The sequence below is a fragment of the Sulfitobacter pacificus genome (genome assembly GCF_030159975.1).
In the GTDB taxonomy this organism is placed as follows: domain Bacteria; phylum Pseudomonadota; class Alphaproteobacteria; order Rhodobacterales; family Rhodobacteraceae; genus Sulfitobacter; species Sulfitobacter pacificus.
This window is the reverse complement of the sequence record NZ_BSNL01000001.1, coordinates 2,264,171-2,376,639: the sequence shown is the minus strand read 5'-3', so window position 1 is coordinate 2,376,639 and position 112,469 is coordinate 2,264,171. Positions and strand designations below refer to the sequence as shown.

Here is a 112,469-nt window from a genome sequence, read left to right as displayed (position 1 = left end):
AAACGCAAGTACTGCAAATGCGAGCAAATGCTGCGTCAGCAAAGGCCCCAAACTCCGAAGCCGGCTTTGTCCCGCAGACTGTGAGTTCGACGCCTGATGTATGCTGCAACACCCACAAATGGCCGGTTGATCCGCTGCGCGGCAGCACGAATTTTTTCGCTCATGCCGCATTTTTCACGCTGCGAGCGCACGCAGCACAAAATTACAATGGCCGGGTCGGGCTCGAAGCGGCCATTGTAAAAAGCGCAGCATTAGATCGGTAGATCTGACTGGTTCAGCAGGTGACGGCCCAAAGCTGCCATCTAACGGCCAATCTCTTTGCTGCCCTACGCCATCCAAAACCATCCGCACAGCACGCTCGCGCACTTCTGGTGAATACTTGTTCGTTGTCTTTGTCATGATGCTCCATCCTACTCATGAGTTGGAGCCTCCGGCAAACCCGGTGCAGTTCAAATCGCCTTTCAGAGTTAGGTCAGCTGCGATGCCTCCTTTGTCATAAACCCGTCCTTGAAAACCAGGGCTAGTTGCGAGGCCGCATCAATATCCTTAGGCGCGCCCAAGCGCATCCATCGTACGATAGCGCCTTCTACCATACCGTGAGCGATCGCGGCCATCATGCGGGCATCCCCTTGATGGCTGGCCCCAACATTCATGGCTTCGGTATACATAATGCGGATCTGGTTTTGGATTCGGTCCCCCGGCAGCGAGCCGTCTGTAAACATAACATCAGTCGTCATATTCAGTAACTTCAAAAGGTTGAGATTGTCCTCGGCGACCTCGAAAATACCATGGCACATTCCCTCAATGCGCTCTGCATATGTGCCCTCAAACGCCCAATCAGACGCCATTCGTGTGACAAATGCGTCTTCGACGCCTTCCAACATCGCCCGAAGCAACGTCAGCTTAGTGTCATGAAATCGGTACACAGTGCCCACCGCAATGCCCGCTTCCTTGGCGATCTTAGCAATTGAGACATTTTCATAGCCTTGGTCTGTAAACAGCTGAACTGCCGCTTCGTAGATGGCGGTGCGTTTGCTGTCTGGGTCGCGTGTCCGCTTCGCACGGGTGGGTTTCTGAATTTCCATAAATGAATAGTATTCATTACGGTTGACAACGCAAGGGGGGCTACTTAGTTGCGGATAATGAATTTAGTTCATTAATCGCGACTCATCGGCTTCCACGTCCCCCAAAGGAACCAAGACAATGAAACAAGCAATTTACAGAACACATGGCAAAGCGGATCAGGTCGTTGAATTGATTGATTTGGATCCTCGGCCGCTTGAACTCGGCGAAACACGCATCAAAATCTTGCGTGCACCGATCAATCCGTCCGACATCATACAAATAGCTGGAAACTACGGTTCGCAACCCGCTTTGCCCGCGCAGATAGGTTTGGAAGGGGTTGGTGAGGTGATGGAGGTGCACGGCTCAGGGCTTGATATAGGGACGCGCGTAATTGTACCGAACCCACCTGGTGCATGGGCCACCGAAAAGACAGTTCCGAGCGCCGGGCTTGTGCCGCTTCCGGATGCCGATCTTGACCAGTTGGCGATGCTGATTGTCAATCCTGCAACCGCTTATTTGCTGCTGACAGAATTTGTGGATCTGGTGGAAGGCGACTGGATTATTCAATCTGCTGCGACGTCGGCGGTGGGACAGCTGGTAACACAACTTGCTAAGGCACGAGGCTTAAAGGTCGCCTCTGTGGTGCGTCGCAAAAGTGCAATTGAAGCTCTGCAGGCCGCTGGTGCCGACGCCGTATTCATGGATGGTCCTGACTTAGCGCGACAGGTTGCCGAAGGCCTTGATAAAGCGCCTGTATTGGCCATTGATGCTGTGGCTGGTGAAACCTTTAGCAGGCTGACTGACTGCTTACAGGAATCTGGCACAATTGTTCTGTTTGGAAACTTGTCGGGTCAAAACACATGTGTGCCGGATCAAACTGTCGTCTTTAAAGATATCACGATGCGAGGCTTTTGGCTGACGCAGTGGCTGCAGACGACTTCACCTGAAGACATTGGCCGTGTTTTCGGAGAACTCACAACGCTGATTGCTACAGGGCAAATCCATTCTCCAGTTGAGCGCGTTTATCCTATTGAGGACATTCATGAAGCCCTATCCCATGCCATGCGAGGCAACCGTTCAGGTAAGGTCCTGCTAGCCCCAAACGGCCTTTAAACTGTATCAGTTAAAATCTCCGCCGGGATTTCATGCAAATATTGTGTTACATCGTTTGGGGCATAAGCAGCCATCGGTTCACTGCGCAGTATTCGTATATTCGGACTCTCTTCCGCTGTTAGATCGGTCGCCACATGCTCACCCGATGACGCACGTTGCTCCAGCAAGAACGACCCAAAGCTGCCATCTAGCGGCCAATGTCTTTGCTGCGCTGCGGCCCGTCGGACCGGCCATTCGCTGCGTTCGTTCCAACGGCAGCTTTACGGTTTTCTGAAACGCGCAACTAAACACGGTGACTGCCAAGTTGAGCCTTGTTAGCGTTTCAGCGCAACGGCTATAGGGATGTAATGGGCCTATTTATTTTCATCGGTTTTTTTATCGGTTTCGCATTGTCATTTCGCTTTGTCCGGCGTCCCCGAAAAGCCTTGATCTGGGGCCTTGTTTTAGGTGGATTACCTCTAGCGTTTCTGCTGGGACCACTCAATGCGCCAATTCAAGGCATCGGGTCGGTTCTGTATTTCGCGGTTTTTGCACTGGGACCCATTATGTTGGTTCTATTTGTGGCCATCGGCGCGGCGTTCGGCATGGCTGGCGCTTCGGTTGCGATGTGGGTAAGCCAAGAGCGAGCAAGCTGGATCGGCTGGACAACTGGGTTGGCGATCCTTTGTCTGATCACGTCGCTAACCCTCTGGCCCGTTGCGAAGCGTGAAATTGCAAAGCGCCAACTCGCTGAGGACCGTGAAACGCGCACCGAAGCAATCACCCGCGCTGACTTCAAAGGCACACTGGCCGGGCATCAGGTGACTTTTCCGGCTACCCCTCGCCTGCACGTGTTTGATAACTGTGCGCCGGGCATCCAAGCTGGACTCTTCGGGTGTTCGACGAGCTTTACTAATCCCGTTTCCATTTTCACCAAACCGGACGAAGTGCTCCTTCACGAACGTGGCGATCTGATCATCTTTCGCACTATCAGTATTTCTGCCACTGAGCATGAGTGCCGCTTAGGCAATGATTCCTGTCTCACACAAAAGAAGATCGACCGCTGGTGTCGGGAGACCCGGCCGGATCAGGCAGGCAGCATCTGGTGCCGTGACGCACCTGAGATGCAATTTGTGTTACGAGCGGATGCGACACCTGGCCCATCTGATCGCGACGAACCAGAACTGACTGCACGCTATGCCGATACAGTACTCGGTCCTGGGCGGGTGACGTGCTTCTACAGCCCCGACAAGACCGAAACCCACAGGCAAGGTACAAGCTGTAGGCTCTCCTTCGATCTGGTATCGGGGGTGAAAGTGACCCTCGGCGCACGTCGCGAACAAATCACATCCGATGATCAGGCGTTAACTGCAACAATTGCATTGATCCCTGACTACTGGGCAACGCTGACGGTAGAGCGTTAGCGGACATCGGATCCGTCCGCAGCATCGGTGCTTATCGCCTCGAAGCAGTCATCCGATGATTTTAGTCAGGATGGATTAGCGTTCTTGAAACCTCAATGTCGGCTGTGCGGATAAAGCAACGTTCGTTACTAACCGATCCAATGACCGCGTTTGGATCGCCACAGAGTTAAGAGCGGTTTAATGGAGTGAAGTTTGGGGAACGTATGTCGACTCCGAAACATCGATCTTCTGAAGCATGCAAGCAGGCTCTGAATCAGCTTTCTTAGAGATTGCGCATCAATCTCTACATGATAATTTTCCATCCAAAACAAATATTGAACAGTCAAAAGACGCACGACTTGGTCTAGATTGGTAAAAAGGGAAGATAGATGGTTGACCTATGACCTGCCCCCCGAAGCTCCCTCATTAATAACGAGAGTCTGCGGGTTTCGATTTCATAGTCTTGGTCGTCAGTTTGGGCAAGCGCAGCGTGCGCGGAGCCCTCAAATTGCTCAAGCGCTCGGCGCGCTTCAGCGGGTGTTTGGTTTCCCGGCGAAGAATGCGGTCTGACATTGTTGTAGTCGTATCGCCAGAGCGCCAGTTTGCGGCGGGCATCGTCTAGCGTGTCAAAGATTTCTTCGTTCATCCTGCCATTTGAGGGCGGATTGAGCTGTCGCAGCATCGACCGTTCCACTTGACAGTGGTCCACATAGGAAAGGCCCCGCACAGAAATGGCGGGGCCTTGGTGTTGGTGTCGGGCGGGCATGACGCCCGGGCGGCGGCTTATAGGTTCGGGTACATCGGGAAGCGGGCGCAGAGGGCTTCGACTTCGGCTTTCACCTTGGCCTCTACTTCGGCGTTGCCCTCTTCGCCATTGGCGGCCAGACCGTCGACGACCTCGATGATCCAATCGGCAATCTGGCGGAATTCCTCCTCGCCAAAGCCACGGGTTGTGCCGGCGGGGGAGCCAAGGCGGATGCCCGAGGTTACGGTTGGCTTTTCAGGATCAAAAGGCACACCGTTTTTATTGCAGGTGATATGCGCACGGCCCAGAGCCTTTTCGGTGGCATTGCCCTTGACCCCTTTGGGGCGCAGATCGACCAGCACCACATGGGTGTCGGTGCCGTGGGTCACGGTGTCCAGCCCGCCTTTGATCAGTTGATCGCTGAGCGTCTGTGCGTTTTTCACAACCTGTTGGATATAGGTTTTGAATTCCGGGCGCAGCGCCTCGCCAAAGGCGACAGCCTTGGCCGCGATGACATGCATCAGGGGACCGCCCTGAATGCCGGGGAAGATGGCAGAGTTGAACTTTTTCGCCAGCGCCTCGTCATTGGTCAGGATCATGCCGCCGCGTGGGCCGCGCAGGGTTTTATGTGTGGTTGTGGTTGCGACATGGGCATGCGGGAAGGGGGAGGGGTGTTCACCCGCGGCAACAAGACCGGCAAAATGGGCCATGTCCACATGCAGATATGCACCGACGGAATCAGCAATCTCGCGCATGCGGGCAAAGTCGATCTGGCGCGGGATGGCGGAACCACCGGCGATGATCATTTTAGGCTGATGTTCGGTGGCAAGTTCCTGCACCTGATCATAGTCCAGCAGGTTGTCCTGTTTGCGCACGCCGTATTGAATGGCGTTGAACCATTTGCCGGACTGGTTGGGTTTCGCACCATGTGTCAGGTGGCCACCGGCGTCTAGTGACATGCCGAGGATGGTATCACCGGGCTGTAGCAGTGCCTGAAACACACCCTGGTTGGCCTGGGAGCCCGAGTTGGGCTGTACGTTGATGAATTCACAGCCGAACAGCTTGCTTGCGCGTTCAATTGCAAGGTTCTCGGCAACATCCACCCATTCGCAGCCGCCGTAATAGCGACGACCTGCATAGCCTTCGGCGTATTTGTTGGTCATCACGGACCCTTGGGCTTCCAGCACAGCAGCCGAGACGATGTTTTCAGAAGCGATCAATTCAATCTCGTTGCGCTGGCGGCCCAGTTCGCCGGTGATGGACGCCTTGAGATCTGGATCGGAATCAGCCAGCGTTGCGGTGAAGAAATCTTTCATGGTGCAGGTCCTCTTTGCGAAAGTTGGGGTTTCGTATCGGAAACCTGACCGATCGGAAAGCCGTGAAAACGTCTGAACTGAAGTATTGTGCGACCATGCTGGCCCTCTCAGGAATTATGTGTTTGGTTTGAGAGAAATTGCGGCGCATCGGAAACTTAGCACAGGATGGTCCTGACCTTATGAAAATTGCATTTGCCGCCAGCCGGGCGATTGTCGCCCAGACCGCTCGTGCTGCTTTGATCGGGCGGTATGGCAATGTCGCGCAGGAAGAGGCCGAGGTGATTGTGGCGCTGGGCGGGGATGGCTTCATGCTGCAAACCCTGCATGATTCACAGGGGGCATCCGCGCCGATTTACGGGATGAACCGGGGCACCATTGGGTTTTTGATGAATGAATACGCCGAAACCGGGTTGATTGAACGGTTGCAGGCGGCAGAGCGCGAGGTGCTGAACCCGCTGAGCATGAAAGCCACCCATGTTGACGGCACCACGTCAGAGGCGCTGGCGATCAATGAGGTGGCTCTACTGCGGGCGGGGCCGCAGGCGGCAAAATTGCAGATTACGATAGACGGGCGGTTGCGGATGCAGGAGCTGGTTTGTGACGGGGCGCTGGTGGCCACACCTGCGGGATCGACGGCCTATAACTATTCCGCACATGGGCCGATCCTGCCCATTGGCTCGGATGTTCTGGCGCTGACCGCAATGGCGGCGTTTCGACCGCGGCGCTGGCGGGGCGCCCTGTTGCCCAAAGCTGCAAAGGTCCGCTTTGATGTGCTGGAGCAGGAGAAACGCCCGGTGATGGCGGATGCGGACGGCAATAGTTACCGCGATGTTGTAACGGTCGAGATTGCCTCTGATCCCAGTATCAAACATGAAATTCTGTTTGATCCCGGCCATGGTTTGGAGGAGCGGCTGATTTCAGAGCAGTTCACCTGAGGCCCGGGTCCCAAGCAAACCTAGTCCAGTGTGAAGAGTTCAAGCCGTTCGGTTACACCGCGCAGGCGGTATTGGCCCAGTGATACCAGATCAGGGCGGGTCGCGCGGACCTCGGCGGCGACCTGCGAGGAAATGACAATGCTTTGATCCACCGCACCTGACATGCCCAGAATACGGGCAGTGGCGTTGACGGCGGGGCCAATGACGGTGAAATCCAGACGGGTTTTGCCGCCGATATTGCCATAAAGGACATCCCCCGCATGCAGTGCGAGCGAGAAACCGGTGGTATAGAGGCCGGCAGCCGCGCGGCGTTCGTTGGTGGCGGCAAAGACCTCGCGCAGTTCAACGGCGGCTTTCACGGCGACATGGCGGGCATCGGGGATTTCGTTCAAATCAAAGATCGCCAGCATACCGTCGCCCATGAACTTCAGCACGTTGCCACCGTTATTTTCAACAACATCAACAGCTTCTGCGAAGTAATCATTGAGCAATTCGATGACTGCCTCGCCCTTCAGGGTCTCTGAAAGCCTGGTGAAACCTTTTAGATCAAAGTACAGGATCACTGCTGAGATCGTATCAGAGGAGCCGCGTGTGATGTCTCCCGATAGCACACGGCGGCTGGCATCACGGCCCATATAGGCGGCAGTGATGTCCTCGGCCATGGTGCGGTTGGCACCGCATTTCAGGGTCAGACAGAGCGGGGCAAGCAGCGCGCGCACCCCGTCCAATTGCGCCTCGGAAAAGCCGTCCGGCGCATCGGAGGTCAGGGAAATGATCATGCCCTCGGGTGGCCGCGTCGTGACGTTTGGATCGATTTGATCCTGACGTAAAAACAAGCGTTTGGTGGCGTAATAATCCGTGGCCCCGCGCGCCCGCAGGTCGTCAAAAATCGGAAACTCTAACTCGGGGTTTGGCACATTTAACCGTTGCCGGATCTCTGTCACCGGGGTCATCAGAAGCTGGTACAACGGGCTGCGCTGGAAATCTTCCGGGGCTTCGCTGGTGCGTTGAAAATCCAGCCTTTCGTTGCCGTCTTCGCGGTGCCAGCGAAAGGCGATGGTCCCGATTTCCGGGTGATGCGCACGCACGGTCAGGTTCACCCGCTGCAAAGGCACCCCTGCCGCCACCAACCGGGTGCAGCATTCGTCCAGCCAGACTTCAACAGGGGTGTTTTCCAACCCCTGCTGGATCAACCAGCTGGTCAAATCGGCCAACGCCGCCGTCATCGCAAATCCATCAGGTGTCGGGGCTGCCATCGGGGCGTTTTCCTATTTCAGCGGCTAGTCTTTGGCATAGCCTATTTCTTGCAGTGCCGCTTTGATTTCGTCCAAAATCGCGGGATCGTCAATTGTCGCGGGCAGTTTGAACGGCTGGCTGTCGGCGATTTTCACCATGGTTGCGCGCAGGATCTTGCCAGAGCGGGTTTTGGGCAGGCGGTCCACCACCAATGCAGTCTTGAAGGCGGCCACCGGGCCGATCTGGTCGCGGATCCGTTTGACACATTCGGCGGCGATCTCTGCATGTGGGCGATCCACACCTTTGGACAGGCAAAGGAATCCGACAGGGGATTGTCCCTTTAGCTGGTCACTGACGCCAACAACGGCACATTCGGCAACGTCTGGGTGACCGGCGAGCACTTCTTCCATGGCACCGGTGGACAGGCGGTGACCGGCAACGTTGATCACATCATCGGTACGGGCCATGATATAGAGATAGCCGTCTTCGTCCATCATCCCCGCATCGCCGGTTTCGTAATAGCCGGGGAAGGTGGTGAGGTAGGATTTGATGAAACGGTCGGTGGCCCCCCAGAGGGTTGGCAAGGTGCCGGGTGGTAGCGGAAGTTTGATCGCAATCGCGCCAAGTTCGCCGGGTTTCTGCGGATGCCCTGCCTCGTCGAGGATATGCACATCATAGCCGGGCATCGGCACCGTGGGAGAGCCGACCTTGACCGGCAGCGCCTCAAGCCCCGCCGGGTTGCCCGCAATGGTATAGCCGGTTTCGGTCTGCCACCAATGGTCAAAGACTGGTTTGTCTAGCTTCTCCTGCGCCCATTCGATGGTGTCTGGATCGGCCCGTTCGCCCGCCAGATAAAGAGCGCGCAGCCCGGACAGGTCGTATTTCTTGATAAATTCGCCGGTTGGGTCTTCGCGCTTCACGGCGCGGATGGCGGTAGGGGCGGTAAAGAAACTGCGCACGTTATGTTCTTCGATGATGCGCCAGAAGGTGCCCGCATCGGGTGTGCCGATGGGCTTGCCCTCAAACACCACGGTGGTGTTGCCGTGGATTAGCGGCGCATAGCAGATATAGCTGTGGCCGACGACCCAACCCACGTCTGACGCGGCCCAGAAAACGTCACCGGGATCGACATTATAAATATTCTTCATCGTCCAGTTCAACGCGACCAGATGGCCGCCGGTGGGGCGCACAACACCTTTGGGAGCGCCGGTGGTCCCGGACGTATAAAGAATATAGGCGGGGAAATTGCCCTCAACCGGGAAACAGGCGGCGGGCAGGCAGTCTTTTTGCGCCTCATACCAATCCAGATCGCGCCCTTCTATCAATTCGCAGGGGTGTTCCTCGCGTTGCAGGATCAGACAGAGTTCTGGTTTGTGATCCGCTTGTTCGATGGCGCTGTCGAGCAGGGGTTTGTATTCAACAACGCGGCCCGGCTCCAACCCGCAGGAGGCCGCCATAATCGCCTTGGGTTTACAATCATTGATCCGCACGGCCAGTTCGTTTGCAGCAAAGCCGCCAAAAACCACGGAATGGATGGCACCCAGTCGCGCGCAGGCCAGCATGGCCTCGAGGGCTTGGGGAATCATCGGCATGTAGATGACCACGGTGTCGCCTTTTTCCACGCCCCGCGCCAGCAATGCCCCGGCAAGGTATTCGACCCGTTCTTTCAGCTGTGAATAGGTGATCTTTTCGATCTTACCTGTGATCGGGCTGTCGTGGATGATTGCCAGCTGGTCGCCGCGACCCTGTTCCACATGGCGGTCAACCGCGTTGTAACAGCCGTTCACCATGCCATCGGCATACCATTCATAGAGGTTGTCGCCATGATCGGTCAGCGCCTTGGTCGGCGGCGTGATCCAGTCAATCGTTGCCGCCTGATCCATCCAATATGCCTCTGGATCTGCTTTCCAGCGGTCGTATGTTTCGCGATATCCCATGAACTTTCCCTCCCCGTTTCCTTTTGTTAGGCAGCGGCAAGCAGAGGAGCAAGCCCGCATGCCATCGGGCGACGACTTGGAGAAAGTTAATTTTCATCATTTTTGATGGAATTGTAGAGTAATTTACACGCTTTCGTGCATCCAACTCGCTGGAAACTATTTAATAAGCTGCTAACTGTCACTATAGAGCAGCCCTTTTTCAGGAGATTCGTCCCATGCGCTTGCCCCTTTCATTTGTTTTGGCGGCTTCATCATGCCTTGCCACGGCGCTGCCTCTGGCCGCGCAGGAACGCTCATTGAACTTTGGCCTGGGTATCGGTGTCGTGGGGCAATCGGCTTATCCCGGTTCGGATGACTATGAAGGCTCGGCGGACCTAAAGTTTACCTTTGGCAATCTGACCTGGGGCGATGTCGATATTGGTGCGGGCGTCGGAAACGTGCCGGACAATGGCGTGTCCCTTGGCGGTGCCTTGCGGATCATCGGATCGCGCGATGCGGCTGACCACCCTGAATTGGCCGGGCTCAGCGATATTGATACCGCAGTCGAACTTGGTCTGGCGCTGAACTATCAACAAACCCATTGGCGGGCTTTTGGTGAAGTGCGTCAGGGTTTCGGTGGGCATGAGGGTGTTGCCGGCACTTTGGGCGCTGATGTGATTTTCCGCCCCACTGACCGCTGGACCGTGACCGCGGGCCCGCGTCTGAATCTGGGGGATAGCGAATATGCTGGCACTTATTTCGGTATAACCGGTGCCGAGGCTGCCGGATCAAGCTTTAACGCCTTTGATGCCAGCGGTGGTGCCTTGGGCGCCGGTATCGAAATCGGCGCGACCTATCAGATTGACAATTACTGGTCTGTTGAAGGGTTGCTGAGTTATGAAAAACTCCTGAATGACGCGGCGGACAGCCCGATCACGCAGCTCGGCTCGGATGACCAGCTGAGCCTGCGTATTGGGCTCAGCCGGGCATTCACGCTTAACTTCTGATCTATCCGTAATGTGCAACGGGGGTGCCAGCGATGGCCCCCACGTTCAGCAAACCGCGTGCGGTGATCGACGGGGAAACGATATGGGCCTTGTTGCCCATCCCCATCAGAATCGGACCAACTTCCAGCCCGCCGCCCTTCATTTTCAGGATGTTTCGCACACCTGAGGCGGCATCTGCATGGGCAAAGACCAGCACATTGGCCGCGCCCTGCATGCGGTTGCCCGGCATCAGGCGTTCGCGCAACTCAGGGTCAAGTGCGGTGTCGATGTTCATCTCGCCTTCGTAACAGAAATCAGCGTTTTCAGCGTCCAACAGCCGGAGCGCAGCCCGCAGGCGCCCGCCGGTGCCTTCGCCCTGATTGCCAAATTGTGATTGTGAACAAAAGGCGATGCGCGGCTCGATCCCAAAGCGGCGCACATGGCGGGCCGCACCGCGGGCAATTTCGGCAATCTGTTCGGGGTTGGGGTGCAAATGGACCTGTGTATCCGCAACGAACAGCGGCCCGTCCTCAAGGATCATCATTGACAGGGCCCCATGCGGGCGCAATCCGTTCCGGCCCAGAATTTGCTCCACATAGTTCAGATGCCACCGGAATTCACCAAAGGTGCCGCAGATAAGACTGTCGGCCTCATTCCGGTGAACCATGACTGCACCAATGGCAGTGCTATTGGTACGCATGATGGCTTTGGCGATGTCCGGGCTGACCCCGCGCCGACACATAAGCGCATGATATGTTTCCCAATAATCGCGATACCGCGGATCATTCTCCGGGTTGACCAGTTCGATATTATCGCCGATCCGCAGGGTGAGGCCCGCCTGTTCAATGCGGCGCTGAATGACCTCGGGGCGGCCGATAAGGATCGGTGTTTCCACAGTTTCCTCGATGATGGCCTGAGCGGCACGCAATACGCGTTCGTCCTCGCCCTCGGCAAAGACGATCTTGCGCGGAGAGGACCGGGCCGCCTCGAAAACCGGCCGCATCAACAGGGCGGATTTGAACACTGAACCATCCAGTTTCAGGCGGTAGGCCTCCAGATCCTCAATCGGACGGGCCGCCACACCGGTCTCCATCGCAGCTTTCGCCACGGCAGAAGAAACCACGCCGATCAGACGTGGATCAAACGGTTTGGGGATCAGGTAATCAGGACCAAAGGTCAGCTCTTCGCCCTGATAGGCGGCGGCGGCTTCGGCGCTGGTGGTGGCGCGGGCCAATTCCGCGATGCCGTCGATACAGGCCAGTTGCATTTCATCGTTGATGGTGGTCGCCCCAACGTCCAGCGCCCCGCGAAAGATGAAAGGGAAACACAATACGTTATTGACCTGATTGGGAAAATCCGACCGACCTGTGGCGATGATTGCATCTGGTGCAACTGCGCGGGCAAGATCCGGCAGGATTTCCGGCGTGGGGTTTGCAAGGGCAAAGATGATGGGTTGTTTGGTCATCTTTGCGACCATGTCCGGGCTCAACACGCCGGGGCCGGACAGGCCGAGAAACAGATCAGCGCCCTCGATCACATCGTCAAGGCTGCGCAAGTCGGTCTTTTGTGCAAACTCCGATTTGATCGGGTTCATGTCGATCTCGCGGCCCTCATGGACCAGCCCGTGAATGTCGCAAAGCCAGATGTTTTCGCGCCGAACCCCCAGTTTCAGCAACATGTTCAGGCAGGCGATGCCGGCGGCGCCGCCACCGGTGGAAACGATCTTTATGTCCTCGAATTTCTTGCCGGCCACATGCAGGGCGTTGGTCACAGCGGCCCCCACAACAATGGCGGTGCCGTGCTGGTCGTCATGGAAAACGGGGATGTTCATCCGCTCGCGACAGATCCGTTCAACGGTGAAACAATCGGGGGCTTTGATATCCTCAAGGTTGATTGCGCCAAAACTGGGCTCAAGGGCGCAGACAATTTCGGCCAGCTTTTCAGGGTCAGATTGATCAACCTCAATGTCGAAACAGTCGATGTTGGCAAATTTCTTGAACAGGACGGCCTTGCCCTCCATCACCGGTTTCGATGCCAGCGGCCCAATATTGCCAAGGCCCAACACCGCAGTGCCATTGGTGACCACCGCAACCAGATTGGCGCGGGAGGTATAAAGCGCGGCAGTGGCGGGATCATTTTTGATCTCAAGACAAGCCTCGGCGACGCCGGGTGAATAGGCGCGGGCAAGGTCACGGCCATTCGCCAGCGGCTTGGTCGCACGTATCTCCAGCTTGCCGGGTTTGGGAAAGGCATGATAATCCAATGCGGCTTGGCGCAGATTTGGCGTGTCGGACATGAATGAAAGCCTCCCTTTGGGTTATAGTTTAGCATTAAACTACTTTTTATTGCCCGCAAGCCCTTTGGGATGCTCCCAAGCGTTTGGCAGGTTGCTGGCATTGATTTCCACACAGGGTATTGGGAAAAAGGATGAAGGGGAAGTGAAGCTGTTTTTGCCCCTCGAAACTTGGCCAGCCTGACCCTATAGTTCTCCGACCAAGGGGGCTGATATGAGCAGTGATTTAAGACAACAGGCGGTTGCGGTGCGTTCACGCGCCCATGCCCCTTATTCCAAATTCAAAGTCGGGGCTGCGCTGCGTGCGGCTTCGGGTGCGATCTATGCGGGGTGTAATGTCGAAAACGCGGCTTACCCTCAGGGGACCTGTGCTGAAGCAGGTGCAATTGCCGCGATGGTGGCGGCGGGAGATGTGAAAATCGCTGAAGTTTACGTTGTTGCGGGCAGCGCCGCGCCGGTGCCGCCCTGCGGCGGATGCCGTCAGAAACTGGCAGAGTTCGGCGCGGGGGATGTGCCGGTGATCATGGCCACAGTCGAGGGTGTCGAGCAGCGCACCACATTGGCAGAACTTTTGCCCGGTGCCTTTGATGCCGGCTTTTTGGAAGGATAACCGATGAACGCGCGGGCCATTCTGGCAAAGCTGCGGCACAAACAGACACCCACACGGGCAGAGCTTGCCTGGATGGCGCAGGGGCTGGCCGATGGCGCGGTAAGTGACGCGCAGGCCGGTGCCTTTGCCATGGGTGTCTGTCTGAACGGGCTGTCTGATGTGGGGCGTGTGGCGCTGACACTTGCGATGCGCGATTCTGGGCGGGTGTTGTCATGGGATCTGGACGGACCGGTGCTGGACAAACATTCAACCGGTGGTGTTGGCGATTGTGTCAGCCTGCTGCTGGCACCGGCGCTGGCGGCCTGCGGGGCCTATGTACCGATGATTTCGGGGCGCGGATTGGGCCATACTGGCGGGACGCTGGACAAACTTGAAGCCATTCCCGGTGTGACGACACAGCTGACCGAGAGCCAGTTGAAGGCCGTCGTGGGGCAGGTGGGCTGTGCCATTGCTGGTGCCACGACGGATATCGCCCCGGCGGACCGGCGGCTTTATGCGGTGCGTGATGTCTCCTCGACGGTGGATTCGCTGGACCTGATCACCGCCTCGATCCTCAGCAAGAAACTGGCGGCAGGGCTGGATGGTCTGGTGCTGGACGTCAAGATCGGCAGTGGCGCGTTCATGAAAACCGTAGCCGAGGGGCAGGCGCTGGCAGAGGCGCTGACCAAAACCGCAAATGCCGCCAAATGCCGGACCACGGCAGTGATCAGTGACATGAGCCAGCCGCTGGTGCCCAGTCTGGGCAATGCGCTTGAGGTGGCTGAGGTGATGCGCATTCTGACCGGTTCGGGGCGTGGACCGATTGTCGATGTTGCCGCCGCTTTGGGGGGTGTTTTGCTGGCCAACGCGGGGCTGGCGCAGGATGTGCAGGAAGGCGCGGATGCTGTCGTACACGCCATCCGCAAAGGTTATGCGGCCGAACGGTTTGCGCGGATGCTTTCTGCATTGGGCGGGCCGGTGAATTTTGTCGAGAATTGGCAACGTTTCCTGCCCGAAGCCACGGTGATCCGGCAGGTCTCTGCGCCACATGACGGCTATGTGGCCAAGATTAATGGCGAGGCGCTGGGCTGGGCGGTGGTCGATCTGGGCGGCGGGCGGATGAAGCAGGAGGACCGGGTGAACCCGGCGGTGGGCCTGTCCGATGTGGCCCGACTGGGCACACAGGTGAAACGCGGTCAGGTTCTGGCGGTGGTGCATGCGGTGCGCTCTGATCAGGCGGATCGCGCAGCCGAGGCGGTGTTGGCGGCCATTACGCTGTCGGGATCGCGCCCCAAAGTGCCAGAGCAGATCATCGAAAGGATCGGCTGATGGCACGGGCATTTCTGGTGGTAATGGATTCCGTTGGAATTGGCGGTGCGCCGGACGCGGATCAGTTTTTCAATGGGGATGTGCCTGACACCGGGGCCAATACGCTGGGCCATATCATGGCGGCATGTGCGGCAGGTCAGGCAGAAGAGGGGCGCAGTGGGCCGCTGATGATTCCCAATCTGGAGCGGCTGGGCATGTCCCGCGCCATGAAGCTGGCGACAGGCGGCGCGGCTGGCGGGGCCAACGGCAGTATGACAGAGCCGCAGGGCGCATGGGGGGCAGCCACAGAAGTCTCGCGCGGCAAGGATACACCGTCCGGCCATTGGGAGCTGGCAGGTTTGCCGGTGCCCTGGGACTGGCATTATTTTCCGGTTGCGCGCCCGGCCTTTCCTGCCGAACTCAGCGCCTTTGTGGCTGAAACGGCGGGCACGGAAGGTATCCTCGGCGATTGCCATGCCTCCGGCACTGCAATCATCTCGGAGTTGGGGCAGCGTCACGTGCAGAGCGGTTGGCCGATTTGCTATACCTCGGCGGATTCGGTGTTCCAGATCGCCGCGCATGAAGAGAGTTTCGGTTTGCAGCGGCTTTTGGACCTTTGCGAAGCCGTCGCCCCGAAGTTGCATGAGATGAAGGTCGGGCGGGTGATCGCACGGCCATTTGTTGGTGTTGAGGGGGATTTCAGCCGCACAGCGAACCGGCGCGATTTTGCCATTACGCCGCCCGGCCCAGTACTGATGAATTGGGTGCAGGATGCGGGGCGGCGCGTTTATGCCGTTGGAAAGATTGGTGATATCTTCTCCATGCAGGGCATCGACGCGCTGCACAAAGGTGATGATGCCACTTTGATGGGGCATCTTGGCGATCTGGTTGAGGGGGCTGTTGACGGTTCGCTGACGTTTGCAAACTTTGTTGAATTCGACAGCCTGTTTGGGCATCGTCGTGATGTGTCGGGTTACGCGCGGCAGCTGGAGTGGTTTGATGCCGAGATCGGCAAGCTGATTGACCGGCTGGGCGCAGGCGACATCATGGTGCTGACGGCGGATCATGGCAATGATCCGACCTGGGTGGGCACGGATCATACCCGTGAAAGGGTGCCGGTGCTGGTGGCCGGGATGCCGGGGCCTGCGCTTGGTCTGATAGGGTTCCGGGATGTTGCCGCACTGGTTGCGGATCACCTTGGGGTTGCTTCGGACTGATCCGATGGATTGGGGCGCTGCCCCAAACCCCGCAGGATATAAGGCCAAAAAGAGGGGGCAGGGGCGCTTGCGGCGACTTGCGTTTCGCGCGACAACCAAGGGGTAAAAAGGAGCTGCTGCCGATGCCTGATCTTGATGACCATCTGACCCATGTGGACCACCCTTTGGTGCAGCACAAGCTGACCATTATGCGTGACAAGGAGACGCCTACAGCGGTGTTTCGTCAGCTATTGCGCGAGATTTCGCAGCTGTTGGCCTACGAGGTGACGCGGGGCCTGCCGATGACGACCAAGAAGATCGACACGCCGATGCAGGAAATGGATGCACCAACGCTGGATGGCAAGAAGCTGGCGTTGATTTCGATTCTGCGCGCCGGCAACGGCTTGCTGGATGGGGTGCTTGAGCTGATCCCCTCTGCACGGGTTGGATTTGTCGGTCTGTACCGGGATGAAGAGACACTGCAGCCGGTGCAATATTATTTCAAAGTGCCGGAAGGGCTGGAGGATCGTCTGGTCATTGCGGTGGATCCGATGTTGGCAACGGGCAATTCGTCAGTGGCGGCGATTGATCTGTTGAAAAAGGCGGGGGCGACCAACATCCGGTTTCTCTGTCTGCTGGCCGCCCCTGAGGGCATTGCACGCATGAAAGAGGCACATCCGGATGTGCCTATCGTCACAGCCTCGATTGATGAGGCCTTGAACGAACAGGGCTATATCATCCCGGGCTTGGGTGATGCGGGTGATCGGATGTTCGGGACAAAATAATCGCCCCAAACGGGGTTCTCATCTGCGATGGATACTGGACTTGTGGAGGTTGCTGAGGCATCTTCTACTACATATTGTGTGGGGGCACGAAATGAGACTGACAAAAATATTCGCAATCATGGCAGTTACCGGCAGCTTCGGGCTTGTGGTGAAACCTGATTATGCCGTGGCAAAGATCCAGGAGCAGCAACCGGCGGAGTTTCCTGCAAGCTCTTATAAGGGCAAGCAATATGTCGACAGCAAGGGCTGTGTCTTTATTCGGGCGGGTATCGATGGGAATGTTTCCTGGGTGCCGCGGGTCACGCGGGATCGCAAGACGGTTTGCGGGTTTAAACCGACCAATGCAGGCCGTGCTGTGGCCCAAGCCCCTGCTGAAGCACCTGCCGAGATTACCGTGAACCCCGCCCCGGCCGTCAAGCCGAAGGCCAAGCCCGCACCGCGGCGTGTGACGCAGGCCGCAAAACCGCGCCGTGTGGCGCCGGCTGTTGTGCGCCAGAAGGCAAAACCGCGGGTTGCCGCGCCAAAGCCCCGCGTTGTGGCCGCAGCCCCGGTTGTCACGGCACCAGCGCCCAAATTGCGGCGGAAGGTGGTCACAACAGGCGGCTGCCCTGGTGCTTCTGCCATCTCAGCGCAGTATTTGCGCGGGAGCGGCGTGCGTTGTGGTCCGCAGACCCAGCCCGTTGTCGGCAATCATTTTACCCCCAGAACAACAACAACAGCTGCTGTGGCCGCCAAGCCGCGTAAAACAGTTGTGGTGCAGGCCAAGCCGGTCACAAAAACCCATAGCGCGCCAGTGGCAGAAGTCACCGCTACAACGCGGATCGTGCCCAAACATGTGGCGCAAAACCGCATAAACACCCGCAATGTGAAAGTGCCACGCGGGTATAAACCGGTATGGGATGACGACCGGTTGAACCCCAAACGGGCGGAACAGAATCTGGAAGGGCGCGCCGGTATGCTGTTGGTCTGGACCCAGACCTTGCCGCGCCGCTTGATCAACCAATCGACGGGTCGCGATGTGACCGCATCGGTGCCGCTGATTTACCCTTATACCTCTTTGGCGCAGCAGCGCCGGGATCTGGGTGAGGTGACCATCGTGCAGCGTGATGGCCAGTTGGTCAAACGGGTGGTGCGCCATTCCAAGGGTAAGGCGTTGAAACGCAAGCCTGTTTATTCTTCGCGTTCGACCCCGAAGGCAGCGGCACCCAAGGTGGTTAAGCGCAAGACGGCGGTTTCACCTTCGTTGGCCGGCAAGCGTTATGTGCAGGTCGGGACTTACAACAACCCGGCGAATGCCCAGCGGGCAGCACAGAAGATCGCGCGGATGGGCATGGCAGCGCGGATTGGCAAACACCGCAGTGGGGGCAAGACCTATATGTCGGTTCAGGCCGGACCGTTCAACGGTGCGCGGGCGCTTCAATCGGCGATGGGCCGGTTGCGCGGTGCCGGTTATGCGGATGCATTCGCCCGCTAAAGTTCAGTTCAGGTTGAGAGTTTTGACCAGTCGGAGATGATCCGGCTGGCCATTTCTTTGGCCCATAGCGTGTAAAGCGGCGCGGCAGGGTGAAACCCGTCCGAAGCGACCATCGCCGGATCAAGCGGCAGGTTAAATGGTACATGGGTGCAATCCGGTCGCGTTGCCAGAAACGCGACGCGGTGATGTTCAAGCTTGGCCGCGTGACGCCCAAGGGTCCAACGTAAAGGCTGCGGCAGCAGCGGAAAATGTGACATCGGAGGCATGCCACTGACGTAGATCTGTTTAGGACGGTAGAGCGTGTTCAGACGGTCAAACAGGGCGGCCTGCTGGCGCACCCAGCTGCGGGCCGGGATCAGGCGGGTGACATCGTTTACGCCAAGGGCGGTGATCACTACGTTGGCGGGGTGATCCGCGGCATTTGCCAGACGGGTAAGGGTGCTGCGGGTGGTGGCACCGGTCAGGGCATCCAGCTGCCATGTCACGTTGAACCCCTGTGCCAGGTGCTGGGCAAGTTGGCCGCTAAGCGCGTCACGCTGATCCGTAACGCCAACACCTGCGGCGGAACTGTCACCGACTATCATCAGCCGCAGGGCGGGGCCGGAGCCCACTGTGCCCATGCGCGCGCCTGCGGCTTCGGGCAGGCATTGGGCGCTGCGGCGTACCTGCAGGGCCTGGGCAATCAACACCGGCGACAGGATCGCCCGGAGGGCCGTATCGTACATGGATCAACCGCCGCAGATGGTTTGCAGGCGCAGCCAGTTGGCATCAGACATCAATGGCTCTGTCAGCTTTCCATTCATCGGGTCACCCTCGATCAGCTCCAGGGTGGTTTCCCCGGTGATGTCGCGGGCATAGGCATAGGGGGTGCTGCGCAAGGCGGCGTGTTCAAAGCGGGTGATCTGGCGGCCTGTTTCCGGCTGTGGCGGCGGGGCAGTCATCAGATGTTCGGCATAAAGGTCAAGAGCTTGCGGGGCGACATCGCCGGTGGTCAGCAGGCGGAAATTCTCGCGCAGCCCCACCACCTGCAATAGATCGCGCAGCGGATCCGTGGCATCGCGGCGCGCCTGCTCGGTGACGATATATCCGGCCGCAACATCAGGTTCCTCGAAATCTTCAATGATGCTGCGGTTCAGCAGGATCAAATCACCCGGCAGATGCAGGCTGTCCTGCGTCATGTTTGGCAGCACCGCGATCTGCCCGGCCTGCAACCGTTTTGACAGAAGCGCAAGGGCTGCGCGGCCAGCCACATCCGCGCAGACGGGTCCTGATACACGTTCAATGCGCTTCAACAGGGCCAACCCGATGGCCCCGCGTTTTGCCTTGGGCACAACTTTCAGCGTGTGATCCTGCATGGCACCGGGCAGCCAGAAGGCCGCGATCCACAAAACAACGAGGACCGAAGCGGCCATGCCGATCCAACGCAACCGCCCGGGCCGGGGGCGCGATTTTTCGATGGCTTTGCGCAGGGTCTCGATTGCCTCTGTCATCTCTGATTCGGCTTCGGGCAGTTCCAGTGTTTCACCGGGGTCGCCATCCGGGTGGAAAATCGCGGGCAGCGTACCGGGGTTTGCCCGTTCCACAGCGGCCAGTGACCAATGGGCAAGAGGTTTGTCATTGCCGTCGATGATCACCAGTGTGGCGTCCCCAATGGAGACAATCACCTCGCGGCGCTGTTCCTCTGGGGTTGGGCGCCAAAGGGCGGTTGCCTCAAGCCTTGCGTATTTTGTCAGGGCGGTCACGGGGGTACTGCTGGCCTTTTGATTTTCGGTTAGTGTAGCATTTGGCAGGAGCGGGGCAATGGTTCAAGCTTGGGCTGGAACAGGGGAGCAAGATGCAGTTTCGTAAAGCAGAAGTCGGGGAAACGGCGGCAATTGCGGCCATGTGGCACAAGGGCTGGCATGAAGGGCATGCGGCACATGTGCCGGGTGATCTGGTAGCGACGCGGACGATTGAAGAATTTCGGACCCGGACGGCAGGCTATATTGCGCAAACAACGGTGTTAGAGGTCGATGGGCAGATCGCCGGTTTTCACATGCTGGAGGGGGATGAGCTGTATCAGTTCTACGTTGCCACCGATTTTCGGGGGAGCGGGGTGGCCGCTGCCCTGATGCGCCATGTGGAAGAGACATTGGGCGGGCGTCAGGCGTGGTTGGCCTGTGCGGTTGGCAATGCGCGTGCTGCGGCGTTTTATGAAAAATGCGGATGGCGGCAGGCGGCAACAGAAGAGTATCTTGTCGAAACGGCAGACGGCCCGAAAGCCGTGTCCTGTTGGCGCTATGTCAAGGACCTGCCGCCAGCCGCATAAGAGTTACAGCCCGGCTGCAACCTTGCGCAGCTCATGTTTCTGGATCTTGCCGGTCGAGGTTTTGGGAAGCTCCTGAAACACCACCTGTTTTGGGGTTTTGAAACCGGCAAGGGTGGCACGGGCAAAGGCGATAAGCGCGGCTTCATCCGGTTTGGCACCGGGTTTCAGTTCGACAAAGGCACAGGGCACTTCGCCCCATTGTTCATCCGGTTTGGCGACCACAGCCGCAAGGTTAACCTCTGGATGGCCCATCAGCACCCCCTCTACCTCGACGGATGAAATATTCTCACCGCCGGAAATGATGATGTCCTTGGCGCGGTCGGCAATCTGGATATAGCCATCGGGATGTTGCACGGCCAGGTCACCGGAATGGAAATAGCCGCCCTTGAAGGCTTCGGCGGTGGCCTCGGGATTTTTGAAATAACCCTTCATCACCGAATTGCCCCGGATCATGATTTCGCCCTGAGTAGCACCGTCCATTGGTGTTTGTGTGACATCGGCATCTGTAACGGTGATATGCTCCATCATCGGCATTGCCACACCCTGTCGCGCCTTGATTGCGGCGCGGGCTGCCGTATCAGCTGTGTCCCAGTCTTCGGCTTTCCAGATACATTCGGTTACATGGCCATAGGTTTCAGTCAGCCCGTATACCTGAGTGATGTTAAAGCCCAGCTGTTCGATTTTGGTCAGGGTCGCAGGGGCAGGGGGCGCACCGGCGGTAAAGACCTCAACCGTATGATCGAACGCGCGGCGCTCTCCCTCGGCTGCATTGACCAGCATGTTCAACACAATCGGCGCACCGCCGAAATGGGTCACACCTTCGTCAGCAATCGCATTATAGATATTGGACGCGGTAATGTCGCGACAACAGACCAGGGTGCCGCCGATCAGGGGCATCATCCACGTATGGTTCCAGCCATTGCAATGAAACAGCGGTACGATCTGCATGAACACAGGGTGCAGCACCATGCGCCATGAAATTACCGTGCCCATGGTCATCAGATAAGCACCGCGATGGTGATAGACCACACCCTTGGGACGACCCGTGGTGCCGGAGGTATAGTTCAATGCAAGGCTTTCCCATTCGTCCTGCGGCATGATCCAGTCAAAGGCTGGGTCGGCGCTGGCCAGCAGATCCTCGTAGGTCGGATGGCGACCGGTGGCGGGACAATTCGGGTCGGTAACTTCGATGATTTGAGGCGGGGTGCCCTCCATCGCGGCGCATGCATCTTCGGCCAAGTCCATAAACTCGCTGTCAATCAACACCACCTTGGCCCCGCCGTGATCAAAAATATAGGCCACCGTGGCGACATCCAGCCGCATGTTGATGGTATTCAGCACCGCACCACAGGCAGGCACGCCAAAATGCGCCTCGGCCTGGGCTGGGGTGTTGGGCAGAAGGGTTGCAACCACCTCGCCGGGCGCAACACCCATGGCAGCAAGCGCAGAGGCAAGGCGGGTGCAGCGGTCATGGTATTGCGCATAGGTCACGCGGTGATCGCCGTGGATGACAGCGGTGCGGGTGGCAAAGACACTGGCGGCGCGGCGCAGGTGCGAAAGCGGGGTCAGCGGCACATAATTGGCGGCGCATTTGTCCAGACCGGTTTCGTCGTTCATCCACCCCATGTTGCATCCCCTCCGAAAGCAAGTTCTTGTGACAGAATGAGTATTGCGGCAGGGCCACGGTTTTGAAAGGGTGATTTTCGAACCTTCTGCCAGAGCATGGAGCCCGCTGATCGTGTCGTGCTCAACTCCTTGACGCGAGACAGCGCAAGGCGACCCGGATTGAAGGTAAAGCGCCCTGACGAAAGAGGACCCCCGCGTGACCAATCAGGCAACGAAATCAGGCATGGCCGCCGCATCGGTGTTGGGCGGGATGGCGACGCTGGGGCTGACGGATAATTTCGTGCCCTTCATCTCTGAACGGGGATCACTCTGGCAGTTCCATTTTATCCGCTCGCTGATGGGCTTTGTCATTCTGGCTGGTTTCGTCGCTCTGGGCTATGGCAGTTTTCACATGAACCGGCCGCTGGCCGTGCTGGCGCGCAGCTTTTTCCCGGCCAGCGCGATGTTGATCTATTTCGGGTGCCTGTCGGTCTTACCAATTGGTGTGGTGGTGGCGGGGCTGTTCACCGCGCCCTTGTTTGTTGTGCTGATCTCGATCCTGTTTCAGGGCAAACCGGTGGGGGTATTCCGCTGGGCGGCGGTGATCATCGGGTTTGCGGGGGCGGTGATGGTGATCCAGCCGGATCCGGCAGCCCTTGATCCGGTGGCGTTTTTGCCGATTGTTGCGGGGCTGTTCTATGCGGTTGGGGCCGTGGCCACCCGCGCGTGGTGTGAAGGGGAAAGCACCCTGTCACTGACGGCGGGGTTCTTTGGGCTGTTGGGAGTTTTTGGGTTGATCGGGATATTCACGGTGAACGCCGATGCGCCCTTGGGACATGCGGGATTTGTGCTGCGCGCATGGGGGCCGCTGGATGGGGCGATGTTGTTCTGGTTCGCGGTGCAGGCGGTAGGATCGCTGATCGGGATCGCGTTGATCTTTCGCGGCTATCAACTGGGGGAGGCCAGCCATGTGGCGGTGTTTGAATATTCATTGTTGGTTTTCGCCAGTTTCTGGGCGTGGATCCTTTGGGGGCAAACCGTGTCGACACTGGGCCTGTGTGGCATGGCACTTATCGCCATCGCCGGTACGGTGATCGCCCTGCGCAGTACGGGGCAGGAGCACGCAGGATGATCATCAGTCGCGGTCGGAAATATATCTTTGTCCATATCCCCAAAACAGGGGGCACCTCGCTGGCCTTGGCGTTGGAAGATCGCGCGATGAAAGACGACATTATGCTGGGCGACACGCCCAAGGCGGTGAAGCGGCGCAGGAAAGTCAAGGGCATCGAAACCTCGGGGCGGCTTTGGAAACATTCGGGGTTGGCGGACATCGACGGGCTGGTCAGCACGGAAGAGATTGCGCAGATGTTCACCTTTACGCTGGTGCGCAACCCGTGGGACCGGCTGGTCAGCTATTACCACTGGCTGCGCGAACAGGGGTTTGATCATCCTGCCGTCACCCTGGCCAAGGCGCAAACCTTTGAGGGGTTTCTGGCCACCCCCGCAACACAGGCGAGCCAGTGCAATTGGCCAGCGTCACGGTATATGACCGATGTGAACGGGGTGGAACGGGCCAGACTGTTTATCCGCCTTGAGCATTTTGAACAGGACGCCGCCGCCCTGCGCGATCATTTGGGGTTTGATCTGGCGTTACCATGGGAAAACCGGTCAACGCGCGCGCGCGCCTATGGGGATTACTATTCCAACGACATGCGTGAAACCGTGGCGCAATGCTGTGCCGAGGATATCGCACGGTTCGGGTATCGCTTTCATCAGAGCGCCTAGCGCCAGTAGATCCTTTTTATGCCCACGCGTGGCGAAATCGCTTTTGGAGCCGGGTTTATATGGTTAGTCTTGGGGCCATGAAACATGTGAAAAAAGAAACCACTGATGACGCGCTTATTCAGGAATACCTGAACAAGGGTGGCAAGGTCAGCGTTGGCAAAACCAAACCGCCCAAGGCGGAGCTGGGGCTGAGCAACAATCAGTGGAACAATAAATTGACCAAAGAAGAAAAAGCCGCCCGCGATAAGAAGTGAGGCGGATTTTTATTTGGTAGGAAAAGGGCTTGGTCCCTGATCTTCACGCGCTGCGGGTGGTTAAGGCCTGCCGTTGCTTACGTGTTTGCGAAACCGTCATCTCATTTTCGAGACGTTTAGGTATTTCGCGGTTAAGGCCCAGCGGGTGGCCATTTTCCTTATTTTTGCAACCGGCCCCTGTAACGCGTAAAGGGACGCCGAAGCGCCCCTTTACGATGATCATATCTTGCCGGTTCAGGCTGCTGCTGCTTCACCGCCGAAACGGCCATAAAACGACTGCCCCTTGGCCGCCATCTCGCGCAGCAGATCGGGGCATTTGAAACGCTCACCAAACTTGGCTTCCAATTCATCACAACGCTCTGCCGCGTAGGGTGTGCCGATCATATCCAGCCATGAGAACGGACCACCGGACCAAGGCGCAAAACCCCAGCCAAGGATCGCACCGACGTCACCCTCGCGGATGTCCATCAGCACGCCTTCTTCCAGCGCGCGCACCGCTTCCAGCACCTGCACAAACATCAGACGGTCCTGCACTTCCTGCAACTCCGGCTGGGTTTCGGCCAGTGGATAGCGGTCATGCACGCCTTTCCAGTAGCCCAGACGCTTGCCCTTTTCGTCATAGTCGAAGTAACCCGCCTTGGCCTTGCGACCCAAGCGGCCCTCGTCTTCCATCCAGACAATCAGATCGTCGGCCTCTGACGCGGGGTATTCATTGCCCATCGCGGCTTTGGTCGCGCGCATGATTTTGGTTGCCAGATCAATCGATGTTTCGTCACCCAGCTGGATCGGCCCCACAGGGAAGCCCAGCATCTGCGCCGCATTGTCGATCAAGACAGGTGCCACGCCTTCGGTGACCATACGTGCCGCTTCATTGCCATATGGGATGATGCAGCGGTTGGCATAGAAGAAGCGCGCATCGTTGACCACGATCGGTGTCTTGCGGATCTGGCGCACATAGTCGAGGGCCTTGGCCACTGCACGATCACCGGTTTCCTTGCCTTTGATGATCTCTACCAGCGCCATGCGCTCCACCGGGCTGAAGAAGTGAATGCCGATGAATTGTTCCTGACGGCTGGATGCCTTGGCCAGTTCGGTGATCGGTAGGGTCGAGGTGTTGGAGGCAAAGATGCAATCCTCGGGGATCACGGCTTCGACCTTTTGGGTCATCTCTGCTTTCACCTTTGGATCTTCAAACACCGCTTCAATGATCAGATCACAGCCTTTGAGCGCGTCCAGATCAGGTGTTGCGTTGATCAGGGCCAATGCGGCCTCTTTCTTCTCAGGCGTGCTTTTTTTACGGGCGATGCCCTTATCGAAATAAGCTTCGGCATAGGCTTTGCCCTTGTCCGCTGCCGCTTGATCACGGTCGATCAACACCACTTCGATACCGGCCTGAACGGAAACAAGCGCGATGCCTGCACCCATCATACCGGCCCCCAGAACGCCCAGCTTTTTGACGCGTTGGTCGGAGATGCCTGCGGGGCGCACAGCGCCCTTTTCTAGCGCTTCCTTGTTCAGGAACAGCGACCGGATCATTGCAGAGGAAGACGGGTTCATCAGCACGGAGGTGAACCAACGCGCTTCGATCTTCAGGGCCGTGTCAAAAGGCACCAATGCGCCCTCGTAAACCGCTGACAACAGCGCCTTGGCGGCTGGGAAAGCCCCTTTCGTCTTGGCGTTGATCATTGCGCTGGCACCAACGAAAGTCATGAAACCTGCAGGGTGATAGGGCGCGCCTCCGGGCATTTTATAGCCCTTGGCATCCCATGGTTTGACCAGATCGGCGTCTTTTGCGTTCAACACCCATTCCTTGGCAGCCGCCAGCGGATCGGCGACGACTTCGTCGATCAAACCAGCCTTGGCCGCTGCAGCGGGTGCCACCATCTTGCCTTCCAGCAGGAAGGTCGAGGCCGCCATTGCGCCCAGTTTGAACGACAGACGTGTCGTGCCGCCAGCACCGGGGAAAATACCAACCATGATTTCCGGCAGGCCGATGCGGGCCTTGGGGTTATCGGCGCAGAAAATGCGATGTGTGGCCAATGGCAGTTCCAGACCGATGCCCGCAGCAGTGCCGGGCAGGGCGGCAGCAATCGGCTTGCCGCCCTTGTTTGTCTTGGGGTCCATGCCGGCGCGTTCGATCTTGCGCAGCAGGGCGTGCATTTTCATCGTGCCTTCAAACAGGCCCTTGGCCGGATCGTCGCCTGCATCCTCGCGCATTTTGGCCAGCAGGTTCAGGTCCATGCCACCGGCAAAGGAGCCTTCCTTGCCGCTTGTGATCACGATGCCTTTGACAGCGTCATCAGCCAGCGCCGCGTCGATATGCGCCTCCAGCTGGGTCAGCCCGTCGATGGACATCACATTCATGGATTTATCCGCAACATCCCATGTGATGGTGGCAACGCCGTCTGCGTCGGTCTTCAGTGTGAAATCGGTCATTTATCGTCTCCCAATTCAGGAATTCTGGTTTAGCGCTTGGGCGTGTAGTCAGCGAATTTAGCGAGCAGCATTTTGATCAGGGCCAGTGTGGCCTCTGGTCCATTGCTGCAATCTTCCTCGCTGAGGGCCAGGCGCTTGAAATTGTAAAGCTCGGCGCGATCCAAAGGGTGGCTTGGATCGGCCTTGTGTTTGAAAAACAGGGGTGGGTCCTGCTGGACCAACCGGACATATCCGCCGTCATCGGCAAGCTTGAGAACCAGATGGTCCATGCCCTGACTGGCCGCAAGATCAGCCACCGCGTGAAAGGGGTGCGCCGCCATTACACCCGCTCGATGATGGTGGCGGCACCCATGCCGGAGGCGATGCAAAGTGTGGCCAGGCCGACTTCCTTGTCCGCCCGTTCCAGCTCGTCCAGCAAGGTGCCGATGATCATCGCGCCGGTCGCGCCCAGCGGGTGACCCATGGCGATGGAGCCACCATTCACGTTGACCTTGTCATGATCGACGTCGAACGCCTGCATGAAACGCATGACAACAGCGGCAAAAGCCTCGTTCACCTCGAAGAGGTCGATGTCGTTGATGGTCATGCCGTTCTCGGCGAGGATTTTTTCGGTGACTGGGACAGGGCCGGTCAGCATGATGGTCGGGTCGGTGCCGATTTTCGCGTTGGCACGGATGCGGGCGCGGGGTTTCAGGCCGTATTTCTCGCCGAACTCCTTGTTCCCGATCAACACAGCGGCAGCACCGTCCACGATGCCGGAAGAGTTGCCCGCGTGGTGGATGTGGTTGATTTTTTCCAGATGCGGGTATTTCAACATGGCAACCTTGTCGAAACCGGGCATGACTTCGCCCATGGCCTGAAAGGCCGGTGATAGGCTGCCAAGGCTTTGCATGTCGGTCTGGGGGCGCATGTATTCGTCGTGATCCAGAATGGTCAGCCCGTTCTGGTCGGTGATGGTGATCACGGAATTCTTGAACCGGCCTTCTTTCCATGCTTTTTCCGCGCGCTGCTGCGAAGCAACGGCAAGCTGGTCTGCCTCATCACGGGTAAACCCATATTCGGTTGCGATGATGTCAGCGGAAATGCCCTGCGGGACAAAATACTGCTCCATGGCAATCGAGGGGTCTACAGCAATTGCCGCGCCGTCACTGCCCATGGCCACACGGCCCATCATTTCCACGCCACCGGCGATATAGGCCATGCCGGCCCCGCCTTTGACTTGGTTCGCGGCAAGGTTCACCGCTTCCATGCCGGACGCGCAGAAGCGGTTGATTGCAAGGCCGGGAATACGTTCATCAAGATCCGAGGCCAGAACCGCGGAGCGGGCCAGACAGCCCCCCTGTTCCATGACTTGGGTAACATTGCCCCAGATCACATCTTCAACCGCATGACCGCTTAGATTGTTACGGTCTTTCAGGGCGTTGAGGGTCTGGGCGGACAAACGCAGGGATGTCACCTCGTGTAATGCACCGTCTTTGCGGCCTTTGCCGCGCGGGGTGCGGATGGCGTCGTAGATATAGGCTTCGGTCATGTGATATTCTCCGGTTCAATCAGGTCAGGCTCGGTCAGCGGGAGCGTTTTCATTGCGCCCGGTCGGCGGGCGACCCGGGCATAAGATCATAGGGGGCTTTCCAGCCCGGTTGTTCGGACAGGCGCGTGAGCCAAGCGTCGATGTTTGGGAAAGCGCTTCGGTCAAAGCCGAAAGGCTCGGGGTAATAGAGGTATCCGCAGCAGGAAAGGTCAGCATTGGTGACCTCGTCACCGACAATCCAGTCGCGCCCTTCAAGGTGGTTGTTCAGCACGGTGTAGGCCGTCTGCAAACGGCCAAGGTTAAAGGCGATGACCTCTTGTGGCCGTTTGTCTTCGGGCAGAAAGTTCATCAGGAAACGGGTCATCCCGGCCATGGAGCTGAGTTTGTGATTGTCCCACAACACCCAACGCAGGATTTCGCGGCGCTCTTCAGCATCCCGCCCGCCAAAACGGCCGGATTTCTCGGCCACATAATCCTGTATCACACCGGATTGGGTCAGGCGGATATCCCCGTCGATCATCACCGGCGCTTCACCCATGACGTTGACGGTTGCACGAAAATCCGGTGTGCGGGTCTCGCCGCCAAAGAAGTCGATCTTGACCGGCTCCCATTCAAGTCCAGAGAGTTGCAGGGCCAGCGCCGCCTTATAGGCATTCCCGGATTCGCCGAAGCAGTGGAGCTTTATTGTCATGGGACGGTTCCTTGTTGTTACGGTCGCAGACGAGGCAAGCCTCGTGATGAGTTTAAGAGCAAGATGAAGCGGGATTGCTACTGTCTTGCATCACATGAATGTTGGGGTGCGCGGGATCGGCTTCATCTTGCCTATAAACTCAATCCCACCGCTGCATCCCAAGCGGACATCAAAGATTACGCGCGATCAGTTCCTTCATTATTTCATTGGTGCCGCCATAGATCCGTTGCACGCGGGCGTCGGTCCACATTTCGCCAATGGCGTATTCTTGCATAAAGCCATAGCCGCCATGCAGTTGCAGGCAGTCATCAAGCACTTCGCCCTGGGTGTCGGTGAGCCAGTATTTTGCCATGGCAGCCCGGTCGACCGTCAATTCCCCACGCAGGTGTTCGGACATACATTGATCCAGAAAGGCCCGCGCCACGGCGGTTTTGGTTTTGCATTCGGCCAGTTTGAAACGGGTGTTCTGGAATTGGGTGAGGGGGGCACCAAAGGCTTCGCGCTCTTTGCAATATTGAATGGTGCGCTCTACCGCACCCTCCATGGCACCAACTGCTTCGCAGGCGATGATCAGCCGCTCTTGCGGGAGTTGCTGCATCATCTGGTAGAAGCCTTTGCCCTCTTCCTGACCCAGAATGTTTTCGGGCGGGACTTCGACATTGTCAAAGAACAGCTCGGAGGTATCGGAGGCATGTTTGCCGATTTTTTCGAGGTTGCGCCCGCGCTGAAAGCCGGTTGCGCCCTCGGTTTCAACCACCACAAGGGAGACGCCTTTTGCGCCTTCGTCCGGATCGGTCTTCGCGGCGACGATGATCAGATTTGCGTGTTGACCATTGGTGATAAAGGTCTTTTGGCCCGACAGGCGGTAGGCATTGCCCTCGCGGATCGCCTTTGTCTTGATCGCCTGCACGTCCGAGCCGGTGGAGGGTTCGGTCATCGCCAGCGCCCCGACCATTTCGCCAGAGGCCATTTTCGGCAGCCAGCGCTTTTTTTGATCTTCGGTACCGTAGGCAAGGATGTAATGTGCCACGATGCCCGAATGGATGCCGTTGCCCCAGCTGGCAAGGTTGGCGCGGGCGGATTCGATGTAGATTGCCGCCTCATGGCCGAAATCGCCGCCAGCACCGCCGTATTCTTCCGGGATGGAGGCGCAGAGCAGGCCAAGCGCCCCGGCCTCTTGCCAGGTGTCGCGGTCCATTTCCGACTGCTTGCGCCATTTCTCGAATTTCGGGGCCCATTCGGTGGAGATGAAGGTGGCCGTCATTTCGGCAAGCATCTGATGCTCTTCGGTCATCCAGCTGGATGTTGTTGTGGTCGCGTCTTTCATCACATCCCCTCCCAAAGGTGCATTAACGTTTGCGGTCTTCCAATTCGGCATTGAACAACCGTAGCCGTGCCGTCAGGTTCTCTTCGTTCATCACCGAATTGAAGTTTTCGAACAGGAAAGACAGTGCCTCGCCTTCGTCCAGACCTGCATCAGCGCTGAATTTCTTCAGGCGGCGATATCCGTCTTCGGTCATGGCGACGGGAAAACGGCGGGTCAGGCGAAAGCGTTTGGGCACGAAGTCTCTCCGGTATCAGGCTGGGCGGGGGTATCCCCGCCATCACCTTAGAAGTTGGCAGCCTCCAGCGCCATCACTGTATCCGCACCGGTCTGGATGCGTGTCAGATGCAGGGCAGTGGCGGGCAGTTGGCGTGCCATATAGAAACGTCCGGTGGCGAGCTTTGTCTCGTAAAACGCGGCGTCACCGGTGCCTTCTGCCAGGGCGGCACGGGCGGCAAGACCCATCTTGGCCCACATCAGACCCAGACAGACATGGCCGAACATATGCATGAAGTCATTGGAACCCGCCAAGGCGTGATTGGGGTTCTTCATGCCGTTCTGCATAAAATACATGCCGGCGGATTGCAGATCCTTGCTGGCCGCCTTCAGGGGGTCGATGAACTCTTTGTCAAACACCTCGTCCGTGCCGGCGCTTTCCTTGCAGAAGGATTTCACCAGTTCAAAGAAGGCCATCACATGTTTGCCGCCGTCCTGCGCCAGTTTGCGCCCGACGAGGTCCAATGCTTGTACGCCATTGGCCCCTTCGTAGATCATCGCGATACGGGCATCACGGGTGAACTGGGACATGCCCCATTCTTCGATATAGCCGTGGCCGCCATAGACCTGCTGCGCTTTGACGGTCATGTCGTAGCCAACATCGGTCAGGAAACCCTTGATCACTGGCGTCAGCAGCGAAACCAGACCGTCAGCATCCTTATCGCCGGAGCGATGGGCCGCGTCGATCATGGTGGCCCCCCAGAGGATAAAGGCACGTGCGCCCTCAACGAATGACTTCTGTTCCATCAGCGAGCGGCGGATGTCGGGGTGTACGATCAGCGGATCAGCGGGCTTGTCTGGGGCTTCGGCCCCGGTAACGGCACGGCCCTGAAGGCGGTCATTGGCGTAGACAACCGCGTTCTGATAGGCCACCTCGGCCTGTGCCAGACCCTGCATGCCCACGCCCAGACGCGCCTCGTTCATCATGGTGAACATGGCGCGCATGCCCTTGTGTTCGACGCCCAGCAGATAGCCAGTGGCGTCATCATAGTTCATCACACAGGTGGAATTGCCGTGGATGCCCATTTTTTCCTCGATAGAGCCAACGGTTGCCCCATTGCGATCGCCCAGAGAACCGTCTTCGTTCACGATGAACTTGGGTACGATGAACAGGGACACGCCTTTGATGCCTTCGGGGCCGCCTTCGATTTTTGCCAGCACCAGATGGATGATATTGTCGGCCATGTCGTGCTCACCGGAAGAGATAAAGATCTTCTGGCCGGTGATCTTGTAGGAGCCATCCGCCTGTGGCACCGCCTTGGTGCGCATCAAACCCAGATCAGTGCCGCAATGCGGTTCGGTCAGGTTCATGGTGCCTGTCCAGTCGCAGGAGACCATATTGGGCAGGAAGGTATCTTTCTGCTGGTCCGTGCCATGGGCAAGGATTGCAGAGGCCGCACCATGGGTCAGACCCTGATACATGGTAAAGGCCTGATTTGCCGCAGAAAACATCTCGCCCACGGCAGAGCCGATGACCTGCGGCATGTTCTGGCCGCCGTATTGCTCTGGCATGTCCAGACCGGTCCAGCCGCCTTCCTTGACCTTTTCAAAGGCCTCTTTGAACCCGGTGGGCGTATAAACCACACCGTTTTCCAGCCGGCAGCCTTCAGTGTCGCCAACAGTGTTCAGCGGGGCGATCACTTCAGAGGTCAGCTTGCCAGCCTCTTCCAGAATGGCAGAGGTGAAATCAGGCTCCAGATCTTCATATCCGGGGGTGCTGGCCTCACTGATTTTCAACACATCGTGCAGCACGAACTGCATGTCTTTCGTAGGGGCTGTATATGTCGGCATGAGGGTCTCCCGGAGTGTGAATTTCAGGCATAAGCTGGCGGTGCTGTTACTCCGCCATGCTGGGTGTTTGGTTTAAGGAGGTCATCATCTTTTCCCCCCATTTCAGTTGTTCTTTCAGATCGTTGATCGCCGCATCGAGATCTTCGCGCTGGGCCAGCATTTCTGTCAGGCGTTCGCGGGCGATATCCAGCGCACGGGTGATCTGGGTTCTTTGCTGGTCGCCGCGGTGGTACAGGTCCAGCAGCTGGCGAATTTCTTCGAGACTGAACCCGAAGCGCTTGCCGCGCAAGATCAGCTTTAGCCGCGCGCGGTCGCGTTTTGTAAACAGGCGCTTTTGCCCTTCGCGGATCGGGAACAGCAGTTCCTTCGCCTCGTAGAACCGCAGGGTGCGCGGTGTTACATCGAAAGTGTCGCACATCTGGCGGATTGTCATCAAATCACTGGTCATTTCGTTTTACTCTCATCACATGGGTACATCGTGGTGCTGTTGGCTGCGATGTGTGATGTCTCTCGCATGCTTACAACACCTCGTTAGGTTGACGTAACGTGGACGTCACGTCACTTTGCGGGGTGACGTCACGGCGTCTTTGGTAAGGCCGTATTGTCCATTTTGGTCCCGAAATCATTATTTTTGGGGGTTGTTGGTTAACCTGAACTGCGATCCAGTCGCAATGCAAGAAAGTGGCCGTGGGTAAAAAAATCACCCATCGCGCTGCGTCAACGTCAGCGCAGCCATTTTCACAGCGCATTTGTGGCGAAAATAATGCCACACAGCCACGAAATTAACAGGGAACTAGCTGTCGACTTTGTTCAGGGCCAAGGCCGTATCATCGCGCAGTTTTTTAAGCTCGCTGATCGCCTCGTCCAGCTGGGCACGTTGATCGGAGAGCTCGGACAGTTGTTCGTCAGCAAGGGTAAGCCAGGCTTTCATCTGGCTTTCGGTGCCTTCCTTTTCATAGATCAGCAACCATTGCCGCGTGACCTCGAGCGGGAAGCCGAACTTGCGGCCCCGCAGAATCAACGTCATGCGGGCACGTTCGCGCGGGCCATAGAATCTTGAACGGCCTTCGCGTTCGGGGTGCAGAAGTTCGATGTACTCATAATACCGCAAAGTGCGGGGTGTGACATCGAATTTGGCACACATTTCTTTAAAGGTCAGGCGGTCGTCTGCCATTGGTCGTTACTCCCTTGGCCTTCAAGGTAGGCCGATGAAGAACGGAGCGCAACAGGTGGCCTTGCCCTTTGCTGCTGGCCTCGTGATAAAGGGCTAAATTCGGCCAAAGGATCCCCGATATGGCAGACAAAATCAAACAGGCGGGCCAGTTTATTCAGGCTCTGCCACATGCCAAGGCGCTGGGCATGGAACTGCAGGAGCTGGACGCCGGCACTGCCGCGATTTCGATGCCCTATTCCGAAGATATCATCGGCGACCCGAAGACGGGTGTGGTGCATGGCGGGGCGGTTTCTGCGCTGCTTGATACCTGTTGCGGCGCGGCGGTGATGAGCCATCCCAGCAACCCGGCGGGGACGGCGACCATTGATTTGCGCATTGAATACCTGCGGGCGGCGACACCGGGCCAGCGGATCAAGGCACGCGCCACCTGTTACCATGTGACCCGCTCTGTTGCCTTTGTACGGGCCACGGCGATGGACGAGGATGAAGAGGTGCCTGTCGCTATGGCCACCGGGACTTTCACAGCGGGAAGCGGCACATGATCAAACGACCTGAGCCTGTTCAAATCGTGAAACAACGTCGTGATGGTGTGTTGCGTGCGCTGGTCGATGGGGTGCCCTACATCCGTTTCCTTGGCGTCACCTTCGAGCGGCGCGGCGATGAGCTGACTGCGATCATGCCGTTCAAGGAAGAGTTGATTGGCAACCCGATGCTGCCCGCGCTGCATGGCGGTGCAACGGCGGCGTTTCTTGAGGTGACGGCGATCATCTCGCTGAGCTGGGGAATGATCTGGGAAGATATGGAAAGCGGTGCGCTTGAGATTGACGATATTGACGATATCACGCTGCCGCGCCTGCCCAAGACGATTGATTTCACCGTTGACTATCTGCGCTCGGGATTGCCGCGCGACGCCTATGCGCGGGCGCGGATTACGCGGGCCGGGCGGCGCTATGCCTCCGTTCATGTGGAGGGATGGCAGGACAACCGCGCCCGCCTCTTTGCGCAGGCGACAGGGCATTTCGTGATGCCGCAACGGGAGAGCTAAGGTGGAGGCCCGCGCCCCGGAGGCGGCCGAAGCCGTGGGCCACAGACGGGTGCTGCGCATCGCCGTGCCGATTGTGATTTCCAATGCCACTGTGCCGATTTTAGGCGCGGTGGATACCGGCGTTGTCGGGCAAATGGGATTGGCTGCCCCCATCGGTGCTGTGGGTCTTGGCGCGATTGTTTTATCAGCCTTCTACTGGTTCTTTGGCTTTTTGCGGATGGGCACGGTGGGGCTGACTGCGCAGGCTGCTGGTGACAATGATCACGCAGAGGTCACCGCGCTTTTAACGCGCGGCCTGCTGATTGGTCTGGGGGCAGGGCTTGCGGTGATTCTGCTGCAAATCCCATTGTTCTGGGCGGCCTTCACAGTGTCGCCTGCCTCGTCCGAGGTGGAAACCCTTGCCCGTCAATATATGACGATCCGTATCTGGTCAGCCCCTGCCGCCATTGCAATCTATGCGATCACCGGCTGGTTGATCGCGCAGGAGCGTACCCGCGCCGTTCTGGTTATCCAGCTGTGGATGAACGGGCTGAACATCGTATTGGACATGTGGTTTGTGCTGGGCCTTGGCTGGGGTGTGCAGGGCGTTGCCCTTGCAACCTTTCTGGCAGAGTGGAGCGGTCTGGCCGTGGGGCTGTGGTTTTGCCGCGGCGCATTTCGCACGCCGGACTGGCGCAATTGGGTGCAGGTGTTCAACCGTTCGCGCTGGGTACGGATGGTTCGGCTGAACACGGATATTCTGATCCGCTCAATCCTGCTTGAGGCGATTTTCCTGTCCTTTGTCTTTCTTGGTTCGGACATGGGGGATGTGACCCTGGCCGCCAATCAGGTTCTGCTGCAATTTCTGATGATCACGGCCTACGGGCTGGACGGTTTCGCCTTTGCCGCAGAGGCGCTGGTGGGGCGGGCCGTGGGCGCGCGACAGGTTGCTGCCTTAAGGCGTGGCGCGGTGCTGGCGTCCTTCTGGGCCGGTCTGGTGTCGGTGCTGATGACGGTGTTGTTTTGGGTCATCGGTCCGCAGATCATTGATCTGATGACCAAGGCCCCTGAGGTTCAGGCCACAGCACGGGTGTTTCTGCCTTATCTTTTGGCGGTGCCGGTGCTGGCCTGCGCAGCCTTTATGCTGGACGGGATATTCATCGGGGCCACACGGTCACGCGATATGCGCAACATGATGGCCCTGTCCTTTGCGATATTTGTCGTTGCTGTGGTGATCCTCGTGCCGGCCTATGGCAATCACGGGCTATGGGCGGCAATGCTGATCTCTTTTGTGGCACGCGGCATCACGCTGGGTCTGTGTTATCCGGCACTGGAACGCGCCGTTCAGTCCGCACCGGCTAAAGCATGACCTCAACCGCTTCGGGTGGGCGACCGATAACCGCTTGACCATCTTTGAGGGCAATCGGTCGTTCGATCAGGATCGGGTTTGCGGCCATTGCGGCCAGCAAGGTGTCGTCATCCATGTCTTTGCGCAGGCCCAGTTCCTTGAACAGCTTTTCACCGGAGCGCATCATCTTAATCGCAGGGAGGTCTCCCAAGGCCCGGCGCATCTGCGCAATTTCTTCAATCTTCGGTGCGTCCTGAAGGTACAGCCGAACCGTCACATCAACGCCTGCCGCCTCGATCAGCGCGAGAGTCTGGCGCGATTTGGAACAGTGCGGGTTGTGCCAAAGAGTAATCATAACCAGTCCCTTCGTTTACTACCCACCGCATCCGCAACCGTGGCAAAGCCGTCTTTGGCGAGTAGATCATCCAGCCCGCGCACAATCTGGGTGACCAGTGACATGCCGCCGAAGACCAGTGCGGTATAGAGCTGCACCGCCTGCGCCCCGGCACAGATTTTCGCATAGGCTTGTTCAGCGGATCCAACTCCGCCAACCCCGACCAGCGGGATGTCTGTCAGCGTGGAAAGCCGCGCCAGAACGCGGGTGGATTTGTCAAACAACGGTGCCCCTGACAGCCCGCCCGCCTGGGCGGCGTGATGACTTCGCAACCCGGCGCGATCCAGCGTGGTGTTTGTGGCGATGATGGCCGCGACCCCGGCAGAGTTGGCAACCTCCGCCACATCTGCGATTTCGGCCTCGGTCAGATCGGGGGCGATTTTCAGAAAGACCGGTGTGGCACCGCGTACATCCATCACCCCTTCCAACAGGGCCGCCAGCGCCGCCTTGCCCTGTAGATCGCGCAGCTTTTCCGTATTGGGAGAGGAGACATTGACGGTGGCGAAATCGACGTGGTTGCGGGCGGCCTCCATGACCCGGGCAAAATCAGCGGCGCGGTCGTCGCTGGTTTTATTCGCGCCAAGGTTCAGGCCCACGGGCACACCTGTGCCGCGCTGCGCCAACCGGTTGCAAATCGCCTCTGCCCCGTCGTTGTTAAATCCGAACCGGTTGATCGCGGCCTGATCCCGGGTCAGGCGAAACAGACGGGGTTTGGGGTTGCCCGGTTGCGGCAGGGGCGTTGCGGCCCCGACTTCGATAAACCCGAACCCGGCACGCGACAGCGGGGCGATGGCGGTGGCGTTTTTGTCAAACCCGGCGGCAAGGCCAACCGGATTGGGCAGCTCCATCCCGGCCAGCGTGGTTTTCAGGCGTGCAGAGGTCACCGGTCCCGGCGCAGGGACCAGCCCCATCCGCAGGGTGCGGATCGCCAACCCATGGGCCAGCTCAGGATCAAGCCGATGCATCGCCGTGAGGCCCAGACGTTCGATCAGCGCATTCATGCAAAATATCCCGTGATATCGGCACCCTGACTGCGGATCAGCCGCGAGGTTTTAACCGCCGCCTGCCGGTGCACAACGGCGCGTTGATAGTCGGGATCAGACACCATCGCCAGAAACGCATGTGCGTTGGGATATTGCGCGATGAACATCGCATCCCATGCCTCATCAGAGGGGCCGATCAGCGTCAGTTCGAAACTGGCGCGCCAGAGAATACTGCCCCCGACTTTCGCAAGGATCGGGCCGGTTTCCTGCCCGTAATGTCCATAGGCCTGCGCGCCGGTCAGCCCGTCGCGGGCGAGTTCATGATCACCGGGATAATTTGCCAGATCATTGAACCGCACAAGGTTGAGCATGTTCAATTCACTGTCGCGGTCCAGATCCTTGAAAGCATCAAACTGGGCGCGGTCTGGATCAATATATCGGGTCATTGGCTTGCCTCTTCGAAACCGGGCGGGAATTGGTGCTGGCCCTCGATCAGTGGTAAGGGCTGGGCCCAAACCACATCCTCCAGCAGCATCTTGCGATACAGATGCGGGAACAGGGCATTTCCGCGTGACACTTCCCATTTCAGCGCCTCGCCAGCCGCCGCTGCATCAACGGCGATCAGGAATAAACCATCCACACCGGCAAAATGTTTGGCAGCGGTTTCGCGTGCCTGTTCTGCGGTAGAGAAATGCACATAGCCATCGGCTAGATCAATCGGCGCACCGGCGGTTTCGCGGTTTTCACGCAGCGCTTGCCATTCGTCGGTTCGGAAAATTTTGAAAATTAACATGAGGGGGTGATGCCCGTCCGGCACCAAGGCGTCAAGTCGGCAACCCGCCTTCTGTGGGTGTTATACGTCCAGTTGAACAGGCGGCGGCAAGCGAATTTGTAAGCCCGGCCAACAACCTCTTTGACAGCCTGCGGGTCAGGGGCCACGATGCCACATAGATTCCATTTGGGGGAAAACCAATGAAACGATTCCTGACAAGCGTTGCGGCTTTTGGCCTGATGGCAGGTGGTGCCGTAGCCGATACAAAACTGACCATCCTGCACACCAACGACTTTCACGATCGGTTTGAACCGATCAGCAAATATGACTCCACTTGTGGGGCGGAAGACAACACCGAAGGCAAGTGTTTTGGCGGTATCGCACGGATGATCACAGCCATCGGCGAGGCCCGTGGCCGCGCCGGTGACGATGTGCTGCTGCTGGACGCTGGCGATCAGTTTCAGGGGTCATTGTTCTATTCGCAGTATGGCGGCGACCTTGCGGCCGAGTTCATGGCGCAGCTTGAGTATGACGCGATGGCGGTGGGCAACCACGAGTTTGATGACGGCCCAGAGGGGCTGGCCGATTTTCTGGACAAGGTCGGGTTTCCGGTGCTTTCCGCAAACATTGACGTAAGTCAGAACAACCGTCTGGCCGACAGGGTGGGAAAATCCGCCGTACTTGAGGTTGCTGGTACGCAGGTTGGTGTCGTTTCCGTATTGGCGGAAGATACACCTGAGACATCTTCACCCGGCGACACAGTGATCTTTTCCAGCGCAGTGCAGGCAGCACAGGCGGAAATCGACCGGCTGACGGGCGAAGGTGTGAACAAGATCGTTCTGCTGACCCATGTGGGCTTGCCCGCTGACAAGCGGCTTGCGCAGGAACTGACAGGTGTGGACCTGATCATCGGCGGTCATAGCCATACCTTGCTGTCAAATACCGCAGAACGTGCCGAGGGTCCGTATCCTACCGTGGAAAACGACGTGCCGATCTTTCAGGCCTACGCTTATGGTAAATATTTGGGTGAAATCAGTGTAACTTTTGATGATGCCGGCGCGGTGACAGAAATTTCCGGTGAACCGATCCTGCTGGACGCTTCGGTGAGCGAAGACGCGGCTACGGTTGCCCGTATGCAGGAATTGGCCAAACCACTGGAAGAACTGCGCAGCCAGGTTGTGGCGGAGACCTCTGATATGATCGAAGGATCGCGTGATGCCTGCCGTGCTGGTGAATGCCCGATGGGTAATCTGGTCGCTGACGCGATGCTTGACCGGGTGAAGGATCAGGGTATTCAGGTTGCCATCCAGAACGGTGGCGGGCTGCGCTCTTCCATCGATGCCGGAGAGGTGACAATGGGGGAGGTGCTGACCGTGCTGCCGTTCCAGAACACCCTGTCGACCTTTGAGGTAACCGGTGATGTCTTGGTTGCGGCGCTGGAAAACGGCGTCAGCCAGATCGAGGACGGTGCGGGTCGGTTCCCACAGGTTGCCGGGCTTACCTTTGCCTTTGATGCCAGTGCTGAACCGGGCAGCCGTATCAGCGATGTAATGGTTGGCGGCGCGCCGGTTGAAATGGACAAGACCTATGGCGTGGTGTCCAACAATTATGTGCGCAACGGTGGTGATGGCTACGCGATGTTCAAGACAGCAGCCAAGGCATATGATTTCGGCCCTGATCTGGCAGATGTAACAGCGGAGTATATCGCAGCGAATGCGCCTTATACCCCTTACACGGACGGGCGGATCACAGCGAAGTAAAGCTGCTTAAATAAATAGAGAGAAAGGCGCATCCAATTGGGTGCGCCTTTTTTGATAAGGCTGGCAGCGGCAAAAAGCTTCCACTTTGACGCATCCCGGTCTTTACCCAAGCAGAATAATCAGGATGATTTTACACCGTTCTTTTATCGGCATCTCTATTCTCGGAGGATTGATAGGCACTTTCTTCCTGACCGGGGTGCTGATCAATGCGCTGGGTCTGAATGTCACCTTTTATGACGCAATTTGGAGCGAATTGGACGGCATCTATTCAACCACCGTTGCTGTCGGGGAAGATACGGAATTTTGCCTGTGCCCTGCGTATGTTTGTGAATCGAGCTCGGAGGCTGCGATGCTTACACATCCAACGATTTGGGGGTGGCGAAACTTTCAATACTTTCGTGCCCCAGCTTTTCCCAAAACTGAACAATCACCTCGGCACAAAGCAGAAAACCCAAAACCGATCCATGCGTTGGGCGAACAAGAGTACTGTTTAATGAAACGGGAGGGCGATATTTTGTCTCTGACCTTAAGCGAAAACGCGGGCGCATTCTGGCTCGATATCAAATAGCGCCTTAGCTGGAGGCGCTCTTCTTTGAGCTGTCATTCAAGGTTCTGCCGCGCTGTTGGATTGCTATTCCTTTGGGGAGGTGCCCTCGCGATAGCTTGCCGGGGATTGGCCATAGACCCGTTGAAACTCCCGGTAAAAGTTCGAACGCGTCAGGAACCCCGATTGTGACATCACCTTGGCCACGGAATCTTCGGTGTCGCGCAGCAGCTGTGCCGCATGCTCCAGCCGGAAACCATTCACATATTGGGATACATTCATTCCCTGACTGACGTTGATCGCGTTTGACAGGCTGCGCTCTGGCACGCTTAGCCGCCGTGCGATCCGTTGCACTGTCAAATCGGGGTCAAGATAGATTTGGCTGCGGAGCAGCATGGCGCGGGCGGCGGCTTCCAGTGTGGCTTCGTTGCTTTCTGCTGGGATGTCGGGTTTGACCTTGGTGGGGCGTTGTAGGGCGATGAGGGTTGGAATGCTGGTCAGGATCAACAGCAATAAAGCAATCAGCAGGGCGGAGCCGAAGGTCACCAATGCGGGGGCTGACGCACCGCGGGCCATGACAAAGCTGAGCGCGATGGCGGTGTCCAAAATGAGAAGACCCAGCAATAACCCAACAGCACCATACATCCAGCGGATCGCAGGGCGGGCGATGTCCAGACGGGCATGGATCAGGTTGTCAGGTCCGCGTCGCGCCAGACGCAGCAGCAGGCCGGTATAGACCAGATAGCTGGCGCTGATCACCAGATCGAAATCACGAAAGATATTGGCGAATAACCCAAGGCCCAATGCGAGCAGAACTGCGACCCCAAGATGCAGCAGTGCATGTCTGCGAAACGATGCCCCGTCCACCGCCAAAGCCAGAAACCCCAGATAGAGCAGCGGGCCCACTGACATCGGCAGCACCCGCTGAAAGGTAATGAACCGCTCCACACCATAGCCGAAACGCAAGCCGACCAGCAGTGATTGCAGTGCAAAGCTGGTGAACAGTAACGCAAAGAAGATGCCCGATATCCGCCGCCCCAGATCCAGACGCAGCATCAAGGGGGCGATCACCACACAGAGGCTTGCGGCAAGGATTGGCAATGGAACCGAAAGCATTTGCGTGTCCAAACCTGTCCTCCTTTACGCGCGACCTGTCCTAGATCGTGATAGAGGACAGGGTTTGCCGTCTCAACCCGTTGTTTTGTTGGGGGTAACCCGCAATCTCTGGGGCATCACGCCCATTGAAGGAACATGAGACATGAAGAACATTCTGCATATTGCCGCCCTGACCCTTGCCTTGACCGCTAACAGCGTTCTGGCGCAGGAGGTGCGCACCGGCCTGTCGGACCTCAAGATTTCAGATGCCCGCAGGGATCGGCCCTTGGAAGGGTTCATCTGGTATCCCACCAAAGAAACGGCGCGGCTGAAGGCGCATCAATCCAATGGTGTCTGGCAGGGCATTCAAGCCATCGAAGACGCTGAACCGTTGACCGGAAAACGCCCCTTCGTGGTGCTGTCGCATGGCATGTATGGCAATGCCCGCAACCAGAACTGGCTGGCGGATGCCTTGGTGCAACACGGCTTTGTGGTTGCGGCAATCCACCACCCTGGCACCTCAAGCTGGATGCGGGACCCCGATCAGGCACGCCAGATGTGGGACCGGCCCGGCGACATCAGCCGTGTCATTGATCATGTGCTGACTGACCCAACGATAAGCACTCATATCGATCCCGAGCGGATTTATATGGCGGGGCATTCACTGGGCGGGATGACCGCCGTGGCGCTGGCGGGGGGGCGGTTTGACGCGCCCAAGATGGATGCCTTTTGTGCGGCGCGGCCAAGGGAAATGGTTTGTGGTCTGTTGGACTTGTGGAAGATTGCAAAAACACCAGAAGATGCAAAAGCGATGCAGGCTGATCTGTCTGATCCTCGGATCAAGGGGTTTGCGATGTTCGATCTGGGCGCGACCCAGACGTTTTCAACCGCCAGCCTGAATGCCATCGCACGGCCCTTGTTGGTGATTGGGGCACCCAAGGGGGAATCCGACGTTAATCTGGATGTCGAATCCCGCGCGTTGCGGGCAGCGGTACCGGCGGAATTTGTGACCTATATGGAGCCGGAAAACCTGTCGCACTTCGATTTTCTTGGGGTTTGCAAGCCGGGCGGTCTGGCGATCCTGCAAGCGGAAGAACCTGAAGACGCCTTTATCTGTGCCGATGGTGTGGAGGAGCGCATGGCAGATCAGGCAATTGTCATCGAGGCGGTTTTGGCGGCCTTTCAATAGGCTCTGACATTCTGCTCAGGGATCAGCGGCGGGGCCTTTGGTCGCGCCGCTTTCTCGTGTGCCCTCGATGGGGTCGGGTTGTGACCCTTCAACCGTTTGCAAGCTGGAGGTCCGACCAGCGTTCAGTGGCTGGAAGCTGGACTTGCCGTCTTCTGCCACCGCCTGACGTTTGGTCATGCGCCACAGCGTGTAGAGGATCACCATCACATGCGAGAGAGAGGTGACAGCAAACAAGGCCCGCAGCCCGATCTCGGACATGGCCCAGCCCGCAACCGTTGGTCCGATGATGGACCCGATGCCATAGGTCAGCAGCAGCCCCCCTGAAATCTGGATCGCTGATCCGGGTTCCGCATGGTCATTGGCATGGGCAACGATTACCGGGTACATCGCAAAAATTGATCCCCCCAGAAGGGCCGCAAGGGCGAGGTTCATCATGCGCCCCTCAGGCGCGAGGAGGATAAAGGCGAGATCGGCAAGAAGTGCAAAACTTGCGATGCCGACCAGCACCTTGCGCCGGTCCATCTTGTCCGACAGCAGGCCGACCGGCATCTGGATCACCGCGCCAGCAAGGATCGGAATGGCGGTGAACAGGGCGACCGCCCCCAGTACCAACCCCACTTTCTGTGCATAAACCGCAGCCAATGTCCCGAAAGCCGCGTTTGAGACGCCAACCCAAAACACCGCAAACACCGCTACCGGAGAGTTGCGCCAAAGCGCCTTGAGGTTGAGTTTAACCTTGACCATGGGCGGCGGGGTCGAGGTGTTGCTAAGGGCCGTTGGGACCAAAGCCAGACAATAAAAGATCGCCGCAAGCGCAAAAAAGAAAAAGCCGGAAGGATCGCCCAGCGTCAGCATCATATAACCGGCGGTATTAGCACCCAGATTGACCATCGTATAGACGCCAAACACCCGCCCGCGCGATTGTGCTGGCGTTTGTTCACTTAGCCAGCTTTCCACAATCATTGCGGTGCCCGCAAAACAGAAACCGCAGAGCCCCCGCAATACAACCCAGGCCCAGGGGGTGATCAGGATCGCACTGCCCAGCATGGAGACGGCTGCAATCGCCGCCAAGGAACCAAAGGCGCGAATATGCCCAACCCGCCCCACAAGTGTTGATGTCATGATGCAGCCGGCGACATATCCCAGCGCCCAGCCAGTGCCGAGCAACCCGAGCGAGACGTTTGAGAACCCTTCAAGCGTGCCGCGTACCGGCAGGATCAGACCGTTGATGCCGCCTGCAAACAGCAAGAAAGCGGAGCCGACCAAAAGGGCGGTGATGGGCAAAAGCTGTCGGATGGTGTGGTCCTTTTCGGCGCTTGGTTTCGGCCATCCTGCCTGATTAATTGCCAAGTGGAAATACCAAGCAGACCTGTGGCCCGAGGCGGCTTTTGCGCCGCTATGGCACTTGCGATAGGCTGGGTCAGGATGACCCTTAAGAAGAGAGATGTTGCATGTGTGGACGATTGGTGCTGACCCTGCCGGCGGATGCGATGGCGCAGCTGTTTGCCGCCGCCCCGGCGAATGATATGCCACGGGTGCCCAATTTTAATGTCTGCCCAACCGACCCCGTATCGATTGTCACCAGTGATGAGGCGGGGGCACGCAAGCTGCGTGCGATGCGTTGGGGGTTTATTCCACGTTGGTATAAGGAAGCCACCGGCGGGCCTTTGCTGATCAACGCACGCGCCGAGACTTTGGCCGAGAAACCGGCATTTCGCACCGCAGCGCGCACCCGGCGGGGGCTGATCATCGCCACAGGATTTTATGAATGGACCAAGGATGGCGAAGGCGGGCGCGATCCTTGGTATATTTCACGCGCCGATGGGGCACCCTTGGCCTTTGCTGCGGTCTGGCAGGACTGGCGCGGGCAGGACGGGATCACACAGAAGACCTGTGCCATTGTCACCACAGCGGCAAGTACACCGATGCAGGCGATCCATCACAGGATGCCTGTGATCCTTGATCAAGCGGATTGGTCCCTTTGGTTGGGCGAACAGGGGAAGGGCGCGGCAACGCTGATGGCACCCGCACCAGATGATCTGCTGGGGTGGCACCGCGTCAGCCGCGCCGTTAACTCCAACCGCGCCTGCGGCGCGGCCTTGATCGAACCCCTGCCAAAGGGCAGCGAAGTGGGGTAAGCGGTCGTGCCGGGCGGCTTAGTCCGACGCTTCGGCAAAGATAATTTCGCCTTCAGCTTCAGTGCCGTCAGATCCCAGACCGGTAAAGGTCGGTGGGGTGGTCTCTTCGACTTTCAAGCTGAACATGGCTTCGGAACTGATCGGGCCAGAGGTCCAGCTTTCTTCAGGGCCGTTGACGGTGTGCGATGCATCGCTGTTGTTGTGGAACAGGATGTTGTCACCGGGGTTTGCATAAACCACGGAAGGGAAATAGCTGCCGTCCACAATCAGGACAACATGATCTTCGGCTTGTGCGGCGCTGGCCGCAAAGCTGAGAGCAGCAGCAACGGCGAGAACGCCTTTGCGAGAATACTTAAGCATTGGAATGCTCCTTGTAACGGCCCCACCCGGTCACATGGGATTTTCACTAAATGGTAAATACGGCGAAAATTTGGCAATTTTGCCCGAAATGGCGCCAAAACCGCGCTTAATTCAGATCGCGCAGCGGTTCTGCGGTCTGTGCCTGACCGGTCAGCCATTTGCGAAAAGACGCTAATGCGGCAGTTTCATCGCGGGTTTCGGGCCAGACGAGATAGTAATTACCGATGCTTTGGGTGGTCTGTGCCGAGGCCAGCATGAGCTGCCCGTCACGCAAATAGGGTTCGGCAAAGAAGGTCGGCAAAAGGGCCACGCCCAATCCATGGATCGCGGCCTGGGCCATGGTAGAAAATTGATCGAACACCATGCCAGCAGGTGGATCAGCGGTGATGCCTAGGGCCGCTAACCATCGTGCCCAGCCCCGCGGCCGGGTCTCCAAATGCAATAAGGGGTGTGCCAATATATCCTTGGCTTCGGTCAAGGGGGCCTCCAGCAAGTCTGTCGCGCAAACCGGCACCACGGTTTCGGGCATCAAAGGCAGATATTGCACACCGGGCCAGTCTTCATGTCCAAAGTGGATTGCAGCATCAAAAGGGCTGTCAGCGATGGCAAAGGGTTTCAACCTTGTGCTGAGATTGACAGTGACTTCGGGATGGGTGCGAGCGAAGTCGCGCAGGCGGGGTGCCAGCCAATGCATGCCAAAGGCTGGCAGGATGGCAAGGTTCAGCGACCCGCCCGTCGGGTTGGTGCGCAGTGAAACAGAAGCCTGCGCAAGGCGGTTCAGGATATCGCGCACCTGCACCACATAGGCCTGGCCCGCTTTGGTCAGCGCCAATTGCCGCCCCTTGCGGATGATCAGGGCGACGTCCAGCTGTTCCTCAAGTGTTTTAAGTTGGCGGCTGACCGCACTTTGGGTCAGGGAAAGCTCTTGCGCTGCTGCGGTGGCACTCCCCAGTCGCGCAACCGCCTCAAAGGCGAGGAGGGCCGAGATTGAGGGCAGGAAGCGGCGCGGGGCTATCATATGATTTTTTCTCATACATTCAGGATAAAGCTGCGATAGTCTTTTGCTGCTGGATTTGCAATAAGTCGGGCAAATGTAGATGCTCTGAAAGGACTTGCCATGACTGCCGAAAAGCCAGCACTGCGCGCCAAAGATGCCCCTGATCTGGGATCGTTTGATTGGGCCGACCCCTTCCGCCTGGACAGCCAGCTTAGCGAAGACGAGCGGATGATCCGCGATTCCGCCGCTTCTTATGCGCAGGAAAAATTGCAGCCTCGCGTGATTGACGCCTATGCCAATGAAGAAACCGATGCCGGTATTTTCAAGGAAATGGGTGATATGGGCCTGTTGGGTGTCACCATCCCCGAAGAATACGGCGGGCTTGGCGGTGGCTATGTGTCTTATGGTCTGGTTGCGCGTGAAGTTGAGCGTGTGGACAGTGGCTACCGTTCGATGATGTCGGTGCAGGCCAGCCTCGTGATGTATCCGATTTACGCATATGGATCGGAAGAACAGCGCAAGAAGTATCTGCCGAAGCTCTGTTCCGGTGAATGGATCGGCTGTTTTGGTCTGACCGAGCCTGATGCAGGTTCTGATCCAGGCAGCATGAAAACACGTGCGGTGAAAACGGCCAATGGTTACAAGCTGACCGGCACGAAGATGTGGATCTCAAATGCACCGATTGCGGATGTCTTTGTGGTCTGGGCCAAGAGCGAAGAGCATGGCGGTAAGATCCGTGGCTTTGTGCTGGAAAAAGGCATGGACGGTCTGAGCGCACCGAAGGTGGGGAACAAGCTGTCCCTGCGGGCGTCAATCACCGGCGAAATCGTGATGAAGGATGTGGAAGTCGGCGAGGATGCTTTGCTGCCACATGTTTCCGGGTTGAAAGGGCCGTTCGGCTGTCTGAACCGCGCACGTTACGGCATTTCATGGGGCGCAATGGGTGCGGCAGAGTTCTGCTGGCACGCGGCACGGCAATACGGGTTGGATCGCAAGCAGTTCGGCAAACCTTTGGCGGGCATGCAGCTGTTCCAGAAAAAACTGGCCGACATGATGACAGAGATTTCACTGGGCCTGCAGGGGTCTTTGCAGGTGGGTCGGTTGATGGATCAGGCCAATGCGGCACCGGAAATGGTGTCGATTGTGAAACGCAACAACTGCGGCAAGGCGCTTGAGATTGCCCGCCACGCTCGCGACATGCATGGCGGCAACGGGATTTCCGGCGAGTTTCAGGTGATCCGTCACATGATGAACCTTGAAACGGTGAACACCTATGAGGGGACACATGATGTGCATGCCTTGATCCTTGGACGTGCGCAAACCGGGCTTCAGGCGTTTTTCTGAAGGTGAGATGGGTTTCTTGCGCGTCGTCGCGCAGATCAAATAATATCTAAAATGAAGCAGAGGCACGTGGCAGACACGGGCCTCTGCATTCTTATGTGAGGGTGATATGGACCGCGTTTCGATCGTGCATGAAAATTTTCTGCGGCGTGTGGCAGCGGGAGATTTCCCCGCGGGTAAGACAGATGCCGGGGCCTTGGAGGCAGGTGCGGCGCTTGAGTTGTTTCGTGCACAGGGTCTGTCGCGGGCGCTTGATCTGCAAAGCCGCATGATGCAGAAGGCGGGGCAGGGGTTCTATACCATCGGATCCTCCGGTCATGAGGGGATGGCGGCGCTTGGCCATGCCTTGCGGGTCGATGATATCGCGTTTTTGCATTACCGCGATGCGGCGTTTCAGATTGCGCGGGCAGCCAAAGCGGGGCAGACGGGCATGATGCGCGACATGCTGTTGTCCTTTGCCTGTTCGGTTGAGGATCCGATCAGCGGGGGACGGCATAAGGTCTTGGGCTCTCGGCCTTTGATGATCCCGCCGCAAACCTCGACCATCGCCAGCCATTTGCCCAAGGCGTTGGGGGCGGCCCATTCGATCACCCTTGCGCGGCGCAACCGGCCCGAACATGCCATTCTGGCGCAGGACGGGATTGCGATGTGTTCCTTTGGGGATGCCTCGTTGAACCACTCCACAGCGCAGGGCGCGATCAATGCGGCGGGTTGGACTGCGGTGCAGGGTATTCCCTTGCCGCTGTTGTTTGTTTGCGAGGACAATGGCATCGGCATTTCCACCAAGACGCCAACCGGGTGGGTCAAGGCGACGATGTCGGCCCGGCCCGGCATCAGGTATTTCGAGGCGGATGGGCTGGATATGTTTGCGGCTGTGAAGGCCGCAGAAGAGGCGGCGGAATGGGTGCGCCGTCACCGCAAACCGGCGTTTTTGCATCTGCGCACCGTACGGCTTTACGGACATGCGGGACCGGACGTTGTGACATCCTATCTGTCGCGCGCAGAAGTAGAGGCGGATGAAGCACATGATCCGTTGCTTTATTCGGCGCGTGGCTTGGTTGCCCTGGGGGCGGCTGACGCTGAGCAGGTGTTGGAGATTTATCAGCAAACGCTTGCGGATGTCGCGCAGGCCGCCAAGGAGATGGCGGAGACCCCAAGGTTGAAGAGTGCCACTGAGGTGATGGCCAGCCTGATCCCGCCGAAACGGCAGATTGCACCCAGCAATGGACCGGGAGCGGAGCGGCGGGCCGAGGTGTTCGGCAGTGATATGGCGCAGATTGATCAGCCGCAGCCGATGTCGCGTCTGATCAACTGGGCCTTGCATGATCTGATGCTGGAACACCCCGAGACCCTGTTGATGGGCGAGGATGTGGGACGCAAGGGCGGCAACTACGGCGTCACGCAAAAGCTGCATGCCCGCTTTGGTCCGGCGCGGGTGATTGATACGCTGTTGGATGAACAAAGCATTCTGGGGCTGGCGATTGGTCTGGCACATAACGGATTTATCCCAATGCCGGAAATCCAGTTCCTTGCCTATCTGCACAATGCGGAGGATCAGCTGCGCGGCGAGGCGGCGACCCTGCCGTTTTTCAGCAACGGGCAATGGAGCAACCCGATGGTCCTGCGCATTTCAGCGCTTGGGTATCAGAAGGGCTTTGGTGGCCATTTCCACAACGACAATTCGCTGGCCGTGTTACGCGATATTCCGGGATTGATCATTGCCTGTCCGTCTACCGGGGATGAGGCGGCATGCATGCTGCGCGAATGTCACCGTCTGGCGCGCGAGGAACAGCGGGTGGTGATCTTTGTTGAACCGATTGCGCTTTATCCAATGCGGGATCTTCTGGAACCGGGAGATGGCGGGTGGATGCGCGACTATCCTGCGCCGGATTTGCGGATCGAGCTGGACAGTGTTGGTGTGCATGGCGATGGCGCAGATCTGGCAATTGTGACCTATGGCAATGGTCATTACCTTAGCCGTCAGGCGCAACATGATCTGGCGGCGCAAGGTGTTGACGCCCGAGTTATCGACCTGCGGTGGTTGGCACCTTTGCCAGAGGCTGCTTTGTTGGAGGCGGTCGGCGACAGGCCGGTGTTGATCGTTGACGAATGCCGCCGCACGGGCGGGCAGGCCGAGGCGTTGATGGCGATGATGGCAGAAGCAGATGTCACGAAATTTGCGCGGCTCACAGCGGAAGACAGCTTCGTTGCGACGGGGCCCGCCTATGGTGCAACACTGCCGTCGCGTGAGGGGATTGTGGCGGCGGCACGTTCCCTGTTGGCTTGAATTCTGGGCTGATTGCGAATCGTCTCCCTTTGTCGGGGGATGATTTTTACTGAGACGATGCGTTAGGATTCTTTTTTTAAAGTATTGGTTTGTAAGGATATTTTATAACTTTAGATTGCTTTGCACACGTGTGCAAAAAATCCTTGATAATTTTGCTGACTTGGCCGACTGTTTCCTTGGCACCATCACTGGATGGTCAAAGGGGGCGTGCATGGCTGAAATTCAACTGCGGAATATCAACAAGCGTTGGGGTAGTTTTGTCGGGGTCGAGAACTTTGACCTGACGATCGCAGACGAGGAGTTTCTGGTGCTGCTTGGTCCATCAGGCTGCGGCAAGACCACGACCATGCGGATGATTGCGGGTCTGGAAGATATCACTGAGGGCGAGATCATCATCGACGGAAAAGTGGTGAATGATCTTGATCCGAAGGACCGCGATGTGGCGATGGTGTTCCAGTCTTACGGTCTTTATCCGCATATGAATGTCTATGAGAATATCCGGTTTCCGCTCAAGGTACGCAAGGTAGATCCTGCGACACATGATGAACGTGTGCGCCGGGCCTCTGCCATGGTTGAACTCGACGATTTTCTCCACCGCAAACCTGCCGAATTGTCCGGGGGGCAGCGTCAGCGCGTGGCCCTGGCGCGTGCCATTGTGCGGGAACCCAATGTGTTTTTGATGGATGAACCGCTGTCCAATCTGGATGCCAAACTGCGCGTTAGCACGCGTGCGCAGATCAAGAACCTCAGTCACGAACTTAAGGTGACCACCGTTTACGTGACCCATGATCAGATCGAGGCGATGACCTTGGCGGACCGTGTGGTGGTGATGAAGCAGGGCAAGATCCAGCAGGTCGGCACACCTACAGAGATCTACGACAACCCGGCGAACACCTTTGTGGCCTCCTTTATCGGCTCTCCTGCAATGAATCTGATGGATGGCGTCATTCGGGATGGGATTTTTGAAGGGGTGAACGTGCGGATTGAAGGGCTGAAGGCTGCGGATGGGGAGGTCACGCTGGGCTTTCGGGCAGAGGATGCAGAGGTGGCGGAAGCCGGGGCTGGGCAGATCAACGCGCCGGTTTATACAATCGAATTGCTTGGCGATGCGGTGATGTTGGCGGTCAAGGCTGGCGGGCAGATGGTGTCGGTCAAGGCGCATAAGGAATATCGCGCCAACATTGGTGATGCTGTGTCATTTTCAGTGCCGCCTAACATTTGCCACGTGTTTGAAAAGGCTTCAGGGGCGCGGATCAGCGTCGGATAAGAAGGGCCCCCTTGGGGGAAAGACAGGTGCATTCTTGCAAGGTGCACCCAATTATATGCAACAGGGAGTTTGCAAAATGATGTTGAAGAAACTAGTACTTGCGAGTGCAATTAGCTTGATGGGGACAACTGCATTTGCAGCCTGTTCCTATGAGAATACCACTGAAATCAAAATGCTGTCTGCTGGATTTGAGGCATGGAAAGCGGTTGCGGATGCCATGGCGGAATGCGGGAATTTCCAAGCTGAGCTGGATCAGGAATTCCGCACCAAACAGCCCTCAGCCTTTGAGGCGAACCCGGCGCTCTATCATCTTGGTGGGGTGTCAAACGGTACAGTGACGCCCTTGCTGAACGCTGAAACCATCCGTCCACTGGACGATCTGGTTGCCAAATACGGGCAAAACCTGTCTCCAAACCAATTGATCCGCATCGATGGCAAGATCATGGCCGTGGCCATGATGGTCAACACACAGCACCTGATGTACCGCGAGGACATCCTGTCCGATCTGGGGATCGAAACACCGACATCATGGGATGAAATCTACGCCGCAGCTGCCAAGATCAAAGAGGCGGGCGTGGTGGACCATCCTTTGGGTGCTACCATGAAGTCGGGTTGGAATTTGGCGCAGGAATTTGTGAACATGTATCCTGGTTTCGGGGGCGCGTTGTTCAACGATGACAACACCACTGCGGTGAATTCCGAAGCGGGACTGAAAGCGCTGGAGACCATGAAAGCGGGGATGGCCTTTATGGATCCCGAAGTTTTGGTCAGCGATTCAACCTATGTTCAGCAGCAGTTCCAGCAGGGCAAGATTGCCATGGCGAACCTCTGGGCCTCTCGTGCGGCAGCGATGAACGACGAAGCCGAAAGCCAGGTTGTGGGCAAGGTCAAGATGGCCGGTGCCCCTACCGCGATGGAAGGTGGTGCCCCGGCTACGACCTTGTGGTGGGATGGCATCGTAGTTGCCGCCAATATCACGGACGAGGAAGCAGACGCGGCGTTCAAACTGGCGATGGAAGGCATGGACACCGAGATGGTTCAAGCCAACAACGATGCGGCGATCTGGTTGATCGACGGGTTCACGCCGGGTCCCTTGTCTGAGGGCGCAATTGCCACGGCCACGGCCAATCCGGCACCGCCGGCCTATCCGTCCACCACGCAGATGGGTCTTTTGCACACTGCACTTGGCAACGAAATCCCGGCCTTCCTGACCGGTGAGCGTGACGCCGCTGCAACGCTTGTCGCGATTGACGAGGCCTATACCACCGCCGCCAAAGAAGCTGGTGTGCTGAAGTAAGCTTTAGGGCAGGTCGGCCTGTTCCGACCTGCCCATTCTTGCGGTGCTGGGTTTCGTCGCAGGCATTCAGATGCCTGCTGCCAAGCTCATCAAAAACATGAAGATAGAAAGGGAAGTCCATGAAATTCAAAACGTTCTTTGCCTTCGTGGCACCGTCTGTCTTTATGATGACCTTGTTCATTGCTTTGCCATTGGTGTCGGTTTTCATCCAATCCTTCCAAATCACCCAGCCGGTGATGCAGCAGTTGGAGGTGGAAACCTGTACGCCCGGATTTATCACTCAGACCTGTGTGACCGAGCTGAAAACCGTGCCGATCATTGGTGATGATGGGAAAATACAGACCACTACCCAATGGGTCGGTCTGCAAAGCTATCGCAATGTGTTGCAGATGGATAAGGTCTGGGAAGCGCTGTCATCCGGCCGCCTGGGTGACATTCTGCAAATCGATTTCTGGAAGGCGCTGCGGTTTACCCTGATGTTTACACTGCTCACGCTGCCGCTGGTGATCGGCGTTGGGTTGTTGATCGCGCTGACGGTGAACAATGCGGCCAGAGCCTTTCGCGGCCCGGTGATTTTCGTGTCTCTGCTGCCCTTCATTGTGACGCCGGTGATCGGGGCGCTGTCAATCTACTGGCTGTTTGTCGGCGACGGCATTCTGACCGCGATGATGGAACGATGGAGCGGCACCAACATCTCGATGTTTGCGCAAGCCTGGACAATCGAGTTGCTGATGTATTTCTACCGGGTCTGGCATGTCGCACCCTTTGCCTTTGTGATCTTCTATGCGGGGCTGCAAACGGTGAATATGGACACGCTGGAATCGGCGGTGATCGACGGGGCTTCCCGCTGGGAACGGCTGCGCCATGTGATCATTCCGCATTTGATGCCCTTGATCGTTTTTATCGCGCTGATCCACCTGATGGATTGCTACCGGGTCTTTGACGAGATCATCGGCTTCCGCTCTCAGGCCCATGTGATTTCACTGCAATGGCTGACAGTTGATTTCCTGACACCAGATGATGCGGGCAACCGGGCAATTGCACGGGCCTCTGCCAGTGCCATGCTGACCATGATTGGGATTGTCTTTCTGCTGATCCTGCCACTGCGCCGCACATGGCGGGACCATAAAGGGGGCGCACACTGATGAGCACCACATCCAAAGCAATGCGCCAGTCCTTCGCCCTGCGCTTTTCGTCCAATGCCTTCCTTGTGTTCTGGTGCGTGATCGCCGCCTTCCCGATCCTGTGGATCGCTGTGATGAGCGTGAAATCTCCGGTCGATGCCTTTGCGCAAAACCCGATGGATGTGATCATGGGCCCCAACACGCTGGCGCGCGGTGACGGGCTGTCGATCCTTGATATCATCCTTGGCCTTGCGGTTTTGTATTTTGCCATCCGCTGGATGTTCACCCGGTTGCCCGGACTGGTCACCCGCTACAGCCCTAGCGGCTGGATTGTTCTGGGCTGGCTCATTGGCGCGGCGGTCTATGCGCTGGCGTTTCTGCTGGTGTTCTTTGGCCTGCTGCCGCTGATCCTTGCCCCCTTGAATGCGGTGCTGGGCCCTTTGGGGGACCCTGTGCTTGGGCTGACAACACAGCATTATATTGCAGTCTGGGGCGAGAATGAGTTTTACCGCAACTTTCTGAACTCCATGCTGGTTACCGCCGGTGTCGTGACCATTTCCCTGACCGTGGGCACTTTGGCGGGGTATGGGCTGGCGCGGTCTGGTTCTGATCTGGCGTTCTGGCTGCTGATCCTTGCACTGATTTTCCGGGCCCTGCCGCATTCGGTACTGGTCGCGGGGTATCTGCCCTGGTTCATCAATTCTGCGGAAATCCTGCGCCCGCTCTTCGGGGATCTCTCGCCAACACTCTATGGTCAGCCCTGGGCGGTGATTGCGGTGCTGGTGTCGATCAACCAGCCGTTTACCATCTGGATGCTGCGCTCGTTCTTTCAGAACATTCCCGCAGAGCTGGACGAGGCCGCACGGGTGGATGGCTGTTCACATTTTCAGGCCTTTCGCCGGGTGATCATGCCGGTGATGTGGCCAGGGGTCATCACCACGGGTCTGTTCAGCTTTCTGTTGGGGTACAACGATTACCTTGTGACGTCGTTGCTGCTGGATGCACAGAACCAAACGATGGTGCCCGCCATCGCCGGCTACTTCAACCGCGAGACCACAACCACAGATCAGGTCGAAGCCGTCGCCGCAGCTGTGTCGATCACCGCGCCTCTGTTCCTGCTGGTCATGGTCTTCCAGCGCCAGATTGTCAGCGGCCTGACGGCAGGGGCGGTCAAAGGATGAGAGCGCTTCTTCATCTTGCCCCTAAATTCCGGGGTCCGGGGCTGGCCCCGGTCCGTCGCTTACCACCAGAGAAAGGCCTGAAATGAAAGGTTCCCGCCCCGAACAAGCCGTGCTGACGCGCGACACGGATATGTCCAAAACCGCACAGACCCGCGCCGTGATCGAGGGCATGGTCGATGGGTTGAACGACCATACCATCGACGGCATTGGCGCATTTTTCCATCAGGAGTTCCGGTGGATGGGCAATACCGGCTGTGGCACCAAGGCGGGATTAAAGGCGTTTCAGGATAATTGGCAACGCCCATTTCAGGCGGCGTTCTCCGATAAGGTCTGCGTCGATGAGGCACGGATGTTCATGGGCGAATGGGCTGCGGCCTTTGGCCGGCAAGAGGCGACACATTCGGGTGAATTCATGGGGGTGGCCCCGACCGGCAAACGTATCGAGATCCGCTATATGGATTTCTGGAAGGTCAGCGATGGCAAGATCGAGGACAATTGGGTGATGGTCGATTTCCCCCATGTGCTGTCGCAACTGGGGGTCGACGTTTTTGCCGGCGAAGGCTGGGAAGCCTTTGATCGCGGCGAGAAAACGCCACCGCGTCCTGATAATTGAGAGTGTAAAGAAATGGCGATAACCTATTTGAAACGCGGTAAGTCTGACGCGGAACGCAGCGATGATGATGCCAAGACAAGGGATGTTGTAGAGGCGACCCTGAAAGACATTGAGACCCGCGGAGATGCGGCGGTGCGCACCCTGTCCGAGAAGTTTGACAATTACTCACCGGCTTCCTTCAAACTGTCGCAGGATGAGATCGACGCTCTAATTGCGCGTGTGTCGCCGCAGGAGATGAAAGATCTGAAGTTTGCACAGGAAAACGTGCGCCGCTTTGCACAGGCGCAGCGCGACTCCATGCTGGACATTGAAGTCGAGATGCAACCTGGCGTGATCCTTGGCCATAAGAATATCCCTGTGCAATCGGTGGGCTGTTATGTGCCGGGCGGCAAATTTCCGATGGTGGCCTCGGCCCATATGTCGGTGGCCACGGCCAGCGTTGCCGGTGTGCCGCGTATCATCGCCTGCACGCCCCCGTTTAACGGTGAACCCAATCCGGCGGTAATCGCAGCCATGCATCTGGGCGGGGCGCATGAGATCTATGTTATGGGTGGCATTCAGGCGGTCGGGGCCATGGCCATCGGAACCGAGACCATTGATCCGGTTCATCTGCTGGTGGGGCCCGGTAATGCTTTTGTTGCCGAAGCCAAGCGGCAATTGTTCGGCCGTGTCGGCATTGATCTGTTTGCCGGTCCAACCGAAACCATGGTGATTGCGGATGACACTGTTGATGCTGAGATCTGCGCCACGGACCTGTTGGGGCAGGCGGAACATGGCTATAACAGCCCTTGCGTCCTGCTGACCAACTCGGAAAAGCTGGCGAAAGAGACCCTCGCGGAAATCGACCGGTTGCTGGGGATTTTGCCAACCGCCGGCACAGCACGTGTGTCATGGGAGGAGTATGGCGAGGTGATCGTCTGTGACACCTATGAGGAGATGCTGGCGGTTGCGGATGACATTGCTTCTGAACATGTGCAGGTGATGACGGATCGGGATGACTGGTTTCTGGAAAATATGACCTGCTATGGTGCGCTGTTTCTGGGTGCGCGGACGAATGTGGCCAATGGGGACAAGGTGATCGGGACAAACCACACGCTGCCCACCAAGAAGGCAGGCCGTTATACCGGGGGGCTATGGGTCGGAAAATACCTCAAGACCCATTCCTATCAGAAGATCACCACGGATGAGGCGGCGGCGGAAATCGGAGCTTACGGATCGCGGTTGTGCATGTTGGAGGGTTTTGTCGGTCATGCAGAGCAATGCAACGTCAGGGTGCGGCGCTATGGCGGCGTGAATGTCCCCTATGGAGAAGGCGCGCCTGTGCAAGAGGTGGCCGAGTAGATCGCGATGCGATCTTTGAGAGGCGCTGCCTCTCAAACTCTCCGGAATTTAGGGGCAAGATGAAGAATGGATAGACCGAGTGTTCATAAGGAGCTGATCGCCCCGTTGAGAGCGGCGATGTATGATTTTGATCTCGCTGATGTGCGGGAGGCGTTGCATGCGATTTGCGCACCGGATGTTGTGTTTCGGCTGGCATTTCCGTTTGAAACCACCGTAGGTGTTGATGCCTTTGTCGATAAGGTCTTTGTGCCTTTCTTCAAGGCACTGCCTGATCTGGAACGGCGGGATCATATTGTGATGGCGGGCCCGACAACGGCGGGGGATGACTGGGTCGGCTGCGGCGGGTTTTATTGCGGCACATTCACGATGCCTTGGCTGGACATTCCGCCGACCGGTCATTTGCTCCATATGCGGTTTCACGATTTTTATCGCGTGTTGGACGGAAAAGTGGTCGAGATGCAGGCGCTCTGGGATATTCCCGAGGTGATGATGCAGGCCGGGGCCTGGCCGATGGTGCCATCATTGGGGCGTGAATGGCATGTGCCTGCACCGGCCAGCAATGACGGTATCGTTGCGGGGCCTTATGATGCGGTTCAGGGTTCCGAGACCTGCCAGCATGTGGTGGACATGTTGGAACATCTGAAACGGCATCCCGCCCAAGGCGGGCCGGAAGTGATGGAGATGGCGCGTTTTTGGCATCCGCGCATGACGTGGTACGGGCCGTCGGGGATCGGTACCGGGCGCGGTATTGCGGGTTTTCGCAATTGGCATCAAATCCCGTTTCTGGCCGGCATGCCGGACCGGGGACAATATATTGATGAGATAAATTATCACTTCTTTGGTGACCGCAACTTTGCCGCCGTGACCGGCTGGCCCGATATGTATCAAACACTCACCCATGGCGGTTGGCTGGGCATAGCGCCAACAGGCAAGAAGATCGAAATGCGGTCACTGGATTTCTGGCGCCTTGAAAACGGGTTGATCCGTGAAAACTGGGTATTGGTTGATCTTCTTCACATGTACGATCAAATCGGTGTTGATGTGTTTGCGCGTATTCGTGAGTTCAACAAGGCCCGTGCAGGGTTTGACCCAGAAACAGGAATTGCGTTGTGACCACCCTTCCAAGAACCCCGGCGTTTGATCTGACTGGCAAACGCGCTTTGGTCACCGGTGCCTCTTCGGGCATCGGGCTGGGCTGTGCTGTGGCCTTGGCAGAGGCGGGGGCCCATGTGGTTTGTGCCGCCCGGCGCGGTGATGTTTTGGCAGAGGTGAGCGAGGCGATGACAGCTGAAGGCTGGTCTTGTGAAGCTATGGCGTTAGACATTGCGGATCAGTCAGCCCTGAGTGCGGCCCTGAAAGCGCAGGGGGCTTTTGACGTGGTGGTGAATGCTGCTGGCATGGCGCGGCATGCGCCGGCGCTAGAAGCCACGCCTGAAGATTTTGATGCGGTGATGAATGTCAATGTGCGGGCGGCTTACTTCCTGTCGGCTGGCACCGCGCAGATGATGATTGCTGCGGGAAAACCCGGGTCAATCATTCATATCTCAAGCCAGATGGGCCATGTGGGGGGCATCGACCGGACGGTCTATTGCACATCGAAACATGCAGTGGAAGGGATGGTCAAGGCGATGGCGGTGGAGTGGGGCAAAGCGGGCATTCGGATCAATACGATCTGTCCGACTTTTGTGCGGACCGCCTTGACACAGCCGACGTTTGACAACCCGGAGCGTTTGGCCTGGATCATGGAAAAGATTAAACTGCCACGGGTGGCCGAAGTGGAAGACATCATGGGAGCGGCCTTGTTTCTGGCATCGGATGCATCGGCGATGGTGACAGGCACTGCAATGATGGTGGACGGGGGCTGGACAGCAGACTGATGGCGAAAGTGACTTCTATTGATGTGGCAGCGCTGGCAGGGGTCAGCCGTTCGGCGGTGAGCCGGGTGTTTACGCCGGGGGCAAGCGTCAGCCCTGCCACAGCCTCAAAGGTGCGGGCGGCGGCACGGGCGTTGGGTTATCGCCCCAATGTGCTGGCGCGCAGTCTGATCACCGGGCGCAGCCGGATCATCGGCTTGGTCGTCGCCTACCTTGAGAACCAGTTTTACCCCGAAGCCATTGAACGCTTGTCCAAAAGCCTGCAAGAGCAAGGGTATCACGTGCTGGTGTTTATGGCCTCCAACGATGGTGCTGCCACCCAGACGGTGATTGATGAGTTGCTGGATTATCAGGTGGACGGGATTGTGATCGCCTCGGTCGGGGTCTCCAATGACCTGACGCGGCGCTGTGAAGATGCGGGCATCCCGATTGTCCTGTTTAACCGGGACCAGTTCGATGACCGGCTGTCCAGTGTCACCTCTGACAATATGGCGGGCGGACGCAAACTGGCGGAGTTTCTGCTGGCGGGCGGGCACCGGCGCATCGGGCATATTGCCGGATGGGAAGGGGCCTCGACGCAGATAGACCGCGAGGCGGGCTTTAAATCGGGCTTGATGGCGGGCGGTGTCAAACTGGCCACGCGCACCATCGGAAATTTCGATTATGAGACTGCACAGGAAGCCACCCGTGCCATGTTTGACCGGGACGACCCGCCTGAAGCGGTGTTTGTGACCAATGATCATATGGCCTTTGCCGTGATGGATGTGCTGCGTTTCGAATTGGGGATTTCTGTGCCGCAGGAGGTCTCGGTGGTTGGCTATGATGACGTGCAAATCGCGGCCTGGCCCAGCTATAACCTGACCACGGTACGCCAGCGCGCCAATGAAATGGTGACAAAAACCATCGAAGTCTTGATGACCCGGATTGAAGATGCCGATGCCCCTGCACAGCGCATCTGTATTGACGGGCCGTTGATCATTCGCGGCTCTGCCCGCACACCACAAGGATAGCGACATGCAAGGGTTTGCCCCCAAATTCAAAGACTTCCCCGATTATATCATCGGCATCACCAAGGAAATCTGGGAGGATCGCGGCATTGCGACCCTGCATCAGTATTACTCTGACGATATCGTTGTGCGCTCGCCCGGCTCGGTGGTGAATGGCAATGAAAAGGTGATCGGCGCAACAATGGCGACATTGGCGGAATTTCCTGACCGTACCTTGCTGGGTGAAGATGTAATCTGGTCGGGCACCCCCGAAGAGGGCATGTTGTCTTCGCATCGTTTGTTGTCGACAGCGACCCATATGAATGACGGGATGTATGGCGCGGCGACAGGGAAAAAGCTGGTTTACCGGATTCTGGCGGATTGCCATGCGATCAATAACCAGATCAACGATGAATGGCTGATCCGGGATCAGGGCGCAATTGTGCGCCAGATGGGCTGGGAGCCGAAACAATATGCCGCCGATCTGATTGAACGCGAGGGCGGGGCGGAAAACTGTGTGCAACCCTTGACGCCCGCGATTGACCAGCCGGGACCCTATAAGGGGCGCGGCAATGACAACGAGTGGGGTGCGAAATACGCGGACATCCTGACGGGGATTATGGGGGCTGATATGGCGCTGATCCCAACTGAATATGACCGTGCGGTGGTGACAGAGTATCCCGGTGGCATGACCGGGCATAGCCATGCCTCGGTGGATGGATTCTGGATGGGGTTGCGGGCATCCTTTCCCAATGCGAAGTTCCAGATTGATCACGTGATTGGCCGGGACGATCCCTTGATGCCGCCACGGGCAGCGGTACGCTGGTCCCTGACGGGTAAACATGACGGTTGGGGGGCGTTTGGCATACCGACGGGTAAGGATGTTTATGTGCTGGGGATCAGCCATGCTGAATTCGGCCCTTGGGGGCTGCGGCGTGAATATACGATTTATGATGAGGCGATGATCTGGAAACAGATTTTGCTTCAAACCGGGTAAGCTCAGGGAATGCTGAAATGACCTCCTATGCAGACATCATGTTCACCCCAGAGGTGCAGGCCGAACAGGCGCATATTGGAAGCAAGGGAAAATTCGACAGGCGGTACAACGCCAAGCAAGATGAACCTCTTGGTGCGCCTGAACAGGAGTTTCTGACCTCGCGCAGCACGCTTTACATTGCATCCGTAAACAGTGCCGGGTGGCCCTATGTGCAGCACCGGGGCGGCCCGGCTGGGTTTCTCAAGATCCTTGATCCATTCACCATTGGATTTGCGGATTACTTTGGCAACCGACAGTTGATCACCAAGGGCAATTTGACCAAGGATGATCGCGTGTCGGTATTTGCCATGGATTACGCGCGGCAAGCCCGTTTGAAATTGCAGGGCCATGCAACCCTGCAAAATGCCGAGGATGCACCCGATCTGGCGGCGCAGCTTGCGACCGAAGGTGAGGGGTGTGTGCAGCGTGTGATGACCATTCGCATTGTGGCATGGGACTGGAATTGCCCGAAGTATATCACACCACGCTTTGATACACAGGAAATGACCGCGCTGGTCGGTCCTGAATTGTCGCGGCTGGAGGCCGAGAATGCGGAGCTGCGCGCGCGGATTGCCACGTTGGAGGGGCGCACGTGATTGCGCAGGCCCGATCCCTTGCCCCGCTGCATGGCCATTTGGGCAGCCACCGCGCGCGCCGGTTGAACCTGCGCCCGCCGGGAAGGGGTGTTTTGCGCCCAAGACACCCTTTCAACATTTTCAGGAATTAACCCAATGACACCTCAAGACATGCAAGCCCGCATCGTGCGCTACGGCGATCTGCGCCCCTGTAAAACTGCCTTTATCGACGCCCATACGCCGGGCAGCGATCAAAAGGAAAACTTCACCATCATCGGTGGCGGCGTATCGGAAAGCCCCGATCAACATGTGCATATCTCCCTCCCGCACGGATTTAACATCGGCGCGGCGGGGCAGCCGCCGAAATGCCGCAACTCGCTGCACAACCACCGCACAGCCGAGGTGTTTTTTGTGCTGAAAGGCCGCTGGCGGTTCTTTTGGGGTGAACATGGTGATGCGGGCGAGGTCATTCTGGAAGAAGGTGACATCTTTAACATCCCGACCAATATCTTTCGTGGGTTTGAGAATATCGGCACCGATTACGGGATGATCATGGCAATCCTTGGCGGGGACGATGCAGGCGGCGGTGTGATCTGGGCCCCGCATGTGATCAAGGACGCACAGGCGCATGGTTTGGTGTTGGGTGAAAACGGCAAGCTTTATGACAGCAAACAGGGCGTCAGCCTGCCCGAAGGGGTGAATCCCATGCCGCTGTTGAGCAAGGACGAACTGGCCAAGGTCGACACGCCCACCCCGATGCAGGTCGTGGGTGGCTATGTGCGCCGCTATCTTGATATGTTTGCACTGACCCAATCGGGCAAACCCTGCAAGGTGATTGGGGAGCGGGGCATCATCCGCGACAGGCCCGGATTCGAGGTGGATTTCATCACCCGCCATTGTGCAACATCGCAGAAACACAGCCATGACCGTCCTTCTGTCCTGATGCCGATGCGCGGCCACTGGCGGGTTGAATGGGATGGCGGCAGCGCCACGCTCGCGCCCGGTGACACCATGTCTGTGCCTGAAAACCTTGCCCATTCCGCGGTGCCGTCGATGACGGGAGAGGCGTCATTGTATCATGTAATCTCTACCGGTGATCCTGCCGGGGCCACATGGACAGGGGCATGATATGACGCTGGTATTTGACGGGCATAACGACGCGCTGGGCCGCCTGTGGTGTGCCAGCAGCAATCCGGTTGCGGATTTTGCCCGTCCCATCGGCCATATTAACGTGCCGCAGGCAAAGGCCGGTGGGCTGGGCGGAGGATTGTTCGCCCTGTTCTCACCGCAGGAACGTAAACCGTTTGAGTTCAATGTTTTTGCAGAGGATGACCGTGATATCCCGCTGTCCCCTCCACTGGAGGAAGGGGCAGCCCTTGTGGCGGCCATCGGGCAGGCGGGGATCGCGCACGGTCTGCAAAACGCGGGCCATTTGCGGATTTGCACAGATGCGGCAACGCTTGCCCGCAGTTTTGTAGAGGGGCCATTGGCCTGTGTATTGCATCTGGAAGGGGCGGATTGCATTGATCCTGATCTTTTGGCGCTGGATACGCTTTATGCATTGGGGCTGCGCTCGCTTGGGCTGGTCTGGTCGCGGCCGACAATTTTCGGGCATGGGGTGCCGTTTCGCCATGGCAGCGACGGTGATACCGGTCCGGGGCTGACGGTGGAGGGCAAACGGCTGGTCGCCGGTTGTCTTGAGCTGGGGCTGACGGTGGACACCAGCCATTTGACGATGAAGGGGTTTTGGGATGTTGCCGAGGCCGGAGCCCCGTTGGTGGCCACCCATTCCAACGCTTGCGCCATCGCCATTAACGCCCGCAATCTGACAGACGCACAGCTGCGCGCCATCGGTGAAACCGGCGGCATGGTCGGGCTGAACTTCGCCAGTGTTTTTCTGAACCATGCGGCCTGGACCACGGGGCAGGCGGATCTGGACGATTGCCTGCGCCATCTGGATCATATGATTGCAGTTGCAGGTGAGGATCATGTGGGGCTTGGGTCGGATTTTGACGGGGCCCCTTTGCCACAAGGCATTGCCTCTGCGGCTGATTTGCCCAATTTGATCGAGGCCATGCGCCGCCATGGCTACGGCGAGGCGCTGATTGCCAAGCTGGCCCATGAAAACTGGTTGAATTTTCTTGGCCGGCAGTTGGGCTAGGGTGATGCGCTTGTTGTCTGCCTTGATGTTCTGCATGACACTCTGTTCGGGAGCTGTTGCGCAAAGCTGGCAGGCCGATCTGTCCCGCGATGCGGCCTATCTCGCGGGTGATGTGGCCTATCCGGGGCTTGGCATGCGTTTCACCTGCCATGCCCGCGCGCCGGAACATGGCAATGTGATTGATTCAATCTGGTTTGAATCCACCATCGCGCCGCCTTCGCAATTTCTGATTGGTTTTTCGGATCCGCTTGTGCCGCTGGGACCGCTGTATCGCGATGATCTGACGCTGTTTGTCGGGCAAACCGGATACCGGTTGCCGCGGGTCAGCTGGAATGAGTTAAACAGCGGATGGGAGACCCTTGTAGGCGTTTCCGACAGGATGTTCGCAGCTTTGCCAAATGCAACCCGGCTGGTGTTGCAGGTGGGGAATACGCAAGCCTGGGAGCTGCCAGTGAACGGGCTTGCGACATCGTTGGCACAGGCGCAGGCGCACTGCACCACGGCTTGGCAGGGCGCGGTACCGGCACCTGATCTGCGCCGCATGGCCGAGCGTTTTGCGGCCTCCAATTGCAGCGATTTCTTCACCCTTGGCCCGCAGGCAATCCGCACCGCCAATATCGACGGGGACGGCATTCCGGATATCGTTCTGGATTACAACGCCATCACCTGTGACAACGACAACAAGCGGCCCGGCGTTTGCGGCGCATCACTTTGCTCTGTCGATATATTTCTGAGCAGGACCTTCGCAAAAACCGGCCAGCCCGAACAGCTGCTGGGCATGTCCGCTGAGCTTGTGCCGCTCAGCAACGGCAATCAGGCGGTTGCCACCAGTGGCAATCTCTCCATCTGCCAAAGCACGGAACCCTGTGCTTTTTATTGGTATTGGGATGGCCACAGCTTCACGCAATTACAACAATAAGGGCATTTACTCATGACCATCAAAACCACCCATGTAGGATCCCTGCCGCGCAGTCAGGAGGTTGTGGATTTCATCTTTGCCCGTGAGAATGGCAGCCCCTATGACACAGAGGAATTTGACATCTGCATGACCGCAGGGGTTGCGGAAACAGTGGCCCGACAGGTGGCGGCAGGTGTCGATATCGTGAGCGATGGCGAGACCTCCAAGATCAGCTATGCGACCTATGTCAAAGACCGCTACACCGGTTTTTCCGGTGACAGTCCGCGCAATGCGCCTGCCGACCTCAAACAATTTCCATCTTTCCTCAAACGTTTGGCCGATGACGGCGGCACCCCGCAATATGCGCGGCCCATGTGCACCGGGGAGGTCAAGAGCAAAGGTCAGGGCGAATTGCAAAAGGACATCGCGAACCTGAAGGCGGCGATGGCGACAAATGGGGTCGAGCGCGGGTTTATGAATGCGGCCTCACCGGGGGTAATCTCTCTATTCTTGCAGAATGATCATTACAAAACGCGAGAGGCCTATCTGGCCGCTTTGGCGGATGCGATGAAGACAGAATATGAGACAATTGTGGCCGCTGGTCTGGATTTACAGCTGGATTGTCCTGACCTCGCCCTGTCGCGGCATATGCTGTTTAATGATCTTACCGATGCTGAATTCCTCAAGATCGCGGCGGGTCATGTCGAGGCCTTGAACCACGCCTTGCAGGATGTGCCGCAGGATCGGGTGCGCATTCACATCTGCTGGGGTAATTACGAGGGGCCACATGTCTGTGACATTGGCATGGACAAGGTTTTCGACACGCTGATGGCGGCGGATGCGCGTTATGTGCTGTTTGAGACTTCCAATCCCCGCCATGCGCATGAATGGACTGTGTTTCGGGACCGCCGTGCAGATATTCCTGACGATAAGGTGCTCGTGCCCGGCGTGGTGGATACCACAACCAATTTTGTGGAGCATCCAGAGGTGGTGGCCCAAAGGGTTGAACGTTTTGTGGATATCGTTGGCAAGGAGCGGGTGATTGCAGGCAGTGATTGTGGTTTCGGCACTTTCGCAGGGTTCGGTGCGGTAGATCCCCAGATTGCCTTTGCCAAGCTGGGGGCATTGGCAGAGGGTGCGCGGCTGGCAGGAGAGCGGAGATGAACGACAGCTTGTTTGATCTGTTGAAACGCGTTGATACGCCCACAGTTTGCAATGCTATTGAGGTGGCGCAGGGTAAACGCGGGTTTGATGATTTTACCCGTGGCACAATGCAATGTTCGGCACCGGGGGCTGCCATGGTCGGCTATGCTCGCACCGCACGCATTCAGGCGGTGAATCCGCCAACAGAGGCACCGGATGTGATCAAGGCGCGGCGCATGGCCTATTACAAATACATGTCAGAGGGGCCGCGCCCCGGCGTGGCGGTTGTGCAGGATATGGATGTGCCAAATGCCATCGGGGCCTATTGGGGCGAGATAAATACCAATGTTCACAAGGCGTTTGGTCTGAATGGTGCGCTGACCGACGGGGTGATGCGCGATCTTGGCGATCTGCCGGATGGGTTTGTGGTTGTGGCCGGATCGGTAGGGCCAAGCCATGGATTTGTGCATGTGGTGGATTTTGACGAACCGGTGGAGGTGATGGGTATGGCGGTCGCGCCGGGCGCATTGATCCATGCCGACCGCCACGGCGCTGTAGTGATCCCGGACGATGTCATCCCGCGTCTTGAGGCGGCAATTGCCCAATTGTTCAAATCGGAGAAAGTGGTGCTGGACGCGACCAAGGGCAAGCGCATTGGCTTTTCTGATTTTGAAGCGGCCTGGGCTGCATTCGAGGCCTCGCGCACCTGATGCTAAACGCCCTGAAACGATAAACGTGGATGGGGCGTTTGGTGCAGCTGTTGCTTTTGAGTTTATTGGCAAGATGAAGGGCAGGGGCATGCTTGATCTTGCCCCTAAACTCATGCTGAACCGTGGTATCAGCGCCAGGTTTTGCAGGTTTTATTCCTTGATTGAAGGGGCCCCGCCTTCAAAAGCGTTGCCATTCACATAGTCACAGGGTTCGTCCTGCATTTGCAGGTGGAGCCCGTCCCCCAGGTAGGGATGCGCGCGGGCCAGATCCTCGTCCACGTCGATGCCCAGACCCGGTGCAGTTGGGGCGGTGATAAACCCGTCCTCAACACAAATGCTGCTTTTGATCAGTTGGTCATGGAATGGGGTTTCTATCGTCTCGGCCATCAGCAAGTTTGGGATGCTGACGCCCAGATGAATGTTTGCCGCCCATTCCACAGGCCCCGCGTAAAGATGCGGGGCGAGCTGCGCGTTATAGACTTCGGCCAAGGCCGCGATCTTTTTGGTTTCCCATATGCCGCCCGAACGCCCCAAGGCCGGCTGTAGAATGGTTGCAGCCGCGCTGCGCAGCACGGGGGCGAATTCGGCCTTTGTGGTCAGTCGTTCACCGGTTGCCACAGGGATGCGCACCGCATTGGCGACCTTGGCCATTTCGCCGATATTGTCCGGCGGAATGGGCTCTTCGAACCAAAGCGGGGTGTAGGGTTCGATGGCCTGACCCAAGCGGATTGCGCCAGCGGTTGAAAACTGCCCATGGGTGCCAAACAACAGGTCCGCCTTGTCGCCAACCGCGGCACGGATCGCTTTGCAAAATGCCATGGATTGGCTGATGTCGGACATCGCCGGCATATGCCCACCGCGCATGGTATAGGGCCCGGCGGGGTCAAATTTGACGGCGGTAAACCCGCGCGCCACACAATCGGCCGCGGCTTCGGCGGCCATGTCTGGCGAGGTCCAGAAGGCGGTCACATCGTGGTGCGGCAGCGGATAGAGATAGGTATAGGCGCGGATACGTTCGTTCATCATCCCCCCCAGCAAAGCGTAGACTGGGCGCTCACGGTGCTTGCCAAGGATGTCCCAACAGGCAATTTCAAGCCCTGAAAACGCGCCCATGACCGTGAGGTCGGGCCGTTGGGTAAAGCCCGAAGAATAGGTGCGGCGAAACATGCGTTCGATGTTTTCGGGGTTTTCGCCCTGCATGTGACGGGTAAAGACATCTTCGATGACATGGCGCATGGCCTCTGGTCCGACGGATGCAGCGTAGCATTCCCCCCAGCCGACAATCCCGGTGTCTGTGGTCACTTTGACAAGGATCCAATAGCGGCCACCCCAACCTGGAGCAGGCGGCGCAGTGACAATAACGTCGAGGTTTTGCAGCTTCATCTTGGGAGCCTTTCGCGGGAGGGGAGGAGTGGTGCCGGTAACCCGCAATCCTAGCGGTCGAACATGATCACGTTGCGCCGGGCGGCCCCGGTTTTGGTATCCGCAATCGCTTCGTTGATCTGATCCAGTGACCAGCGGCCCGAAATCAGCTCGTCCAGCTTCAACCGTCCTTGCAGATAGAGGTCCACCATCCATGGGATATCCCGCTGGATCACCACATCGCCCATTTTCGACCCGACCATGCCTTGCCCCATGAAGGCCATCGTCACCGGTTCATAACTGGACATGCCACCCGAATGGGGCATGCCGACCATAATCACCTTGCCGCCCCCCGCCAGATAGCGTGGTGCCGCGTCATAGGCCGGGATTGCACCCACGGTAACGATTACCGCATCAGCCCCGCGTCCCATGGCCTTGAGTGCGGCGCGCCATGGTTTTGCTTCGGAGGCTAAAACTCCATCCGTGGCACCGAATTCCTTGGCAACGGCCAGTTTCTCCGCACTCATATCCACGGCTACGATCCTGCGCGCCCCGGCAATCCGTGCACCCTGAATGGCGTTCAGCCCAACGCCGCCGGCACCAATCACCACCACATCCTGACCGGCGCGCAGACCGGCGGCATTGACCACAGCCCCGACGCCGGTGATCACGCCACAGGCAATCAATGCAGCGGCATCTTTCGGGATATCGTCGGAAACCCTGACCACCTGCGCCTGTTCCACCACAACCTTTTCGGCAAAGGCACCGGCTGCCATTGCCTGATGCAGCTTGCCGCCATCCGCAGTTTTCAGCGGGCCAAGGTCACCATCATAGGGGGTTTCACAGACTGTGGGCTTGCCGCCTGCACAGGAAGGGCAACTGCCGCAGGCGCGGATCAGGGTGACGATGACACTGTCACCCGTTGCCAGTCCGCGCACGCCCGGCCCAACCGCGCTGACGCGTCCGGCGGCCTCGTGACCGTAGACGGCGGGCAATGACCCTCCCCAAGCACCATCAGCAAAAGAGATGTCGGAATGGCAGATCGCAACCGCGTCCAGCGTCACCTCGACTTCGCTGCCTTCGGGCGCGCGCAATTCAACCTCTTCGATGACCAGCGGTGCGCCAAATTCATGTGCAACAGCGGCTTTGATCCTTGGCATATACCGTCCCCTTGTATCGGCTTTTTAAGCAGGCTGACGGTGAATGCCCCCTCGCGCAAGCACAGATGCGACGTTTCACAGGGGTGATGACGTCACGTCCAGCCTGCGGATACGCAGGATGAAGACGGCAAGCGCCAGAACCATCAGGCCAGCGGCCAGCAGGAACGGGGCACCGGGCAGGTAAAACGGCGCGCCGTCCCGGGTGAATTGCGCGAAGGTTGCGGTCATCGCCAGCGGCGACAGGATCATTGCCAGCGCATTGGCCGAGGTCAGCACCCCTTGCAGCTCTCCCTGGGCATTGTCGGCCACTTGCCGTGACATGATGCCGGTGAGGGCGGGCGGGATCACCCCCGCCACGGCGGCGATCGGGGTCAGGATAAGGGTGAGGACACCTGACGGGGTAACGGCAATTGCGATATAGGTTGCAATGGCGAACACATGGCCTGCGATAACGGTGCCCCGTTCGCCCAGCTGGTTCAGCGCCAGCCGGATGACCCCGCCCTGAACGATGGCCATGGCCCCGCCAAACAGCGCCAGCGACAGGCCAATTACCGATGGTTGCCAGCCGAAACGCTCCTGTCCGAAGTAGGACCAGACCGAAGGATATACCGCAAAAGCAACACTATAGAGGAAATAGACCATCAAAAGGGGCCGTACGCCGGGCAGGTTGCTCAGATGCTTCAGCGCGCCAAACGGATTGGCCCGCCGCCAACTGAAGGCACGGGCATGCTCGGGGCGCAGGGTTTCTTTCAGCACGAGCCAGCCCAGCAGAAAATTCGCCAAAGCCAGAGCGGCCGCCGCCCAGAACGGCGCGCGGGTGCCGTATTCGGCCAGAAGGCCGCCGATTGTCGGCCCCAGCAGGAACCCCACGCCAAAGCCAGCCCCGATCAGGCCAAAGTTTTTGCTACGTTCGGCAGGGGCAGAGATATCTGCCATAAAGGCCGATGCTGTTGCATGGGTGGCGGCAGTGATGCCGCCGACGATCCGGCCCAGCAGCAACAACCAGATGCTGCCCGCCAATGCCATCACGACATAATCGGCCGCCATCACTGCCAGTGATGTCAGCAGGACAGGGCGGCGGCCAAAACGGTCCGACAATCCGCCAAGCACCGGCCCGAAAAGGAATTGCATCACGGCAAAGATTGTCGCCAAGATCCCGCCCCAGACGGCGGCCTGACTTAGATCCCCGCCGTTCACCTCGCGAATGAGGTCGGGCATCACGGGAATCATCAGGCCGATCCCCATGGCATCGATCATCACCGTGATCATGACAAATAGAACTGCGGGGCGCATGGGTCAGAGGGCCGAAACGCGGGCAGCAAAGGTCAATGCTTGCTCTGGCGCGTCCCCCATGCTGGCCGTGGGATCAAAGATTGCCGGGTCCAGCTTGGGGTAATCCGCCAAGGCCAGTTTTGGCAGGGGCGTCTGGGATTTGCGCGCCTCAAGGCACAGCGCCTTACAGGCAGCCTGCGCATCAGGGCGGGGCATGATATCAGCCAAGGCAAAGCTAAGGGCCTCGGCGTGGATCAATCCCAGATTACCGTCCAGCGCGCTGCGCATTTGGACGGGGTGCGGGGCAAGACCGGCGCTGAGCGCCTTGGCGTGCTGCAAGGAAGCCGCAAGGGCAAGCGCGATCTGGGGCACCATCATCCATTCGGCAAACCACGCCGCCCCGTCACGCTGGTGCTGGTGTATCGCTGCGCTATGCAGGGCGGCTTTCAACCCGCTGACCTGGATATTCAGCGCGACCAGGGCCGAGGGGCGCACCGGGTTTTGCTTTTGCGGCATGGTTGAAGAGGCACCGGTGCCGCCAAGGCTGACTTCACCCACTTCACTGGCAGTCAACCCGATCAGGGTTTGGCCCACATGAGCAAGGGATGCGACCACCTGTGCTTGCCAATCTGCGATCCGCAGGATGGGGCCGCGATCCGTGTGCCAAGTGCGCTGCGGATCATGCAGGCCAAGGGCCTGTGCCAATCCGGCCCGTGTCTCCGCGGGTTTTGCGCCCAAGGCTGAGCCGGTGCCAGCGGCCCCCGAGAGCGAGACAAACAGTGATGTCTCCCGCAGCTGTTCAACTGCGGCAAGGGCATCAAGCAGCGGTGCCCCGAACTGTGCCAAGACCCCCCCCCAGGAGGTTGGTGTTGCTTGCTGCCCGTAGGTGCGCGCGGCCATGGGCAGATGTGCGTGTTCCTCTGCCTGCTGGCCAAGATTGTTCAGGATCTCGCGCAGATCCGCCTCTGCCAAGGCAAGTGCTTGCCGCAACCGCAACATCAGGGCGGTGTCGATAATATCCTGCGAGGTTGCCCCCCAATGCACAAATTGCGCATGTTCCGGCGCATTCATTTCCGCACGAAAGGCGGCGACCAGACCGGGCACACAGACGCCGTTTTCCCCTGTCGCCTTGGCAATCGCGCCGGGATCGATCTGTATTTCCATGCTGGCGCGGTGGATGGCTGCAGCCGAAAGGTCGGGGATCACCCCGAGACTGCCTTGCACCTTGGCCAAGGCCCCTTCAACCAACAGCATCGCGCGAATGGCGGCGCTGTCGGAAAACAGGCGGCCCGCTTCTGAGGTATCAAACAGCTTGGCGTAAAGCGGGCTGTCAAAAAGCGATGCGGCCATGTTCAGCGATCCACCAGGTCAGGGGAGAGGCGAAAGGGATCATGCAAGCTGTGATCAGACATGGCCAATCGCCTTTAGGAAATCACCAAGCACGGTTGCAAATTCCACCGGCTGTTCGACGCAGGGCAGATGGCCGGCCTTGCGGATCAAGTGGAATTTCGAACCGGGGATCAGGTCAACCGTTTCGCGCACCAGATCGGGCGGGGTTGATCCATCTTCGGTCCCGGCAATGCCCAGCGTCGGCAGGCGCAGGGTGGCGGTGGGGGTGTATAAATCCGTACCGGAAATCGCGGCGGAACAGCCCGCATAGCCTGCGTCTTCGCCGCGTACCAGCATGTTGCGCCACAGCTCCAGCTCGGGCGTTTTGCGGAAATCAGCCGAGAACCAGCGCTCCATCACCGCATCGGCCAGCGCCTCAACGCCGCCCGACCGCACTGCGGCGATCCTTTCCTCCCACATGGCGGGGGTGCCAATTTTAGCAGCGGTATTGGACAGCACCATAGCCCGCATCAGATCCAGCCGTTTGACGGCCAGCCCCTGCGCGATCATGCCGCCAATCGACAGGCCGACAAAAACACAATCCCTGACCTCCAGATGGTCGAGCAGACGTTCCACATCAGTGACCAGCGCGCCCATGGAATAAGGACCATCCGGGCAAGAGGACAACCCGTGCCCGCGTTTATCATAGCGGATGATGCGCAGGCCGGCAGGCAACATTGGCAGGATCGGATCCCACAGCCGCATGTCCGTGCCCAGAGAGTTGGAAAAGACCACGGTGGGCCCGTCCTCAGGCCCGTCAATGCGGTAGTGCAGGCGCACATCGCCGGTATCAAACATCTTCATCGGATGGCCTTTCGCAGTTGGATGGTTGCCATGATCTGACCGTGATCAGAGGCCAGCTTATTATAGGGTGCTTCCGGGTGGCTGCCATCGGTCAGATGGTCGTTGAGGACGGAAAAATACGACATCTCACCGATATGGCCAGACCAATCCGGGATGAAATGCCGCGACATCAGGATCTGATCAATGCTTTCGTAGATGCCGCCAAAGGCTGAAGTATAGACCATGTCACGCAGGGATTTCTTGACAAACAACCGTTCGGCGGAATGCAGGCGGAGGCTTTCGATGTCCTCAGTGATCTGCGCATTTTCCGCTTCTGAATAGCGATCGCCGCGATGCTCCGCATCATGGCGCAGCATCCATGCGTAGTTTTTGAACGGCACCTCGCCGGTGATGATTTCAGAGCTGACCGCGTTTTCACTGTCGTTCAGATCACCCAGCACCATCACAGGACGCCCTTGGCGTAATTCGCCGATGATCGCCCCGCGCAGCACCCAAGCCTCTGCCATGCGGCGCATCGCGGCGCGTGCCGCGCCAAGCGCACGGCCCACGGGATCATAGTTGGTCAGGTCAGACTCGCTGGCGAACTCCGCGCCTTCCGGTCGGATAAATTCGCCCAGCTTTGATTTCAGGTGGCAGTTGAACACGGTGACGGTCTGGTCGCCCACAGGCACCCGCACCTTGAGGATCGGGCGGCTGAGTTTCTGAATGGTGAAAAACCCCCCTTCATCGCCGCCGAAGGTTTGAAAGGGTATCTTGAAGGGGGTGCCCAGATCCTGAATGATTTCAGGCTCTTCGGCAAAGCCAAACCGTGACAGGATAGCGACACCGGGGCGGCGGCTGCCCGGCGCGCCGTCATGGATATTGGGTGCAAAGGCAAGGGCGGCATCCGTGTAGGCCCCATAGCTCAGATGCTGGAAAATTGCGCGTTTGCGGTAGCGTTTATCAGGGCCGGGTATAGCCTGAGCGTTGCTGGTTTCCCCGTAGCTATCGGCGCGGGTGATGGTATCGCGCAGGGCGCTTTCCTCAAATACCTCCTGAAAGCCAATGATATCGGCGTTCATGGTAACCAGTTGATCCGCCAGCCAGTCTTCTTTCCATGCGTATTCTTCTGGGGTGTAGGATTGGAACCTGTAATATTCCTTATCCGCCCCGATCAGATTTTTGACGTTGAAACTGGCGATGGTGAAGTCGGTCATGTCAGGGTTTCCAGTGCGCGGGTAAACATCGATGCATCCACGTTGCCGCCGGACACGGTGACGATTACGTCATCGCCCTCGATCTGGTCCGCATGAAACAGGGCTGCCGCAAGGGCAACCGCACCGCCGGGTTCGACAACGATCTTCAGTCGGTTCCAGGCATGGGCCATGGCGCGCAGCGCTTCATCCTCGGTGACCACCAGCCCGGGACCACACAGCCGCTGCATGATCGGAAAGGTGATATCCCCCGGTTGCGGGGTGATGATGGCATCACAGATATTGCCGGAAAGCTGCGCATTGCGCTGGATCTCGCCGGTTTCAAGCGAGCGGGTCACGTCTTCAAACCCTTTGGGTTCCGCTGGACGCACCCGCAGGCCGGGCGCATCAGCTTCAAGCGCCAAGGCAATGCCAGAGGTCAGCCCGCCCCCCCCGCAACAGACAATAACATCTGCGTTTTCAATGCCTTGTTCGCTAGCTTGGGCGGCGATCTCAAGCCCGCAGCTGCCTTGCCCGGCAATCACCTGTGGTTCGTCGAAAGGTTTGATCAGGGTTAGGCCGCGTTCTTCGCTCAACTGTTCGCCAATGGCATCGCGATCTTCGGTGGCCCGATCATAGGTGATGACCTCAGCACCATATGCACGTGTATTGGCAAGCTTCAGCGCAGGGCTGTCGGCGGGCATCACGATGACGGCGGATACCCCGTGTTTCTTTGCCGCCAGCGCCACGCCTTGCGCATGGTTGCCGCTTGAAAACGCGATGACCCCTTTGGCGCGGGTCGCCGGATAAAGCGCCGAAAGCGCCGACCATGCGCCGCGAAACTTGAAGCTGCCGGTATGTTGCAGACATTCCGCCTTGACCCAGATGCGCCGACCCGCGATCTCGTCCAGAAACGGCGCGTTCAGCAGCGGTGTGCGCGGCGCGTGGCCGTCAAGCCGTTTGGCAGCGGCGCGGATCATATCGATGTTCATTGCATTTCTCCGATCCATTTATGCAGGGCGGCAACAGCCTGTGGTTCATCCAGAAACGGCACATGGCCCCGTCCGGAAACCGAACCGAGGATCATGTCAGGGCGGCGCGATTGCATTTCACGCACAGTTGTTTCGCTCAGCAGGTTTGACCCTTCGCCCCAGATACAGGTCAGCGGCACCCCCTCCAGGGCATCAAAAAACGGCCAAAGATCGACCGCAGGTCCCTCCATTGCCGCCAGTACCGCATCGCGCAGATGCGGATCATAGGTGATGGCCAGACCCGTATCGGTTTTTGTGTAATGTTTCACGGCCTCTTCCATCCAGCGGCTGTCCGGCACATCGTGAAACTCGGGAAAGGCACGGGCCATGGCAGCCGCCGCATCGGCGTGGGTTTTTGCAGCGGGGGGGCGTCCGATGTAGTGGCGGATCATATCCAGCCCCGCCGGTTCGATCACCGGACCGACGTCATTCAGGGCAACACCCAGCAGATGATCCTTGGCCGCACCGGCTAGCCCCATGGCGTTCAGCCCACCGCGTGAGGTGCCCAGCACCGCCACCTTGTTCAGTCCCAGATGCGCCAGCAGTTCCAGCACGTCACGGCATTCAATGGGCAAGGCATAATTGTGCCAGTCGGGATCAAAATCTGACTGCCCCCGCCCGCGATAGTCCATCTTGATCAAACGGTTACCGGCTAGATGAGGTGTCACATAGTCAAAGTCCGCGCTGGTGCGTGTCAAACCGGCCAGACAAAGGATCGGCAGGCCGGTCCCATCATCGGTAAAATGGATCGACAGCCCGTCAGAGGTGGTGAACCGCGCCATCAGACACCCGCCAGTGCCGGGACGCCGGTCAGATCTGTCAACACATGTGCGGGCGACCAGGGCAGGCGGTCCATCGGATCACCCGCGCGGTTGACCCAGGCCGTGGTAAACCCGTAGCCCGTGGCCGCCGCCGCATCCCAGCCGTTGGAGGACACAAACAACACCTCTGATTTGTCACAACCAAAGTGTCCGCCTACAAGATCGTAAACCCGCGCATCCGGCTTGAAGATGCCCACAGTTTGGACCGAAAGGGACACATCAAGCACCCCTTCGATCCCGGCAGAGCGTACCGCCCCTTCAAGCATCTCGGGCGATCCGTTCGACAGGATCGCGGTGTTTAATCCGGCGGCTTTCAACCGGGTCAGCATCTCGGGCACTTCGCGGTAAGCCTGCAATTCCCAATACAGCGCGAGCAGCCGTTCACGCAGCTCCAGGTCACCGGCATGGCCCGTTTTCTCCAATGCCCAATCCAGACCGTTTTCGGTGACTTCCCAGAAATCCGTATGTGCCCCCGTGACGGCCCGCAGCCAGGAATAGGACAGCTGCTTTTGCCGCCAATGTTCTGCCAGCGCCATCCAGTCCTCTTTTATTGCGGCGAAATCCGGCTCTGCCGCAGCTTGCCGGGCAGCGGCCCCAACGTCGAACAAAGTGCCATAGGCATCAAAAACACATGTGGTGATGGGCATGGGGGGCCTTTCCTGATTTCACCTCAGATTGTCACGGCCAGCCGGTATGAAAAACCCCCGAAATTGTACCAAACAGCCCTGCAATAAGCGGCGGGGTTTACATCATGCGGGGGCTTTGACAGGTTGCGCCCCAAACCGGAGCACCTGCGCAGATACGTGGCCTCCTTTCATTCCCCAAATTTCGGAGACACCAATGACTGAAGTTAAATCAGGCGATACTGTTGCTATTCATTATACCGGCACCTTGCTGGACGGCACCACTTTTGACAGTTCCGAGGGGCGCGACCCGCTGGAATTTCAGGTTGGGTCCGGCCAGATCATTCCGGGTCTTGACGTTGCCCTGCCGGGCATGAGTGTGGGTGACAAGAAAACCGTCCAGATCGCCTGTGCCGATGCTTACGGCCCGCTGAACCCTGAAATGCGACAGGCGATCCCGCGCGAAGGTATTCCGGCGGATCTGGCCATCGAAGTGGGCACAACGCTGGAAATGCAAACGCCGGACGGTCAGGCGATGCCGGTGATGGTGGTGGAGTTGGACGAGGCAACAGTGACCCTTGATGCAAATCACCCGCTGGCGGGCAAGGATCTACAGTTCGATATCGAATTGATGTCGATTGCGGGATAACCGCGTTTCGGGTCCGGCCGTTCAGGCCGGGCCTTAACCCCCGTTCAGTCTGTGACTGGAGAGGTTGTTCTGCAGCTCCTGTGCAACGGCCTGCATGTCAATCTGCGCCGGGGTCGGGGCCAGTGCGGCACCGGGGCGGTTGACCTTGATCCGATCACGTATCCCCGTGCTGTTGGCAGGCGCAGGCGCAGGGGCAGGCGTACGGGCGGACATGGCTTGAAATCCGTCTTGGAACCTTTCCGGCAGATCAGGCGTGGCGGCGGGTACAGACCGGCCCGTCACCTGCATCGCCCCCGCCATGGCCGCAGAGATCAAGGCGCGGCGCAGCTGCGGTTCGGTGCGCAGGGTCACGGCAATCGTCAACATAAGGACAAGGCTAACCACCTTGCCCCAGAACCGCGCCCGCTGGGCACGTGTACGGCGCTGCTCAAGCACCTCATTGGCATATATCTCGCGAAAGCTCATGGGCGGCATTTAGCGGGGGATGCTGGCAAAATCGTGACCGTTTCACAAAATCTGTGACCTTTAGAGAGCTTCGCCACAAAACGGCGCTTCTGCCTGTCGATCATTGCCTCTAAAGAGGACAGATGAACACCCCTGATCCCTTTGAGATATTTCTCGTTTGCGCCCCCGGTCTGGAACCGGTCCTGTTGGAAGAAGTCATCGAGCAGGGCTTCACCACCCCCCTTGCTGGTCCCGGCGGTGTGACGGTGATGGGCCATTGGCCGGACGTCTGGCGCGCCAACCTGAACCTGCGCGGCGCGGTGCGCGTGTTGGCGCGGGTCGGCTCTTTCATGGCCTTCCATCTGGCCCAGCTGGACAAACGCGCGCGCAAGTTTGACTGGGGCGCGGTGCTGCGCGCGGATACACCGGTGCGTGTGCAAGTGACATGCAAAGCCTCCAAGATCTACCACGCCAAGGCGGCATCGGAACGCATTGAACGAGCCCTGGTCGAGAGCCATGGCATCACCCTGTCGCCAGAGGCCGAGATGGTGGTGAAGGTGCGTATCCACGACAATCAGGTGTCCATCAGTCTGGATACCACAGGCGAGGCGCTGCATGTGCGCGGCCATAAAGAAGCGGTTGGGAAAGCGCCAATGCGCGAGAACCTCGCGGCACTGATGCTGCGTCAATGTGGCTACACCGGTAGGGAACCGCTGGTCGATCCGATGTGTGGCTCGGGGACCTTTGTGATCGAAGCCGCCGAAATTGCCGCCGGCCTGCAACCGGGGCGCAGCCGCAGCTTTGCCTTTGAAAAACTGGCCTCTTTTGATCCGGTGGCTTTCGAAACACTGCGGGCCACAGGGGCGCAAACCCAACCACCTGCGATGTTCTTTGGTTCTGACCGCGATGCTGGGGCGGTGCGCAATGCCACGGCCAATGCGGTGCGGGCAGGGGTGGCTGATTGCACCACCTTTACCTGCCACGGCGCTGCCGAGGTCCGCCCGCCCGAAGGCCCTGCCGGATTGGTCATGGTGAACCCGCCCTATGGTGGGCGGATCGGTAATAAGAAACTGCTCTATGCGCTTTACGGCTCTTTTGGCGCGACGATGCTGGCCCACTTCAAAGGCTGGCGTGTGGGGCTGGTGACATCCGAACCGGCACTGGCCAAGGCCACTGGCCTGCCATGGAAACCTCTGGGCCCGCCGATTGCCCATGGCGGCATGAAGATCTGGCTCTGGCAGACCCCGCCGCTGCGCTGAACCTTGTTTCAAAGCCTGCCAGAAGACGGTGCGCCACCACGCCCCTCCTCTTTTTGGCCCTATATACTGTCCACACTCACGTCACCGCGCTGGCAGTGGCGTTCAACCCCTGCCAAGGTTCAATGCTTCAAAGATACTCTTGCTGCGGCATGCCCAGTACATGAAACCCGCCGTCTACGCGGATGATCTCGCCAGTGGTGCAAGCCCCGGCATCTGACGCCAGATAGACCGCCGTCCCCCCCACAGCTTCCAGTGTCGCGTTTTCCCGCATCGGGGCGTTCTGGCCTGTGTGCTTATAGGTCTTGCGTGCGCCGCCAATCGCCGCACCGGCAAGGGTTTTCATCGGGCCAGGAGAAATCGCGTTGACGCGGATGCCTTCGGGTCCAAGGTCATTGGCAAGGTAACGTGTCGCACTTTCAAGCGCTGCCTTGGCCACGCCCATTACGTTATAATTCGGCACCACCCGGTTTGATCCCTGATAGGTCAAGGTCATCAAGGTGCCGCCATTCTCGACCATCATCGGATGGGCGCGCCGCGCGATCTCGATGAAACTATAGGCGGAGATATCCAGCGAGTGTTTGAAATTCGCACGGCTGGTGTTCAGGAAACGGCCGGTCAGTTCGGATTTGTCTGAAAACGCAATAGCATGCACGACAAAATCAATCGTCGGCCAGCGCGCGCCCAGCTGTTCAAATGCTGCATCAAGTGACGCATCATCGGTCACATCCACATCGACCATAAAATCCGACCCGACGCTTTCGGCCAGCGGTTTCAACCGGCTGCCAAAGGCCTCTCCCTGATAGGTGAAGGCCAGTTCCGCCCCGGCATCTGCCATCGCTTTGGCAATGCCCCAGGCAATGGAACGTTCGTTGGCGACACCCATGATCAGGCCGCGTTTTCCCTTAAGCAGATCAGACATTCTGAAATCCTATCCGTTGTATTTCGACAGGATCATTGATCCGTTGGTGCCGCCAAACCCAAAGGAATTGGTCATGACGGAATCAAGCCCGGCATTGTCCACACGGGTGGTGGCAATCTCGGAAGGGTCCAGCGCGGGGTCCAATGTCTCCACATTGATCGAGGGCGTGATGAAATCATCCTTGAGCATCAGCAAACAGAAGATCGCTTCCATCGCGCCTGCTGCCCCCTGGCCGTGGCCGGTCATTGATTTGGTTGAGCTGACCGGTGGTGTTGACCCTTGGCCGAACACACGACGCACTGCTTCGATCTCGCCCACGTCTCCCACCGGCGTCGAGGTGCCATGCGCGTTGATATAGCTGACCTTGCGCCCTTCGGGCAGCGTTTCCAATGCCAGCTGCATGGCGCGGGTGCCGCCCTCGCCAGAAGGGGCCACCATGTCGTGCCCGTCAGAAGTCGCAGCAAAACCAGTCACCTCAGCATAGATCGTGGCGCCGCGTGCCAGCGCATGGTCCAGATCTTCCAGCACCACCATGCCGCCACCACCGGTGATCACAAAACCATCGCGGTTGGCGTCAAAGGCACGGGATGCCTTTGACGGCGTGTCGTTATATTTGCTGCTCATCGCGCCCATGGCGTCAAACAGACAGGACAGGGTCCAGTCGAGTTCTTCGCCGCCGCCAGCAAACATCACGTCCTGTTTGCCCAGCATGATCTGTTCTGCGGCAGAGCCGATGCAATGCAGAGAGGTCGAACAGGCCGAGGTGATGGAATAGTTGATGCCCTTGATCTTGAACGCCGTCGACAGGTTGGCACTGATCGTGGAGGACATGCATTTCGGTACGGCGAAGGGCCCGATCCGCTTGGTCGCGCCGGTCTTGTCGACCACATCATGTGCAGCCTTCATTGCCGAAGTGGACGGGCCGCCGGACCCGGCAATCAACCCGGTGCGCGGGTTTGAAATGATGCTCTCGTCCAGACCGGCATCGGCAATCGCCTGTTCCATGGCAAGATAGGCATAGGCGGCACCCTGTCCCATGAACCGCAGGGTGCGTTTGTCGATGTGATCCGCGACATTGATCTTCAGCGTGCCCGCGATCTGACTGCGAAAGCCGTGCTCTGTCATCTCGGGGCATGCCTCGATGCCCGATGTGCCTGCCTTCAGGGCGGCGGTGACTTCTTCGGCGTTGTTCCCGATTGAGGAAACGATGCCCAGACCTGTGACGACGACTCGTTTCATGAACAAACCTCTGGATTGACGCGGCGCATGGGCTGCTCTCCCTAATTACTTTCCTGTCTATCTAGGACGGCAAGGCTTGGCGGTGCAAGCGGTTAGCAGGATTGTAACGGGGGGCTCAGGCGCATTATGCTAGTCTGGCACCAGATCATTGGTGCTGTAGCGGATGATCGAACTGGCGACGGTTTTGTCGCGGGTGCCGACCAGTACCATGCCTTCACCGCTCAGCAACATGGAGCGGCGTTGCAGGGTATATTCCTGCCCGCCCGAGGTGATTACCGTGCTGCCGGAGGAACTGTGATCGGTATATTCCAGCTGTGCGCTGCGCAGTTCGAAAACGCCGTGTTTGCGCGACACCCAAGGGTGTTCCAGCACCGCCTGACAATCGGATGACCGTCCGACCATGACGCTTTCCCCATCCAGCAGCGGCCATTCCTCGGATCCGCAGGTAAGCACCGCAGATTCGGTGCGCGGCCCAATGGGAGAGTCTTTCATGCCAAACAGAACGGTCTGCGTGGACAGGTCACTGACGGCAAAGGAATGCACCCGCGTCGCGTTGCGTTTGCCTTTTAGTTTTACCCCACCCATTGAGACAAATAGCGCCTGCAAAGGGGTGGCCAGTTGTTCAAAAACCGTATCACCAATCAGCACCTCACCGGGTTTGGCCAAGGCGGCCAGTCGCGCGGCGGTGTTTACCGCGTCACCGTAGATGTCGGAATCCTGACTTAGCACATCCCCGCAATGGGCACCGGCATGCACGCCCAGACCCTCACCCCAATCGGCCTGTATCATCTCGCGGGCTGCGGAAAAGGCGCTGGCGGCATCGGTGAAAAAGCTGAGCGTATCGTCGCCCTGTGATTTGACACAATGCCCGCCGTTGTCTTCGATGATCGTGCGCATCTGCGCCAGAATCGCGCTAACCTGCGCCAAAGCGTCTTGATCGGACAATCTATCATACAGGCTTGTGCTGCCGGTAATATCGGCAATCAAGACGTGGGCCGTGGCCATTTGCTGTCGCTCCGCGGTTAAGGGCCGCATTCAAAAAATGTCTTTATCTCTTAGCAAACCTTAAGTTTACAGCAAGGTTCTGGCAATACTTCATGCAACACATGTAACCGGGCGGCAGGTCTCCCTGCCGCGCCGTGGTTCAGCTCTCGCTCAGGGCAACTTTCATACCGGTGACCTGATAAATCACCTCACCGTCGGCCTCAACGATACCGTCGGCGACGCCCATGGTCAGGCGGCGGGTTTGGATCGCTTTGGTGAAATCAATCTTATAGGTCAACATCTTGCGCTCTGGACGGACCATGCCGGTTAGTTTCACTTCGCCCACACCAAGGGCGTAACCACGCCCCTGCCAACCGCGCCAGCCAAGGTTGAAACCGGTCAGTTGCCAGAGGCCGTCGAGCCCCAGACAACCCGGCATGATCGGGTTGCCGGGAAAGTGACAGTCAAAGAACCAAAGGTCCGGCGTGATGTCGAATTCTGCTGTAATATGCCCTTTGCCATGCGCCCCGCCATCGCCTGAGACATCAGTGATCCGGTCCATCATCAACATGGGCGGTGCAGGAAGCTGCGCGTTACCAGGTCCAAACAACTCGCCTGCGGCGCATTTCAACAGTGCTTCCTTGTCAAAGCTGGTGGGGTAGTCGGCCATGCGTAGGGTTCTCCTGACGGAATGTGATCTTCGGGGCGGTCTACATTGTGCGCCGCCTTATCGCAAGAGAGCGCCATAACCTCCCCCTTGGATCATCTGATCAGCGCAATGAAACCTCGCTGATGAAGCCATCGTAAAATTGTTTAAGAACTGCATGGCGTTTATCAGCCAGCGCGCGCCCGGTTTGGGTTTGAAACTTTCCCGCCAGCCGCAAGAGCTTTGTCTGAAAATGATCGATTGCATAGGCACTGTCATCCAGCTTGCGCGATTGCGCTTGTGGATCAAGCGGGTCGTAAAGCGGTCGGTTCAATGCGCCTGAAACGGCAAGGCACCGGGCGATGCCGATGTGGCCCAAGGCGTCAAGCCGGTCGGCGTCCTGCAAAATCCGTGCTTCCAGCGTTCTGGGCGGGATGCCTGCCGAAAAACTATGTGCGGCAATGGCATGTTTGACTGCCGATACCTGCTGTTCAGGCCAGCTCAGCGCGGCCAACACTGCGCCTGCGGCATCAGCAGCGCGCTGCGAGGCATTCGCGCGATCCGGTGAATCTTTGGGGACATGTATAAGATCATGCATCAGGGTGGCCGCTGTCAGAACCGTGAGGTCACCACCTTCGATCTTTGAAATTTTCCTGACGTTCTGCCAGACACGCAAAAGATGTGCTCGATCATGTGCGCTGTCAGTTGCTTGGCCATCCAGCAGCCGCAAAAGATGTGCTGCGAGTTCATGATCAGGGGCAAATAGAGCAGCGATGTTCATATTTGGATCATAGAGGCAGCTTGCACCCTGCACAACGCGGCCAAACCGGTTGAAGAGGCGAAGTTGCCCCATTCACGGGGCCTGAAAATCGGGTTTATGCCTGCGTATAATTGAACAATGATGCACTCTAATGCCAGTTTTTGGTTTTCGAATTGAAAACAACTCGCAAAAGGCCCTATATTACCGGTCAACACGTAACGGAGCGATCCATGACGCAGACCCTTCAGGAAAACGGTATCCGCTGGCTGGAACAGGCCGGTGTGCGGCCGACCCGTCAACGGGTGACTTTGGCCAGCCTTCTGGTAGGCGATGGCCAGCATCGGCATGTCACGGCAGAAAGCCTGTTTGACGCGGCTAAAGGGCAGGGTGATGCGGTGTCTTTGGCCACTGTTTATAACACGCTGCGTGCCTTTTGTGGCGCTGGGTTGTTGCAGGAGGTGACGGTTGACGGATCCAAAAGCTATTTTGATACCAATACCCACGACCACCCGCATTTCTACTGGGAAGACGATGGGAAACTGACCGATGCGCCAGCCGAGCAATTGGTGATTTCCGGCCTTCCGGACGCGCCTGCCGGTGCCGAGATTGCAAGCGTCGATGTGGTGATCCGCCTGCGGCGCAAAGAGGTGGCGGGGTAAACCCCACCCATGGGCTTGTCCCATCCATTCAGACCCAAAATGACAATGATACTTATCAGCTTGATGGCGTTGTGCTGATCAAGGGGCTGTTTGCTGATCAGGTTGATACCCTGCGCAACAGTGTAGTGCGCCGCATTGCCAATCGCGGCCCCACATCACCGCCCTTTCCCGGTCATGACTTGCAGGCGGGGCAAAAATTGCGCTCAGTCCGGTTCCTCTTATTGTCGTCGCACCCCCAGTAAATTAACGATTATAGCTTGCTTTTGAGCAAAGTTTGCTCCTAGGGTTGAGCTTTTAGCATGGTCTATTTCGACCAAAGCCCAAGGAAATTTATTATGTCCAAAGAAGTTGAGAAGCTAAAAATCCACGTTACGAAAAAGATCAAAGACAAGCTTAAGAAATATTCGCCGGCAGCGGCGGATAAGATAAAAAAGACTCTGTTATCCAACCTGGATGATACATGGGCCAAGGAAGACAAGCTGCAAGAGGCAATTCAGGAGATCAAGCTGGGCGGTATGGCCGGCAAGAAAACCGACGATTTCCTCAAACACAAGGATGCGGCTGGCCCGCGCAAGACATGGGAAGCTGCGCTGAAAAAGCATCGTGCGGGGCTGGCTGAATTCAAGAAGTTTCAGGACGAGGCAACGGTAATCCGAAAGGATCTGGAAAAGCAGATCGCCCTGGCCGAAAAAGACCTGAAGAAGGCCGGGGGCAAGCCCGATAAGACGGTCAAAAAGGACATGGATGAGGCGCGCAAGGCCCTGGCTGATATCACCAAGGCGGAAAAGACCTATGGCGGGCTGGAAGGCTTTGTCGTGATGTACGGGATGATCCCCAAACGCACCAATGATGCCATTGTGAAACAGGCCATTGAGGCGGTGACGCCCAAGGAGTTCCCGGAGCCTCTGACTGCCAAGAACCGCGCGGCGACCGAAAAGCGGCTTAAGAAAGATGAGAAATCTCTTAGTGGTCTTTGTGACTCTGCATGGCTCTTGCTTGAAGAAGGAGACCTGAAAGCCGCCAAGGGTTACATCAAAAAGACCGAACTACTGGTCAAGAAACTCAAACCATGGGCCAAGGACGCCAAGACCGCATCAACCAAGATGAAGTCCGAGATCAAGGCGAATGAAGACGCGAAAGAGATCGACGCGCTGATCAAGAGAATGACCGAGCTGTATAAAATCGGGGAAGAGCAGATCGTCGAATTGTCCAAAGAACTGAAGGTTCAGGAAAAGGCCAAGTGATCATTTGATCGAGAGGCAGCGTTGGAAAAATCCAGCGCTGTTTTTTCACGCAAGGTGCCGGATGGGAACCGGTTGTTTCGCTTGGTTAAAACCACTGCCCCGGTTCCATCAGTCCCAGATCAAGCAACTGGCGCGAATGCCATTCAAAAGGCGAGGAATTGTGCCATTTGAAGCTGTCGATCTCGAACTTGCTGCCCGGATTGCTCTTCAGCGCCTTTGCGGTGCGAAACGAACAGATCGCTGCGGTGATGTTATGATGCCACGGGCAGGCATAGGTATTGTATTCCTCATCTGAAAACGTGTGATCCCAGCGGATTTTCAGCCCCTTCTTGGCGCGAAACAGTGGAATGCGGTCAATTTTGCGGCGCAGCTTTGGCACATGTTCCTCAAAACGCCAGCGCAGCCCGCCAAAGAAATCCAGTTGCCGTTCCTTGGGGTGGCTATGGTTGTCGGCATCGGGCCGTGCCAGTGCATAATACCCCGAACGGTCCATATGGGCGTTGTCTAGTGACACAGCATTTGGATGCAAATCCAGATCGTCGGAATAAAGGTCGATCACATAGGCCAGCATCGCATCGCGCCGCTCTTCGGTGTGAAAGGCCAGCATTTCGACCACATTGCGCGTTTCACAAAACGGGAAGAAAAAGAACTCCGCATTATAGCAATAAAAGACCCATTGCCCGGCTGCCGGTTCCATCAGCGCGTTGATCGCCTGTTCCATCGCGTGGTCAGCGGACATGTTGTAATCCACGCGGATGATGGTTTCCTCAAGGTCACGGGGCAGGTCGAACACAGCCGGCATCAGCGCGATCACGACGGAAAATCCCATCTGTTGATGATGGCGCAGGGAGGTGGCGACCTCTACATCATCTTCGATCATGACAACGGCCAGTGGCCCTTTGGCAAGGGTCGCGGCCTCTGCTGTGATCATCTGCGATAGGCTGGGGTACTGCATGGGGCCTCTTGTTGGCGCGTTTTAGAACAGAATCGGTTAAATCGGCGTGCATTGCAAGCGATCGGTGGCCCTGTTATGCCGCCTTTGATTTTCTGCACCAGTTGGACCGATGCCATGACCGCGCCTAAAAAGCTGTTTATCAAGACCTATGGCTGTCAGATGAATGTCTATGACAGTGAACGCATGGCCGAGGCGCTGGGCGGGCAGGGCTATGTCGAGACCAAGCAGGCCGAAGATGCAGATATGATTCTGCTCAACACCTGCCATATCCGCGAGAAAGCTGCGGAAAAGGTCTATTCCGAGCTGGGCCGCCTGAAACCGCTGAAAGAGTTGAACCCGGATCTGAAAATCGGGGTTGCCGGATGTGTGGCGCAGGCCGAAGGCGAAGAGATCATGCGCCGCCAGCCCGCCGTTGATCTGGTGGTTGGCCCGCAAAGCTATCACCGGCTGCCAGAGATGGAGACCCGTGTGCGCAAGGGCGAAACCGCGCTGGACACGGATTTCCCCGAGGAAGACAAATTCGAACATTTGAAATCGCGCCCCAAGGCGAAACGCGCCCCGGCGGCGTTTTTGACGGTTCAGGAAGGGTGCGACAAATTCTGCGCCTTCTGCGTTGTGCCCTATACCCGCGGTGCCGAGGTCAGCCGTCCGGCCAGCCGGGTCTTGCAGGAGGCCCGCGATCTGGTCGAACGTGGCGTGCGCGAAGTGACTTTGCTGGGCCAGAACGTAAATGCCTATCACGGGGCAGGGGATACGGGTGACATGACACTTGCCCAGTTGATCCGCGCCTTGGCCAAGGTCGACGGGCTGGAGCGAATTCGTTATACCACCAGCCATCCCAATGACATGGATGATGATTTGATTGCGGCCCATGGCGAAGTGCCCGAATTGATGCCTTATCTGCATCTGCCGGTGCAATCGGGCTCTGACCGTATCTTGAAGCGGATGAACCGCAGCCATACGGCGGACAGCTACTTGCGGTTGTTGGAACGGATTCGCGCGGCGCGACCCGACATTATCCTCTCCGGTGATTTCATCGTCGGCTTCCCTGAAGAAACCGATGCCGATTTTGAGGCGACAATGGATCTGGTGCGCGAAGTGAAATACGGCTACGCCTATTCCTTCAAATACTCGACCCGTCCGGGCACCCCGGCTGCGGAACGTGCCCTTGTCGATGCGGATGTGGCCGACGCACGCCTGCAACGTTTGCAGGCGCTGATCACCGGCCATCAACGCGAAATCCAGAACAGCATGGTCGGGCGCGATGTCTCCGTGTTGATCGAACGGGCAGGCCGCGAAGCCGGGCAGATGCTGGGTAAATCGGAATACCTGCATTCTGTGCATATCGACGATTGCACAGCACAGATCGGCGATATCGTGAATGTCAGAATCGTGGATGCAAAAACCAACTCGCTGACTGCGCGCGCAGTGTAAATCCGGCGTACAACCATAGGGCGTTGTGGGGCATCTGATGCGGGTTTGCCACATTTTTGCCATATTTCGATACGCTATCCCTGTATTTAACCACTAAATGTAGAGAACAGCGCTTCACAGCCCGCTAAATATTACCTATCGTGGAAAGTGAAGTGGGGGGTGGCCAGCCTTGGTGTCGGACATGCCTTCTGTGGGGAACAGAAAAAGGAAAATGCTGTGGTGAACACAATCTCCAAAGCAATCCGCGCGGTGGCGAGCCTGTCACTTGCAGTCGCGATTGCGATGCCGATGGCTTTTGCGCCAACAACTGCCGATGCACAAACCCGCTCTCAGCAGGGACGGGACAAGGGTGTCTACACCCCGACGATCTGGGTTGATCCCGATGGCTGTGAGCATTGGGTGATGGACGATGGTGCCGAAGGGTACATGACACCGCATACCACCCGTCAGGGTATCCCGGTGTGCCGCCGTGGTAATGTTTGTGGGGTGATGAATTCGGATCAGTTCTTTGCCACCAACAGCTATCGCATCCACAAGTCCGGCAAGGCACGCCTGTCAGAGTTCTTCAAGAAAACCGGCGCTGTCTCCTATATCATCACCGGCCATACCGACAGCCGCGCCTCTGACGCTTATAACATGAAGCTCAGCTATAACCGGGCCAATGCGGTTGCCGCGATCGCCGTTGCAAACGGGGCGCGTATCGCGGATGTGCGCGGCTATGGCGAACGCCAGCCGGTCGCTGCCAATAATTCTGCGCAAGGGATGGCCAAAAACCGCCGCGTCGAAATCATCTGCATTCGTTAAGGGGACCTGTCGTGATCAATACAAAAATCCTAACCGTGTTCGCCTGTGCTGTCGGGCTCTCCGCTTGCGGTGATGTCGAAACCGGTGTGCCGTTTCAGGGGCTGCCCTCTGACAAATCTGTCGACCGCGGCATCAACAGCCACCACCTGAGCACGCTTCAGGCCGGCATCTGGGTCGATCCGAATGGCTGTGACCACTGGATCATCGATGATGGCGTTGAGGGCTACCTGTCGGCCCGTCTGGACAAATACGGCAAGCCGGTCTGCTCTGGCGTTGCACCACCCACCCACACGGTAGGCGATTTCAAAGGCGGCTCTAACATTCCGGATCCAAACTGATTTTGGCTGAAATCTCAGCAATGTCGGGCCGGGGTGTTTTACGCCCCGGCCCTTTCTGCGTTCTAAGGGTGTTTTTTCCGGCGTTTGTCCCTACCTGCCTAATAACCGTCCTATTCCAAGGAGCTTCCTTTGCCCCCTAGCGACCAAATCACGGCCTCTCCCGCAGCTGAACCTGTTGTGCTTGAGTTCGCCGACAACCGTCTGCTGATCGATCTTTGCGGTGCCTATGACGCGCATCTGGCTGCCATCGAAAAGGCGCTGTCGGTCCAGATCATCCGGCGCGGTAACCACCTTAGCATTCTGGGCGAGGTAGAAAGCCAGCAACAGGCCGAGGCGGCGCTGAACACGCTCTATGCCCGTCTGGAAAGCGGGCGCAAGGTCACCCCGGCGGAGGTCGAAAGCCTGTTGCGTATGGAGCGGCCAAAGTCCGGCACGCGGCCACAGGTTGGCGGCCAGCTTGAAATGCCGGTTGGCGATACTCTTGAAATCCAGACCCGCAAAAAACGGGTCGAGCCGCGCACCGATGCGCAAAAAGCCTATGTCAAAGCATTGTTTGATGATGAATTGACCTTTGGCATCGGCCCGGCGGGTACCGGCAAGACGTACCTGGCTGTTGCCGTGGGGATTAATATGTTCATCGGTGGACATGTGGACAAAATCATCCTCAGCCGCCCCGCGGTCGAGGCCGGCGAGAAACTTGGCTACCTGCCGGGGGACATGAAAGACAAGGTCGACCCCTATATGCAGCCGCTTTATGACGCGCTGAACGATTTTCTGCCGGGCAAGCAGCTGGCCAAGCTGATCGAGGAAAAACGCATCGAAATCGCGCCTTTGGCCTTCATGCGGGGGCGGACCCTCTCCAATGCCTTTGTGGTGCTGGACGAGGCGCAAAATGCCACGTCGATGCAGATGAAGATGTTCCTGACCCGTCTTGGCAAGGGATCGCGCATGGTGATCACCGGGGACCGCACGCAGATCGACCTGCCGCGCGGGGTGCCTTCGGGACTTGCCGATGCCGAACGCCTGCTGAACAAGATCCCGAAGATCAGCTTCAATTATTTCACCTCCAAGGATGTGGTCCGCCACCCTCTGGTTGCTGCCATCATCGAGGCTTATGAGGCAGATAGCAGCGCCTCATGACGCCGCTCTTTCTTGCTCTTTTTGGCCTTATATCCTGCGGGGAGTCAGCTTTGCTGACGGGGCAGAGCCCCAAAAGAAGACGTTAAATGTAGAACATGGACATCGACATAGATGACCCCCGCTGGGCCGCCCTTGATATGGAGGCGCTATGCGAGAGGGCGATCAGAACCACGCTAAACCGGCTTACCCTGCCACTGGATGCTGAAATCAGCATCCTTGCCTGTGATGATGCCCGCATTGCCGCTCTCAACGCGGAATTCCGGGCCAAGGCCAGGCCGACAAATGTCCTCAGCTGGCCCAGTGAAGAGCGTGCCGCGATGAGCGCTGGCGGTCAGCCGAGGCCGCCTGAACCCGATCCGGGCGGCATGATTGAACTGGGCGATATCGCCATCAGCTATGACACCTGCGCCGCCGAAGCCCGCGCTGCGGGCAAAGATATCGCCGAGCATGTGACCCATCTGATCATCCACGGCACCCTTCATTTGCTTGGGTATGATCACGAAACTGAGCAAGATGCAGCCTTGATGGAAGGGCTCGAAGTCGAAATACTTGGCAAATTGGGGTTGGATGACCCATATAGAGAATCGTAGACGGCAACGGCCGTTATTTTACATGACAGGACCCAATGGGCGACAACGACGGACCATCTGACGCGGCGCAAAGCGCGCAACCGGATGAAAACACTGCTTCACCAGACGATGCGGCCTCGAAAACGGGCGGCTTTTTCTCACGTGTCATTGGCGCACTCAGTCCTTCCGAGGGGGATCTAGCGTCGGAAATGACGCCGCTTCCCGTTGATCGGGTGTCGGCGCGTGGCATGATGAACCTGCGCCGGATGCGGGTCGACGATGTGTCGATCCCCAAGGCCGAAATCACAGCTGTGCCGGTCAGCATCACCATGGAGGAACTGGTCGCCGTCTTCAAAGAAAGCGGTCTGACACGTCTGCCGGTCTTTGACGGCACATTGGACACCCCTGTCGGCATGGCCCACCTCAAGGATCTGGCGCTGCAATACGGGTTCAACGGCAAGCCCAAGGATTTTGATCTGCCCGCCTTGCTGCGCCCCTTGTTGTTTGTCCCCCCGTCCATGGGCATCGGCGTCCTGTTGACCAAAATGCAAGCCGAACGGCGTCATATGGCCTTGGTGATCGACGAATATGGCGGGGTTGACGGGTTGGTCACCATCGAAGACCTGATTGAACAGGTGATTGGTGAAATCGAAGACGAACATGACGTCGATGAGGCAACCTTCTGGAGCATTGAGAAGCCCGGCACCTATCTGGCATTGGCAAAAACCCCGCTCGAGGATTTCGAGGCAGAGATTGGCCATTCCCTGACCGACCACGATGATGTCGACGAGGAAGAAATCGACACTTTGGGCGGGCTGGTCTTTATGCTGTCCGGGCGGGTGCCGACACGGGGCGAGGTGGTCCTGCATCCAGATGGCCCTGAATTCGAGGTCATTGATGCCGACCCGCGCCGCATCAAACGCTTGCGGGTGCGCACCAACGGGGCCAACGGGTGACACCCCGTTTGACGGGGTGGCGGCAGCCTTGCCTTGCGGCGGCGCTGGGTGTGATTGCGGCCTTTGGGCAGGCCCCATATGATCAGCCGCTGATCCTGATGGTCGCCCTTGCGGGGGCGCTTTATTTCTTTGCACAGGCAAAATCCCTGCGGCAGGCGGCATTGTTTGGCTGGGCTTTTGGTACCGGGTATTTCGCCCATGCGCTGCATTGGATCGTATCGCCCTTTATGGTTGATGTAGCCCGCCATGGCTGGATGGCTCCTTTTGCACTGTTGTTTCTGGCGGCGGGTCTGGCCTTGTTCTGGGGGCTGGCCTTCTGGGGTGCGCGCCGGCTAAGCCGCGAAACGTCCTGGGCGGTGGTTTTGACCCTGCCTGCTGTCGAATTGATCCGTGGCTATCTGTTCACCGGTTTCCCATGGGCGATGATCTCTCAGTCTCTGGTGGACACCAGCGGCGGGCAGGCTTTGGCGTGGATCGGGCCCTATGCGCTGAACCTGCTGATGGTTGCGGTTGCCGTGGCAGTCAGCCAGAGTGCACAGGATTGGGCCAGCCGCACCCTGCGTTTTGGGGCGGTTTTGCTGGGCTTGGGGGCTGTGACCCTGCCGGTGATGTCTCCCGATGCCAGATTGACCGCGCATACTATTCGCCTGATCCAGCCCAATGCGGCGCAGCGCGTAAAATGGGATCCGGCGCAGATACCTGTCTTTTTTGACCGCCAGCTTGGCCTTACGGCCGCCCTTCCCAAGGAAGGTGATCCCGCACCTGATCTGGTCCTGTGGTCGGAAACCGCGATCCCATGGGTGCTGGATCTGGCAGCACCGGCACTTGATCAGATTGCACAGGCAGGTGGCACGGCACCTGTGGCCCTTGGCGTGCAGCGGCGCGATGCGCAGAACTACTTCAACTCCATGGTTGTGCTGGACCGGGTGGGAAACGTGGCACAGACCTATGACAAACATCACCTTGTGCCCTTCGGGGAATACATGCCTTTCGCCAATTTCTTTGCCCGTGTCGGTGTGTTTGGCCTCGCCCAGCGGGCGCTAGGTGGGTATGCCGCTGGTCCCGGCGCGCAGGTGCTGGATTTTGGCGAGATGGGCCGCGCCTTGCCCCTGATCTGCTATGAGGCGGTGTTTCCCCATGATGCAAATGCGGCCACTGAACGTCCTGACTTTCTGATCCAGATCACCAATGATGCGTGGTTTGGCAAGGCCGCTGGCCCGCGCCAGCATCTGGCACAGGCACGGATGCGCGCAATCGAACAGGGCCTGCCCCTGGCGCGCGCGGCAAACACCGGCATTTCCGCAATGATCGACCCTTATGGTCGCTTGTTGGCCAGCCTGCCGCTGAATCAGGCGGGATTCGTTGACGCCGCATTGCCCCAACCGCTGGCCCCGACGATCTATAGCCGTGCAGGTGATTTGCCCTTTGCGATTGTGTTGCTTCTGGGACTCGTCGCGGCGTCAATCAGCGCACGAAGCCGTGAGGGCGGGCTTAAGAATTGACCTCTATGAGGTTAGGGCGTTAAGCCAGCGCGAACGATGTCACAACGGCTTCCTGACGTGGCATTTCATTTTTTACTGGAGCAGATATGTCCCGACAGAACTATATTTTCACCTCCGAATCCGTTTCGGAAGGTCACCCTGACAAGGTCTGTGACCGTATTTCCGACGCTGTGCTTGATGCATTTCTCAGCGAAGAGCCCGAAGCGCGGGTTGCCGCAGAGACCTTTGCGACCACCAATCGCGTGGTGATCGGCGGCGAAGTCGGGCTGAGTGATCAGGCCAAGCTGACGCAGTACATGGGCCAGATCGAGGACATTGCCCGCGCCTGTATCAAGGACATCGGATACGCGCAGGATAAATTCCATCACGAGACGGTAGAGATCACCAACCTACTGCACGAACAATCCGCCCATATCGCCCAGGGTGTTGATGCCAGTGGCAACAAGGACGAAGGCGCTGGCGATCAGGGCATCATGTTTGGTTTTGCCACGGATGAAACCGAGCATCTGATGCCGGCACCGATCCATTATGCCCATGCAATCCTGCGGCGTCTGGCAGAGGTGCGCAAGGACGGCACGGAGTCGACGTTGCGCCCGGACGCCAAAAGCCAGCTGTCTGTCCGCTATGAGAATGGCAAACCGGTGGGTGTGTCGTCTATTGTCCTTTCGACGCAGCATGCCTCGGAAGATCAGACCAGTGCCGATATCCGCGATATCGTCGAACCCTACATCCGCGAAGTATTGCCTGATGGCTGGATCGACAAGGACACCAAATGGCATGTGAACCCGACGGGCGTCTTTGTCATCGGTGGCCCAGATGGTGATGCCGGGCTGACCGGGCGCAAGATCATTGTGGATACCTATGGCGGGGCTGCCCCGCATGGCGGCGGTGCATTTTCCGGCAAGGACCCGACCAAGGTTGACCGTTCTGCCGCCTATGCTGCACGCTATCTGGCAAAGAATGTCGTTGCGGCGGGGATGGCAAGCAAATGCACCATTCAGCTGAGCTATGCCATTGGCGTGTCTGAACCGCTGTCGATCTATTGCGATACCTTTGGGACAGGCGAAGTGGATGATGCGGAGGTCGAGCGCGCGATCCGCAAGGTGATGAGCCTGACCCCGCGTGGCATCCGTGAACATCTGCAACTGAACAAACCGATTTATCAGCGTACGGCGGCCTATGGTCACTTTGGGCGTGCGCCCGACGATGATGGCGGTTTCTCATGGGAAAGGCTGGACCTTGCAGCCAAGCTGAAGGCTGAGGTTTAACAGCCTCCTTGTTCGCAAGATATCGCGGACAGGGGCCGGCTGCCCCTGTCTGTCTTAATGGCGCGGTGCGCTGAAAGGTGACGGCGGTTTGCTGGATTTCGGTTCGGGGGGCGCGGGTGTCCCAGTGGGCGCAGTGCGGGTGACATTGGCCAGGAGGGTTGCCCCGTCCTGACGCTCCATCTCGATCAGGAATGACCAGAGGCTCAGACAATTCTGCTCAGCGGCATGGCTGGCGGGGGCGTCGTCCAGCGGTTGCTGGGCCCGCAGGTTGCGCATTTGCCGCATCAGGCGGCTGACCATGGGTTTGATGTCCTGCGCATAAAGCGCCACGGCGCGGGCCAGAAGCTGTTCAACCTCAGCACTTTCAAACCTTGCTGAATCGCTGGCCACCAGTGGTACGGTGAGGGTCAGCGCATCCTTGACGGCACAGGCGAAAGCCTCAGAAGAGAGCGTGTCTTTCTCAAGGAAGCGATAGCAACCGGCAGCTTCTGCTTGATCCATGATGCCGCTTTCCGCCAGACCGGATACCATAAGGGCCGGTGTGTTGAGGTTGCGGGCGCAGAGGTGCATCATGTTCAGCGCCTCAAGGCCGGTGCCATCGGGCAGGGCGTAATCAAGGAGGATCAGCCCGAATGTGGTTTGTGCCAGCAGGTCCTGAAACTCCGTAAGTGAGGTGGCGTTGCTGATGGCGCAGGGAAATTCCAGCCCTGAGCATAGCCGGGCCAGCCGATGCCGGTCAAAACGTTCATCATCAAGGATCAACACCTCAAGGGGCGGGGTGTTTGAAAGGGGCGTAAGCGGCGATGGATAGGTGATCTGGGGGGCGGGCATGAGGTTGTCCTTTGTGGCAAAGCTGGTGATGTTGTAGGATATCTGGCTTAACCGGGTGTTAAGGTTTTGTGCCACGGGCCCCGAATTTGCTAAGGATTGTCAGGGCTTTCGCCTTCTGCTTTGATCTGTCAGGGCCTTGGGAAATGCATCACACCCCAAGCAGACCATTGCAGCGCGGCGCGGCGCAGGCTAAAGCCCCCGCCATGACGACACCCACACGCCCCCACCGCAATTTTTATGGTCGCCTTAAAGGCAAGACTCTGAAACCCGCTCAGCGCAGCTATCTGGCCGAGGATCTGGAGGGGCTGTCGCCCGGGCCGGTGTCCTGGGAGGATAATCCGCAGCGGACCCCGCTGGATCTGGAGACGCTGTTTGACGGCAAACCGGTCTGGCTTGAGGTCGGCTTTGGCGGCGGCGAGCATATGGTGCATCAGGCGGCATCCAACCCAGAGGTCGGTATCATCGGCTGCGAACCCTATATCAACGGGGTGGCGATGTTGCTGGGCAAGATCCGCAAGGCCGGCGTCGAGAATGTTGCGGTTTATCCCAATGATGTGCGGGACATGTTTGATGTTCTGCCCGAAGCCTCGATTGACCGGGCATTCCTGCTGTATCCTGACCCATGGCCGAAATCGCGCCATCACCGGCGCCGTTTTGTGACCGAAGAGCATCTGGTGCCATTGGCGCGGGCGCTGAAGCCTGGCAGTATTTTCCGCGTGGCAACGGATATTGAGGATTATGTGCGCCAGACTTTGGAAGAAGTGCCGAAGTTCGGGTTTGAATGGCTGGCAGAACGGCCCGGTGACTGGCGTACCCCTTGGGATGACTGGATTTCCACACGCTATGAGCAAAAGGCGCTGCGTGAAGGCCGGGTGCCACATTATCTGACGTTTCGCCGGCTGTGAGCGAAAGGAGCGGGCAAGCCCGCATTCGATTTTATTAATTTTCCAAGGAAAATTTATACGAGGCTCTGCCTCGTGCTCCGCAGGATATAGGGCCAAAAAGAGAAGATATGCGGTGTGCCTTGGCATGGACGCATGCCCTTTGCTGGGCTAGAAGTTTTTTGAAATAGTGAAGGACGGGTTTATGTCGGGCCATGGTGATCCAATTCCAATGATGTCGAGCGCTTGCGGGCCGCTTTCGGGAACCGCCGAGGTGCCCGGAGACAAGTCGATTTCGCACCGCGCGCTGATCCTTGGCGCTATGTGTATTGGCAAGACCACAATCGAGGGGTTGCTGGAAGGGCAGGACGTTCTGGATACGGCCAGGGCGATGCGGGCCTTTGGTGCGGAGGTGACGGATCATGGTGGTGGCTCATGGTCGATTGAAGGGGTTGGCGTTGGCGGCTTTGCCGAGCCGCAAGGGGTGATCGATTGCGGCAATTCCGGCACCGGTGTGCGGCTGATCATGGGGGCGATGGCGACCTCGCCGATTGTGGCAACTTTTAACGGGGATGCCAGTTTGAACGGGCGGCCGATGGCACGGGTGACGGACCCGCTGTCGGCCTTTGGTTGTCGTTCGGTCGGGCGCAGTGGCGGGCGGCTGCCGATGACATTGGTGGGGGCCAGCGATCCTGTGCCGGTGCGGTATGTGGTGCCGGTGCCCTCTGCGCAGGTGAAATCCGCGGTGTTATTGGCCGGGTTGAACGCGCCGGGGCAGACGGTGGTGATTGAGGCCGAGGCGACGCGGGATCACACCGAGCGGATGTTGGCAGGCTTCGGGGCAGAGATTACAACCGAACAGACCGAGGAGGGGCGGGTGATCACCCTGACCGGCCAGCCGGAGTTGCAGGCTCAGCATATTGAAGTGCCGCGTGATCCTTCCTCTGCGGCCTTTCCGGTCTGTGCGGCGCTGATTGTGCCCGGATCGGATGTTCTGGTGCCCGGTATCGGATTGAACCCGACGCGGGCGGGGTTGTTCACCACGCTGCGCGAAATGGGGGCGGATCTGACCTATGAAAACGAACGGGAAGAGGGCGGTGAGCCGGTGGCGGATTTGCGCGCCAGATTTTCGCCTGACCTGAGAGGCATCGAGGTACCGCCGGAGCGGGCCGCATCGATGATTGACGAATATCCGGTGCTGTCGGTGGTGGCCTCTTATGCGCAGGGCCAGACGGTGATGCGCGGGGTCAAGGAACTGCGGGTCAAGGAGAGCGATCGGATTGATGCCATGGCCGTCGGATTGCGCGCCAATGGGATCGAGGTGGATGAGGGGCCCGACTGGTGGACCGTTACCGGCCTTGGTCATGGCAATGTGCCCGGTGGGGCAACCTGTGCCAGCCATCTGGATCACCGGATTGCCATGTCCTTTCTGATCCTTGGAATGGCGGCGCAGAAACCGGTCAGCGTTGATGACGGCGGGCCAATTGCCACATCATTCCCGATTTTTGAACCTTTGATGCAGCAACTTGGGGCACAGGTGGCGAGAAACGCGACATGAACCGGACCCTGAAGATCACCGGCGGGCTTTCAGCGACATTGTTTGTGTTTTTGGCCATCCTTGGCAAAGGCTGGTTGCAACCGGGGGATTTCGGGGTTTTTGATGCCCATTTTGGCGGGTATTCTGTTGAGGGTGCGCGGGAATATCTTGCAGCCCTGGACGTCGCTGGGCGCACCGATCTTTATCTTGGTTTGTTTCATGGGTTGGATACGGCGTTGCCCTTGCTGCTGACGTTTACCCTGTCGGGGGTGATCTGGACCCAGGCTTTGGGCATGCCGAGGATTCTGCGTGGGGTGGTGGCGCTGACGCCCTGTGTTTATCTGGGACTTGATCTGGCAGAGAATGCCGCAGTTGCTCATTTGCTGCAGTACGGGCCGCAGGTTTCGGCAGGCGCGATCTTGCAAGCCAGCGCCTATACGGTGGCCAAATGGATTTGTCTGGCGATGTTGCTGGCGGTCTGGGCCTGGCGGTTGGCCCCCAAAGAAAGGGCACAAATGTGAGCACGACACAGGGTTTCACAGTGGCGATCGACGGGCCTGCGGCTTCGGGCAAGGGTACGATTTCCAAAGCGGTGGCCGCGCATTTCGGGTTTGCCCATTTGGACACGGGCCTGTTGTACCGCGCGGTGGGTGCCAAGGTTTTGCTGGGTGTTGATGCCCTAGATGCGGCGCGCGCGCTTGTGCCGGAGGATCTGGATGGCGAAGCGCTGCGCATGCCGGATGTGGCGCAGGCGGCCAGTAAGGTGGCGGCCCTGCCGGCAGTGCGTGCGGCGCTGGTGGACTTCCAACGCAGTTTTGCTGCGCGGGCCGGTGGCGCGGTGCTGGATGGGCGTGACATCGGGACGGTGATTTGCCCGGATGCACAGGTGAAGTTGTTTGTGATTGCTGACGCGGTGGTGCGGGCGCGGCGCCGGTTTGAAGAGCTGTCCGGCAAAGGGGTCGAAACCAGTTTTGAAGAAGTACTGGCGGATGTTGAGGCCCGTGATGCGCGGGATATGGGGCGGGCGGATGCGCCGTTGAAACCCGCACCGGATGCGGTTGAGATTGATACATCCGCCCTGAGCATAGAGGTCGCTGTGGCGCAGACCATTGCAGTGATCGATGCCGCGATGGCCAAATAGCGGGTTTTCGTAAGATTTGATCACTAAAGGGTGCTTGGTCTGTGAACGGGTGGCAGGCTAGGCTTGGGGGACCCCAAGCCGAAGAGGTGCCGCCATGAAGATGTTGATCCTGCCGTTTGTATTGTTCAGCTGGGCCTGTGTGGTAAACGCGCAATCCCTGCCGCTGCCCCAACCGCCGACAGAAGAGCCTGCGATGACCCTGCAACGTCTGGCGCAGATTGTGCAGGCCCTTGACCCTGACGTGGTGGCCCGTGGACCAGCGCTGGAATTCACGCTGGATGATATTCCGATTATTGTGATCGCGGATGCCGGAGCTGATCGGATGCGGGCGATGGTGCCGATTGCCAGTGCCGAGGGGTTGGAAAAGGCAGACCTGTTGCGGCTGATGCAGGCCAATTTCGACGCGGCGTTGGATGCGCGATATGCGGTGGCGAACGGGCGGCTTTGGGGGGTGTTCATTCACCCGCTGTCCCCTTTGCAGAAGGATCAGTTCCTCTCGGGGCTGGTGCAGACGATCACCGTCGCAAAGACCTATGGCACTGCCTATACCGGGGGGGCTGCGATCTTTGGCGGTGGGGACACGGGAGGCATTTATCGTGATCTGCTGGAGGAGCTGCGCAAGAAAGGTGAGGCTTTGTAAGCGCCGGGGTTTTGCGAGTTGCAGGAACAGAGATCCGGCCTACATGTATCGGGAACCATAAAAGGAATATCGATTATGAAAACCGCAAAAGACTATCTTGATGAAGCAAATGCCGTTGTGCCGACGCTGAATGCAGCTGAGGCAATTGAGAAATACAAGAACGGCACAGGTGCTTTTATCGATGTGCGCGACAGTGCGGATATTGCCAAATCCGGCACCATCAAAGGGGCGCACAGGATTCCGCGCGGTATGATCGAGTTTCGTGCCGACCCTGAGATGAAGGATTTTCACAACCCGATTTTCGAGAAACACGCGGAACTCTATCTGATCTGCGGTGCCGGCGGGCAGGCGGCCCTTTCGGGGAAAACACTGATGGATATGGGCTATACCAACGTCACCAATATCGGCGGCTTCCCCGGCTGGAAAGAGGCGGGCGGCGAAACCGAGGAAGGCTAATTGCTGAGAGTCGCACTCATGTGATGCAGGGCGAAGGCCAGTATCACGCCAATGGCCACAGCGATGCCGGCAAGTTCCTGATCCTGTTTATAGGCCTTGGGGAAAACCTCTGTTGCGAGTGAGGAGACAACGGCACCCGCCGCAAAGGCCTGTATGATGGCCAGTGGGACCGTTGCCATAGGCGACAGCAATTGATTGCCAAGGACCGCCGCTGCACTAAGCACGGCGGCGGTCAGCGCCCAGATCCCCAATACCTTACCACGTCCCCAGCCGTTTTGGGCCATACCACGTGCGCCACCAGCAGCTTCAGGCAGGTTTGACAGGAAGATAGATCCGGCCAGGGCCAGAACGGCGATCGGTTCCACGGTGATCAGGACCACACCCAATGCGATGTTTTCCGGAATGCCGTCCAACACGATGGCTGCCAGCAATCCGCCACCGCTGTCTTCGCCAACACGTCTATCGATCCAGGTGTCGATGGCGGTGAATGTGACAGAGCCGCATGCAAACGCGCCAAGCACCAGCCAAAGCGCGGCTTTTTGACTTGCCGGTTCAAGCAGCTCCGCTACAACCGACACGATCAATGCGCCGCCAGCCATTGCGACCAGAAACCCTTCCAGCTTGGCCGGAAACCGGCCATATATCCCCCAAACGGCCCCTAGGATAAGTGCGCCAGAGGTGGCGCAGATCACTGCAATTACCAACATGACTGAAGGTTGAACAGGTTTTGGTGCAGCTGCCAAGGGCTGGATTCGGCAGGCATATGCCATTCCCGCCAACAGCAGGCTCTGCCCCTTGCAGGACAGGGAAAACTGGACTATACGCGCGACTGTCTAAGGGGCGGATACAAGCCACGGGCGCATCATTCAGGCAGGGTCGGAGTCTTCCGGCCCTCTTTCTTTTGCGTCTAGGTACCGTAACGAATGACCAATTCACATCCAAGACCGGCGGAGACAACCGCACGGCCAGAAACAAGACCTAAAGGAAACGTATAACTACATGTCAAATGCTATGGACGAATTTGAAGCCCTTTTGAATGAGAGCTTCGAGATGGACACCCCCGAAGAGGGTTCCGTTGTTAAAGGCAAGGTGATCGCAATTGAAGCGGGCCAGGCCATCATCGACGTCGGCTACAAAATGGAAGGCCGTGTCGAGCTTAAAGAATTTGCTGATCCCGGCGAATCCCCAAAAATTGCTGTTGGCGACGAAGTCGAAGTCTTCCTTCGTCAGGTCGAAAACTCCCGCGGTGAAGCGGTTATCTCCCGCGAGATGGCCCGTCGTGAGGAAGCATGGGATCGTCTGGAAAAAGCCTATGCAGCAGAAGAGCGCGTCGAAGGCGCAATCTTTGGCCGCGTCAAAGGTGGTTTCACTGTGGATCTTGGCGGCGCTGTTGCGTTCTTGCCCGGCTCTCAGGTTGATGTGCGCCCCGTGCGCGATGCTGGCCCATTGATGGGTCTCAAGCAGCCGTTCCAGGTTCTGAAAATGGACCGTCGTCGTGGCAACATCGTTGTTTCGCGTCGTGCGATCCTTGAAGAATCACGTGCCGAGCAGCGTGCCGAAGTGATCGGCAACCTGACCGAAGGTCAGGAAGTTGACGGTGTGGTCAAGAACATCACCGAATACGGTGCGTTTGTTGATCTGGGCGGTGTTGACGGCCTGTTGCACGTTACAGACATGGCATGGCGCCGTGTGAACCACCCGTCCGAGATCCTCGCCATCGGCGAAACGATCAAGGTACAGGTCATCAAGATCAACAAAGAGACACACCGTATCTCCTTGGGCATGAAGCAGTTGCAGGAAGATCCATGGGATCTGGTTGCAGCGAAATACCCGCTGGAATCCTCGCACACCGGTCGTGTCACCAACATCACCGATTACGGTGCCTTTGTTGAGCTGGAGCCGGGCGTTGAAGGTCTGGTTCACGTGTCCGAAATGTCTTGGACCAAAAAGAACGTACACCCGGGCAAGATCGTGTCTACGTCTCAGGAAGTCGAAGTCATGGTTCTGGAAATCGATGGTGCCAAGCGCCGCGTTTCACTTGGCCTCAAGCAGACCATGCGCAACCCATGGGAAGTGTTTGCAGAAACACACCCTGAGGGCACGGAAGTCGAAGGCGAAGTCAAAAACATCACCGAATTCGGTCTGTTTGTTGGCCTCGAAGGCGACATCGACGGCATGGTGCACCTGTCCGACCTGTCATGGGACCAGCGTGGCGAAGAAGCCATTCAGGACTATCGCAAGGGCGACACAGTTCAGGCCGTTGTTTCCGAAGTTGACGTTGAGAAAGAGCGCATCAGCCTCTCGATCAAAGGTGTCGGCGGTGACAAGTTCGCAGAAGCAGTGGGCGGCGTGAAGCGCGGTTCTGTTGTGACTGTGACCGTGACCTCCATCGAGGATGGCGGCATCGAAGTGGAATATGAAGGTATGAAAGCCTTCATCCGCCGCTCCGATCTGTCGCGTGACCGTGCCGAACAGCGCCCAGAGCGTTTCTCGGTTGGTGACAAGGTCGACGTGCGCATCACAAATGTGGATGCAAAAGCACACCGTCTTGGCGTCTCGATCAAAGCGCGTGAAATCGCAGAAGAGAAAGAAGCGGTTGAGCAGTATGGCTCCTCTGACTCCGGTGCATCCTTGGGTGATATCCTTGGTGCCGCTCTGAAGGGCGACGAATAAGTCACCCTTCCTTCGGGTATGAATTTGAAAGGCCCCCCGCGTGATGCGGGGGGCCTTTTTCGTCGCGAATCGCCCGGCCCGGATTTGCACTTTTCCCCGGTGGCGGTGGCCGCTTTGCACCGACGGCATTGAGAGCCAGCAAAAAAACGTCCAAAAACAGGATGTTCCCCGTGGAAAAATGCGATCTGCGACACTGCGGCGGCTTCCCGTAGGATTGGTTTCTTCCTATAGTCAGGTACAATCTGCCAACAACAAATGTCTCGTGGGGGGATGCGAAAATGATCCGGTCGGAATTGATCCAGAAGATTGCAGATGAGAATCCACATCTTTACCAACGCGATGTCGAACGGATTGTGAACACCATCTTTGACGAGATCACGACAGCGATGTCGGGTGGCAACCGTGTCGAATTGCGTGGCTTTGGGGCCTTTTCGGTCAAGAAGCGTGACGCCCGTGTGGGCCGCAACCCGCGGACCGGGGAAACGGTACATGTGGAAGAAAAACACGTGCCGTTTTTCAAGACCGGCAAGCTGCTGCGTGATCGCCTGAACGGGAATACCTGATGCGTTACGTACGTTACCTGTGCATCGCGATTTTTGCCGTGGCGCTGATTTCGGTTGCTTTGGCGAACCGTGGGCTAGTGACTTTGCAGGTGCTGCCGCAAGAGGTTGCTGGCTGGTTCGCGGTGAATCCTTCCGTGCAGTTGCCGCTGTTTCTGGTGATCCTTGGCAGCATCGTTGCTGGTCTCTTGGTCGGGTTTGTCTGGGAATGGATCCGCGAATACGGCGAACGGGCTGAAAAGGCGCGGCTGGCACGTGAAACCCGCAAGCTGGAACGCGAGATTGCGCGGCTGAAGGGCGAAAAGCATCAGGGCAAGGATGAGGTCCTTGCGCTGTTGGACGAGGCCAGCTGAGCCTGGCCATGCCCTCGAACATCAATGTAAAGATTTGCGGCGTCACGCGGGCGCAGGATATTGACGCCTCGGTCAAGGCTGGTGCGCGCTATATCGGTCTGAACTTTTTCCCCAAATCGCCACGCTATGCCACGCTGGAGCAGGCGCAGGCATTGGCGCTGGGCACGGCCGAGGGGATCTGCAAGGTGGGTTTGGTTGTGAACCCGACAGATGCAGAGCTGGACGCGCTGACAGGGACAGTGCCGCTTGATATGATCCAACTGCACGGGGGCGAAACGCCAGAGCGGGTGGCCGAGATCAAGCAGCGCTACGGTTTGCCAGTGATGAAGGCGGTTGGTGTGGCCGGGGCAGATGATCTGCTGGCACTGGACCGCTATACACAGGTGGCGGATCAGCTGCTGGTGGATACCAAGCCGCCGAAAGACGCGGCTCTGCCGGGTGGGAATGGTCTGGCCTTTGACTGGAGTTTGATTGCCGGACGGCGCTGGAGCCTGCCGTGGATGCTGGCTGGCGGGTTGAACGCCGACACAGTGGCCGAGGCGATCCGGGTGACAGGGGCGCGGCAGGTTGATCTGTCATCCGCAGTGGAATCGGCACCGGGGGTGAAGGATGCCGGTTTGATACAGGCGTTTTGTGACGCTGCCCTTGCAGATTGAGCAGGCAAAGCCTGCATTCGATTTGATTCATTTGGGGCTCTGCCCCAAACCCCGCAGCATTTAAGGCCAAAAAGAGAAGAGAGCCTGTTGGTGGCGTTTGACCTTATCAAGCACCGCTCTGCCTTGTCGTTGCTCGACTGCAAGGCGATGCTTGGATGTTCAGCGCGTCATCAAAATGTTAGATGGTCTGGTCATATTCGCCAACGCCGGGTTCGGTGCGGATGACCGTATCAAGATCTTTGAAGATCGCCCGCATTTCCGCTTCGGATTCGGGGCTTTCGCAGACCACAACAAGGTTGGGCGTGTTGGAGGAGGCCCGTACAAGGCCCCATGCGCCATTGTCGAGGATCAGGCGCGCGCCGTTGACGGTGACCACTTCCTTGATGTTGCGGCCGGCGATCTCTTCGCCGGCATCGCGTTTGGCGACCAGCTTGGCGACAATGCGGTCAAGGATGTCATATTTATCCTCGTCTGATGCATAGGGTGACATGGTGGGGGTGGCCCATGTTTGCGGCAGCGCTTTGCGCAGGTCGGACATGGACATCTCGGGGTTGCGGTCCATCAGTTTGCAGATTTCCACCGCCACCCGCATGCCGCAGTCGTAGCCGCGCCCGATGGGTTCGGCGAGGAAGTAGTGACCGGATTTTTCAAAACCCGCCAATGCGCCGATTTCCTTGACGCGTCGTTTCATATGGCTGTGGCCGGTTTTCCAGTAGTCGGCTTTGATGCCGTGTTTCTGAAGCTCTGGGTCCGACGCAAAGAGGCCGGTTGATTTCACATCCGCGACAAAGGTTGCATTGGGATAGAGTTTGGCCAGATCGCGGGCCATGATGACGCCGACCTTGTCGGCGAATATTTCCTCGCCCTCATCATCCACCACGCCGCAGCGGTCGCCGTCACCGTCAAAACCAAGCGCGAAGTCAGCGCCGGAGGCTTTCACGGAGGCGCTCATGTCGTGCAGCATCTCCATGGCTTCGGGATTGGGATTGTAGTTGGGGAAGGTGTAGTCAAGGGTGTTGTGGCTATCGACCACTTCGACACCTATCCGTTTGAAGAGTTCGGGACCAAAGGCGGAGGCGGTGCCGTTGCCCGTGGCGCAGACCACCTTGAGCTTGCGGGTCATTTTGAAATCACCCACCAGATCGTCAAGATAGGCCGCGCGCACACCGTCAACAAATTCGTATTTGCCGCCATCGCGTGGCTGGCCCTGGCCTGTCAGCACGATGTCGCGCAATTCGGCCATTTCCTCAGGACCATGGGTGAGGGGGCGTTCGAACCCCATCTTCACGCCGGTCCAGCCGTTTGGGTTATGCGAGGCGGTGACCATGGCGACGGCAGGGGCATTCAGGTGGAACTGTGCAAAATAGGCCATGGGGGACACGGCAGGGCCAATGTCCTTGACGTGGATACCGGCCTGCATCAACCCCAGCATCAGCGCATTTTTGATCGACAGCGAGTAGTCGCGATAGTCATTGCCAACCGCGATCACCGGCTCGATGCCACGGCGGTGCATCTGGGTGCCAAGGCCAAGGCCAAGGGCGGTGATGCCTGGCAGGTTGATGTCGTCAGGGTATTTCCAGCGGGCGTCATATTCGCGGAAACCGGTGGGTGTGATCATTGCGTCACGCAGGAATTCCCAGGTGTTCTGAGAAACGGAAGGGGCGGGTTTGCTCACGTCGGGACGCCTTTTTCTAGAAAATGGGGGCTTTAGAATGTCAGGGGATGTTTCTTGGCCAGGGCATCAAATTTCATCAGCGTTGCGATGAGGTTTGGCATCTGGTCAAGATAGATGGAGTTGGGCCCGTCGCTGGGTGCCTTATCGGGGTTCTCATGTGTTTCAAGAAATACTGCGGCAACGCCAATGGCGACTGCGGCCCGCGCCATCACTGGGGCGAATTCGCGTTGGCCACCGGAAGACCCACCAAGGCCACCGGGTTGGGCGACAGAATGGGTGGCATCCATCACCACGGGATATCCGGTCTGCGCCATTTGCGGCAGCGAACGCATGTCCGCTACAAGGGTATTATAGCCAAAGGAGGTGCCACGCTCGGTCAGCAGGATGCGTTCATTGCCGGTTGATTCAATCTTGTCGACAATGTTGCCCATTTCCCAAGGGGCAAGCCATTGGCCTTTTTTCACATTCACCACTTTGCCAGTGTTACCTGCCGCCAGAAGCATGTCGGTCTGGCGACACAGGAAGGCAGGAATTTGCAGGATGTCCACAACCTCGGCGGCAATCGCGCATTGCGCTTCGGTGTGCACGTCTGTCAGCACCGGCACATCATTGGCACGGGCAACAGATTGCAGAACCTTTAGGCCCTCGTCGATGCCCAAGCCGCGAATGCCGGCAAGGGAGGTGCGGTTGGCCTTGTCATAGCTGGCCTTGAACACATATTGCGCGCCAACGGCGGCACAGGCCTCTTTCAGCTGGCCCGCAATCATCTGCGCGTGGGTTTCGCTTTCGAGTTGGCATGGGCCAGCGATGACCGTCAGCGGACGGTCGTTGCCAATGATGACATCACCAATTGTGACCTGGGTCATGAAGTTACCTGTTCTCTGAGGATCGACGCTGTCAGGGACAACATAAGGTAGATGCCTGCAAAGATCAGGAAAGCCAAGATCGTGTTTTCGAATTTACGCGGATAGGTGGGTTCCTGCGGAGCAACGGGTTCAACCGCAACGGTCAGATAGCGTACCTGCCGGCCCGCTTCGGAGCGGGCCTGATCCATGGCGGTCTGGGCGGATTGCAGGACCATGTCGGCGGCGGCCAGATCGGTTTGTGCCAGTTGCATGCGCACGGATTGCTCTGCCAGCGAATTTTCACCCGTGGTCGACGTGCTCATCTTTTCCTTCAGCTTTTCCAGCTGTTCCTCAAGGCGGCGGACATCGCCGCGTGCGCCGTCCACCTTGGCCTGGTTGGGGCGGGCGTTGTCCAGAAGGGCGGACAACTCAAGTTCCTTTTCGATCAACAACCCCTCATAGGTGGTGATCTGGGTGCGGATCGCGACAATCTCGGCCTGCGGATCAACGCCGTTTTCAACCTGCATGCGGATCAGGGCCTCTTGCGCATCGCGGCGTTTCTGTTGCGCCGTGTCAAAGCCGGCCAAAGCGTCCCGCATGCCGTCTTCGCGTTTCTGTTTGGACAGGTTGTTCACCCGCTCTTCGGCATATTTGATCAGGCTTTCAGAGAAAGAGGCGGATACATTCGGATCACCTGCGATAACTTCCAGGCGGATTACTCCTTCCGTGGGATCATAGCCGATTTTCACATTCTTTTTGTAGGTCTTATAAGCCTCTTCATTGGTGGCCCCGGCTTCCAACCTCTGGATAGGATCGATCGCTTCATCGGAAAAGTGATCCTTGAAACCGACATCCTGATCCAGACGCAACATGGCGTCTTTGGATTGCAGATAGGCCTGTGTGGCGATGCTGTCGGCAGAGTTTGCAAATTGTGTCGGCAGGATGCTGCCAAACGGGCTGGCCCCGCCGCCGCCTTCGCTTTGAATGATCAGAAATTGGCTGTTGGTGGCGTACATCGGGGTTGCCACATTGTAGAAATAATAGCCGGCGGCAATGGTTGGCAACATGACGAAAAACGCCAGACGCACCAGCAAAAGGCCCAGTTTGCGCCGTCTGCGCTTGGAAATGTCACGCTGGATTTGCGAGATTTCAAGCGCGCGGCGTTCTGCCGGGCTGACCTCTGTAGCAGGAAGGTTGCTGCCACCGGCGGGCACTGTTTGCGGCAATTGGGTTTTGGTGGTTTCGATCCGGCCCAATTGCTGGGAACCATCCGTGCCGTCCCCCTGAGGAACGACAAGTTCAAGCATGTTTGAGCGTTCAAAGGGATCAATTCCTTTTGCACGCAGCAAACGCACGGCATCAAAATCAGAGATCGGTGCCAGATCGTGTTTTTGTGCAACCCGTCGTGCCATGCGCAGCTGACGCCCGGTCAGCCCCTCGCGGCGGATCGCGTCGATATCAGTTTCGCCAGCGACTTCAGCGGCAGAGGAAACGGCTCCTTCGCGCGGTGGCGTGGAGGAGGGCGCAGCCGGTTGCGCGGCCTGTGGTGGCGTAGGCGCGGGTGAAGGCGCTGCAGCTTCCGGCTGGGCCTGTGGCTGTTGCGGGTCTGGCACGGCCTTGGGCACCGCAGCAGAGGCGCTCTGGCGGGGGGCATCGGATGTCGGCGTATTCCGCTTGATGCGGAATTTTCTAGCCTTGGGTTTCGTAGTCATACAACTGTTTCGCTTCTTCCAAGGTGTCGAACATGCGCAGCTGGCCATCCAGAAGGACAGCAGCAGAGCGGGCGAATTTTTGCAAAGTCTCGGCCTGATGGGCGACGATGATGATGGTGGTGGTGCGCAGCCGTTCCTGCAGGATGTCTCCGGCTTTGCGGTTGAACTCCACATCAGTAGAGGCGGGCATGCCCTCGTCAATCAGGTACATGTCAAAATCAAGCGCCAGCATCAGCGCAAAACAGAACCGCGCCCGCATGCCGGTGGAATAGGTGCCCAGCGGTTGGTCGAAATATTCGCCAAGGTTGCACAGCCAGCGGCAGAAACTTTCGACGTAATCCGGGTCAAGCCCATAGAGCCGGGCAATATAGCGGGCATTTTCCATCGCAGACACTTTGCCGACAACACCGCCCATAAATCCCAGTGGAAAGGAAATGTTGCAACTGCGCCGGATTTCGCCTTCGTCAGGTTTCTCAAGGCCGGCCATCATGTTGATCAGCGTGGTTTTGCCGGTGCCATTGGGGGCCAGAATGCCCAAAGACCGGCCCAGTTCAACCTTGAACGAGACCTTGTCCAGGATCACCTTGTGCTGGGTGCCCGTCCAATAGGACTTTGAAACATTTTCGAATTCCAGCATGCCTGCTCCGGTTGCTGCCTGCGTTATATGCCATTCCCCCTTTTGCAGGGGGTTGTTCAACGGACTATACCGCGACTTTGGCGATATTATGTCCTATGTGGAAACAAATGTCCAAGTCGCGATATGGCTGTTTGGCAACACAATCGTCACAGTTGATTAAGCGGTGGTTAACTGTGACCCGGATCAGCTGTGTTTGAGGTCAGGCGATGGCCTGCCAGACCAGACCTGCGACGATGGCACCGGTCAGGGCAAACCCCAGATAAGCGGCAAAGACGCGTGGTTTCACCAGTGCCCAGACCGCGATGGCGGCAGGAATACAGCTGACCCCGCCAGCAATGACAAAGGACATTGCAGCCCCGTTGCTCATTCCCTGTGCCAGCAGTGCATCGATAAGAGGCACAGCAGCATATCCGTTCAGGTAGGCCGGTGCACCAACTAACGCGCCCAGCAGGATCGGCATGATACCAGTGCCGCCAAGGAAGCTTGCAATCAGATCTGCCGGTACATAGCGCAGCATCAACGCTTCGATCAAATAGGCAAGGGTCAGCCATTTGGTGAGGAACAGTGCATTGCTGCGGGCTGTATCGGCAAAGGTCACGCGGCGGTCGCTTTCCTTCCAGAACTGCCAGACCGGTGCGCCGGAAAACGGTTTTGCAGAGGAACAACAGCTGCTTGTGGCCGGGGCTTCACGCAGAGGATTGGCAAAGATCGCGGTATTGGCCATCAACATGACCCCAAATCCACCAAACATGCCAAGGCTGACAGCCGCCACAGTTTTGGCAAGGGCAAAGTCAAAGCCCAGAGTGCCGGATGTGATTGCGAACATCGCAGGGTCCATCAGGGGCGAGGCCAGCCAAAAGGCCATGACAGCACCCAAGGGGGCTCCGACCGCCAGAAGTGCTGCGATAAACGGGATGACCTCGCAAGAGCAAAACGGCGACAGCCCGCCCAGCAGTGCGGCCATCACGATCATACGCGCCGGATTGCCTTCAAAGGCACGGGCCAGCAAGGTTTCAGCCCCCGACGCTTTGAGGAACGCCACCGCAAGCACCGCGAAAGCAATGAAAGGGGCAGTGCCGGCGAGGGCCTTGAGGGTGAATGAAACGGTTTCGACCAGAGTGTCGGGGGCAAAAATTGCAACCAAGGCAAGGATCAGGGCAATGACACCCCAGGCACCGGGGTTCCAGCGTTTGAACAGGGTGCCGGAAGGGGTGCTGTGAGATTGGGTGGTATCAGCCATGATCATGGTCCTTGCAGGGGGCGGCGGCATCTGCGCAGCATTCAGTGAGAAGGAAATGTGCCAAGGCCTGGACCTCGGCATAGGCGACCGCTGCACAAATGGTGCTGCGGCCCTGACGTTGCTGCCGGACCAATCCAGCGGCGTTCAACATTTTGAGGTGGTGGGTCAGGGTGGAACCAGTGACACCCGTGCGTTCGCCAAGTTCGCCAATGCTCAGCCCGTCAGGCCCCGCACGCACAAGGCTGCGCAAGACGGAAAGGCGTTGTTCGGACCCAAGCGCGGCAAAGCTGGCAGCGGCAAGGGTAAGAGGCGGAAGGGATTGCGATTCTGTTTTCATATTTCTAGAAATATAGAAATGTCGGTGATCCGCAAGTATTATTTCGATAGTTGTCGAAATGATAAACCTATGTGAGGGGTTGGCACATGCGGCGCATCGGGTATCTATCGGGCATGAAAGATATTCGTGCGGATCTCACGCGATGCGACATTTGTGCAGACCGGTTTGCGGCGACAGCAACCGGGCACCAGCCGAACCCGATTGTCTGGTTTGCCCCACAGGCACGCATTCTGATTGCGGGACAGGCTCCGGGGATCAGGGTGCATGAAAGCGGTAGACCCTTTGACGATGCCTCTGGGGAGCGGTTGCGCGACTGGTTGGGTCTTGATGGCGCAGCCTTTTATGACCGTGACAGGGTGGCAATCCTGCCGATGGGGTTCTGCTTTCCCGGTTATGATGCCAAGGGCAGTGACCTGCCGCCGCCGCCCATTTGTGCGCGGACTTGGCGGGCAGAGGCCTTGGCGATGTTGCCCGACATCCGGCTGACGATCCTGATTGGCGGCTATGCGATGAAATACCATCTGGCGGGTTTTACCAAGGTGACCGATGTGGTGGCGGGTTGGCGTGATCACCCTAAAGGCGTGTTTTGCTTGCCTCACCCGTCGTGGCGCAATACCGGATGGCTCAAGAAAAACCCGTGGTTTGCGGCGGATGTACTGCCGCGGCTTCGGGGTGCTGTAAAAGAGGTGCTGAATGGCTGAGACGACCCCGCTGGACATAGCCCATGCTGCGATGATGGCGGCAGAGCAGGACGATGCCGCGCGTCTGCGGTTTTATGAACGGATCGCGGATGTCGAACTGTTTTTGCTGCTTGAGGCTGAACCGGTCGAGGATCAGGTCAATCCGGTGTTGCTGGAAGATGGGTATGTCATAGTATTTGACCGGGCCGAGCGGCTGGCGGCCTATGTTGGCAAACCCGCCCCCTATGTGGCGCTGTCGGGGCGCGCGATCGCTGGCATGCTGGAGGGGCAGGATCTGGGGCTGGCGGTGAACATCGGTGTTGCGCCCTCTGAGATTCTGTTGCCCGCAGGCGCGGTGGCGTGGCTGCGCGATACACTATCGCAAGAGGCAGGCGAGGTTGAGGCACGGATTGAAACCGTTCTGCCGCCCAAGGGCCTGCCAGAGACTTTGATCACCGCGATTGACGGTAAGCTTGCGACAGCAACGGGCATGGCGGCCGGGGCGTTTCTGGTTGCGGTTGAATATCAGGGCGGTGGACGTGGACATTTGCTGGCCTTTGTCGGGGCGATTCCGCGCGCGCAGGATGCGCTGGTGCGGGCCGCCTCCGAAGCCTTGACGTTTTCCGGGATCGAAGCCGGGGCGATGGATGTGGGGTTCTTTGGCCCTGATGATCCAACAGTGACAAAACTGGCCAAGGTTGGTCTGCGGTTTGATTTGCCACAGGGAGAGGGTTTGCAACATACGCCGCGCATGCCGCCGGGGTCTGATCCCTCCAAACCGCCGATTTTGAAATAATCGGGGTGGATTGATCGCGTTTTCTCACTGGCTGCTCACGTCGGCGAGAGGTCACGGGCTCGTGGGGTGCAAAGGGTGCGAGGGCTGCCTAGCTTGATGTCACAGACACCATCGGACAGGAGAACCGACAATGAACCGTTTCACACTTACCATCGCCGCCGCCGCAACAGCCCTTGCCATGGCAGGGCAGGCCTTTGCCGGGGAGCAATATGTAGATGGCACCGGATATGCGGCATCAGGCCATGATGTGGTGGCCTATTTCAGCCTGCCGCAGAACCCTGTCGGTCAGTCACAACCTGCCGCCATTCCTGGCAAGGCTGACATCACTGCCGAGTATAACGGTGCCACCTTCGCCTTTTCGACCGAAGCCAACCGAGATGCGTTTTTGGCAGACCCTGTGAAATATGCCCCGCAATATGATGGCCATTGTGCCTACGGTGTGTCCAAAGGTGGCAAGGTGCCGGGCAACCCCAATCTGTGGCGTATTGTGGATGGCAAGCTGTTCCTGAACATTACTAAGAACGTGGTGGGTTTCTGGGAAGAGGATATTCCGGGCAATATCGATCTGGCAGAAAACAACTGGGCCTCAATTGAGCCCGCGCCCGGTTCGGACAGTGTGATCCCGCAATACACCTCCAGCGCACCAATCAAATAATGTCACCTGCTGGCAAACCTTTGCCAGAGACATCCACCCCGTCGCGGTTTTCGCGGCGGGGGTTTTTGCTTGGTGGGATTGCAGTGGTTGGCATCGCTGGCATGGCGGGGGCACGCTGGTTCAATCTTGATGCGAAACTGCAAGGCAGCGACCTAACTGCACCGGCGGCACAGGCGGCGGTGGAGGCGGGCGAGATCCTGTTGGTCGACATCCGCAGGCCCGATGAATGGGCCCGTTCCGGTATCGCCCAAGGTGCGGTGCCGATCGACATGCGCAGGCCGGATTTTATCGACGCGCTGTTAGTGCAGACAGCCGGACGCAGGGATTTGCCGGTGGCGCTGATCTGCGCGCGCGGGGTGCGGTCCGCGAGGATGTCAGCGCAGCTGGCGGCGGCAGGTTTCACACAGATTCTGGACGTGCCCGAAGGTATGTTGGGGTCTGGTGCCGGGCCGGGATGGGTAAAGCGCGGGTTGCCCTTGGCACAGCCTGATTAAAGACAGTCCTTTCTTGCATGAAAGGGGCAAGTCTTTGCAAAAGTCCTGGGCCGGATCGGGTTACTCTGCGGGGGGATTGATGCCTAATTGCGCTTTTATCTGTTCTCGGGCAGATCTTGCACGGGTCACAATGGCTGGTTCGCGCAGTGTATAGGGGCTGTTCATCGCTAGGCTGCGCGGTGCGCGTTTGGCGAGGTTCAGGGCAGAAAGAGCAGAGAGCGGCACGGCGAGCAACAGGCTTGCCGCGATGGGCAGAAGCCACCAGGAAATCAGGCCAGCTGCTAAACCTAAAGTCAGGATCAGCCCCAGAAATGT

The 112,469-nt window shown here is 58.1% G+C and carries 114 protein-coding genes, 1 pseudogene and 1 riboswitch (1 of these 116 cut by a window edge); of the genes and pseudogenes, 64 read left to right on the top strand and 51 right to left on the bottom strand.

The window, feature by feature from the left end; translation table 11 throughout:
- Positions 1-467: 467 nt before the first annotated feature.
- Positions 468-1,085, bottom strand: a complete 618-nt coding sequence (locus QQL78_RS11915; RefSeq protein WP_284373684.1) for a TetR/AcrR family transcriptional regulator — start codon at positions 1,083-1,085, stop codon at positions 468-470.
- A gap of 118 nt (positions 1,086-1,203) precedes the next feature.
- Between QQL78_RS11915 and QQL78_RS11910 the strand changes: the two genes are divergently transcribed.
- Positions 1,204-2,178, top strand: coding sequence for a zinc-dependent alcohol dehydrogenase family protein (locus QQL78_RS11910; RefSeq protein WP_284373682.1), 975 nt, complete (start codon positions 1,204-1,206; stop codon positions 2,176-2,178).
- Positions 2,179-2,525: 347 nt separating this feature from the next.
- A complete protein-coding gene (locus tag QQL78_RS11905) occupies positions 2,526-3,581 on the top strand; it encodes a UbiA prenyltransferase family protein (RefSeq protein WP_284373681.1) in 1,056 nt (351 codons plus the stop codon).
- 409 nt (positions 3,582-3,990) lie between these two features.
- On the opposite strand, the pseudogene QQL78_RS11900 reads toward QQL78_RS11905, so the two are convergent.
- Positions 3,991-4,206, bottom strand: a pseudogene (locus QQL78_RS11900) (integrase core domain-containing protein); the annotation flags it as partial.
- A 137-nt stretch (positions 4,207-4,343) separates the two neighbouring features.
- On the bottom strand, positions 4,344-5,621 hold the full coding sequence (gene glyA, locus QQL78_RS11895; protein WP_284373679.1) for a serine hydroxymethyltransferase: 1,278 nt from the start codon (positions 5,619-5,621) through the stop codon (positions 4,344-4,346).
- Between the two features lie 179 nt (positions 5,622-5,800).
- Between glyA and QQL78_RS11890 the strand changes: the two genes are divergently transcribed.
- A complete protein-coding gene (locus tag QQL78_RS11890; protein ID WP_284373677.1) occupies positions 5,801-6,556 on the top strand; it encodes an NAD kinase in 756 nt (251 codons plus the stop codon).
- A 20-nt stretch (positions 6,557-6,576) separates the two neighbouring features.
- On the opposite strand, the gene QQL78_RS11885 is transcribed toward QQL78_RS11890, so the two are convergent.
- Together QQL78_RS11885 and QQL78_RS11880 are read right to left on the bottom strand one after the other, a co-directional pair.
- Complete coding sequence (locus tag QQL78_RS11885; RefSeq protein WP_284373675.1) at positions 6,577-7,812, bottom strand: adenylate/guanylate cyclase domain-containing protein; 1,236 nt, start codon at positions 7,810-7,812, stop codon at positions 6,577-6,579.
- A gap of 24 nt (positions 7,813-7,836) precedes the next feature.
- Positions 7,837-9,729 carry a propionyl-CoA synthetase gene (locus tag QQL78_RS11880; protein WP_284373673.1) on the bottom strand — a complete coding sequence of 631 codons (1,893 nt, stop codon included), beginning with the start codon at positions 9,727-9,729 and terminating at the stop codon, positions 7,837-7,839.
- Between the two features lie 215 nt (positions 9,730-9,944).
- Between QQL78_RS11880 and QQL78_RS11875 the strand changes: the two genes are divergently transcribed.
- Complete coding sequence (locus QQL78_RS11875; protein WP_284373671.1) at positions 9,945-10,715, top strand: MipA/OmpV family protein; 771 nt, start codon at positions 9,945-9,947, stop codon at positions 10,713-10,715.
- A 1-nt stretch (position 10,716) separates the two neighbouring features.
- Here the strand turns inward: QQL78_RS11875 and QQL78_RS11870 are convergent, their stop codons facing one another.
- Positions 10,717-12,990, bottom strand: a complete 2,274-nt coding sequence (locus tag QQL78_RS11870; protein ID WP_284373669.1) for an NADP-dependent malic enzyme — start codon at positions 12,988-12,990, stop codon at positions 10,717-10,719.
- Between the two features lie 211 nt (positions 12,991-13,201).
- On the opposite strand from QQL78_RS11870, the gene QQL78_RS11865 reads away from it, so the two are divergent.
- From QQL78_RS11865 to QQL78_RS11845, 5 genes are all read left to right on the top strand, one after another.
- On the top strand, positions 13,202-13,597 hold the full coding sequence (locus QQL78_RS11865; protein WP_284373667.1) for a cytidine deaminase: 396 nt from the start codon (positions 13,202-13,204) through the stop codon (positions 13,595-13,597).
- 3 nt (positions 13,598-13,600) lie between these two features.
- Positions 13,601-14,905: a thymidine phosphorylase gene (locus QQL78_RS11860; protein ID WP_284373665.1), complete on the top strand. Its 1,305-nt coding sequence runs from the start codon at positions 13,601-13,603 to the stop codon at positions 14,903-14,905.
- Positions 14,905-16,101, top strand: coding sequence for a phosphopentomutase (locus QQL78_RS11855; protein WP_284373663.1), 1,197 nt, complete (start codon positions 14,905-14,907; stop codon positions 16,099-16,101). The genes QQL78_RS11860 and QQL78_RS11855 overlap by 1 nt, the downstream gene beginning before the upstream one ends.
- A gap of 122 nt (positions 16,102-16,223) precedes the next feature.
- Positions 16,224-16,865: a uracil phosphoribosyltransferase gene (gene upp, locus QQL78_RS11850; protein ID WP_284373661.1), complete on the top strand. Its 642-nt coding sequence runs from the start codon at positions 16,224-16,226 to the stop codon at positions 16,863-16,865.
- Between the two features lie 91 nt (positions 16,866-16,956).
- Entirely contained in the window at positions 16,957-18,339 is a 1,383-nt protein-coding gene (locus QQL78_RS11845) for an SPOR domain-containing protein (RefSeq protein WP_284373660.1), read from the top strand.
- 8 nt (positions 18,340-18,347) lie between these two features.
- Here QQL78_RS11845 and QQL78_RS11840 read toward each other — a convergent pair whose 3' ends face one another.
- Both QQL78_RS11840 and QQL78_RS11835 read right to left on the bottom strand, forming a co-directional pair.
- Positions 18,348-19,064 carry an SGNH/GDSL hydrolase family protein gene (locus QQL78_RS11840; RefSeq protein ID WP_284373658.1) on the bottom strand — a complete coding sequence of 239 codons (717 nt, stop codon included), beginning with the start codon at positions 19,062-19,064 and terminating at the stop codon, positions 18,348-18,350.
- Between the two features lie 3 nt (positions 19,065-19,067).
- Positions 19,068-20,081 (bottom strand): hypothetical protein, encoded by a 1,014-nt coding sequence (locus QQL78_RS11835; protein WP_284373656.1) that lies wholly within the window; start codon positions 20,079-20,081, stop codon positions 19,068-19,070.
- A gap of 92 nt (positions 20,082-20,173) precedes the next feature.
- Here QQL78_RS11835 and QQL78_RS11830 point away from each other — a divergent pair, with 92 nt between their 5' ends.
- The gene (locus QQL78_RS11830) at positions 20,174-20,647 is read left to right on the top strand and encodes a GNAT family N-acetyltransferase (protein WP_284373654.1); all 474 of its coding nucleotides are present in this window, start codon (positions 20,174-20,176) and stop codon (positions 20,645-20,647) included.
- A gap of 3 nt (positions 20,648-20,650) precedes the next feature.
- Here the strand turns inward: QQL78_RS11830 and QQL78_RS11825 are convergent, their stop codons facing one another.
- Positions 20,651-22,273 (bottom strand): AMP-binding protein, encoded by a 1,623-nt coding sequence (locus QQL78_RS11825; protein ID WP_284373653.1) that lies wholly within the window; start codon positions 22,271-22,273, stop codon positions 20,651-20,653.
- A 196-nt stretch (positions 22,274-22,469) separates the two neighbouring features.
- Here QQL78_RS11825 and QQL78_RS11820 point away from each other — a divergent pair, with 196 nt between their 5' ends.
- The 3 genes from QQL78_RS11820 (at position 22,470) to QQL78_RS11810 (ending at position 24,291) form a co-directional block, all read left to right on the top strand.
- Positions 22,470-23,384, top strand: a complete 915-nt coding sequence (locus QQL78_RS11820; protein ID WP_284373651.1) for a DMT family transporter — start codon at positions 22,470-22,472, stop codon at positions 23,382-23,384.
- Positions 23,381-24,037, top strand: a complete 657-nt coding sequence (locus QQL78_RS11815) for a sulfotransferase family 2 domain-containing protein (protein WP_284373649.1) — start codon at positions 23,381-23,383, stop codon at positions 24,035-24,037. Before QQL78_RS11820 ends, QQL78_RS11815 begins: the two co-directional genes overlap by 4 nt.
- Positions 24,038-24,114: 77 nt before the next feature.
- Complete coding sequence (locus tag QQL78_RS11810) at positions 24,115-24,291, top strand: hypothetical protein (RefSeq protein ID WP_025045698.1); 177 nt, start codon at positions 24,115-24,117, stop codon at positions 24,289-24,291.
- Between the two features lie 234 nt (positions 24,292-24,525).
- On the opposite strand, the gene QQL78_RS11805 is transcribed toward QQL78_RS11810, so the two are convergent.
- The 9 genes from QQL78_RS11805 to QQL78_RS11765 all read right to left on the bottom strand — a co-directional run bounded on the left by QQL78_RS11805 (position 24,526) and on the right by QQL78_RS11765 (position 33,514).
- A complete protein-coding gene (locus QQL78_RS11805) occupies positions 24,526-26,727 on the bottom strand; it encodes a 3-hydroxyacyl-CoA dehydrogenase NAD-binding domain-containing protein (protein ID WP_284373646.1) in 2,202 nt (733 codons plus the stop codon).
- Positions 26,728-26,756: 29 nt separating this feature from the next.
- A complete protein-coding gene (locus tag QQL78_RS11800; protein WP_284373644.1) occupies positions 26,757-27,047 on the bottom strand; it encodes an acetyl-CoA acetyltransferase in 291 nt (96 codons plus the stop codon).
- Positions 27,047-28,258 carry an acetyl-CoA C-acetyltransferase gene (locus QQL78_RS11795; RefSeq protein ID WP_284373642.1) on the bottom strand — a complete coding sequence of 404 codons (1,212 nt, stop codon included), beginning with the start codon at positions 28,256-28,258 and terminating at the stop codon, positions 27,047-27,049. The genes QQL78_RS11800 and QQL78_RS11795 overlap by 1 nt, the downstream gene beginning before the upstream one ends.
- A 49-nt stretch (positions 28,259-28,307) precedes the next feature.
- Positions 28,308-28,949: a glutathione S-transferase family protein gene (locus QQL78_RS11790; protein ID WP_284373640.1), complete on the bottom strand. Its 642-nt coding sequence runs from the start codon at positions 28,947-28,949 to the stop codon at positions 28,308-28,310.
- Positions 28,950-29,118: 169 nt separating this feature from the next.
- Positions 29,119-30,276 (bottom strand): acyl-CoA dehydrogenase family protein, encoded by a 1,158-nt coding sequence (locus QQL78_RS11785; RefSeq protein WP_284373638.1) that lies wholly within the window; start codon positions 30,274-30,276, stop codon positions 29,119-29,121.
- A gap of 22 nt (positions 30,277-30,298) precedes the next feature.
- On the bottom strand, positions 30,299-30,511 hold the full coding sequence (locus QQL78_RS11780) for a hypothetical protein (protein ID WP_284373636.1): 213 nt from the start codon (positions 30,509-30,511) through the stop codon (positions 30,299-30,301).
- A 47-nt stretch (positions 30,512-30,558) separates the two neighbouring features.
- The gene (locus QQL78_RS11775) at positions 30,559-32,340 is read right to left on the bottom strand and encodes an acyl-CoA dehydrogenase C-terminal domain-containing protein (RefSeq protein WP_284373634.1); all 1,782 of its coding nucleotides are present in this window, start codon (positions 32,338-32,340) and stop codon (positions 30,559-30,561) included.
- Between the two features lie 46 nt (positions 32,341-32,386).
- Positions 32,387-32,788, bottom strand: a complete 402-nt coding sequence (locus QQL78_RS11770; protein ID WP_284373633.1) for a MerR family transcriptional regulator — start codon at positions 32,786-32,788, stop codon at positions 32,387-32,389.
- A gap of 345 nt (positions 32,789-33,133) precedes the next feature.
- Complete coding sequence (locus QQL78_RS11765) at positions 33,134-33,514, bottom strand: MerR family transcriptional regulator (protein WP_284373631.1); 381 nt, start codon at positions 33,512-33,514, stop codon at positions 33,134-33,136.
- Between the two features lie 119 nt (positions 33,515-33,633).
- On the opposite strand from QQL78_RS11765, the gene QQL78_RS11760 reads away from it, so the two are divergent.
- The 3 genes from QQL78_RS11760 to QQL78_RS11750 are packed head-to-tail and all read left to right on the top strand — an operon-like array spanning position 33,634 to position 35,907.
- Complete coding sequence (locus QQL78_RS11760; protein ID WP_284373629.1) at positions 33,634-34,056, top strand: PaaI family thioesterase; 423 nt, start codon at positions 33,634-33,636, stop codon at positions 34,054-34,056.
- Positions 34,053-34,559 (top strand): PaaI family thioesterase, encoded by a 507-nt coding sequence (locus QQL78_RS11755; RefSeq protein WP_284373627.1) that lies wholly within the window; start codon positions 34,053-34,055, stop codon positions 34,557-34,559. Before QQL78_RS11760 ends, QQL78_RS11755 begins: the two co-directional genes overlap by 4 nt.
- A 1-nt stretch (position 34,560) precedes the next feature.
- Positions 34,561-35,907: an MATE family efflux transporter gene (locus tag QQL78_RS11750; protein ID WP_284373625.1), complete on the top strand. Its 1,347-nt coding sequence runs from the start codon at positions 34,561-34,563 to the stop codon at positions 35,905-35,907.
- Here QQL78_RS11750 and arsC read toward each other — a convergent pair.
- Genes arsC through QQL78_RS11730 form a run of 4 tightly spaced genes read right to left on the bottom strand, consistent with a single transcriptional unit; the run spans position 35,897 to position 38,056 of the window.
- Positions 35,897-36,241, bottom strand: coding sequence for an arsenate reductase (glutaredoxin) (arsC, locus tag QQL78_RS11745; protein WP_284373624.1), 345 nt, complete (start codon positions 36,239-36,241; stop codon positions 35,897-35,899). The two genes, QQL78_RS11750 and arsC, sit on opposite strands and share 11 nt — an antisense overlap.
- The gene (locus QQL78_RS11740) at positions 36,238-37,281 is read right to left on the bottom strand and encodes a quinone-dependent dihydroorotate dehydrogenase (protein WP_284373622.1); all 1,044 of its coding nucleotides are present in this window, start codon (positions 37,279-37,281) and stop codon (positions 36,238-36,240) included. Before QQL78_RS11740 ends, arsC begins: the two co-directional genes overlap by 4 nt.
- Positions 37,278-37,709, bottom strand: a complete 432-nt coding sequence (locus tag QQL78_RS11735) for a DUF1330 domain-containing protein (protein WP_284373621.1) — start codon at positions 37,707-37,709, stop codon at positions 37,278-37,280. Before QQL78_RS11735 ends, QQL78_RS11740 begins: the two co-directional genes overlap by 4 nt.
- Entirely contained in the window at positions 37,706-38,056 is a 351-nt protein-coding gene (locus QQL78_RS11730) for a DUF952 domain-containing protein (protein WP_284373620.1), read from the bottom strand. Before QQL78_RS11730 ends, QQL78_RS11735 begins: the two co-directional genes overlap by 4 nt.
- 179 nt (positions 38,057-38,235) lie before the next feature.
- Here QQL78_RS11730 and QQL78_RS11725 point away from each other — a divergent pair, with 179 nt between their 5' ends.
- Together QQL78_RS11725 and QQL78_RS11720 are read left to right on the top strand one after the other, a co-directional pair.
- Positions 38,236-39,795 carry a bifunctional metallophosphatase/5'-nucleotidase gene (locus tag QQL78_RS11725; RefSeq protein WP_284373619.1) on the top strand — a complete coding sequence of 520 codons (1,560 nt, stop codon included), beginning with the start codon at positions 38,236-38,238 and terminating at the stop codon, positions 39,793-39,795.
- A gap of 124 nt (positions 39,796-39,919) precedes the next feature.
- Positions 39,920-40,363 carry a hypothetical protein gene (locus QQL78_RS11720; RefSeq protein WP_284373618.1) on the top strand — a complete coding sequence of 148 codons (444 nt, stop codon included), beginning with the start codon at positions 39,920-39,922 and terminating at the stop codon, positions 40,361-40,363.
- A gap of 63 nt (positions 40,364-40,426) precedes the next feature.
- Here the strand turns inward: QQL78_RS11720 and QQL78_RS11715 are convergent, their stop codons facing one another.
- Positions 40,427-41,467, bottom strand: a complete 1,041-nt coding sequence (locus tag QQL78_RS11715; protein WP_284373617.1) for a helix-turn-helix domain-containing protein — start codon at positions 41,465-41,467, stop codon at positions 40,427-40,429.
- 130 nt (positions 41,468-41,597) lie between these two features.
- On the opposite strand from QQL78_RS11715, the gene QQL78_RS11710 reads away from it, so the two are divergent.
- Complete coding sequence (locus tag QQL78_RS11710; RefSeq protein WP_284373616.1) at positions 41,598-42,623, top strand: alpha/beta hydrolase family protein; 1,026 nt, start codon at positions 41,598-41,600, stop codon at positions 42,621-42,623.
- Between the two features lie 15 nt (positions 42,624-42,638).
- On the opposite strand, the gene QQL78_RS11705 is transcribed toward QQL78_RS11710, so the two are convergent.
- Entirely contained in the window at positions 42,639-43,973 is a 1,335-nt protein-coding gene (locus tag QQL78_RS11705; protein WP_348540751.1) for an MFS transporter, read from the bottom strand.
- 101 nt (positions 43,974-44,074) lie between these two features.
- Between QQL78_RS11705 and QQL78_RS11700 the strand changes: the two genes are divergently transcribed.
- Positions 44,075-44,761, top strand: coding sequence for an SOS response-associated peptidase (locus QQL78_RS11700; protein ID WP_284373615.1), 687 nt, complete (start codon positions 44,075-44,077; stop codon positions 44,759-44,761).
- Between the two features lie 18 nt (positions 44,762-44,779).
- Here the strand turns inward: QQL78_RS11700 and QQL78_RS11695 are convergent, their stop codons facing one another.
- Together QQL78_RS11695 and QQL78_RS11690 are read right to left on the bottom strand one after the other, a co-directional pair.
- Positions 44,780-45,121 (bottom strand): cupredoxin domain-containing protein, encoded by a 342-nt coding sequence (locus tag QQL78_RS11695; RefSeq protein WP_284373613.1) that lies wholly within the window; start codon positions 45,119-45,121, stop codon positions 44,780-44,782.
- Between the two features lie 106 nt (positions 45,122-45,227).
- Positions 45,228-46,139, bottom strand: a complete 912-nt coding sequence (locus QQL78_RS11690; protein ID WP_284373611.1) for a LysR substrate-binding domain-containing protein — start codon at positions 46,137-46,139, stop codon at positions 45,228-45,230.
- A gap of 99 nt (positions 46,140-46,238) precedes the next feature.
- Here QQL78_RS11690 and QQL78_RS11685 point away from each other — a divergent pair, with 99 nt between their 5' ends.
- The 18 genes from QQL78_RS11685 to QQL78_RS11600 all read left to right on the top strand — a co-directional run bounded on the left by QQL78_RS11685 (position 46,239) and on the right by QQL78_RS11600 (position 65,952).
- On the top strand, positions 46,239-47,462 hold the full coding sequence (locus tag QQL78_RS11685; protein ID WP_284373610.1) for an acyl-CoA dehydrogenase: 1,224 nt from the start codon (positions 46,239-46,241) through the stop codon (positions 47,460-47,462).
- 106 nt (positions 47,463-47,568) lie between these two features.
- Positions 47,569-49,746 carry a thiamine pyrophosphate-dependent enzyme gene (locus QQL78_RS11680; protein WP_284373608.1) on the top strand — a complete coding sequence of 726 codons (2,178 nt, stop codon included), beginning with the start codon at positions 47,569-47,571 and terminating at the stop codon, positions 49,744-49,746.
- A gap of 211 nt (positions 49,747-49,957) precedes the next feature.
- Positions 49,958-51,013 (top strand): ABC transporter ATP-binding protein, encoded by a 1,056-nt coding sequence (locus QQL78_RS11675; RefSeq protein ID WP_284373606.1) that lies wholly within the window; start codon positions 49,958-49,960, stop codon positions 51,011-51,013.
- A 76-nt stretch (positions 51,014-51,089) separates the two neighbouring features.
- Positions 51,090-52,310 carry an ABC transporter substrate-binding protein gene (locus tag QQL78_RS11670; protein ID WP_284373604.1) on the top strand — a complete coding sequence of 407 codons (1,221 nt, stop codon included), beginning with the start codon at positions 51,090-51,092 and terminating at the stop codon, positions 52,308-52,310.
- Positions 52,311-52,429: 119 nt separating this feature from the next.
- Positions 52,430-53,455: a carbohydrate ABC transporter permease gene (locus tag QQL78_RS11665; protein WP_284373602.1), complete on the top strand. Its 1,026-nt coding sequence runs from the start codon at positions 52,430-52,432 to the stop codon at positions 53,453-53,455.
- Complete coding sequence (locus QQL78_RS11660) at positions 53,455-54,615, top strand: carbohydrate ABC transporter permease (protein WP_284373600.1); 1,161 nt, start codon at positions 53,455-53,457, stop codon at positions 54,613-54,615. Before QQL78_RS11665 ends, QQL78_RS11660 begins: the two co-directional genes overlap by 1 nt.
- Before the next feature lie 82 nt (positions 54,616-54,697).
- Positions 54,698-55,228 (top strand): ester cyclase, encoded by a 531-nt coding sequence (locus tag QQL78_RS11655; RefSeq protein ID WP_284373598.1) that lies wholly within the window; start codon positions 54,698-54,700, stop codon positions 55,226-55,228.
- Between the two features lie 12 nt (positions 55,229-55,240).
- Positions 55,241-56,569 carry a histidinol dehydrogenase gene (hisD, locus tag QQL78_RS11650; RefSeq protein WP_284373597.1) on the top strand — a complete coding sequence of 443 codons (1,329 nt, stop codon included), beginning with the start codon at positions 55,241-55,243 and terminating at the stop codon, positions 56,567-56,569.
- Positions 56,570-56,635: 66 nt separating this feature from the next.
- The gene (locus QQL78_RS11645; protein WP_284373595.1) at positions 56,636-57,682 is read left to right on the top strand and encodes an ester cyclase; all 1,047 of its coding nucleotides are present in this window, start codon (positions 56,636-56,638) and stop codon (positions 57,680-57,682) included.
- The gene (locus tag QQL78_RS11640) at positions 57,679-58,446 is read left to right on the top strand and encodes an SDR family NAD(P)-dependent oxidoreductase (protein ID WP_284373593.1); all 768 of its coding nucleotides are present in this window, start codon (positions 57,679-57,681) and stop codon (positions 58,444-58,446) included. Before QQL78_RS11645 ends, QQL78_RS11640 begins: the two co-directional genes overlap by 4 nt.
- Positions 58,446-59,453, top strand: a complete 1,008-nt coding sequence (locus tag QQL78_RS11635) for a LacI family DNA-binding transcriptional regulator (RefSeq protein WP_284373591.1) — start codon at positions 58,446-58,448, stop codon at positions 59,451-59,453. The genes QQL78_RS11640 and QQL78_RS11635 overlap by 1 nt, the downstream gene beginning before the upstream one ends.
- 4 nt (positions 59,454-59,457) lie before the next feature.
- Positions 59,458-60,426, top strand: coding sequence for a nuclear transport factor 2 family protein (locus tag QQL78_RS11630; protein WP_284373589.1), 969 nt, complete (start codon positions 59,458-59,460; stop codon positions 60,424-60,426).
- Between the two features lie 17 nt (positions 60,427-60,443).
- Complete coding sequence (locus tag QQL78_RS11625; RefSeq protein WP_284373587.1) at positions 60,444-61,061, top strand: pyridoxamine 5'-phosphate oxidase family protein; 618 nt, start codon at positions 60,444-60,446, stop codon at positions 61,059-61,061.
- Between the two features lie 135 nt (positions 61,062-61,196).
- A complete protein-coding gene (locus QQL78_RS11620; RefSeq protein ID WP_284373586.1) occupies positions 61,197-62,168 on the top strand; it encodes a cupin domain-containing protein in 972 nt (323 codons plus the stop codon).
- 1 nt (position 62,169) lies between these two features.
- Positions 62,170-63,201, top strand: a complete 1,032-nt coding sequence (locus QQL78_RS11615; protein ID WP_284373584.1) for a dipeptidase — start codon at positions 62,170-62,172, stop codon at positions 63,199-63,201.
- Positions 63,202-63,235: 34 nt separating this feature from the next.
- Positions 63,236-64,120 (top strand): hypothetical protein, encoded by an 885-nt coding sequence (locus tag QQL78_RS11610; protein ID WP_284373582.1) that lies wholly within the window; start codon positions 63,236-63,238, stop codon positions 64,118-64,120.
- 12 nt (positions 64,121-64,132) lie between these two features.
- Positions 64,133-65,263, top strand: a complete 1,131-nt coding sequence (locus QQL78_RS11605) for a cobalamin-independent methionine synthase II family protein (RefSeq protein WP_284373580.1) — start codon at positions 64,133-64,135, stop codon at positions 65,261-65,263.
- On the top strand, positions 65,260-65,952 hold the full coding sequence (locus QQL78_RS11600; protein WP_284373578.1) for an RraA family protein: 693 nt from the start codon (positions 65,260-65,262) through the stop codon (positions 65,950-65,952). Before QQL78_RS11605 ends, QQL78_RS11600 begins: the two co-directional genes overlap by 4 nt.
- A 150-nt stretch (positions 65,953-66,102) precedes the next feature.
- Here the strand turns inward: QQL78_RS11600 and QQL78_RS11595 are convergent, their stop codons facing one another.
- From QQL78_RS11595 to QQL78_RS11555, 9 genes are all read right to left on the bottom strand, one after another.
- Complete coding sequence (locus tag QQL78_RS11595; RefSeq protein ID WP_284373576.1) at positions 66,103-67,335, bottom strand: mandelate racemase/muconate lactonizing enzyme family protein; 1,233 nt, start codon at positions 67,333-67,335, stop codon at positions 66,103-66,105.
- 50 nt (positions 67,336-67,385) lie between these two features.
- Positions 67,386-68,474, bottom strand: coding sequence for a zinc-binding dehydrogenase (locus QQL78_RS11590; protein ID WP_284373574.1), 1,089 nt, complete (start codon positions 68,472-68,474; stop codon positions 67,386-67,388).
- Between the two features lie 75 nt (positions 68,475-68,549).
- Positions 68,550-69,767, bottom strand: a complete 1,218-nt coding sequence (locus tag QQL78_RS11585) for a TCR/Tet family MFS transporter (RefSeq protein ID WP_284373572.1) — start codon at positions 69,765-69,767, stop codon at positions 68,550-68,552.
- A gap of 3 nt (positions 69,768-69,770) precedes the next feature.
- A complete protein-coding gene (locus QQL78_RS11580; RefSeq protein ID WP_284373570.1) occupies positions 69,771-71,096 on the bottom strand; it encodes a lyase family protein in 1,326 nt (441 codons plus the stop codon).
- A gap of 54 nt (positions 71,097-71,150) precedes the next feature.
- Positions 71,151-71,939 carry a 3-oxoadipate enol-lactonase gene (pcaD, locus tag QQL78_RS11575; protein ID WP_284373568.1) on the bottom strand — a complete coding sequence of 263 codons (789 nt, stop codon included), beginning with the start codon at positions 71,937-71,939 and terminating at the stop codon, positions 71,151-71,153.
- Positions 71,936-73,135, bottom strand: a complete 1,200-nt coding sequence (locus QQL78_RS11570) for an endonuclease/exonuclease/phosphatase family protein (protein WP_284373566.1) — start codon at positions 73,133-73,135, stop codon at positions 71,936-71,938. The genes pcaD and QQL78_RS11570 overlap by 4 nt, the downstream gene beginning before the upstream one ends.
- Positions 73,132-74,103, bottom strand: coding sequence for a threonine ammonia-lyase (locus QQL78_RS11565; RefSeq protein ID WP_284373564.1), 972 nt, complete (start codon positions 74,101-74,103; stop codon positions 73,132-73,134). The genes QQL78_RS11570 and QQL78_RS11565 overlap by 4 nt, the downstream gene beginning before the upstream one ends.
- Positions 74,100-74,924 (bottom strand): alpha/beta fold hydrolase, encoded by an 825-nt coding sequence (locus tag QQL78_RS11560; RefSeq protein ID WP_284373562.1) that lies wholly within the window; start codon positions 74,922-74,924, stop codon positions 74,100-74,102. The genes QQL78_RS11565 and QQL78_RS11560 overlap by 4 nt, the downstream gene beginning before the upstream one ends.
- The gene (locus QQL78_RS11555; RefSeq protein WP_284373560.1) at positions 74,924-75,610 is read right to left on the bottom strand and encodes a haloacid dehalogenase type II; all 687 of its coding nucleotides are present in this window, start codon (positions 75,608-75,610) and stop codon (positions 74,924-74,926) included. Before QQL78_RS11555 ends, QQL78_RS11560 begins: the two co-directional genes overlap by 1 nt.
- Positions 75,611-75,803: 193 nt before the next feature.
- On the opposite strand from QQL78_RS11555, the gene QQL78_RS11550 reads away from it, so the two are divergent.
- Positions 75,804-76,235, top strand: coding sequence for an FKBP-type peptidyl-prolyl cis-trans isomerase (locus tag QQL78_RS11550; RefSeq protein WP_284373559.1), 432 nt, complete (start codon positions 75,804-75,806; stop codon positions 76,233-76,235).
- A gap of 33 nt (positions 76,236-76,268) precedes the next feature.
- Here QQL78_RS11550 and QQL78_RS11545 read toward each other — a convergent pair whose 3' ends face one another.
- Positions 76,269-76,700, bottom strand: a complete 432-nt coding sequence (locus tag QQL78_RS11545) for a hypothetical protein (RefSeq protein ID WP_284373557.1) — start codon at positions 76,698-76,700, stop codon at positions 76,269-76,271.
- Positions 76,701-76,822: 122 nt separating this feature from the next.
- Between QQL78_RS11545 and QQL78_RS11540 the strand changes: the two genes are divergently transcribed.
- Positions 76,823-77,938 (top strand): THUMP domain-containing class I SAM-dependent RNA methyltransferase, encoded by a 1,116-nt coding sequence (locus QQL78_RS11540; RefSeq protein ID WP_284373555.1) that lies wholly within the window; start codon positions 76,823-76,825, stop codon positions 77,936-77,938.
- Between the two features lie 127 nt (positions 77,939-78,065).
- Here QQL78_RS11540 and QQL78_RS11535 read toward each other — a convergent pair whose 3' ends face one another.
- From QQL78_RS11535 to QQL78_RS11515, 5 genes are all read right to left on the bottom strand, one after another.
- Complete coding sequence (locus QQL78_RS11535) at positions 78,066-78,857, bottom strand: enoyl-ACP reductase FabI (protein ID WP_284373554.1); 792 nt, start codon at positions 78,855-78,857, stop codon at positions 78,066-78,068.
- A gap of 9 nt (positions 78,858-78,866) precedes the next feature.
- Positions 78,867-80,096 (bottom strand): beta-ketoacyl-ACP synthase I, encoded by a 1,230-nt coding sequence (gene fabB / locus QQL78_RS11530; protein WP_284373552.1) that lies wholly within the window; start codon positions 80,094-80,096, stop codon positions 78,867-78,869.
- Between the two features lie 129 nt (positions 80,097-80,225).
- A complete protein-coding gene (locus tag QQL78_RS11525) occupies positions 80,226-81,131 on the bottom strand; it encodes an adenylate/guanylate cyclase domain-containing protein (protein ID WP_284373550.1) in 906 nt (301 codons plus the stop codon).
- A gap of 109 nt (positions 81,132-81,240) precedes the next feature.
- A complete protein-coding gene (fabA, locus tag QQL78_RS11520) occupies positions 81,241-81,750 on the bottom strand; it encodes a bifunctional 3-hydroxydecanoyl-ACP dehydratase/trans-2-decenoyl-ACP isomerase (protein WP_284373548.1) in 510 nt (169 codons plus the stop codon).
- Between the two features lie 100 nt (positions 81,751-81,850).
- Positions 81,851-82,579 carry an HD domain-containing protein gene (locus QQL78_RS11515; RefSeq protein ID WP_284373546.1) on the bottom strand — a complete coding sequence of 243 codons (729 nt, stop codon included), beginning with the start codon at positions 82,577-82,579 and terminating at the stop codon, positions 81,851-81,853.
- Between the two features lie 137 nt (positions 82,580-82,716).
- On the opposite strand from QQL78_RS11515, the gene irrA reads away from it, so the two are divergent.
- Both irrA and QQL78_RS11505 read left to right on the top strand, forming a co-directional pair.
- On the top strand, positions 82,717-83,145 hold the full coding sequence (irrA, locus tag QQL78_RS11510) for an iron response transcriptional regulator IrrA (RefSeq protein WP_284373544.1): 429 nt from the start codon (positions 82,717-82,719) through the stop codon (positions 83,143-83,145).
- Between the two features lie 335 nt (positions 83,146-83,480).
- Positions 83,481-84,389, top strand: coding sequence for a hypothetical protein (locus tag QQL78_RS11505; protein ID WP_284373542.1), 909 nt, complete (start codon positions 83,481-83,483; stop codon positions 84,387-84,389).
- An 85-nt stretch (positions 84,390-84,474) separates the two neighbouring features.
- On the opposite strand, the gene QQL78_RS11500 is transcribed toward QQL78_RS11505, so the two are convergent.
- The gene (locus QQL78_RS11500) at positions 84,475-85,344 is read right to left on the bottom strand and encodes a hypothetical protein (protein WP_284373540.1); all 870 of its coding nucleotides are present in this window, start codon (positions 85,342-85,344) and stop codon (positions 84,475-84,477) included.
- Between the two features lie 114 nt (positions 85,345-85,458).
- On the opposite strand from QQL78_RS11500, the gene miaB reads away from it, so the two are divergent.
- The 8 genes from miaB to metK all read left to right on the top strand — a co-directional run bounded on the left by miaB (position 85,459) and on the right by metK (position 93,355).
- A complete protein-coding gene (miaB, locus tag QQL78_RS11495; RefSeq protein WP_284373538.1) occupies positions 85,459-86,778 on the top strand; it encodes a tRNA (N6-isopentenyl adenosine(37)-C2)-methylthiotransferase MiaB in 1,320 nt (439 codons plus the stop codon).
- A 216-nt stretch (positions 86,779-86,994) separates the two neighbouring features.
- The gene (locus tag QQL78_RS11490; RefSeq protein WP_284373536.1) at positions 86,995-87,582 is read left to right on the top strand and encodes an OmpA family protein; all 588 of its coding nucleotides are present in this window, start codon (positions 86,995-86,997) and stop codon (positions 87,580-87,582) included.
- A gap of 11 nt (positions 87,583-87,593) precedes the next feature.
- Positions 87,594-87,920: a hypothetical protein gene (locus QQL78_RS11485; RefSeq protein ID WP_284373535.1), complete on the top strand. Its 327-nt coding sequence runs from the start codon at positions 87,594-87,596 to the stop codon at positions 87,918-87,920.
- 129 nt (positions 87,921-88,049) lie between these two features.
- Entirely contained in the window at positions 88,050-89,060 is a 1,011-nt protein-coding gene (locus QQL78_RS11480; RefSeq protein ID WP_284373533.1) for a PhoH family protein, read from the top strand.
- Positions 89,061-89,155: 95 nt separating this feature from the next.
- Positions 89,156-89,650 (top strand): rRNA maturation RNase YbeY, encoded by a 495-nt coding sequence (gene ybeY, locus QQL78_RS11475; RefSeq protein WP_284373531.1) that lies wholly within the window; start codon positions 89,156-89,158, stop codon positions 89,648-89,650.
- A gap of 35 nt (positions 89,651-89,685) precedes the next feature.
- Positions 89,686-90,585 carry a hemolysin family protein gene (locus QQL78_RS11470; RefSeq protein WP_284373529.1) on the top strand — a complete coding sequence of 300 codons (900 nt, stop codon included), beginning with the start codon at positions 89,686-89,688 and terminating at the stop codon, positions 90,583-90,585.
- The gene (gene lnt / locus QQL78_RS11465) at positions 90,582-92,087 is read left to right on the top strand and encodes an apolipoprotein N-acyltransferase (protein ID WP_284373527.1); all 1,506 of its coding nucleotides are present in this window, start codon (positions 90,582-90,584) and stop codon (positions 92,085-92,087) included. Before QQL78_RS11470 ends, lnt begins: the two co-directional genes overlap by 4 nt.
- Positions 92,088-92,120: 33 nt before the next feature.
- Positions 92,121-92,170: riboswitch (SAM-SAH riboswitch) on the top strand.
- Positions 92,171-92,173: 3 nt separating this feature from the next.
- Positions 92,174-93,355 (top strand): methionine adenosyltransferase, encoded by a 1,182-nt coding sequence (gene metK, locus QQL78_RS11460; protein ID WP_284373525.1) that lies wholly within the window; start codon positions 92,174-92,176, stop codon positions 93,353-93,355.
- A 54-nt stretch (positions 93,356-93,409) separates the two neighbouring features.
- Here the strand turns inward: metK and QQL78_RS11455 are convergent, their stop codons facing one another.
- Positions 93,410-94,186, bottom strand: a complete 777-nt coding sequence (locus QQL78_RS11455) for a response regulator (RefSeq protein WP_284373523.1) — start codon at positions 94,184-94,186, stop codon at positions 93,410-93,412.
- Between the two features lie 203 nt (positions 94,187-94,389).
- Here QQL78_RS11455 and trmB point away from each other — a divergent pair, with 203 nt between their 5' ends.
- The 6 genes from trmB to QQL78_RS11425 all read left to right on the top strand — a co-directional run bounded on the left by trmB (position 94,390) and on the right by QQL78_RS11425 (position 98,841).
- Positions 94,390-95,091, top strand: a complete 702-nt coding sequence (gene trmB / locus QQL78_RS11450; protein WP_284373521.1) for a tRNA (guanine(46)-N(7))-methyltransferase TrmB — start codon at positions 94,390-94,392, stop codon at positions 95,089-95,091.
- Between the two features lie 181 nt (positions 95,092-95,272).
- Positions 95,273-96,625: a 3-phosphoshikimate 1-carboxyvinyltransferase gene (gene aroA / locus QQL78_RS11445; RefSeq protein ID WP_284373519.1), complete on the top strand. Its 1,353-nt coding sequence runs from the start codon at positions 95,273-95,275 to the stop codon at positions 96,623-96,625.
- A complete protein-coding gene (locus QQL78_RS11440; RefSeq protein WP_284373516.1) occupies positions 96,622-97,125 on the top strand; it encodes a hypothetical protein in 504 nt (167 codons plus the stop codon). The genes aroA and QQL78_RS11440 overlap by 4 nt, the downstream gene beginning before the upstream one ends.
- Positions 97,122-97,745, top strand: a complete 624-nt coding sequence (locus tag QQL78_RS11435) for a (d)CMP kinase (protein ID WP_284373515.1) — start codon at positions 97,122-97,124, stop codon at positions 97,743-97,745. The genes QQL78_RS11440 and QQL78_RS11435 overlap by 4 nt, the downstream gene beginning before the upstream one ends.
- Before the next feature lie 94 nt (positions 97,746-97,839).
- The gene (locus tag QQL78_RS11430; protein WP_284373513.1) at positions 97,840-98,385 is read left to right on the top strand and encodes a polysaccharide deacetylase family protein; all 546 of its coding nucleotides are present in this window, start codon (positions 97,840-97,842) and stop codon (positions 98,383-98,385) included.
- 75 nt (positions 98,386-98,460) lie between these two features.
- Positions 98,461-98,841: a rhodanese-like domain-containing protein gene (locus QQL78_RS11425; RefSeq protein ID WP_284373511.1), complete on the top strand. Its 381-nt coding sequence runs from the start codon at positions 98,461-98,463 to the stop codon at positions 98,839-98,841.
- Here the strand turns inward: QQL78_RS11425 and QQL78_RS11420 are convergent.
- Complete coding sequence (locus QQL78_RS11420) at positions 98,838-99,548, bottom strand: ZIP family metal transporter (protein ID WP_284373509.1); 711 nt, start codon at positions 99,546-99,548, stop codon at positions 98,838-98,840. The genes QQL78_RS11425 and QQL78_RS11420 overlap by 4 nt on opposite strands.
- Positions 99,549-99,771: 223 nt before the next feature.
- On the opposite strand from QQL78_RS11420, the gene rpsA reads away from it, so the two are divergent.
- The 4 genes from rpsA (at position 99,772) to QQL78_RS11400 (ending at position 103,083) form a co-directional block, all read left to right on the top strand.
- On the top strand, positions 99,772-101,514 hold the full coding sequence (gene rpsA / locus QQL78_RS11415) for a 30S ribosomal protein S1 (RefSeq protein ID WP_348540761.1): 1,743 nt from the start codon (positions 99,772-99,774) through the stop codon (positions 101,512-101,514).
- A gap of 278 nt (positions 101,515-101,792) precedes the next feature.
- Positions 101,793-102,077, top strand: a complete 285-nt coding sequence (gene ihfB, locus QQL78_RS11410; RefSeq protein WP_284373507.1) for an integration host factor subunit beta — start codon at positions 101,793-101,795, stop codon at positions 102,075-102,077.
- On the top strand, positions 102,077-102,427 hold the full coding sequence (locus tag QQL78_RS11405; protein WP_284373505.1) for a LapA family protein: 351 nt from the start codon (positions 102,077-102,079) through the stop codon (positions 102,425-102,427). Before ihfB ends, QQL78_RS11405 begins: the two co-directional genes overlap by 1 nt.
- Before the next feature lie 8 nt (positions 102,428-102,435).
- Complete coding sequence (locus QQL78_RS11400) at positions 102,436-103,083, top strand: phosphoribosylanthranilate isomerase (protein ID WP_284373503.1); 648 nt, start codon at positions 102,436-102,438, stop codon at positions 103,081-103,083.
- 178 nt (positions 103,084-103,261) lie between these two features.
- Here the strand turns inward: QQL78_RS11400 and QQL78_RS11395 are convergent, their stop codons facing one another.
- The 6 genes from QQL78_RS11395 to QQL78_RS11370 form a co-directional block, all read right to left on the bottom strand.
- A complete protein-coding gene (locus QQL78_RS11395) occupies positions 103,262-104,758 on the bottom strand; it encodes a phosphomannomutase/phosphoglucomutase (protein WP_284373501.1) in 1,497 nt (498 codons plus the stop codon).
- Positions 104,759-104,790: 32 nt separating this feature from the next.
- Positions 104,791-105,624, bottom strand: coding sequence for a 3-deoxy-8-phosphooctulonate synthase (kdsA, locus tag QQL78_RS11390; RefSeq protein ID WP_284373499.1), 834 nt, complete (start codon positions 105,622-105,624; stop codon positions 104,791-104,793).
- Positions 105,621-107,315, bottom strand: coding sequence for a KpsE/RkpR family capsule polysaccharide export protein (locus tag QQL78_RS11385; RefSeq protein ID WP_284373497.1), 1,695 nt, complete (start codon positions 107,313-107,315; stop codon positions 105,621-105,623). The genes kdsA and QQL78_RS11385 overlap by 4 nt, the downstream gene beginning before the upstream one ends.
- Positions 107,293-107,952, bottom strand: coding sequence for an ABC transporter ATP-binding protein (locus QQL78_RS11380; RefSeq protein WP_284373496.1), 660 nt, complete (start codon positions 107,950-107,952; stop codon positions 107,293-107,295). Before QQL78_RS11380 ends, QQL78_RS11385 begins: the two co-directional genes overlap by 23 nt.
- 199 nt (positions 107,953-108,151) lie before the next feature.
- Complete coding sequence (locus tag QQL78_RS11375; protein WP_284373495.1) at positions 108,152-109,192, bottom strand: permease; 1,041 nt, start codon at positions 109,190-109,192, stop codon at positions 108,152-108,154.
- Positions 109,185-109,529, bottom strand: a complete 345-nt coding sequence (locus QQL78_RS11370; RefSeq protein ID WP_284373494.1) for an ArsR/SmtB family transcription factor — start codon at positions 109,527-109,529, stop codon at positions 109,185-109,187. The genes QQL78_RS11375 and QQL78_RS11370 overlap by 8 nt, the downstream gene beginning before the upstream one ends.
- Positions 109,530-109,642: 113 nt before the next feature.
- Between QQL78_RS11370 and QQL78_RS11365 the strand changes: the two genes are divergently transcribed.
- From QQL78_RS11365 to QQL78_RS11350, 4 genes are all read left to right on the top strand, one after another.
- Positions 109,643-110,230 (top strand): uracil-DNA glycosylase family protein, encoded by a 588-nt coding sequence (locus QQL78_RS11365; protein ID WP_284375567.1) that lies wholly within the window; start codon positions 109,643-109,645, stop codon positions 110,228-110,230.
- A complete protein-coding gene (locus tag QQL78_RS11360; protein ID WP_284373493.1) occupies positions 110,223-111,005 on the top strand; it encodes an SseB family protein in 783 nt (260 codons plus the stop codon). Before QQL78_RS11365 ends, QQL78_RS11360 begins: the two co-directional genes overlap by 8 nt.
- A gap of 130 nt (positions 111,006-111,135) precedes the next feature.
- Positions 111,136-111,660: a YHS domain-containing (seleno)protein gene (locus tag QQL78_RS11355; RefSeq protein WP_284373492.1), complete on the top strand. Its 525-nt coding sequence runs from the start codon at positions 111,136-111,138 to the stop codon at positions 111,658-111,660.
- The gene (locus tag QQL78_RS11350; RefSeq protein WP_284373491.1) at positions 111,660-112,154 is read left to right on the top strand and encodes a rhodanese-like domain-containing protein; all 495 of its coding nucleotides are present in this window, start codon (positions 111,660-111,662) and stop codon (positions 112,152-112,154) included. The genes QQL78_RS11355 and QQL78_RS11350 overlap by 1 nt, the downstream gene beginning before the upstream one ends.
- Positions 112,155-112,214: 60 nt before the next feature.
- Here QQL78_RS11350 and mdoH read toward each other — a convergent pair whose 3' ends face one another.
- A protein-coding gene (gene mdoH / locus QQL78_RS11345; RefSeq protein WP_284373489.1) for a glucans biosynthesis glucosyltransferase MdoH crosses the window boundary here: on the bottom strand, positions 112,215-112,469 show its 3' portion. It continues 1,617 nt past the right edge of the window; only the last 255 of its 1,872 coding nucleotides appear in the window; its start codon lies off the right edge, out of view; the stop codon is at positions 112,215-112,217.

Bases quoted from the DNA above. Each gene is read 5' to 3' on its own strand.
- QQL78_RS11365 (WP_284375567.1), top strand. From the start codon at position 109,643: ATGAAAGATATTCGTGCGGATCTCACGCGATGCGACATTTGTGCAGAC.
- QQL78_RS11815 (WP_284373649.1), top strand. From the start codon at position 23,381: ATGATCATCAGTCGCGGTCGGAAATATATCTTTGTCCATATCCCCAAA.
- QQL78_RS11885 (WP_284373675.1), bottom strand. From the start codon at position 7,812: ATGGCAGCCCCGACACCTGATGGATTTGCGATGACGGCGGCGTTGGCC.
- QQL78_RS11755 (WP_284373627.1), top strand. From the start codon at position 34,053: ATGATCAAACGACCTGAGCCTGTTCAAATCGTGAAACAACGTCGTGAT.
- irrA (WP_284373544.1), top strand. From the start codon at position 82,717: ATGACGCAGACCCTTCAGGAAAACGGTATCCGCTGGCTGGAACAGGCC.
- QQL78_RS11500 (WP_284373540.1), bottom strand. From the start codon at position 85,344: ATGCAGTACCCCAGCCTATCGCAGATGATCACAGCAGAGGCCGCGACC.
- QQL78_RS11545 (WP_284373557.1), bottom strand. From the start codon at position 76,700: ATGAGCTTTCGCGAGATATATGCCAATGAGGTGCTTGAGCAGCGCCGT.
- trmB (WP_284373521.1), top strand. From the start codon at position 94,390: ATGACGACACCCACACGCCCCCACCGCAATTTTTATGGTCGCCTTAAA.
- QQL78_RS11890 (WP_284373677.1), top strand. From the start codon at position 5,801: ATGAAAATTGCATTTGCCGCCAGCCGGGCGATTGTCGCCCAGACCGCT.
- QQL78_RS11690 (WP_284373611.1), bottom strand. From the start codon at position 46,139: ATGATAGCCCCGCGCCGCTTCCTGCCCTCAATCTCGGCCCTCCTCGCC.
- QQL78_RS11675 (WP_284373606.1), top strand. From the start codon at position 49,958: ATGGCTGAAATTCAACTGCGGAATATCAACAAGCGTTGGGGTAGTTTT.
- QQL78_RS11865 (WP_284373667.1), top strand. From the start codon at position 13,202: ATGAGCAGTGATTTAAGACAACAGGCGGTTGCGGTGCGTTCACGCGCC.
- QQL78_RS11625 (WP_284373587.1), top strand. From the start codon at position 60,444: ATGACCTCCTATGCAGACATCATGTTCACCCCAGAGGTGCAGGCCGAA.
- arsC (WP_284373624.1), bottom strand. From the start codon at position 36,241: ATGATTACTCTTTGGCACAACCCGCACTGTTCCAAATCGCGCCAGACT.
- QQL78_RS11540 (WP_284373555.1), top strand. From the start codon at position 76,823: ATGAACACCCCTGATCCCTTTGAGATATTTCTCGTTTGCGCCCCCGGT.
- QQL78_RS11790 (WP_284373640.1), bottom strand. From the start codon at position 28,949: ATGACAATAAAGCTCCACTGCTTCGGCGAATCCGGGAATGCCTATAAG.
- QQL78_RS11770 (WP_284373633.1), bottom strand. From the start codon at position 32,788: ATGACCAGTGATTTGATGACAATCCGCCAGATGTGCGACACTTTCGAT.
- upp (WP_284373661.1), top strand. From the start codon at position 16,224: ATGCCTGATCTTGATGACCATCTGACCCATGTGGACCACCCTTTGGTG.
- QQL78_RS11730 (WP_284373620.1), bottom strand. From the start codon at position 38,056: ATGTTAATTTTCAAAATTTTCCGAACCGACGAATGGCAAGCGCTGCGT.
- QQL78_RS11700 (WP_284373615.1), top strand. From the start codon at position 44,075: ATGTGTGGACGATTGGTGCTGACCCTGCCGGCGGATGCGATGGCGCAG.
- QQL78_RS11660 (WP_284373600.1), top strand. From the start codon at position 53,455: ATGAGCACCACATCCAAAGCAATGCGCCAGTCCTTCGCCCTGCGCTTT.
- QQL78_RS11810 (WP_025045698.1), top strand. From the start codon at position 24,115: ATGAAACATGTGAAAAAAGAAACCACTGATGACGCGCTTATTCAGGAA.
- QQL78_RS11455 (WP_284373523.1), bottom strand. From the start codon at position 94,186: ATGCCCGCCCCCCAGATCACCTATCCATCGCCGCTTACGCCCCTTTCA.
- QQL78_RS11760 (WP_284373629.1), top strand. From the start codon at position 33,634: ATGGCAGACAAAATCAAACAGGCGGGCCAGTTTATTCAGGCTCTGCCA.
- QQL78_RS11830 (WP_284373654.1), top strand. From the start codon at position 20,174: ATGCAGTTTCGTAAAGCAGAAGTCGGGGAAACGGCGGCAATTGCGGCC.
- QQL78_RS11565 (WP_284373564.1), bottom strand. From the start codon at position 74,103: ATGAACATCGATATGATCCGCGCCGCTGCCAAACGGCTTGACGGCCAC.
- QQL78_RS11535 (WP_284373554.1), bottom strand. From the start codon at position 78,857: ATGTCTGATCTGCTTAAGGGAAAACGCGGCCTGATCATGGGTGTCGCC.
- QQL78_RS11440 (WP_284373516.1), top strand. From the start codon at position 96,622: ATGAACCGGACCCTGAAGATCACCGGCGGGCTTTCAGCGACATTGTTT.
- QQL78_RS11610 (WP_284373582.1), top strand. From the start codon at position 63,236: ATGACACTCTGTTCGGGAGCTGTTGCGCAAAGCTGGCAGGCCGATCTG.
- QQL78_RS11380 (WP_284373496.1), bottom strand. From the start codon at position 107,952: ATGCTGGAATTCGAAAATGTTTCAAAGTCCTATTGGACGGGCACCCAG.
- QQL78_RS11655 (WP_284373598.1), top strand. From the start codon at position 54,698: ATGAAAGGTTCCCGCCCCGAACAAGCCGTGCTGACGCGCGACACGGAT.
- QQL78_RS11910 (WP_284373682.1), top strand. From the start codon at position 1,204: ATGAAACAAGCAATTTACAGAACACATGGCAAAGCGGATCAGGTCGTT.
- QQL78_RS11600 (WP_284373578.1), top strand. From the start codon at position 65,260: ATGAACGACAGCTTGTTTGATCTGTTGAAACGCGTTGATACGCCCACA.
- hisD (WP_284373597.1), top strand. From the start codon at position 55,241: ATGGCGATAACCTATTTGAAACGCGGTAAGTCTGACGCGGAACGCAGC.
- QQL78_RS11630 (WP_284373589.1), top strand. From the start codon at position 59,458: ATGCAAGGGTTTGCCCCCAAATTCAAAGACTTCCCCGATTATATCATC.
- fabB (WP_284373552.1), bottom strand. From the start codon at position 80,096: ATGAAACGAGTCGTCGTCACAGGTCTGGGCATCGTTTCCTCAATCGGG.
- QQL78_RS11370 (WP_284373494.1), bottom strand. From the start codon at position 109,529: ATGAAAACAGAATCGCAATCCCTTCCGCCTCTTACCCTTGCCGCTGCC.
- QQL78_RS11740 (WP_284373622.1), bottom strand. From the start codon at position 37,281: ATGAATGCGCTGATCGAACGTCTGGGCCTCACGGCGATGCATCGGCTT.
- QQL78_RS11350 (WP_284373491.1), top strand. From the start codon at position 111,660: ATGTCACCTGCTGGCAAACCTTTGCCAGAGACATCCACCCCGTCGCGG.
- QQL78_RS11670 (WP_284373604.1), top strand. From the start codon at position 51,090: ATGATGTTGAAGAAACTAGTACTTGCGAGTGCAATTAGCTTGATGGGG.
- QQL78_RS11615 (WP_284373584.1), top strand. From the start codon at position 62,170: ATGACGCTGGTATTTGACGGGCATAACGACGCGCTGGGCCGCCTGTGG.
- QQL78_RS11860 (WP_284373665.1), top strand. From the start codon at position 13,601: ATGAACGCGCGGGCCATTCTGGCAAAGCTGCGGCACAAACAGACACCC.
- QQL78_RS11840 (WP_284373658.1), bottom strand. From the start codon at position 19,064: ATGTACGATACGGCCCTCCGGGCGATCCTGTCGCCGGTGTTGATTGCC.
- QQL78_RS11375 (WP_284373495.1), bottom strand. From the start codon at position 109,192: ATGGCTGATACCACCCAATCTCACAGCACCCCTTCCGGCACCCTGTTC.
- QQL78_RS11735 (WP_284373621.1), bottom strand. From the start codon at position 37,709: ATGACCCGATATATTGATCCAGACCGCGCCCAGTTTGATGCTTTCAAG.
- QQL78_RS11620 (WP_284373586.1), top strand. From the start codon at position 61,197: ATGACACCTCAAGACATGCAAGCCCGCATCGTGCGCTACGGCGATCTG.
- aroA (WP_284373519.1), top strand. From the start codon at position 95,273: ATGTCGGGCCATGGTGATCCAATTCCAATGATGTCGAGCGCTTGCGGG.
- QQL78_RS11555 (WP_284373560.1), bottom strand. From the start codon at position 75,610: ATGCCCATCACCACATGTGTTTTTGATGCCTATGGCACTTTGTTCGAC.
- QQL78_RS11645 (WP_284373595.1), top strand. From the start codon at position 56,636: ATGGATAGACCGAGTGTTCATAAGGAGCTGATCGCCCCGTTGAGAGCG.
- glyA (WP_284373679.1), bottom strand. From the start codon at position 5,621: ATGAAAGATTTCTTCACCGCAACGCTGGCTGATTCCGATCCAGATCTC.
- QQL78_RS11355 (WP_284373492.1), top strand. From the start codon at position 111,136: ATGAACCGTTTCACACTTACCATCGCCGCCGCCGCAACAGCCCTTGCC.
- QQL78_RS11795 (WP_284373642.1), bottom strand. From the start codon at position 28,258: ATGACCGAAGCCTATATCTACGACGCCATCCGCACCCCGCGCGGCAAA.
- fabA (WP_284373548.1), bottom strand. From the start codon at position 81,750: ATGGCCGACTACCCCACCAGCTTTGACAAGGAAGCACTGTTGAAATGC.
- QQL78_RS11855 (WP_284373663.1), top strand. From the start codon at position 14,905: ATGGCACGGGCATTTCTGGTGGTAATGGATTCCGTTGGAATTGGCGGT.
- QQL78_RS11775 (WP_284373634.1), bottom strand. From the start codon at position 32,340: ATGCCGACATATACAGCCCCTACGAAAGACATGCAGTTCGTGCTGCAC.
- QQL78_RS11605 (WP_284373580.1), top strand. From the start codon at position 64,133: ATGACCATCAAAACCACCCATGTAGGATCCCTGCCGCGCAGTCAGGAG.
- QQL78_RS11800 (WP_284373644.1), bottom strand. From the start codon at position 27,047: ATGGCGGCGCACCCCTTTCACGCGGTGGCTGATCTTGCGGCCAGTCAG.
- QQL78_RS11405 (WP_284373505.1), top strand. From the start codon at position 102,077: ATGCGTTACGTACGTTACCTGTGCATCGCGATTTTTGCCGTGGCGCTG.
- QQL78_RS11430 (WP_284373513.1), top strand. From the start codon at position 97,840: ATGAAGATGTTGATCCTGCCGTTTGTATTGTTCAGCTGGGCCTGTGTG.
- QQL78_RS11385 (WP_284373497.1), bottom strand. From the start codon at position 107,315: ATGACTACGAAACCCAAGGCTAGAAAATTCCGCATCAAGCGGAATACG.
- QQL78_RS11720 (WP_284373618.1), top strand. From the start codon at position 39,920: ATGATTTTACACCGTTCTTTTATCGGCATCTCTATTCTCGGAGGATTG.
- QQL78_RS11590 (WP_284373574.1), bottom strand. From the start codon at position 68,474: ATGCCAAGGATCAAAGCCGCTGTTGCACATGAATTTGGCGCACCGCTG.
- QQL78_RS11710 (WP_284373616.1), top strand. From the start codon at position 41,598: ATGAAGAACATTCTGCATATTGCCGCCCTGACCCTTGCCTTGACCGCT.
- QQL78_RS11870 (WP_284373669.1), bottom strand. From the start codon at position 12,990: ATGTCCGACACGCCAAATCTGCGCCAAGCCGCATTGGATTATCATGCC.
- ihfB (WP_284373507.1), top strand. From the start codon at position 101,793: ATGATCCGGTCGGAATTGATCCAGAAGATTGCAGATGAGAATCCACAT.
- QQL78_RS11875 (WP_284373671.1), top strand. From the start codon at position 9,945: ATGCGCTTGCCCCTTTCATTTGTTTTGGCGGCTTCATCATGCCTTGCC.
- QQL78_RS11845 (WP_284373660.1), top strand. From the start codon at position 16,957: ATGAGACTGACAAAAATATTCGCAATCATGGCAGTTACCGGCAGCTTC.
- ybeY (WP_284373531.1), top strand. From the start codon at position 89,156: ATGGACATCGACATAGATGACCCCCGCTGGGCCGCCCTTGATATGGAG.
- pcaD (WP_284373568.1), bottom strand. From the start codon at position 71,939: ATGAAGATGTTTGATACCGGCGATGTGCGCCTGCACTACCGCATTGAC.
- QQL78_RS11595 (WP_284373576.1), bottom strand. From the start codon at position 67,335: ATGAAGCTGCAAAACCTCGACGTTATTGTCACTGCGCCGCCTGCTCCA.
- QQL78_RS11360 (WP_284373493.1), top strand. From the start codon at position 110,223: ATGGCTGAGACGACCCCGCTGGACATAGCCCATGCTGCGATGATGGCG.
- QQL78_RS11785 (WP_284373638.1), bottom strand. From the start codon at position 30,276: ATGAAAGACGCGACCACAACAACATCCAGCTGGATGACCGAAGAGCAT.
- QQL78_RS11880 (WP_284373673.1), bottom strand. From the start codon at position 9,729: ATGGGATATCGCGAAACATACGACCGCTGGAAAGCAGATCCAGAGGCA.
- QQL78_RS11400 (WP_284373503.1), top strand. From the start codon at position 102,436: ATGCCCTCGAACATCAATGTAAAGATTTGCGGCGTCACGCGGGCGCAG.
- QQL78_RS11550 (WP_284373559.1), top strand. From the start codon at position 75,804: ATGACTGAAGTTAAATCAGGCGATACTGTTGCTATTCATTATACCGGC.
- QQL78_RS11905 (WP_284373681.1), top strand. From the start codon at position 2,526: ATGGGCCTATTTATTTTCATCGGTTTTTTTATCGGTTTCGCATTGTCA.
- QQL78_RS11420 (WP_284373509.1), bottom strand. From the start codon at position 99,548: ATGTTGGTAATTGCAGTGATCTGCGCCACCTCTGGCGCACTTATCCTA.
- QQL78_RS11685 (WP_284373610.1), top strand. From the start codon at position 46,239: ATGACTGCCGAAAAGCCAGCACTGCGCGCCAAAGATGCCCCTGATCTG.
- QQL78_RS11505 (WP_284373542.1), top strand. From the start codon at position 83,481: ATGTCCAAAGAAGTTGAGAAGCTAAAAATCCACGTTACGAAAAAGATC.
- miaB (WP_284373538.1), top strand. From the start codon at position 85,459: ATGACCGCGCCTAAAAAGCTGTTTATCAAGACCTATGGCTGTCAGATG.
- QQL78_RS11425 (WP_284373511.1), top strand. From the start codon at position 98,461: ATGAAAACCGCAAAAGACTATCTTGATGAAGCAAATGCCGTTGTGCCG.
- QQL78_RS11570 (WP_284373566.1), bottom strand. From the start codon at position 73,135: ATGACCGACTTCACCATCGCCAGTTTCAACGTCAAAAATCTGATCGGG.
- QQL78_RS11680 (WP_284373608.1), top strand. From the start codon at position 47,569: ATGGACCGCGTTTCGATCGTGCATGAAAATTTTCTGCGGCGTGTGGCA.
- QQL78_RS11580 (WP_284373570.1), bottom strand. From the start codon at position 71,096: ATGGCCGCATCGCTTTTTGACAGCCCGCTTTACGCCAAGCTGTTTGAT.
- QQL78_RS11915 (WP_284373684.1), bottom strand. From the start codon at position 1,085: ATGGAAATTCAGAAACCCACCCGTGCGAAGCGGACACGCGACCCAGAC.
- QQL78_RS11805 (WP_284373646.1), bottom strand. From the start codon at position 26,727: ATGACCGATTTCACACTGAAGACCGACGCAGACGGCGTTGCCACCATC.
- QQL78_RS11525 (WP_284373550.1), bottom strand. From the start codon at position 81,131: ATGCGGCCCTTAACCGCGGAGCGACAGCAAATGGCCACGGCCCACGTC.
- kdsA (WP_284373499.1), bottom strand. From the start codon at position 105,624: ATGACCCAGGTCACAATTGGTGATGTCATCATTGGCAACGACCGTCCG.
- QQL78_RS11585 (WP_284373572.1), bottom strand. From the start codon at position 69,767: ATGCGCCCCGCAGTTCTATTTGTCATGATCACGGTGATGATCGATGCC.
- metK (WP_284373525.1), top strand. From the start codon at position 92,174: ATGTCCCGACAGAACTATATTTTCACCTCCGAATCCGTTTCGGAAGGT.
- QQL78_RS11635 (WP_284373591.1), top strand. From the start codon at position 58,446: ATGGCGAAAGTGACTTCTATTGATGTGGCAGCGCTGGCAGGGGTCAGC.
- QQL78_RS11515 (WP_284373546.1), bottom strand. From the start codon at position 82,579: ATGGGGCAACTTCGCCTCTTCAACCGGTTTGGCCGCGTTGTGCAGGGT.
- QQL78_RS11665 (WP_284373602.1), top strand. From the start codon at position 52,430: ATGAAATTCAAAACGTTCTTTGCCTTCGTGGCACCGTCTGTCTTTATG.
- QQL78_RS11725 (WP_284373619.1), top strand. From the start codon at position 38,236: ATGAAACGATTCCTGACAAGCGTTGCGGCTTTTGGCCTGATGGCAGGT.
- QQL78_RS11825 (WP_284373653.1), bottom strand. From the start codon at position 22,273: ATGGGGTGGATGAACGACGAAACCGGTCTGGACAAATGCGCCGCCAAT.
- QQL78_RS11560 (WP_284373562.1), bottom strand. From the start codon at position 74,924: ATGGCGCGGTTCACCACCTCTGACGGGCTGTCGATCCATTTTACCGAT.
- QQL78_RS11470 (WP_284373529.1), top strand. From the start codon at position 89,686: ATGGGCGACAACGACGGACCATCTGACGCGGCGCAAAGCGCGCAACCG.
- QQL78_RS11765 (WP_284373631.1), bottom strand. From the start codon at position 33,514: ATGGCAGACGACCGCCTGACCTTTAAAGAAATGTGTGCCAAATTCGAT.
- QQL78_RS11695 (WP_284373613.1), bottom strand. From the start codon at position 45,121: ATGCTTAAGTATTCTCGCAAAGGCGTTCTCGCCGTTGCTGCTGCTCTC.